Here is a 115,343-nt window from a genome sequence, read left to right as displayed (position 1 = left end):
TGTACGCCGACGTCGGCGGTTCCACGGCCGCCCAGATGGACATGATGGACAGCCTGCGGCGCGGCCTGCCCACGGTCGGCGCGGTGATCGGGCTGGTCACGTTCCTGCTGCTGTTCATGGCGTTCGGGTCGATCGTGCTGCCGCTCAAGGCCGTCGCCATGAACCTGCTGTCCCTCGGCGCGTCGTTCGGCGCGATCGTGTGGGGCTTCCAGGACGGCCACCTCGCGGGCCTGCTGCGCTTCACCCCGACCGGCACGACCGAGCCGACGACGATCATCCTCGTCCTGCTCACGGTCTTCGGGCTGTCGATGGACTACGAGGTGTTCCTGCTCAGCCGGGTCCGCGAGGAGTGGGACCGTACGGGGGACAACGCCCGGTCCGTCGCCATCGGCCTGCAGCGTACGGGCGGCATCATCTCCAGCGCCGCGGTGCTGTTCCTCGTGGTGATCGCGGTGTTCTCCACGGCGGAGATCACCCTGGTCAAGCTCATCGGCGTCGGGATGTTCGTGGCGATCGTCGTCGACGCCTCGCTCGTCCGGATGCTGCTCGTCCCGGCGACGATGCGCTTCCTCGGCCCGGCGAACTGGTGGCTGCCCCGCCCCCTGCGCGCCCTCCACTCCCGCATCGACCTCGGCGAACACGAGACCGAGGAGGAGCCGCCGCCGGCCGTGGGAGGCGCCGCGGGGGATTCGCCTGCCGTGGAGCGGGCCGCGGCCGAGGAGGACGCACCGGCCCCGGGCGAGACCTCGCCGCTGGAGCCCGCGCTGGTCGCGGCGGCCCCCGCGCCCAGGGCGCGGCGGCAGTCGCAGCGGCTGGCCGAACTGAGGGCGGAACGGAGGGCGCTGCGGTCGGCCCCGCAGCCCCCGGCCGTCCCCGGGCCGCCCGCCGCCGACGAGCCCGAGAGCACCGGCGAGCTCGAAAGCACCGGCACGCCGACGCGCGCCGAAGAGCTCGAGAGCCTGGGCGAGCCGACGCGCGCCGAAGAGCTCGAGAGCCTGGGCGAGCCGACGCTCACCGACGAGTCCGAGAACGCGGGCGAGCCGACGTTCGCCGACGAGATCCTGCGCCGGGTCGCGGCCGTCAACGGCCGGCCTCTGGCGTCCCGCGAGACATTCGAGGAGGCGGAAGGCGGCCCGAGCGCCCCCCGTCCCCAGCGAGAGATCGTTCCCAACCCGGACCGCCCCGGGTGGCACTGGAAGACACCGGAGGATTGAGCATGCCAGGAACTCCGCTCCGCCGCGCCATCGCGTCGACCATGGGTGCGGCCCTGGCCGTCGCCATGGCGGGTGCGTCGCCCGCCGACGCGGCGAGCAAGCCGAGCAACAAGGTGCCGACGACCGCCAAGGCGAGCGACGGGGCGCGCGTCACCTCGCAGAAGTGGCTCACCAGTCACGAGGTCGACCTGACGGTGAAGTCGGTCGCGCTCGGCCAGTCGGTCAAGGTGCGGATCCTGGTGCCGAAGGGCTGGAAGACCTCGACGACCAAGCGGTACCCGGTGCTGTACGCCCTGCACGGCGGCCGCGACCACTATCAGTCGTGGACCCGTAGCACCGACATCGAGACCTACGCGTACAAGTACAACGTCATGGTCGTCATGCCGGAGGGCGGCGTGAACGGCTCATATACGAACTGGTACAACTACGGCAAGTACGGCACCCCCGAGTGGGAGACCTTCCACACCACCGAGGTCCGCGAGATCGTGGAGCGCGCCTACCACGCCGGGACCGCGCGCGCCGTCATGGGCAACTCCTCCGGCGGCGAGGGCGCCATCACGTACGCCGAGCGCTACCCGGGCCTGTACCGGTACGCCGCCTCGTACAGCGGCGTGCTGTCGATCCGGTCGCCGGGCGTGCCCGCGCTGCTGATGTTCACGATCGTCGGCGCCAACGACGGCACGGACCCGTTCCGCATCTGGGGCGTGCCGGGCCTGGACGACGTGAACTGGCGTCAGCACGACCCGCTGTACCTCATCCAGCGGCTCAAGGGCACCGGCGTCTACATCTCGTCGGGCACGACCGGCAAGCCCGGCCCCGGCGACAACCCCAAGACCGCGCCCTGGGACATCGGCCTGCTCAGCGAGCGGATGGTCGGCGCCACGAACGTGACGTTCGCCCAGAAGGCCCAGGAGCTCCACGTTCCGATCACCTCGCACATCTACGGCGACGGCCGGCACTCCTGGCCCGCCTGGAAGCGCGAGATGCACACCGCCTGGCCCAAGATCATGGCCGCCATCGGCGCCAAGCGCGTCTGACCTCGCCGACTCGGCCCGCCGCATGAGCACCGCCGGTCGTGCGGCGGGCAGGGCCACACCTCGTCCCGGCCCTACGTGGGGCCTCAATCTACGACTGGGTGATCACACTGTGAAAGCGGACGGCAACATTCGGTCATAGGCCACTCGGCCCCAGGTCGAATGTTCCCGGGCCGCGCACCCCACGGCCTCGCGGTTCAGACGACCAGGGTCGAACGGAACAGGGCAGGCGGCACCTGATCCGAGGCCGTCTACTCAGGCGAGACGATTTCTGGTCCAGGCAGACACCTCAGAACGGGCAGCTCTCACCCCGCCGCCGCGAAGGCGGTCGGAGGCCACGGCCAGGTGCGTCTCTCCAGCACCGCGCGGGTGAACTGGTCGGCGCTCGCGAGAAGTCGAGGTTCGGGTCAGAAGTGCCAGCCGGCGGGATTCGAACATGATTCTCGTGTGATTCCCGAACCGGTTGCCGGGAAGCCGCCGAACCGCTCGCGGTGCAGGTGGGCGAAGAAGTAGCACATCTCCTCACATTCCGCATCGACCACGGCCATGTCGGGATTGCGGACCACCGCAGCGTAGTAGGCACGGCCGAGTGCGACGATGAAGCCTCGGGCATACAAGAAGCCGTCGTCGGAGCCATCGGTGACCGCTTGGATGTCTGCGCGGTCGATGTCATAGAGCTTTCGCTCAAGGACTCGATCAAAGTCGGTCAGCTCTGCCGCCGACAGTTCCCGACTCTGCTTCGCGAGGTTGCGCAGGAAGCCCTCGAGGGCACCATCGATGATGGAGACGAGCGCGGAGTCACCATCATCGTCCGGCACGCGGCCCGCCAATGCTCGCCGCGCCCGATCGACGTCGTCACCCAACGGTGCCCATGCCGCTTCAAGCAGGCCCCAAAAGCGCACTTCCTCATCCGGCGTCGGAAGGCGTTGATCATCCTGATCGGCAGTCATCCGCGGATGCTAATCATCCCCTCCGACAAACGCGACAACCCTTCTCTGACCTTCCGGTCGGACTTGGGCGACGACCGTTGACCCGCCACTCGCCGAGTCGGCGTCCTGATGCTTGTCATCGGTATTGACGGCGCAGAGGCCACAAGTCGGACGAAACCCGGTCGCTGCGACGGCAAGGAGGCAGTAGCGGCGGCCGAGTCGGCCGGTGACTTCCCAGGGCGTTCTCGCCGAGACGACACGCAGGCGTCAGGACGGTCGAGGTCCACTTCCGTTGGAAAGGCCGGCGCGGGGAGGAGTCCCTGAATCATGTCGTCCGAGGCCACGGCCAGGTGCGCGCTTCCAAGACCGCTCGGGTGAGTTGGTCGGTGTCGGCCGCCTCAACCGGCCGCCACAGCGCAGGACGCGAAGAGAGACCCGGCTGCAGCCTCATTTGCGGGTCAGGGGCGTGACGATCATGTCGCCGTGGCTGGAGGTCGTGACGGTCACGACGCCCTCCAGGCGGCCGAGGAACTCGCGGAAGCTGCGGCATTCGTAGTTCTTCTCGTCGAAGGACGGGTCCAGGGTGCGCATCTTCGACTTGAGCCAGGCGCCCTTCGCCTCGGGCGTCGCGCTCTCTTCTAACGCGGACAGGACGAGCCGTTTCGCCTCGGCGATCGGAAAAGTGTCGCCGATGGTCGCGCGGGCCACCGGGTCGACCTCCGCGACCAGCGTGCCCCAGTACTTGTACTCCGAGCAGTTGGCGATCAGGCGGTTGCTCGCGCTGGCCTCGGTGCCGATGCCGACGATGTGCTTGCCGAAGCCGCGCAGTTTCTTCACGAGCGGCGCGTAGTCGCTGTCCCCGGTGGCCAGCAGGAACGTCGTCACCTCGGGCCGGGTGAAGAGCACCTCCATCACGTCCACCGACATGTGGATGTCGACCGCGTTCTTCTGCTGCGCGCCGAGGCGTACGACCTGGATCGGGTCGATTCCGTTGAGGTCCAGGTCCTTGAGGAACCGCGCGAACTCCGGTTTCGACCAGTCGGCGTACGCCCGCCGGATCGACGCGTGCCCGTAGCGGCGGCACAGCCCTTCCAGCACTTTGTACGGCACCGGATTCGTCACCTGGCCGGGCAGCGCCGTCTTCGCGTTGATCGACAGATTCTCCAGGTCGATGAACAGTGCGACCTGGTCGTTCCCGTTGTTGTCCGCCATGGCGTTCCTTTCGGCGGGATCGGATGCCCTCGCGACAGATGAGACGCCGACGATCACGGAAAAGATGGCACCGTGAGCGAAGCGTGACGCTTTCGCGTACGGCCGGCATGGGGCTACCCGCGAGCGGTGACCACCGATGGGCTCACCCCTGCCACCACCAGTCCCAGCAATCGCTCCGCCTCGGCTGCCGCGTCCGGATGGCGCTCCGTCGCCAGCGCGATGCCCGTGATCAGCGTGAGGAGGTCGGATACGGCCACGCCGGGCGCCACCGCACCGGCTCGCTGTGCCCGCCGCAGCAGCGGCCCGCATGCCTGGATCAGTTGCGCCGAGCATGCGTTGTCGCCGCCGTCCTCCGGGTCGAGCAGCCCCTCCTGGGCCAGCGCGGCGGCCATCCCCCGCGCCGAGGCCGCGTACGCGGTGAACGCGCCGAGCCACTCCAGCAGCGCCGCTCGCGCGTCCGCCACCTCGGCCAACTCGCCGGCACGGGCGCACAGGGTCGCGATCCGCTCGCGGAAGACCGCCTCCAGCAGCGCGCGGCGGCCGGGGAAGTGCCGTCGCACGGTGGCGGAGCCGACCCCCGCCGTGCGGGCGATCTGCTCCAGGGAGGCGTCGGCGCCGTGCGCGGCGACCTCCTCCATGGCCACGGCGAGGATGCGCTCGTAGTTGCGCCGGGCATCCGCACGCTGGGCGGACATCGCGTCACCTCCGGGTTTGCATAAGTGGCGGGGCCCTCCATATATTACGGGGCCAGTAAGTGGCGGGCCCCGCCGTTTATCCGCCTGCACTCCCGAGGAGCAGCCATGCCCATCGATCCCGCACCGGTCCTCGTCACCGGCGCCACCGGCCGACAGGGCGGCGCCACCGCCCGCGCCCTGCTCGCGGCGGGCGTCCCCGTACGTGCGCTGGTCCGCGACCCGGCCACCGAGCGGGCCAGGGCCGTCGCGGCGCTCGGCGCCGAGCTGGTCACCGGCGACCTCGACGACCTCGATTCGGTACGCCGGGCCGCCGCCGGGACGCGTGCCGTCTTCTCCGTGCAGATGCCCGACATGAACGACCTCCAGGGTGACTCCGAGTGGGTCCAGGGACGCAATCTGATCGACGGCGCGCGCGACGCAGGGGTGGCGCAGTTCGTGCACACCTCCGTCTCCGGCGCCGGACAGCACCGGAACGCACCCGGCTGGGCGGATGGCCGCTGGGCGGCGCTGGAGCACTACTACGAGACCAAGACGGCACTCCAGGACCGGGTTCGTGAGGCGGGCTTTGAGCACTGGACACTGCTCAAACCGGCGTTCTTCATGGAGAACTTCCTCATGGACTTCCTGTTCCCCCACGGCATCGAGGGCGGAATCGTGACCGTCATCCAGCCCGGCACCAGGATTCCCCTCGTCGCCGTCGCCGATATCGGCACCGCGGCCGCGGCGGCCTTCGCCGCCCCGCAGCGGTTCCACACGGTCGAACTGGAGCTGGCGGGCGACCACTTGTCGATGACCGAGATCGCCGAGGTCCTCTCCGGCGTCCTGGGGACCGAGTTGACCGCGCCGTCCATGACGGCGGAGGAGGCCATCGCCGCCGGAATGCCGGAATGGACCGTTTCGCACATGTGGTACAACGAGGCCGACCAGCCCGCCCGCCCTGCGTACGCCCGCGCGCTCGGCCTGCCCCTCACCGGCTTCGCGGAGTGGGCCGAGCAGCATCTGCGGCGCACGCTCTGACGCTTTCGCGCGCAGACGACGAAGAGGCGTGCGAAGTTCGTGTGAAGACGATCACCGCGTTTCCGCTGATCAGACGGGTGTCATGACGAACCTCCGTCCATGCGCGGACATCTCCTTCAGTGTTCCGGATCTGATTCCGCTGGGAGGCTCACGAATGAAGCTCAAGCGCCTGCGTTCCGCCGCTGTCATCGCTTGCGGAGGCGGTCTGGTCGCCCTCTCCGTCACCGGGTGCAATGTCGGCGGGGACAAGCCGAAGCCCCCATTCGACGCGGAGCAGCCGTCGTCCAGCCCGACCGCGTCGTCGTCGTCCACCGGCCACAGCGGTGGGAACGCGGGAGGTACGGCGGGCCACGCGACGACGGCCTCGAACCGCGGAACCACGCCGACCTGCATGGCCGCCGAACTCCGTGCCGACCTTCAGGTGCAGAACTCCAACTCCGAGGAGAAGGGCATCGGCATGCTGATTCTGACCAACCGGTCGAATCACCAGTGCCTGATTCCGGCCGGGTGGGCGCCGATCGGCGCCGGCGGGCCGGACTACAGGCCGTTGCCGGCGACGCGCCTGAACTACCCCGGCAGGGGGAGGACGATCGCGCTGCGCGCCGGGAACTCGGTGTTCGCGGGAATGAAGTGGCACACCGGCCCGGACTGCGGCGGGGCCACCTCCGGCCTCGGCGTCGCCTGGAACAGCTCCTGGATCCCGCTCACGTACTCCGGGGACGGCGACCACAAGCCGCCGATCTGCGACTCCATCGTCCTGGGCACCATCCAGCCCATCACGGACGGCGTCAACTTCACCTGACCCGTCCGGCGAGACCCTCCTGGATCGCCGCCAGCAGCGCGTCCCGGTGCGGGAGCAGGTAGAAGTGGTCGCCGGGGTAGATCCGCAGCGCGAACGCGCCGGTGGTGACCTCGGCCCAGCGTTCGGCCTGCGCGGGCGTGACGATCGGGTCGGCGTCCGCGGTGAAGGCGGTGATCGGGACGTCGAGGGGCGGGCCCGGCGCGTGCCGGTAACTCTCCAGGAGCCGGAAGTCGCTCCGGATGTACGGGAGGACGAGTTCGCGCAGTTGCGGGTCGGCGAGAGCCTGCGCGTCCGTCCCGCCGAGCCGGACCAGCTCGGCGACGAGCACGTCGTCGTCCTTGTCGTGGAAGACCTCTCCGGCCGGTTTGACCGGGCGGTCGCCGGGGGCGCGGGAGGCGGAGACGAACAGGTGCGCCGGCGGGGTGCCGCGCGCGGCCAGCAGGCGGGCCGTCTCGTACGCGATGGTCGCTCCCATGCTGTGCCCGAACAGCGCGACCGGTCGGTCCAGCAGCGGCAGCAGCGCCTCCGTGACGGCGCGGGCGACCTCGACCGCGTCGTCGACGAGGGGCTCGAACAGCCGGTCCGCCCGGCCGGGGTACTCCGCGATGCGGACGTCGACCTCCGTGGCCGCCAGGGCCCAGGGCCGGTAGAACGCCGCCGACCCGCCCGCGTGGGGGAAGCAGATCAGCCGCGTGGCCGCGGCGGGCCGGGCCTGAAAGGTGCGGATCCAGCCCGGCACGTCAGCCCCTCTCGTGCTGTTCCATGGCCGCGATCAGGCTCTTCGGGCGCATGTCGGTCCAGTGCTCGTTGACGTAGTCGAGGCACGCCTGCCGGGTGTCCTCGCCGTGCGCGACGGTCCATCCCGCGGGGACGTCGGCGAACGTCGGCCACAGGGAGTGCTGCCCCTCCTCGTTGACGAGGACGAGGTACCGGCCGTCGGGGTCTTCGAACGGGTTGGTCATGGATCCAGACTCTCCTTCAACTTCGCGGCGATGTGGGCCAGTGGGCCGGGATCGGCCATCTCGGTGTGCGCGCAGTCGACCGCGTACGGCTCGACGCGGGCGGCGTACGGCGCCCACACGTCGGCGGGCGGCGCCTCGGTGTTGCGCGCGGCGGTGAACAGCAGCAGGTCCCCGTCGAACCGTCCGGGAACGAACCGCCGCCCGTTGCGCAGGGCGTTCAGGTAGGCGCGGTAGAGGCCCTCCAGGCGGTGGACGTCGATCCCGCCGAGCGCGCTGCCCTCCAGGAGACCGGCGACGTCCTCCGCCGTCACCTCCTCGGGCACCGCGAACCCGAGGTCGCGCAGCAGGTCGGGCAGCGGCACCTCGGCATCCGGGTCGCCGTCGAGGGGGTAGGCGTCCAGGAGCGCGAGGAGGGCGACCTGTTCGCCGCCGGCCCGCAGCCGTACGGCCATGGCGTGCGCGATCAGGCCGCCGAGCGACCAGCCCAGCAGGTGGTACGGGCCGTGGGGCTGGACGCCGCGGATGACGGCGACGTAGTCGGCGGCCATCTCCTCCACCGATCCGGGCAGGTCCTCGTCGCGGGCGATGCCGCGGGCCTGCAGGCCGTACACCGGCCGGTCCGGCAGGTGGCGCAGCAGCCCGGCGTACGACCAGGCCACGCCGACGGCGGGGTGCACGCAGAACAGCGGCGGCCGGTCGCCCCGCGCGCGCAGCGGCAGGAGCACGTCGAGCGGCGCGGTCCCGCCGGCGGGCGCCGCGTCGAGGCGGCCGGCGAGCGCCGCGACGGTCGGCGCCTCGAACACGGTACGGACCGGCAGGTCGGCGCCCAGCTCGGCGCGGACCCGGCCGGCCAGGCGGGTGGCGAGCAGGGAGTCGCCGCCGAGCTCGAAGAACCCGTCCTCGACCCCGACCCGGTCCAGGCCCAGGACCTCGGCGAACAGGCCGCACAGGACCTCCTCCAGCGGCCCCAGCGGCGGCCGGGAAACCCCGGAGACCTCCGGCGCGGGCAGCGCCGCGCGGTCGAGCTTGCCGCTCGGGCCGAGCGGGAGGGCGTCCAGGACGACGACGGCGGAGGGGACCAGGTGGCCGGGGAGGGTCCGCGCCGCCGCCCGCCGCAGCTCGGCCGGGTCGGCGTCGCCGGTGACGTACGCGACGAGGCGCCGGTCGCCCGGCCGATCCTCGCGGACGACGACGGCGGCCCGCCCGACGCCGTCCTGCCCGGCGAGCACCGCCTCGATCTCACCGGGCTCGATCCGGAAGCCGCGCACCTTGACCTGCGCGTCCGTACGGCCGAGGTACTCCAGGCGGCCGTCGGCCCGCCGCCGGACGAGGTCCCCGGTCCGGTACATCCGGCCCGGCCCGAACGGGCCGGCGACGAAGCGCTCGGCGGTCGGTGCGGGCCGGTTCAGGTAGCCGCGGGCCAGGCCGATCCCGGCGACGTACAGCTCACCGGGCACGCCGGGCGGGACGGGCCGCAGCCGCCCGTCGAGCACGTACACCCGCGCGCCGGTGATGGGCAGGCCGATCGTCGTGGCGTCGCCGGTGAGCGGCGCGCTCATCGTCGCGGCGACGGTGGTCTCCGTCGGCCCGTACGCGTTGATCATCCGGCGGCCGGGCGCCCAGCGTTCGACGAGGCCGGGCGGGCAGGACTCGCCGCCGACGACGAGGGTGCGCGGGTTCGCCGGGCCGTCGGCGTCGAGGCCCGCGAGCACGGCCGGGGCGACGAAGCCGTGCGTCACCTCCCGGAGCACGTCGCGGAGGGCCTCGCCGCCGTACACGTCCGGGGGCACGATCGTCACGGTCCCGCCCGAGGCGAGGCCCATCAGCAGCTCGAACACCGAGGCGTCGAAGCTCGGCGAGGAGAAGTGCAGCGTACGGTCGCCCGGCGCGAGGCCGAACCCCTCGATCTCGGTCGCGGCGAGGCTCGCCAGGCCCGCGTGCGAGACGACCACGCCCTTCGGCCGCCCGGTCGACCCGGAGGTGTAGATGACGTACGCCGCGTTCTCGGGCCGTACGGGCCGGGTCCGGACGTCGCGCCCGGCCGCCGGCGGGGACAGGCGCGGCCCGTCGTACGGGAGCGGCACGCCGGGTGGGGCGATCAGGCAGGCGGGCCGGGCGTCGTCGAGCATGAACGCGACGCGGTCCGGCGGATAGCCGGGGTCGATCGGCAGGTACGCGCCACCCGCCCGGCTCACGCCCAGGGCGGAGACGACGAAGTTCACCGACCGGGGCAGCGCGATCGCCACGATCGTCTCCGGGCCGACGCCCAGCGCGGTCAGCTCGCCGGCGAGCGCACCGGCCCGCGCCCACAGCTCCGCGTACGTGAGCGTCGTGTCCTCGCAGGTCACGGCGGGGGCGTCGGGCGTGCGCCCGACCCAGGTCCCGACCAGCTCCGGCAGCGTACGGGGCGGCGCGGCGGGCGGGCCGTCGGCCCAGTCGCCCAGGATCCGGTCGCGTTCGCCGGGCAGCAGAATGTCCAGGTCGCCGACGGGGGCGTCGGGGCGCGCGGCCATCGCGCGCAGCAGCCGCTCGACGCGGGCGAGCAGCAGCGCGGCCTCCGCGTCGTCGTACGCGTCGGGCCGGTGGTCGAGCCGCAGCCACAGCCGGTCGCCGCCGAGCGGCGCGGCGACCAGGGCGAGGGGGTAGTGCGTCGCGTCGAAGAGATCCACACGGGTCAGTCGTACGTCGCCGAGCGCGATATCCCCAGGCTGTGGATAGTTCTCGAACGCGGTCATCGTGTCGAACAGCGGCGTCCGGCTGATCTCGGTCAGCCCGGCGTGCTGGTGCGGGAACAGCTCGGCCTGCTCGTCCTGCAGCCGCGTGAGCAGCGCCGCGACGGACCGCTCCTCGTCGATCCGCACCCGGACCGGAACCGTGTTGACGAACAGCCCGACCATCCGCCCGACGCCGGGGATCTCCGGGGGACGGCCGGACACCGCCGCCCCGAACACCACGTCGTCGCGGCCGGTCAGCCGGGACAGCAGCAGCCCCCACGCGCCCTGGACCAGCGTGTTCGGGGTGAGCCCGTGCCGCCGGACCGCCGACAGGTCCAGCGCGACCTCGGTGGTGACCCGGCGCGGCGGCACCGGCGGCCCTGCCGCCGTCGCCGGTGCGACCAGCGTGGGCTCCTCGACGCCGTCGAGGGCCTTCGCCCAGGCCTCGCGGGCCGCCGTACGGTCCCGGCCGGCCAGCCACTCCAGGTACCGCTTGTACGGCGTGACGGGAGGAAGCGTGCCGCCGAGGTAGAGCGTGAAGAACTCCTCCGCGAGGACCGGCATCGACCAGCCGTCCAGGAGGATGTGGTGGCTCGTGACGATGAGCCGGTTCCGGTCCGGCCCGCCGGGGACCAGCGTGAACCGGAGCAGCGGCGGCCGCGCCAGGTCGAACGGCCGGGCGCGCTCCCGCTCGGCGACGGCGCCGGGGTCGCCGGTCGCCTCCTCCCAAGGCAGGGCGACCTCGCGGTGGACGAGCTGGACCGGTTCGCCGTTCTTGCGCTGCCGGAAGCCGCAGCGCAGGTTCGCGTGCCGGGCGAGCAGCGCGGACGCGGCGCGCTTCAGCGCGGCGACGTCCAGGGGGCCCTCCAGGTCGAGCACGAGCTGCGTCGCGTACAGGTCCCGGTCGTCCAGCGCGGCGTGGAAGTACAGCCCCTGCTGGAGCGGGGACAGCGGCAGGACGTCCTCCAGCCGCCCGCGTCCGGTCGTCACAGATCCTCCCGCCGCCCGCGTCCGGTGCTCACAGGTCCTCCAGCTCCGCCTCGAACTCGTCGATCTCATCCTGGCCGAGGTCGACCAGGGAGATGTCGGACGGCGTGTGCCCGCCGTCCTCGGTGACCGCCAGCTCCCGCAGCGCCGCCGACCACGCGTCGGCGAGCTCCCGCACGTCGTCCTCCTCGTACAGGCCGGACGCGTACGACCAGGTCACCAGCAGGCGCGGGCCGTCGGGCAGATCGTGCACGACCGCGTTGACGTCGATGCCGTGCGGCAGCGGCGTGCCCGGGCCGTGGCCCATGCCGAGCAGGCCGGACTCCGGCGCGGTGGACCACTCGCCCTGCCCGGGATTCACCCGGCCCTGGTAGTTGAAGCCGAGCTGCGGGGTCACCGTGAGCGTGCCGCGCGTCGCCGGGACGAGGTAGCGCAGCAGCCCGTACCCGATGCCCTCGCCGGGAACGGCGCGCAACTGCTCCTTGACCCGCTTCAGCGCGCGGCCCGGGTCGTCGGTGCCGGGGGCCAGCCGCACCGGATACAGGCTCGTGAACCACCCCACCGTGCGGGACAGGTCCGGGCCCAGGTCGGCGCGGCCGTGGCCCTCCAGGTCGACGAGCACGCTCTCCCGGCCGCGCCGGCGGCGTACGGCGAGCGCGAGCGCGGTGAGCAGGACGTCGTTCACGGTGCCGTGGAAGGCCGCCGGAACGCTCGTCAGCAGCGGCGCGGTGACCTCCGGCGGCAGGCTCGCGCGCAGGTGGCGTACGGTCTCGGCGGTGTCCACCGCCGGGTCCAGGGGCCGGGCGGCCAGCGGGGGGTCGTCCCGCAGGGCGGTCCAGTGCGGGAGTTCGTCCACAAGCTGTGGATCGTTCGCGGCGGCGACGAGCCGCCGCGCCCAGCCGCGGAACGACGTCGGGACCGGGTCGAGCGGATGCCCCTCCAGCGCGAGGACGAGATCGGGGAGCAGGATCCGCCAGGAGACGCCGTCGACGACGAGATGGTGCAGTGTCAGCAGCAGCCGGCCCGGCGCGTCGCCCGCGTCGAACCAGACCACCCGCACCGTCGCGCCGGTCGCCGGGTCCAGGGCCCGCCGTGCCGCCTCCGCCTGCTCCGCGATGCCCTCCAGGCCCTCGACGCGGGAGACGTGCGGGCGGCCCGTGCCGCGCGGCGTGACCTCGGCCCGCCGCCCGTCGAACCGCAGGCGCAGCGCGTCGTGGTGGTCCACGAGCGTCTCGACGGCCCGCGTCAGCCGGTCGAGGCCCAGCCCGGGCGGCACGGTCAGCAGCGCCGACTGGTGCAGCGAACCGCCCAGCTCCGCGAACCAGCTCATGATCGGGGTGAGCGGCACCGGCCCGACCCCCGCGCCCTCGGGCTCCGGCTCCGCGCCGTCCCGCCCGGCGGGCCGCGCCACCGTCGCCAGCGCCCCCGGCGTCCGGTGCCGGAACACCTCCCGCGCCGTGAGGACGAGACCCTCGCGCCGCGCCCGCGCGACGAGCTGGATCGCCACGATGCTGTCCCCGCCCAGGTCGAAGAAGCCGTCGTCGGCGCCGGCGGGCCCGTCGAGGCCGAGGACCTCGGCGAACAGCCGGCAGAACAGCTCCTCCTCCGGCGTGCGCGGCGTCCGGCCCGACGCCCGGAACTCCGGTGCGGGCAGCGCCGCGCGGTCGAGCTTCCCGCTCGTGGTCAGCGGCAGTCCGGGCAGCGGGACGACGGCCGCCGGGACCATGTACTCCGGCAGCCGGTCGCGGGCGAACGCCCGCAACCCGGCCGAATCGGCGTCGCCCACGACGTACGCGACGAGACGCCGCCCGCCGGGTGGGTCCTCCCGGAGGACCACGGCCGCCTGGGACACGTCCTCGTGCTCTGTCAGCACCGACTCGATCTCACCCGGCTCCACCCGGAACCCCCGGATCTTGATCTGGTGGTCCGTACGGCCGAGGTACTCCAGCCGCCCGTCGGCGCGGTGGCGGACGAGGTCGCCGGTCCGGTACATCCGCTCACCCGGCGCGCCGTACGGGTCCGCGACGAACCGCTCCGCCGTGAGGCCCGGACGGCCGAGGTAGCCGCGCGCCAGGCTGAACCCGGCGGCGTACAGCTCGCCGGGCACGCCGGGCGGCACGGGCCGCAGGCGCTCGTCCAGCACGTACACCCGGGTGTTCGCCACGGGGGTGCCCATCGGCGGCGCGATCCGGCCGGACAGCGGCGCGCCGACCGTGGTGGCCACCGTCGTCTCCGTCGGCCCGTACGCGTTGATCATCTGGTGGTCCCGCGACCAGCGCTCCACCAGCTCGGGCGGGCACGCCTCACCGGCGACGACGAGGGTCACCCCCGGCGGCAGCCCCTCCAGGGTCGGGAGCGCTGCGGGCGGCAGCGTCGCGTGCGTGATCCGCTGCGCGGCGGCCAGCTCGGCCAGCGGCGCGCCCGGGACGAGCCGGTCGGGCGGCGCGAGCACGAGCGTCGCCCCGGACAGCAGCGCGACCAGCTCCCAGAACGCCGCGTCGAAACCCGGCGACGCGAACTGCAGCACCCGGCTCCCCGGTCCGATCCCGAGACGTTCGCGCTGCGTCGCGGCCAGGCTCGCGATCCCCCGGTGCGTGACGACGACGCCCTTCGGCCGCCCCGTCGACCCCGACGTGTAGATCACGTACGCCGCGCCGTCGACCCGCGCATCGCCGCCGGCCGGGGACGGCGGGCCGTCGGTCCGCTCGACGCCGTCCTCGGTGACCACGCAGACCGGGCGGGCGTCGTCCAGCATGGACGCGACGCGCTCCGGCGGATGGGCGACGTCGATCGGCAGGTACGCGGCGCCGGTCATGGTGACGGCCAGCATCGTCACGACGAGCTCGACGGACCGGGGCAGCGCGATCGCCACGATCCGCTCCGGCCCGGCGCCCAGCCCGGTGAGCGTCCCCGCGCGCTCCTCCGCGCGCGCGGCCAGCTCCGCGTACGTCAGCTCCTCACCCTCGAAGACGACCGCCGTCGCCTCCGGCGTCGCCGCCGCCTGCGCCCGGAACAGCTCCGCCAGCGTCGCCGGCGGCACCGGCCGTCCCGTGTCGTTGAAGTCCTCCAGGAGCCGGCGGCGCTCACCGTCGTCCAGCAGGTCGATCGCGCCGATGCGCGCGTCCGGGTCGGCGGCGACGGCGGTGAGCAGGCGGCCGAGCCGTGCCGCGATGGCCTCGGCGGTCGCCGCGTCGAACAGATCGGTCGCGTACTCCAGGACCCCGTCGAGGCCGTCCTCCAGGCTCAGCGTCAGATCGAACTTGGCGACCCCCGCGTGCAGCGGCAGCGGCTCCGCGGCGCCACCCGGGATGTGCAGCTCGGCCGACGGGTTGTTCTGGAACGCGAGCATGACCTGGAAGAGGGGGTGGCGGGCCATGCTGCGCGGTGGGTTGAGGATCTCCACCAGGCGTTCGAAGGGGAGATCCTGGTGCTGGTAGGCGGCCAGGTCGGTGTCTCGCACGCGGGTGATCAGTTCGCGGAAGGTCGGGTCGCCGGAGGTGTCGGTGCGTAGGACGAGGGTGTTGACGAACATGCCGACGAGGTCGTCCAGGGTTTGGTCGGTGCGTCCGGCGATGGGTGTGCCGATGGGGACGTCGGTCCCGGCGCCGAGGCGGGAGAGGAGCGCGGCGAGGGCGGCCTGCACGACCATGAACACGCTGGCGTTCGTCCGCCGGGCCAGCGTCCTGACGCCCTCGGCGTCGAGCCGTACGGGCACCTGCCCGCCCCGGTGGGACGCCTGGGCGGGGCGGGGGCGGTCGGTGGGCAGGTCGAGCTGGTCGGGTATGCCGGTGAGGGTGTCGCGCCAGTAGGTGATCTGCTGGGAGATGAGGCTGTCGGGGTCGTCTTCGGATCCGAGGAGTTCCCGCTGCCAGGCCGCGTAGTCGGCGTACTGCACCGGCAGCGGCCGCCAGGCGGGCGGACGGTCCTCGGCATGGGCGGCGTAGGCGGTGATCAGGTCCCGGGCCAGCGGCGCGAACGACCATCCGTCGGCGGCGATGTGGTGCAGCACCAGCAGCAGCACGTGCTCGCCGGGGCCGGTCCTGTAGAGGCGGGCGCGGACCGGGATCTCCGTCGCCAGATCGAAGCCGTGCGCCGCGTCCCGGCTCAGGGCCGCCGCCAGGTCATCGGTCTCCTCGACCCGGAGTTCGGGACGCTCGTCCTCCAGGATCACCTGGTACGGGGCGCCGTCCGACTCGGGGAAGATCGTCCGTAGCGCCTCGTGCCGCGCGACCACGTCCGCCAGCGCGGAGCGGAGCGCGTCGACGTCCAGGTCACCGGTCAGGCGGAGCGCCAGCGGCAGGGCGTACGTCGCGCTGCGGCCCTCCAGCCGGGCCAGGTACCAGAGGCGTCGCTGCGCGTACGACAGCGGCGGCGTGCCGGTCGTTCGCGGGCGGGGCGTCAGCGGCGGTCGGGCCGTGTCCGCCCCTTGGGCCACCTCGGCGAGGCCGGCGACGGTGGGTGTCTCGAAGAGCGTCCGGACCGGGATCTCCACGCCGAGGACGGACCGGGCGCGGGCGATGACGCGGGTGGCCAGCAGTGAGTCCCCGCCGAGCGTGAAGAATCCGTCGTCCACTCCGACGGCCGGTGTCCCCAGCACCTCGGCGAAGATGCCGCAGAGGACCTCCTCGACCGGCGTGCGCGGTCCCTGTGACGACGGCTCCATCTCCGGCGCGGGCAGCGCCCGGCGGTCGAGCTTGCCGTTGGGCGTCAGCGGCAGCGCGTCCAGAACCGTGATCGAGGACGGCAGCATGGAGTCCGGCAGGCTCTGCCCGGCGAACTTCCGCAGCTCCGCCGGTTCCACCGCCCCGACGACGTACGCGGCGACGCGCCGGTCGCCGGGCCGGTCCTCCCGGACGACGGCGACGGCCTGCGCGACGGCCTCATGCGCGGTGAGCACGGCCTCGATCTCGCCCAGCTCGATGCGGAACCCGCGGACCTTCACCTGGTGGTCGATCCGGCCGAGATACTCGATCCGCCCGTCGGGGCGGTGCCGTGCCAGGTCGCCGGTGCGGTACATGCGGCCCGGTCCGTACGGGTCGGCCACGAACCGCTCGGCGGTCAGGTCCGGGCGGCCGAGGTAACCACGCGCCGGCCCGGAGCCGGCGATGTACAGCTCGCCGGGGACGCCCGGCGGCACCGGCCGCAGCGCGTCGTCGAGGATGTAGACCCGCGTGTTGGCGAGGGGCCGTCCGATCGGCGGCCGCGCCGCCGTGGCCTGGTCGATCTCGGTGCCGGTGGACCAGATCGTCGTCTCGGTCGGACCGTACAGGTTGCGGACCGCGCAGCCGCGGTCGAGCAGCGCGCGGGCGAGCCCGGAGGGCAGCGCCTCGCCGCCCACGAGCACCCGGAGCCCGTCGAGCTCGGGAAGGCCGGTGAGCTCCTGCCAGAGGGTCGGCGTGGCCTGCATGACGGTCGCGTCCGCGAGGAGCCGGCCGAGCCGCGCCGGGTCGGTGACCTCCTCCTCGCGCGCGAGCCGGATCCGCGCCCCGGCCAGCAGCGGCAGGTAGACCTCCACCACCGAGATGTCGAAGCCGACCGTGGTCACCGCGACGAGCGTGTCCTCCGGCGTGAGCGGAACCTGCTCGGCCATCGAGACAAGGAGGTTCGTGACGGTGCCGTGCGGCACGACGACGCCCTTCGGCCGCCCCGTCGACCCGGACGTGTAGATCACGTACGCCGGGTGGCCGGGCCGCCGGGCGCGAGCGGCGACAGGTTCGGCCGGGCGGTCGTGCGGCCGCAGCGGGAGCCGGACCGCGCTCAGGTCGCCGGGGAGCACGTGCGCCGTGGTGTCGCAGGTCACCGCCGCGACGGGCCGGGCGTCCTCGATCATCATCGCGATGCGGTCGGCCGGGAAGCGGGTGTCGATCGGCAGGTAGGCCGCGCCCGTCTTGTGCACGGCGAGCAGCGCGACGAGGAGTTCGGCCGTACGCGGCAGGGCGAGGGCGACGAGCCGTTCGGGACCGGCGCCGTGTTTCTCGACGAGGTGACGGGCCAGCCGGTCCGCCTCCTCGTTCAGCCGCGCGTAGGTGAACGTGACCGGGGTGGCCGGGTCGTCCAGCGTGCCCGCGACGAGCGCCGGGGCGTCCGGCGTCCGTGCGACCTGCGCCTCGAAGAGTTCGACGGGCGCGGCCTCGGGAACCGGGCGGGCCGTCGCGTTCCACTCCTCCAGGACCCGATGCCGTTCCCGCTCGTCGAGGACGTCGATGTCGCGCAGCGCGACGTCCGGATCCGCGACGACCGCGCGGAGCAGGCGGACGAACCGCGTGACGATCGTCTCGGCGGTCGCCTCGTCGAACAGGTCGGTCGCGTACTCCAGCACGCCGCTCAGCCCGTCACCGTCCTCCAGCACGAAGTGCAGGTCGAACTTGGCCGTCGTCGTGTCCGCGCGCAGGGGTTCGGCGGTGAGGCCGGGGAGGGTGAGCCGGGCGCGCGGGTTGTTCTGGAAGGCGAGCATGACCTGGAAGAGGGGGTGGCGGGCCATGCTGCGCGGTGGGTTGAGGATCTCCACCAGGCGTTCGAAGGGCAGGTCCTGGTGCTGGTAGGCGGCCAGGTCGGTGTCTCGGACGCGGGTGATCAGTTCGCGGAAGGTCGGGTCGCCGGAGGTGTCGGTGCGTAGGACGAGGGTGTTGACGAACATGCCGACGAGGTCGTCCAGGGTTTGGTCGGTGCGTCCGGCGATGGGTGTGCCGATGGGGACGTCGGTCCCGGCGCCGAGGCGGGTGAGCAGGGTGGCGAGGGCGGCCTGCACGACCATGAACACGCTGCAGTGCGCGTTCCGCGCCAGCGCGGCGATCCCGGCGCGCAGCTCCGGGTCGATGTCCACCGGAACCCTCCCGCCCCGGTAGGAGGCCTGGGCGGGGCGGGGCCGGTCGGTGGGCAGGTCGAGCTGGTCGGGTATGCCGGTGAGGGTGTCGCGCCAGTAGGTGATCTGCTGGGAGATGAGGCTGTCGGGGGCGTCTTCGGATCCGAGGAGTTCCCGCTGCCAGACCGCGTAGTCGGCGTACTGCACCGGCAGCGGCCGCCAGGCGGGCGACCGTCCCTCGGCATGGGCGGCGTAGGCGGTGATCAGGTCCCGGGCCAGGGGCGCGAACGACCATCCGTCGGCGGCGATGTGGTGCAGCACCAGCAGCAGCACATGCTCACCGGGCCCGACGGCGTACAGGCGGGCGCGGACCGGGATCTCCGTCGCCAGGTCGAACCCGTGCGCCGCGTCCCGGCTCAGAGCGGCCGCCAGGTCATCGACCTCCTCCACCCGCAGCTCAGGCCGTGCGTCGTCGCGGATCACCTGGCAGGGCTCGCCGTCGACCTGTGGATAAACCGTCCGCAGCACCTCATGCCGCGCGACCACGTCCGCCAGCGCGGAGCGGAGCGCGTCGACGTCGATCTCCCCGGTCAGCCGGAGCGCCAGCGGCATGGCGTACGTCGCGCTGCGGACGTCCAACTGGTCGAGGAACCACAACCGCTGCTGCGCGTACGACAGCGGCACCCGATCCGGCCTTGGCGCGGGTACGAGCTTCGGCTGTGAGCCGTGGCGTGCGTCGTCGAGCCGCTCGGCCAGAGCGGCGGCGGTCGGAGCGTCGAAGAGAGTACGCACGCCGACCTCGACGTCGAGCACCGCACGGATCCGGCTGACCATGCGGATCGCCAGGAGCGAGTCCCCGCCGAGCGCGAAGAAGTCGTCGTCCGGGCCGACGCGGCCCACTCCCAGCACCTCGGCGAACAGCCCGCACAGGATCTCTTCGGCCGCCGTCCGGGGCGCCCGCGAGGACGAGGCGGAGAACTCCGGCTCGGGCAGGGCCCGGCGATCGAGCTTGCCGCTGGAGGTCAGCGGCAGCTCGTCGAGGACCACGATGGCCGCCGGAACCATGGCCTCGGGAAGGCTGAGGGCGGCGAGCGCCCGCAGGTCCGCCACCAGCCGGGCGGGATCGGTGCCGGCCGCACGCGCCACGACGTACCCGACCAGCCGGACTCCGTCCGTGCCGTACGGCCGGGCGACGACGGCGCAGTGGGCGACGTCCTCGTGGCCGGCGAGGACGGTTTCGATTTCGCCGGGTTCGATGCGGATGCCGCGGATTTTGACCTGGTGGTCGGTGCGTCCGAGGTATTCGAGTTCGCCGTGGTGGTTCCAGCGTGCGAGGTCTCCGGTCCGGTACATCCGTCCGGGCCCGAACGGGTTGGCGACGAACCGTTCGGCGGTGAGCGCGGGCCGGTCGTGGTAGCCGCGGGCCAATTGCGTTCCGGCGAGGTAGAGCTCTCCGGGGACGCCGGGTGGTACGGGGCGCAGGGCGGTGTCCAGGACGTAGGTGCGGGTGTTCCAGACCGGGTGCCCGATGGGCACGCTGTCCGCGTCCGGCCGGTAGCGCCAGGAGGTGACGTCGACCGATGCCTCGGTCGGCCCGTAGAGGTTGTGCAGCTCCACGCCGGGCAGCAGCTCGTGGAAGCGTGCCGCCAGCTCGGGGGACAACGCCTCGCCGCTGCACAGCACCCGCCGCAGCCCCGAACAGTCGGCAACCTCCGGTTCGGTGAGGAAGGCCGCCAGCATCGACGGCACGAAGTGCGCCGTCGTGATGTGTTCCTCCTGGAACAACCGGGCGAGGTAGCGGGCGTCGCGGTGGCCGTCCGGCCGGGCGATGACGAGTGTCGCGCCGGTCTGCAGGGGCCAGAAGAACTCCCAGACCGACACGTCGAAGGTCGCCGGGGTCTTCTGCACGACGCGGTCGCCGGGCCTGAGCCCGTACTCGGCCTGCATCCACAGCAGCCGGTTGACGATGCCGGCGTGCGGGACGACGACGCCCTTCGGCCGTCCCGTCGAACCGGACGTGTAGATGACGTACGCCGCGCTGTCCGGGCTCGCCGTACGGGCCGGGTCGGTGTCGGCGAACCCGGCCAATTCCTCGGCCACCGCCGGGTCGTCGAGGACGAGCAGCGGCATCCCACTCGGCAGTCGGCCGGCGAGTCCGGCCGTGGTGGCGACCACGGCCGGGCGGGTGTCGGCGAGCACGTAGGCGAGACGGTCGGCGGGGTGGTCGGGGTCCACCGGAACGTACGCCGCGCCCGCCTTGACGACCGCGTACATGGCGACCAGCAGTTCCAGAGAGCGGGGCAGGGCCAGCGCGACGCGGCTGTCCGGGCCGATGCCGCATTCGGCCAGGTAGTGGGCGAGCCGGTTCGCCCGCGCGTTGAAGTCGGCGTAGGTCAGCTCGGCACCCTCGTACACCAGGGCCACGGCGTCCGGGGTTCGGGCCGCCTGCGCCTCGAACAGGTCCGCCAGCGTCACCGCCGGTACCGGGCACGCCGTAGCGTTCCACTCCTCCAGCACCCGCCGGCGTTCGCCGGGCAGCAGGACGTCCACCGCGCCGGCCGGTACGTCGGGTGTCTCGGCCATGGCGCGCAGCAGCTTCAGGAACCGGGAGAGCAGCGTCGCGGCGGCGTCTCCGTCGACGACGTCCGGCCGGTGGTCGAGGCGGAACGTCAGCCGGTCGCCGGGGACGACGTACAGGGTCAGCGGGTAGTGGGTGGCGTCCCGCTGGGTCGCGCCGGTGAGGCGGAGGCCCGCCACCGGTTCGTCCATCGCGGACGGGTCGAACGGGTAGTTCTCGAACACGGTGAGGGTGTCGAACAGCGCGGATCCGGCCCCCGCGCCATCGGCCAGGCCGGTGATCTCGGCGAGGCCAAGATGCCGGTGGTCGAGCAGCGCGGCCTGTTCGGCCTGGAGACGGGTGAGCAGGTCCGCGAGCGTCTCGTCCTCCCGGACGCGGAGCCGTACGGGAACCGTGTTCACGAACAGGCCGATCATCTGATCGACACCCGGGAGCTCCGGTGGACGTCCGGAGACGACCTGGCCGAAGACCACGTCGGACCGGCCGGTCAGCCGCGCCAGCAGCAGCCCCCAGGCGGCCTGGACGAGCGTGTTGACCGTGACGCCGTGCCTGCGGGCCTGCCGCCGGAGCCGGGCGGTCGGCTCCTCCGGCAGCTCCTCCGACACGGCGGACGGCAGGACGGGGGCCCGGCCCGCCGCCTCGGGCAGCAGGAGGGTGGGCTCCTCGACCCCATGCAGCGCGGCCGTCCAGGCGCGGGTCGCCGCCGCCCGGTCCTGCCGCTTCAGCCAGGCGAGGTACTGCTTGTAGGGAGTGGTCGCCGGCGGCTGCGCCCCGGCGTAGCGGGCGAGCAGCTCGGTGACCAGGAGCGGCGTCGACCAGCCGTCGAGCAGGATGTGATGGTGGGTGAGGACGATCCGGGCCCGCTCCGGACCGGTCCGTACGAGCGTGAGGCGGATCAGCGGCGGACGGGTCAGGTCGAAGGGCGCGACGCGGTCGGCGTCGGCGATCCGGTCGGCCTCGGCCGCGTCGGCCGCCTCGATCTCACGGAACGGCAGCTCCACCGAGCGCGGCACGACCTGCACCGGCTTCTTCACCCGGTCGTGCGGGAACGCGGCGCGCAGATTCGGGTGCCGCCGCAGCAGGTCCCGGCCCGCCTTCCGCAGCGCGTCCGCGTCGACGGGGCCTTCGACGTCGAGGACGACCTGGGCCGCGTAGACGTCCTGTTCGTCGAGGAGCGCGTGGAACAGCAGACCGTGCTGCAGCGGCGACAGCGGCCAGACGTCCTCGATCTGCGACCGGTTCAATCCTGCTCCCAAAGGTCCTCGAGCGCGTCGATCTCGTCCTGGTCCAGCTCGACGAGGGTCAGGTCCGAGGGCGTGTGCCCGCCGCCGTCCGCGTCGGCCAGGTCCCGCAGCGCCGCGAACCAGCGGTCGGCCAGCTCGCGGACCGCGTCCTCGGACAGCCGGCCGGCGGGCCAGACCCAGGTGGCGTACAGGTCGCCGTCCCGCGTCACGGCGTCGATCTCCAGGCCGTGGGCGAGCGGCAGGTCCGGGTCGTGGCCGGGGCCGAGTACGTCGGACTCCGGGGCCAGGCTCCAGTCGCCGTCCCCGGTGTCGACCCGGCCGAGGTAGTTGAAGACGATCTGCGGCGCGGGCAGGGCCGCGAGCCGGTCCCGGGTCCGCGGGTTCAGGTGGCGCAGCAGCCCGTACGTCAGGCCCGCCGGGACCGCCCGCAGCTGCTCCTTCACCCGCTTCAGCGCCTGCCCGGCGCCGCCGGTGCCGGGGTCCAGCCGCACCGGATGCAGGGCGGTGAACCAGCCGACCGTCCGCGTCAGGTCGAGGCCGCCGCGCGCGTCCGGCTCGGCCTCGCCGCCGAGGTCGTCGGGGTCCTCGCGCCCGTGCCCCTCAAGGTCGATCAGTACGCCGTCACCGGACGGCCGCCCGCGGTCGCGTCGCCAGGCCGTGACGGCGCGGGCGAGACCGGTGAGCAGGACGTCGTTCACGCCGCAGTGGAAAGCGGCGGGGACGGTGGTCAGCAGCGGTTCGGCCTGTGCGCGCGGCAGGGTCACGGTGAACCGCCGCAGATCCGCTCCGGTGTACGCGGCGACGTCCCGCGCGCCGGGATCGCCGAGAGGCGGATCCGCGACGTCGAGGAGCTCGACCCAGCGCGCAAGCTCGTCCACAACCTGTGGATGGCCGGCGGCGGCCGCCAGCCGCTGCGCCCACCTCCGGTACGAGGTCGGCACCGGGTCCAGGGCCACGCCCTCCAGCGCGAGCACCAGGTCGGGCAGCAGGATCCGCCACGAGACCCCGTCCACGACCAGGTGATGCAGGACCAGGAGCAGCCGGCCCGGCGCGTCACCGGCGTCGAACCAGACGACCCGGACCATCGCCCCCGCCTCCGGGTCGAGGCTCCGGCGGGCGGCCTCGGCCCGCGCCGCGATCGCCTCGCGGTCGTACCCCTCGACCCGGCTCACGCACCTCGTCGCGTCCACGGTCCCGGGCGGCGTCGTCTCCAGCCACCACGCGTCGCCGTCCGTCCGGTGCAGCCGCATCCGCAGCGCGTCATGGTGGTCCAGCAGCGCCCGCACCGCCGCGCTGAGGCGGTCCACGCCCAGGCGCGGCGGCACGGTGAGGAGCATCGACTGGCTGAACCCGCCGAACGGCCCGCCCCGTTCGGCCAGCCACGCCACGATCGGCGTGCGCGGCACCGGCCCGATCCCGGCACCGGGCGGCTCCGTTCGCGCCGTCACGTCGGCGGCCGTACGGGCGACCGCCGCGAGGGCGGCCGGGGTCCGGTGCTCGAACACGTCCCGCGCGCTGATCACCAATCCGGCGGCCCGCGCCCGTGAGACGAGCTGGATCGCCAGGATGCTGTCACCGCCGAGGTCGAAGAACCCGTCGTCCGCCCCCACGGACTCCGACCCCAGCACCTCGGCGAAGATCTCACAGAGCAGCCGTTCGGCCGGGGTCTCCGGAGCCCGCGATCCGGCCGCCGCGCCGAACACGGGCGCGGGCAGCGCCGCCCGGTCGACCTTCCCGCTGGGGGTCAGGGGGAACGCCTTCAGCACGACCACCGCCGCCGGGACCATGGACTCCGGCAGCGCCCGCGCGGCGGCCCGCCGCACCTCGGCCGGGTCCACGTCACCGGTGACGTAGGCGACGAGACGCCGATCGCCCGGCCGGTCCTCCCGCGCCAGCACGACGACCGAGGTCACGCCCTCCTGCCCGGCGAGGGCGGTTTCGATTTCGCCGGGTTCGATGCGGATGCCGCGGATTTTGACTTGGTGGTCGGTGCGTCCGAGGTATTCGAGTTGGCCGTGGTGGTTCCAGCGTGCGAGGTCTCCGGTCCGGTACATGCGTCCGGGTCCGTAGGGGTTGGCGATGAATCGTTCGGCGGTGAGGCCGGGCCGGTCGTGGTAGCCGCGTGCGAGTTGGGTTCCGGTGAGGTAGAGCTCTCCGGGGACGCCGGGTGGTACGGGGCGTAGTGCGGTGTCCAGGACGTAGGTGTGGGTGTTCCAGACCGGGTGCCCGATCGGCACGGTGTCCGCTCCCGGCCGGTGGTGCCAGGAGGTGACGTCGACGGATGCCTCGGTCGGCCCGTACAGGTTGTGCAGTTCCGCGCCGGGCAGCAGGGCATGGAAACGTGCCGCCAGCTCGGGTGACAGCGCCTCGCCGCTGCACAGCACCCGCCGCAGCCCGGAACAGTTCGCGGCGTCGGGTTCGGTGAGGAACGCCGCCAGCATTGACGGCACGAAGTGCGCCGTCGTGACGCCCTGACGCTCGATCAGGTCGGCCAGGTAGCCCGGATCCCGATGCCCGCCGGGCCGGGCGATGACGAGTGTCGCGCCGGTCTGCAGGGGCCAGAAGAACTCCCACACCGACACGTCGAACGTCGCCGGCGTTTTCTGCACGACGCGGTCACCGGGCCCGAGCCCGTACTCGGCCTGCATCCACAGCAGCCGGTTGACGATGCCGGCGTGCGGGACCACCACACCCTTCGGCCGCCCCGTCGAACCCGACGTGTAGATGACGTAGGCCGCGTGACCCGGTGAGACGGACCGGCCCGGTGCGCTGGTCGGCAGCGCCTCCAGCTCGTCCCGTACGCCCGGATCGTCGAGGATGAGCAGTGGCAGGTCGGCCGGCAGCCGGCCGGCGAGTCCGGCCATCGTGACGACCACGGCCGGACGGGTGTCGGCGAGCACGTACGTGATGCGGTCGGCGGGATGGTCCGGGTCGACCGGCACGTATGCCGCGCCCGCCTTGACGACCGCGTACATGGCGACCAGCAGTTCCAGGGAGCGCGGCAGGGCCAGTACCACGAACCGCTCCGGGCCGATGCCGCACTCGGCCAGGTAGTGCGCGAGCCGGTTCGCCCGCGCGTCGAACTCCGCGTACGTCAGCCCGGCGCCCTCGTACACCAGGGCCACCGCGTCCGGGGTCCGGGCCGCCTGCGCCTCGAACAGGTCCGCCAGCGTCACCGCCGGTACCGGGCGGGCCGTGGCGTTCCACTCCTCCAGCACCCGCCGGCGCTCCGCGTCGTCGAGCAGGTCGACCGCGCCGATCCGCACGTCCGGATCGGCGGCGACCGTCTCCAGGAACCGTACGAAGCGCGCCGCGATCCGCTCGGCGGTTCCGGCGTCGAACAGGTCGAGGGCGTACTCCAGGGTGCCGTCGAGCCCGGCCGGGCCGCCGTCGGACGCCCGGCGTTCCTCGAGCATCAGGTGCAGGTCGAACTTGGCCACCCCGGCGTGCACGGGTTCGACGGCCACCTGGACGTCGGGCAGGTCGACGACGGCGCGTTCGGTGTTCTGGAAGGCGAGCATGACCTGGAACAGCGGGTGCCGGGCCATCGAGCGTTCCGGCGCGACGATCTCGACGAGCCGCTCGAACGGCAGGTCCTGGTGCTGGTAGGCGGCCAGGTCCGTCTCGCGCACCCGCGCCAGCAGCTCGCCGAACGACGGGTCGCCGCCCGTGTCGGTCCGCAGGACGAGCGTGTTGACGAACATGCCGACGAGATCGTCCAGCGCCTCGTCGGCGCGCCCGGCGATGGGCGAGCCGATCGGGACGTCGGTGCCCGCGCCGAGCCGGGTCAGGAGCGCGGCGAGCGCCGCCTGCGCGACCATGAACACGGTCGCGCCGCGCTCCCGCGCCAGCGCTTCGAGGCGGGCGTGCAGCGCGGCGTCCACGTCGAACGTGACGGTCGCCCCGCGGTAGGACGCGCGTGCGGGGCGCGGCCGGTCGGTGGGGAGGGACAGCCGGTCGGGCAGCCCGGCGAGCGCCTCGCGCCAGTACGCGGCCTGCCGCCCGATCAGCCCCTCGGGATCGTCGTCGTCCAGCAGGGCCCGCTGCCAGAGCGCGTAGTCGGCGTACCGCACGGGCAGCGGGTCCCGCGCGGGGGTCTCGCCGTCGGCCCGCGCGGCGTACGCGGCGATGAGGTCGCGGGCCAGCGGGGCGAGCGACCAGCCGTCGCAGGCGATGTGATGAACGAGGAGAAGGAGCAGGTGCTCGTCGGCGCCGAGGGCGTACAGGTGCGCCCGCAGCGGCGGCTCGACCGACAGGTCGAAACCTCGCGCGGCGTCCGCCGCCACCCGCTCGTACAGTTCCTCGGTCTCGGCCACGTCGACGACCGTCAGCTCGGGAGCCATGCCGTCGACGACGAGCTGGTACGGCGTGCCGCCGGAGACCGGGAAGACGGTCCGCAGCGGTTCGTGCCGCTCGGCGAGGTCGCACAGCGCGATCCGCAGGGCGGCCTCGTCGAGCTTTCCGGTCAGCCGCAGGGCGCCCGTGAGGGTGTAGGTGCCCGACGGTTCGTCCTCCAGGCTGTCGAGGAACCACAGCTGCTGCTGCGCGTACGAGAGGGGGACGATCGGCGGGTGGTCAACGGGCCGCAGGGGCGGCCGGGCCGCGCTCGCCGTGTCGAGCGTCCGCAGCACACCGGCGGGCGTGGGCGCCTCGAACAGCGCCCGGATCGTCGGCTCCACGCCGAACGCCGACCGGATCCGGCTGATCACCCGCGTGGCGAGCAGCGAGTTGCCGCCCAGGTCGAAGAAGCCGTCGTCGAGGTCGACCCGTTCCGCGCCGAGCACGTCGGCGAAGATCCCGCAGACGATCTCCTCGGCGGGGGCGCGCGGCGCGCGCGACGGCGCCGTGGCGGTTGTCTCCGGCGCGGGCAGGGCCGCCCGGTCGAGCTTCCCGCTCGGCGTGAGCGGGAACGCGTCGAGGACGACGACGGCCGAGGGCACCATGTGGCCCGGCAGCCGTCCGGCCGCGAACGCGCGCACCTCGGCCGGGTCGGCGTGCCCGGTGACGTACGCGACGAGGCGCCGGTCGCCGGGGCGGTCCTCCCGCAGCACGACGACCGCCCGGCCGACCGCGTCGTGCGCGCCGAGCACCGCCTCGATCTCGCCGGGCTCCACCCGGAACCCACGGATCTTCACCTGCTGGTCGGTACGGCCGAGGTACTCCACCTGGCCGTCGGCGGTCCAGCGGGTGAGGTCGCCGGTCCGGTACATGCGGCCGGGTCCGAACGGGTTCGCGACGAACCGCTCGGCGGTGAGGTCGGGCCGGTCGTGGTAGCCGCGCGCCAGGCCGTTGCCGGTCAGGTACAGCTCGCCGGGCACGCCGACCGGGACGGGGTTCAGCCAGGCGTCGAGGATGTACGCGCCGGTGTTGGTCAGCGGCCTGCCGATCGGGACGGCCCCGTCCGGGTCGCCGTCGTCGTCCTCCCACGCCAGCGCGTACACGGTGGCCTCGGTGGGGCCGTAGATGTTGGCGATGCGGGTGCCCGGCAGCGCGGCGCGCGCCTCCCGCAGCAGGCGCGGCGTCAGCGCCTCGCCGGCCAGCGCGAGGGTGCCGGCGTTCGGCCGGGCCCCCTCGGCGAGCACGGCGGCCAGCGCGGACGGCACCGCGCAGATCAGGTCGGCGTCGACCGGCCGCTCCAGCAGGGCCAGCAGGTCCGGAACGATCTCGATCGAGCCCCCGGCCAGGAGCGGCACGAGCGTGTCGAACACCGACACGTCGAAGTTCAGCGAGGTGGCGGCCAGCACCCGCGACAGCCGCTCCCGCCCGAAGTCGCGGACGGCCCAGTCGACCAGGTCGGCGACCCCGCGGTGCGGGACGACGACGCCCTTCGGCCGCCCCGTGGACCCCGACGTGTAGATCAGATACGCGGCGTTCCCCGGCCGCACCCGCCGCGTGCCCGGCGGGTGTCCCTCCCCGTGCCGCCGCACCCGTGGCGCGTGTCCCTCGTCCGGCCGCGCCTCCCGCACGGGCGGCGCGTGTCCGTCCTCGTCCGGCCGCAGGCGCGGCAGGTCCCGGGGCAGCGCGGTCTCCTCCCGCGCGATGACGCAGGCGGGCCGGGCGTCGTCGAGCAGGAGCGCGATCCGCTCCGCCGGGTGGCCGAGGTCGATCGGGACGTACGCGGCGCCTGCCTTGAGCACGCCCCACAGCGCGACGATCAGCTCCGCCGAGCGCGGCAGCGCCACGGCGACGAAGTCCTCCGGGCCGATGCCGCGGTCGGCGAGCGCGCCCGCCAGCCGGTCCGCCCGTGCGTTCAGCTCCGCGTACGTCAGCGTGACGGAGTTCGCCGGGTCGACCACCGCGACGGCGTGCGGCGTCCGGGCCGCCTGCCGGTCGAAGAGCTCGCCGAGGGTCGCGGGCGGCACCGGCCGTCCCATGTCGTTGAAGTCCTTCAGGACTCGCCGGCGCTCGCCGTCGTCCAGCAGGTCGATCGCGCCGACCCGGGTGTCCGGGTCGGCGGCGGCGGCCGTGAGCAGACGGCGGAGCCGTGCGGCGATGGCCTCGGCGGTCGCCGCGTCGAACAGGTCCGTCGCGTACTCCAGCGCGCCCGCCCCGCTCGGGTCCAGGTCGAGCAGCAGGTCGAACTTGGCCGTCCCCGTTCCGACCGGCCGGATCCGCGCGGTCAGGCCGGGCAGCTCGACCTCGACCCGGTCGGTGTTCTGGAAGGCGAGCATGACCTGGAACAGGGGGTGGCGGGCCATGCTGCGCGGCGGGTCGAGGATCTCGACCAGGCGGTCGAAGGGCACGTCCTGGTGCTGGTAGGCGGCCAGGTCGACGTCCCGCACCCGCCCGACCAGCTCCCGGAACGTCGGGTTTCCGGAGGTGTCGGTGCGCAGGACGAGCGTGTTCACGAACATGCCGACGAGGTCGTCGAGCGCCTGATCGGTCCGTCCGGCGACGGGCGTGCCGATCGGGACGTCGGTCCCGGCGCCGAGCCGGGTCAGCAGCGCGGCCAGGGCCGCCTGCACGACCATGAACACGCTCGCGCCGGTCGCCCGCGCCAGCGCGGCGAGGCCCTCCGCGTCCAGCCGCACCGGAACCCGCCCGCCCGCGTACGACGCCTCGGCGGGGCGTGGCCGGTCGGCCGGCAGGTCCAGCCGGTCCGGCAGCCCGGCCAGGGTCTCCCGCCAGTAGGCGACCTGCCGGGAGATGAGACTGTCGGGGTCGTCCTCGGACCCGAGCAGGTTCCGCTGCCAGGCCGCGTAGTCGGCGTACTGCACCGACAGCGGCTCCCACGCGGGGGCTCGTCCCCCGGCGCGCGCGGCGTACGCGGTCACCAGGTCGCGCGCCAGCGGCGCGAACGACCACCCGTCCGTCGCGATGTGGTGCAGCACGACCAGCAGCACGTGCTCACCGGGCCCGGCCGCGTACAGGCGGGCGCGCAGGGGGATCTCGGTGGTCAGATCGAAGCCGTGGGCGATGTCCCGGGCGAGCGCGGCCTCGATGTCGTCGGTCCGGGTGACCGTCACGTCCGGCCGTACGCCGTCCAGGACGACCTGGCGCGGTTCGCCGCCGGTCTCGGGATAGACGGTCCGCAGCACGTCGTGCCGCCCGACGAGGTCGGCGAGGGCGGCCCGCAGCGCGTCGACGTCCAGGTCGCCGGTCAGGCGCAGCGCGACCGGCATCGTGTAGGTCGCGTCCGGTTCCAGCCGGTGGAGGAACCACACCCGGCGCTGCGCGTACGACAGCGGCACCGGGTACGGGCGCTCTCCGGCGGCCGTCAGCGGCGGTCGGGCCGGCGCGGAGGCGTCCAGCGCGGCGGCGAGCCCGGCGACGGTGGGCGTCTCGAAGAGCGTCCGCACCGGGATCTCCACGCCGAGCACGGACCGGGCGCGGGCGACGACGCGGGTGGCCAGCAGTGAGTCCCCGCCGAGCGTGAAGAATCCGTCGTCCACTCCGACGGCCGGTGTCCCCAGCACCTCGGCGAAGATCCGGCACAGGACCTCCTCGACCGGCGTGCGCGGTCCCCATGACGACGGCTCCATCTCCGGCGCGGGCAGCGCCCGGCGGTCGAGCTTGCCGTTGGGCGTCAGCGGCAGCGCGTCCAAGCGCACGACCGCCGCCGGGACCATGTGACCGGGGAGGGCGTCCCTTACGCGTTCGCGCAGCGCGGCGGGGTCCGCGGCCCGGCCGGTGACGTACGCGACGATGCGGCGGTGCCGGTCCTCGTCCGGCCCGTCCTCGCGGACGACGGCCGCGACCTCGTCGACGGACGGGTGGGCGCCGAGGGCGGCCTCGATCTCACCCAGCTCGATCCGGAAGCCGCGCAGCTGCACCTGGTGGTCGGCCCGCCCGGCGTACTCCAGCCGGCCGTCGGCGTGCCGCCGTGCCAGGTCGCCGGTGCGGTACATGCGGCCCGGTCCGTACGGGTCGGCCACGAACCGCTCGGCGGTCAGGTCCGGCCGCCCGAGGTAACCACGCGCGAGCCCCGCGCCCGCGACGTAGAGCTCGCCCGTCACGCCGGGCGGCACGGGCCGCAGCGCCGCGTCCAGCAGGTACACCCGCAGGTCGGGGATGGCACCGCCGATCACGCTGCCGGTCCCGGCCGCGGCGTTCGCGGCGTCCAGCGGCGCGTACGTGACGTGCACCGTCGTCTCGGTGATCCCGTACATGTTGACGAGGACGGGCGCGTCGTCGGCGTGCCGGGAGTACCAGTCGGCGAGCCGGGAGAGGTCCAGCGCCTCACCGCCGAAGATCACGTACCGCAGCGCCAGGTCGCGGGTCTTGTCCCGGTCGGCGCGCATGAGCTGCCCGAACGCCGAGGGCGTCTGGTTCAGCACGGTCACGCGCTCGTCGTCGAGCAGCCGCAGGAACTCCTCGGGCGACCGGCTGACGTCGTACGGGACGACGACGAGACGGCCGCCGTAAAGGAGGGCGCCCCACAGCTCCCACACCGAGAAGTCGAAGGCGTAGGAGTGGAACAGCGTCCACACGTCCGACGGCCCGAACCCGAACCAGGGGTCGGTCGCGCCGAGCAGCCGCACGACGTTGGCGTGCGGGACGACGACGCCCTTCGGCCGCCCGGTGGACCCCGACGTGTAGATGACGTACGCCGGGTGCTCGGGCCCCAGCGGCACGACGGGATCGTGCTCCGGGAGCCCGGCGAGCAGGTCGTCGTCGAGGACGATCCGTTCGACGCCCGCGGGCGGTTCCGCGCCCGGGGCCGTGACGAGGAGGGCGGGCGCGGCGTCCTTCAGCACGGCCGCGATCCGGGCGGCCGGCTGGTCCGGGTCGATCGGGACGTACGCGGCCCCGGACTTCAGCACGGCGAGGACCGCGACGACGAGGTCGGCGGACCGGGGGAAGGCGAGGGCGACGAGCCGCTCCGGCCCGGCGCCGCGCTCGATGAGCCGGTGGGCGAGCCGGTTCGCGCGGGCGTTCAGCTCCGCGTACGTCAGCGACGCGCCGTCATGGGTCACCGCGACCGCGTCCGGGTCCAGCGCGACGCGCTCCGCGAACAACTTCGTGATCGTCGCCCGCCGCGCCTCCGGCACCCCGGCGCGGACGCGGGCCCGCTCCTCTGGCGCCTCGGCGCGGACGCCGGCTCTCTCCTCCGGCGGCCCGGCGCGGTCGGGGACCCGATGTCCCAAGGCCGTCGCCCACGGCGTCCGGAAGGTTCCGGATCGGTCGGCGGTCTGCTCCTCCGGGGGCGTCTCCGGGGACGCGGCACGGTCGAGGGCGCGTTCCTCCGGCAGCGCGACGTCGAGCACGCCGGTCGGGCGGTCCGGCGCGGCGGTCGCGAGCGTCCGCAGGAACTCCAGAAGGCGCGCGTGGTGGGCGGCGACCTCCGCCTCCGTGTACCGCTCCGGGTGGGCGTCGAGGTCGACGCGCGTTCCCTCGCCCTCGTAGACGTTCACGGCGAGGTCTTCCACCGGGCCGGTGGTCAGCACGTGCGGGACGCCCCGGTGCCCGGCGAAGTCCAGGTCCTGCTCGAATCCCATGATGTTGATGACCGGCCCGTACAGCGGCCGGGCGTCGCCGAGGAGGCCGAGGTCGCGGCGCAGGTCCTCCAGGCGGTACCGCTGGTGGCGCAGCAGCCGCCCGACCTGCTCGGTGACCTGGGCGGTCAGCTCCCGGACCGTGTCGGCAGGCCGCACGGTGAGGCGGAGCGGCAGGACGTTCGACAGCATTCCGGGCGTGCGGCGCGCCGCCGGGGTGGTCCGCGCGGTGACGGCGAGGCCGAGGACGACGTCGGAGACACCGCACAGGCGCGCGGTGTACGCCGCGGCGGCCGCGATCGTCAGCCCGGTCAGCGTGGTGCCGAGCACCCGTGCCGCCGACGTGAGGGCGTCGGCCTCCTCCGGGCCGAGCCGGCCGGTCGCCCGGTGGAACCGCGCGGACGGCCGCGTGCCGTGCCCCGGGCGCGCGGACGGCGACGGGGCCTCGGGCAGGCCGGCGCAGCGCTCCCGCCAGTACGCGCGGTCGCGTTCGAACCGGCCGGAGGCGCGGTACTCCTCGTCCTCGGTGAGCAGGACCTCCAGCGAGCCCAGCGTCCCGGCGCCGTACGGCCGTCCCTCGACCATGGCCGTGTACACCTCGGCAAGCCGCCGCGTGATCAGCGGGCCGCTGTAGCCGTCGACGGCGAGGTGGTGGCAGCGCAGGTACCACAGGTGACGGTCGGCGGCGAGGCGCAGCAGCGCGTTCCCGAACAGCCGTCCGCCGATGAGGTCGACCGGGGCGGCCGCGTCCGCGCGTATCCACGCCCGCGCGGCCGCCATCGGGTCGGCCTCGGCGCTCAGGTCGACGAGGGGGACCTCGGCCGAGGCGACGTCGAGGACCTGTCCGGGCGGGCCGTCGCCGGCGGTCTCGACGAGGCGGACGTGCACCGCCTCGACCTCGTGCGCGCAGGCCCGTACGGCGGCGGCGAAGACCTGCGGATCGACCGGTCCGTCGATCTCGACGTACTGCGCGACCTGGACGGGGACGTCCGGGTTCAGCAGCTGGGCGTACCAGACGCCGCGCTGCGCCGCCGACAGCGGCCAGGGTGTGGTCATGGAGGGTCAGGCCGGGGTCGGTTGGTCGGGGTGGGCCGGGAGGTGGGTCGGGGTCGGTTGGTCGGGGGGAACAGAGTCGGGGGCGGGGTGGTCGCCGACGCGTTCGCCGAGGTGGGCGGCGATGGCGTCGATGGTGGGGTGGGTCCAGGCGAGGGTCGGCTCGACGTCCAGGTCGTACTCCGCCTCGATGTCGCCGCACAGGCTGATCGCGTACACCGAGTCCATGCCGTACTCGGCGAGCATCGCCGACGGGTCGATGTCGGCGGGGGAGCGTTCGAGGTACTCGGCGACGCGCTCGATCAGCCAGTCGCGGATGAGCGTCTCACTGGGCATGGGGCCTCCGTAGAGTCGTGCGCCGGGTGCGGGGGAGCCCGGCCGGTCGGCGGGCGTCATTCACCGGTGGGGATGAGGGCGCGCAGCTCCGGTTCGAGTTCGGTGTGGAGGGGGGCGATCCGGCCCGCCAGGAACGTCTCGCGCATCCGCCGCCGCTGGATCTTGCCGCTGGTGGTCTTGCCGACGCCGCCGCGCTGGACGAGGACGACGTTCATCGAGGGCAGCCCGAACGCACGGGCCAGCTCCCCCTTGATCCGCCGGGCGAGGTCCGCGTAGGTGAGCTCGCCCAGGTCCTTGGGCCGTACCTCCTGGACGAGGACGACGTGCTCGCGCCCGGCCTCCACGCCGAACGCGGCGGCGGCGCGGGCGGCGGGGTGGACGTCCCGGCTCGCCTCTTCCACATCCTGTGGATAGATGTTCCGGCCGTTGACGATGATCAGGTCCTTCAGACGTCCGGTGACGTACAGCTCGCCGTCGTGGACGAACCCGAGGTCCCCGGTGCGCAGGAACGGCCCCTCTCCGGTGGCCAGGCGCGCCCGGAAGGTCTCCTCGGTCGCCTCGGCGCGCTGCCGGTACCCGAGGGCGATGCTGCCGCCCGCGACCCAGATCTCGCCGATCCGGCCGTCGGGCAGCGATTCGGCCGACTCGGGGTGGACGATCCGCACCGTCAGGTCGATCGGCCGCCCGCACCCGACCAGCTCCACTCCCTCCGCGGCGGGCTCGGCGCGGTCCTGTTCCAACGCGGCCGGGTCGAACCGGCCGACGACCGGGCCACGGCCGCGCTCGGTGCCGGTGACCAGCAGCGTCGCCTCGGCCATCCCGTAGCCCGGCGCCCAGGCCCCCCGCCGGAACCCCACCTCGCCGAACCGCCGGACGACCTTCTCCAGCGTCGACGTACGGACGGGCTCGGCGCCGTTGAGCGCCCAGGTGAGCGAGGACAGGTCCAGGCCGGTGAGCTGCTCGTCCTTGACCCCGCGCACCAGCCATTCGTAGGCGAAGTTCGGCGCGACGGTGTACTGGGCGCGGTACCGGCTGATCATTCGCGGCCACAGCGCCGGTCTCATCACGAACGACACGGGCGAGGCGAACGCCAGGCTGCCGCCCGCGTACAGCGGCTGGAGGAGCAGGCCGACGAGTCCCATGTCGTGGTAGTGCGGCAGCCAGCCCGCGCCGATCCCGTCCTCGGGGCGGCCGAGGATCGTGTAGATCTGCGCGGAGTTGTGCAGCAGGTTGCCGTGGGACAGCAGGACGCCGCGCGGTTCGCTCGTGGAGCCGGAGGTGTACTGCAGGTAGGCGGGGGTGCCCGGCTCCGGCTCCGGCGGCTCCCACGCGTCGGGGTCCGGCATCGCGGCGGCGTCGGTGGCCACGCACGTCACCCGGCCGTCCAGCCCGCTCTCGCGCAGCCAGGAGGTGAGCATCGGCGCGTTCGCCGTGTCGGTGAGGACCATCCGGATGTCGGCGTCCTTGATGATGCCCTCCGCGCGTTCGAGCGCGCGCGGGTCGGTGGACGGCAGCGGCGACGGCACGGCGATGACCCGCGAGTACAGGCAGCCGAGGAAGACGCGGAGGAACTCCAGCCCGGTCGGGTAGAGCAGCAGCGCGGCCTCACCGTCCAGGCCGGCGGCGGCGAGCCACGCGCCCGCCGACCGCGCGCGGCCGTCCAGCTCCGCGAACGTCGCGCGTTCGAGCTCGACGAGCTCGCCCTTGTGCTCGTCGACCAGCGCGTACCAGCGGTCGTCGCCGTGGCGCGCGACCTGGGCCCGCAGGTGGTGCACGAAGCTCGTCATCGATCGTCCCCGTTTCCATGGTTTCCGGCCGCCCCCAGGCCGTCTCCAACGCGTCGGGCCGCCCCGGCTCCGTGGGCGTTCTCCAGCGCGGCGCAGGCGCGGGCGACACCGTCCTCCGCCGCGATCCGCCGGCCCAGGTCCGCCGCACGGCGGCGCATCCGTTCGTCGCCCACGGCCGCCGTGATCCGCGCGGTGAGCGGCTCCGGTGCGAGCCTCCTGATCGGCAGCGGGGCGGGACCGGCGCCGAGCGCCGCCACCCGGCCGCCCCAGAACGTCTGGTCGCCGAAGAACGGGCAGACGACGGCGGGGATCCCGGCCCGCAGCGCGGCGGCGGTGGTGCCCGCGCCGCCGTGGTGCACGGCCGCCAGCATCCGGGGGAACAGCCATGAGTGCGGCACGTCCCCGACCACCAGGACGTCGTCGTCGCCCGCCCCGTCGTCCCCGAACGCGAGGATCCCGCGCACGCCCGCGGCGCGCAGCGCCGCCCGTACCGTCGCGGCCATCGCCTCGGGGTGCGGCGGCGTCATGCTGCCGAACCCCACGTAGACCGGCGGCGGCCCGGCGGCGAGGAAGTCGGCGAGCCGCGGGCCCGGCGTCCACGAGGGCTCGTCCAGGAACCAGTACCCCGTGACGTGGACGTGGGAGGGCCAGTCCGGCGGCCGGGGCACGACGGCCTCGCTGAAGCAGGCCAGCACCGGAACGTCCCGTACGGTGCGGATCGGGCCGCCCAGGGGGAGTTTCGGCAGCGCGAGCGTGTCGCGCCGCCAGGTGTTGAGGAAGGGCCGGGAGAGCTGCCAGGCGAGCTGTTCCACCAGGTGGTAGCTCAGCCGGTTCGCGCCGTACGCCCGGGACACCAGCGGGTGCGGGAAGGCGCTGGTCGGCTGGCTGGGCTGGAAGTGGATCAGCGCGTCGTCGATGCCGAGGTACTCGGCGAGGTGGTGCCCGACGAAGCCCAGCGTCGGGAAGATCAGCAGGTCGGCGTCCTTGCAGCCGGCCAGGATCTCGCCGAGCAGCATCTCGGCCATCGGCCGGATCACGCGCCGGAACCCCGCGACGAAGCCGAGCGGGTTACGGCCGTTCCGCAGCCACTCGCGGACCTCGTCGGTCTCCAGGAGCCGGGCCGGGTCGACGGACAGGACGGAGGTGTCCAGCCCGGCGGCGAGGGGCTCGTGGCCGGCCGCGACGATGAGCCGGACGCCGTGGCCGCGCTCGGCCAGGCCCCGGCCGAGCGCGACGCAGGGCTGGACGTCGCCCCGCGAGCCGGCCGCGAAGATGACGATGTCGCGCCGCACCCCGGTCACCGCACGCTCTCGGCAGGCGGTGACCAGGCCCGCAGCGGCCGCCGTTCCGGCGTGCCCGCGACGCCGGGGATTTCACCCGGGCCCCGGCGTGCCGCCGGCTCCGGGGCGCCCGCGACGTCGGGGACCTCGCCCCGGCCCGGGCGTGCCGCCGGCTCGGGGGCCGGCGTGACGTCGGCGAGCGCGTTCCGGACGTCGGCGGCCGTGCCCAGAGCGTCGGCGTCCGCGGTCCCGACCGGGCCGTACGGGCGGGCGTGCCGGGCGCGGCGCGGGCGGGGCGGCAGCGTGGCGAAGGCGATGAGCGCGCCGAGGCAGACCAGGCCGGCGCCGCACAGCAGCCCGGCCGAGGTGGCGTGCTGGAACGCGGTGGCGTGCCCCTTCCCGGACGCGAGTTCGGACCGCTGCCGCGCGGAGATGATGACGCCGATGATCGCGATGCCGAAGGCCCCGGAGACCTCGCGGCCGACGCTGAGGATGCCGCCCGCGACGCCGGAACGTTCCTCGGGGATCGACGTCAGGACGTAACCGGTGAGCGGCATGTTCAGCGCGGAGCCGACACCGATCAGAGCCACGCCGGGCAGCAGGTCGGCGTAGCCGTCCCCGGGCCGCAGCAGCGCGAACGCCGCCATCCCGGCGGCCATGAGGAACAGGCCCCAGGCGATCGTCGAGCGGGCGCCGATCCTGCGGCCCACCCAGAACGACACCGGCGTCAGGGCGGCGATCACGACGGCCGGCGGCAGGAACACCGAGCCGGTCTTCGTCGGGGAGAACCGCAGCACCTGCTGCAGGAACAGCGAGGCGTAGAACAGCACGCCGTTGAAGCCGACCCCCCACAGGATCTGCACCGCGACCCCGCCCGTGAACGCCCGGCTGCGGAAGAACACCAGGTCGATCATCGGCGTGTGCGCCCACCGCTCGACCGTGACCAGCGCGACGAGCGCCACGGCGGCCAGCGCGAACGCCCCGAGCACCATGCCGCTGCCCCACCCGTGGGAGGCGACCTCGTTCAGCGCGTACGTGACGGCGAACAGCAGGGTCCCGGAGGCGAGCATGCCGGGCAGGTCGACGCCGTCCGCGGTGGTGTCCCGCGACTCCGGGATCACGAACACGCCCAGCAGCACGACGGCGAGGCCGGGCGCGAGGTTGATGAGGAAGATCCAGTTCCAGGCCCAGTGCTGGGCGATGTACCCGCCGGCCACCGGGCCGAGGGCGAGCGCGAGCGCGGCCGAGCCGACCCAGACGACGGTGCCCCGCGCCTGTTCCCGCTCGGTACGGCCGACGGTGACGAGTGCCAGCCCCGCCGGGATGACCAGTGCGCCGCCGGCGCCTTGGACGACGCGGGCGGCGATCAGCGTCTCGGCGCTTCCGGCCAGCCCGGCGAGCCCGGACGCCGCCGTGAAGACGGTCAGGCCGATCAGGAAGATCCGCTTGCGGCCGTACACGTCGGCCATGCGGCCGCCGGCGAGCATGACGCTCGCGAAGATCAGGATGTACGACGTCGCGACCCATTCCAGGGCGGACAGGGAGATGTGCAGGTCACGCTGGATCGACGGCAGCGCGACGTTCACGACCGTGTTGTCCAGTGTGGTCATGAACCCGGCGACCGCGATCACAGTGAGCGTCCATCCATGTCGCGTGCGGGTCATTCGACCTATAAGGCCATATTCACCACGGTGAGTCTTGTCATCGCGGTGATAAGGCAGCTGAGAGAAAAGTGACCTTTGTGCGCATCGGGACTCATGCCGGATAAGACACGGTGTTCACTCTTCCGCGTTGTTTCATCAGTGACCGTGCGTAATGGGGGTAGCACAAATGGCGGCTACCGAGCCGGGCGGACCCGGCCCCCGCCGACCGGGAAAACCGGCGATCCGCCGTTTCCTCGTCGACGCCGTGGCGGGCCGGTGCAAGGTGCCCGCCGCCGAGGTGGACCCGGACCGGCCGCTGGACGAACTGGGTCTGACCTCGCGCGACGCGGTCGCCATCGCGGGCGAACTCGAAAAGCTCGTCGGCGCGCGACTGCCCGCGACCCTCCTTTACGAACACCGGACCATCGCCCGTCTCGCCGACGTGATAGCCCAGGGTGAATTCTCCGCTCCGTACGGTGATTCGGTGAATGACACGCCGCCACTTTCGGCCGTTTCCGACGAACCGATCGCCGTCATCGGAATCGGCTGCCGATTCCCCGGCGGCGTCTCCGGTCCCGAGACCTACTGGCGTTTTCTGCTCGACGGCGGCGACGGGATCCGCGAGGTGCCCGACGGCCGCTGGGATCCCTTCGACGACGGCACGCTGGAGGACGTCACCCGGTTCGGCGGGTTCCTCGACGACGTCGCCGGCTTCGACTCGCGGTTCTTCGGCATCACGCCCGATGAGGCCGACGTCATGGACCCGCAGCAGCGGCTGCTGCTCGAGGTCGCCTGGGAGGCGTTCCAGCACGCGGGGGTCGCACCGCCGAGCCTGCGCGGCAGCCGCACCGGCGTCTTCGTCGGCGTCTCCGCCCCCGAGTACGGCTACGTCACCGGGACCGCGCCGTTGCGGCCCTACACCGCCACCGGCGCCGCGCTCAGCATCGTCGCGAACCGCCTGTCCTACCTCCTCGACCTGCGCGGCCCCTCCATGATCGTGGACACGGCCTGTTCGTCGTCGCTGGTCGCGACGCACCTGGCCGTACGGTCGCTGCGCGCCGGGGAGAGCGACCTCGCCGTCGCCGGCGGCGTCAACGTCCTGCTGTCCCCGCTGATCACCAAGACGTTCGACCTGGGCGGCGTGACCGCCCCGGACGGTCGCTGCAAGCCGTTCGACGCGTCGGCGGACGGCATGGTCCGCGCCGAGGGCTGCGGCGCCCTCGTCCTCAAACGGCTGTCCGACGCCCGGCGCGACGGCGACCGCGTGCTCGCGGTCGTCCGCGGGTCGGCGGTCAACTCCGACGGCCGCTCCACCGGCCTCGTCGCGCCGAACGCCGAGGCCCAGGTCGCCGTCCTCCGCGCCGCGTACGCCGGGCTCGGCCGCCCCGACTACGTCGAGGCGCACGGCACCGGAACCCTCCTCGGCGACCCCATCGAGGCCCGTGCCCTCGGCGCCGCCCTGGGCGGGCCGGACCCGGACGGCCGGCCGGTCCTCATCGGGTCGGTCAAGTCCAACCTCGGCCACCTGGAGGCCGCCGCCGGCGTCGCCGGACTGATCAAGGTCGTGCTCGCGCTCGCGCACCGGCGGATCCCCGCGAGCCTCCACTACCGCGAGCCGAACCCGCACATCGACGTCGACGCCCTCGGGCTCGCCGTCGCCGCCGAAGAGACGCCCTGGCCCGAGACCCGCAACCGACCCGCCCTGGCCGGGGTCTCGGGCTTCGGGTTCGGCGGCACCAACGCGCACGTCGTCCTCGAAGCGGCGCCCGCCGAAGACGAACGCCCGCGCCGCCGCCGCGAACCGGCGGTGCACACCCTTCTCCTCTCCGACGTCGACGCCGGCCGGATCGGCCCGTACGCCGCCGGCCTCGCCGACTGGCTGGAGGCCGGGGACGCCGCACTGCCCGACGTCGCCCGCACGCTGAGCCGCCGCTTCGGGCGCGGCCGCGCGGCCGCCGCCGTGGTGGGCCGCGACCGTACGGCCCTCGCCGCGGCACTCCGCGCGCCGCGCATCACGGGCGTCACCGTCGCCCGCGACGCCCCGCCGGTCTGGGTCTTCTCCGGGTACGGGGCGCAGCGGCCCGGCATGGGCCGCCGCCTCCTCGCCGACGAACCGGCGTTCGCCGCCGCCATCGACGCGCTCGACGGGCCGTTCGCCGCGCAGGCGGGCTTCTCGCTGTGGGACACCCTCGAGAGCGGCGAGCGGGTCACCGGCGTGTACCGCACGATGACCACGCTGTTCGGCCTGCAGGTCGGCCTCGCCGCGCTGCTGCGCTCGTACGGCGCCGAGCCCGGCGCGGTCATCGGCCACTCGATGGGCGAGATCGCCGCGGCCGTCGTCGCCGGCGCGCTGTCCCTGGAGGACGGCGTCACGGTCATGACCTGCCGGGCGCGGCTGCTCGACGGCATCGCCGAGGAGGGCGGCGGCGCGATGCTCGTCATGGGCTGTGCGGCCGACGACGCCCTCGCCTACGTACGGACCGGCGCGGACGTCCACGTCGCGGTCCGCTCCTCGCCACGGCAGACCGTCCTCACCGGCGACGCCGGCGAACTGGCGCGGGTCGCCGCCCGGGCCACCGACGACGGGCTGCTCGCCCGCGTCGTCCAGGCGGAGGGCGCGGGCCACTCGCCCGCCGTCGACCCCATCCTCGGCCCCCTGCGCGGCAGGCTCGCGGACGTCCGCGGCCGCCAGGCCGACGTGCCCTTCTACTCCACCGTGCTGGAGGACCCGCGCGAGGCCCCGGCCTTCGACGGCGACTACTGGGCCGCGAACGCCCGCCGCACCGTACGCCTCGCCGACGCGGTCGCCGCCGCGGCCGAGGACGGGTTCACCGCGTTCGTCGAGGTCAACGCCCACCCACTGCTCGCCCAGGCGATCACCGAGACCGCCGACGGCGCGCTCGTCGTCCCCACCCTGCGCCGCCCGCCCCGCCGCCCGGGAGGGGAGCGGCCCTCCGAGGCCGACGACACCGTGACCTTCCACGAGGCCCTGGCCACCCTGACCGTCCACGGCCACCTGCCCGCCCCCACGCCGGACGGTCACGTCATCGACGTGCCCGCCCCGGCCTGGGAGCACCGGCGGCACTGGATCGACGCGCCCCCGCGCGGCGCGACCGGCCTGCACCCCCTGCTCGGCGCGCACGTCGAACTCCCCGGCGAGGACCGGCACGTCTGGAGCGCCGACGTCGGCACGGCGGCCTCACCGTGGGCCGACCGTCCGTTCGGCCACCCCCTGCTGCCCGCCGCCGCGTACGCCGAGATCGCGCTGGCCGCCGGCACCGAACTGCTCGGCCCGGACGCGGCCGTCTCCGGACTCCACCTGCACCGGCCCGTGCCCCTGGACGAGCACACGACCCTCACCACGTCCGTCACCCCGGCCGACGACGACGGCGCGACCGTCGAGATCCACGCCCGCACCCCCGCCGCCACCTGGACCCCGGTCGCCTCCGCCACCGTCTCAGCGGGGCCGCCCCGTCCGGCCGACGAGACCGATGACCTGATCGAGCCCGCGGCCGCCGGGCGGCCGCGCGGCGACCGGCCGGAGAGCAACGGCCACCAGGCCGGCGCGACCGGCGCGCGCGTCGGGGTTCCGCCGGGGGACGGCCCGCCGGCCGACGGCCTCGGCGTGGCCGCCGAGGCCGAGATCGGGCCGGCCGCAGAGGGCAACCGGCACTTCCGGCTCCACCCGGAGGTCTTCGGCCGCTGCCTGGACGCCGCTGCCGACCTGCTCGGTGAAGGCGCCTGGCTGCCGGAGTCGATCGGCGTCCTGCGGGTGCACGGGCCGACGCGGCACGGCGGCCGGTGCCTCATCCGCCTCACCCCGGCCGACGACGGCCCCCTGGTCGCCCTCCGCCTGGTCGGGGAAGGCGGACGGACCCTCGCCGAGGCGACCGACATCCGGATGCGCTCGTACGGGCGCACGGAACTGCCCGTGCCGCTGGGCGCGAAACTCGCCGAGCTCACCTGGCAATCGGCCGACGCGGCCCCGGCAGAGGCTGCGACCATCGGGTCTTCGGCCGCCGCGGCCGCCATGACCGAGGCTGCGACTGCCGGCACAACTGCGGCCGGGACTCTCATGGCCGAGGCTGCGAGCGCAGGGACTTCCGCCGTCGTCGCTCCCACGGTCGAGGAATCGACGGGGGCGGGTGGTGGCGATCCGTTCGTGGACGCCGTCGTGCTGGCCGCCCCCGGTGATCCGATCGCCGGGGCGCTGCCGGACGGAGTGGTCCGCGAGACCGGCGACTGGGCCGGCGTCGAGAGCCTGGCCCGCGACCTGGTGACCGCGGCGGAGGTCCCGGCCCACGTCGTCACCCTGCCGCCCGCCGACCTGACCGACGAGCGCCTCGTCCTCGCGGTGTCCGGCCTGGTACGCGGCCTGACCAGCGGGTCCGTGCCGCCGCGCCTGTGGCTGGTGACCCGGGGCGCCCTCCGCCCCACCGGGACCGGCAAGGGCGACCCGGGACAGGCGTTCGCCGGCGCGATGGTCCGGGTGCTCGGGTTCGAGACGCCGGGCCTGCGCGCCACCCACCTCGACCTCGACCCGGACGGCCCGCCGGACGCGGCCGTCGAGGCGATCGCCGCCGAGTTGCGCGCCCGGCCCGCCGACACCGAGATCGCCCGGCGCGGCGGCAGGCGGTACGTCGCCCGGCTCACCGCCGCCCGCCTCGACGGTGGCCGCCTCGACGGCGGCCGCCACGACGGTGGCCGCCACGACGGCAGCCGCCTCGACGGTGGCCACGTCGACGGTGGCCACGTCGGTGACGGCCACCTTGACGGTGCCTCCGTCGGCGGCGGCCGCGTGGGCGGTGCCCCCGTCGGCGGCGGCCGTGTGGGCGGTGCCCCCGTCGGCGGCGGCCGTGTGGGCGACGGTGTGGGCGGTCCCGGTCAGGGGCGCCTCGTCGGGGGTCGTCCCCGGGGTGGCCGGCCGCGCGCGGTCGTGCGGCGCGGGGCCGCGTACGTGATCAGTGGTGGGTACGGCGGTCTCGGGCTCGTCACGGCCCGGCTGCTGGCCGAGCGGGGTGCGGGCCGGATCGTGCTGTCCGGGCGGAACGGGCCGCCGCCGGAGGCGGAGAAGGCCATCAGCGAGCTGCGCGAGAGCGGCGTCGAGGTCGAGGTCGTCCTCGGGGACGTCGCCGTGCCCGGCGTCGCCGAGCGGATGGTCGCCGCCGCCGGGGAGCGGCTGCGCGGTGTCGTGCACGCGGCGGGCGGGCTGGCCGACCGCATCTTCACCGACATCGACGCCGCCGGCCTGCGCCGGGTCTGGGGACCGAAGGTCGACGGGGCGCACCGGCTGTACGCGGCGACGCGCGGCCGCGACCTCGACTGGTGGGTCGTGTACTCCTCGGCCGCCGCGCTGCTCGGCTCGCCCGGCCAGGGCGCGTACGCCGCCGCGAACGCCGCCGTCGACGCCCTCACCGGGTCGCTCCGGGAGCGGGGCGTGCCCGCGTACACGATCAACTGGGGCACCTGGTCCCGGGTCGGCGGCGCGGCGAACCTGAGCGGCGGTCCCGCGAGCGGCATCGACCCGATCACGCCCGAGGAGGGCGCGGAGGCGTTCGAGGCGCTGCTCGCCCACGGCCGGCCGGCGACCGGCGTGCTCCGCTTCGACCCGCGGCAGGCCGTGGCGGCGTTCCCCGAACTCGGCCGGATGCCGTACTTCTCCGCGCTGGTCGAGGCGCTGCCCGAGGCCGAGGACGACTGGCCGGGCGCGGAGGCGCTGCGCGCGGCCGAGCCGTCCGCCGCCCGCGCGCTGGTCCGGGGACGGGTCGCCGAGCGGGTCGCGACCGTCCTGGGGTTCACCCCGGATCCGGCGCAGTCGCTGACCGACCTGGGGCTGGACTCGCTCGTTGCGGTCCGCATCAAGAGCGCGCTCGAACACGACCTCGGGCTGACCGTGCCCGCCACCGTCCTGCTGCAGGGCGGCAGCGTGAACGTCCTGACCACCTGGGCGCTCACCGAGCTGGGCCTGGCCGACCCGGAGTCGCCGGCCGCCCCGGCGGCGGGGACGCGCCCGGGGTTCGTCGACGCCCGCGACGCGGCCGAACGCCTCGTCATCCGGGTCTTCGAACGCGTCCTCGGCGCCGACCGCGTCTCGGCGACCGACGATTTCTTCGCCCTCGGCGGCCGCGAGGACCAGGCCCGTACCGTCCTGGAGATCCTGGAGCTCGAGGTGGGCCGCCCGATCGACCACGCGGAGCCGTTCGCCCATCCGACGGTCGAGCACCTCGCCTCGGTGATCCGGGCGGGTGAGGAGGAGGCCGCGCGCCGCATCGTCCGGCCGCTCACCCCGGCAACGCGGGGCCGGCCGTTCTTCTGCGCGCATCCGGCGGGCGGGACGACGGGCGTGTACCGGCAGCTCGCCACGCTGGTCGGTGGGCCGTTCTTCGGGCTGGAGCGGTTCGCGGACGCGCCGAGCGTCGAGGAGCGCGCCGCGCGCTACGCCGCGCTGATCCGCGAGGCACAGTCCGCAGGCCCGTACCGGCTCGGCGGCTGGTCCTTCGGGGGCGTCGTGGCGTACGAGACGGCCCGGATCCTCGGCGACGTGGAGCTGCTCGCGCTGATCGACGCGGGAATTCCCCGCCGCGCCGACGACCCGGCCGAGGCCGCCGCCCACCGGTACGCCGACTTCGCGGCCTACCTCAACGAGACGTACGGCCTGGGCGTGGCTCTCGACGTCGAGGAGCTGCGCCCGCTCGACGAGGCCGCCCAGCTCGCCCTCGTGATGGAGCGCGCCGCGCCGCTCATGGAGAAACTGCCGCCCGCGATCCTGCACCACCAGCTCACCTCGCATGAGGACACGCGGTCCCTGGAGGCGTACCGGCCCGAGCCGTACGACGGGCGCGTGGTGCTGTACCGCGCGACCGAGCCGACGCCCTGGACCGTACGGGACGCCCGCTACGAACTCGACGAGACCAACGGCTTCGGCGACCTCTGCCCGCGCCTGGAGGTCGTCCCGATCCGGGGCGCCCACCACCTGAACCTGCTCGATCCGCCCGCAGTGCACACCCTCGCCGGACACCTGGGGGCACTGCTCATCCAGTAGGAGGTTCCATGTCCGATCTGCTCGAAGCGGTCCGCGCGGGTGCCGGACCCGCCGAACTGCTCGCCTGCGAGCTGCCGACGCGATTCCGTGCCGCGCACACGCTCAAGGACGAGGTGGGCATCTTCGACGGCGAGACGGACAAGGACGTCCGGCGCTCGATCCACGTCGGCGAGGTCGAGATGCCCGAACCGGCCCCGGACGAGGCCGTCGTCGCGGTGATGGCCGCGGCGATCAACTACAACACCGTCTGGTCGGCGATCTTCGAGCCGATCCCGACCTTCGCGTTCCTGGAGAAGCTCGGCCGTACCGGCCCGTGGGGCGCCCGGCACGACCAGCCGTGGCACATCCTCGGCTCCGACGCCGCGGGCGTCGTCGTCCGGGTCGGCGACGGCGTGCACAACTTCAAGGTCGGTGACCGGGTCGTCGTCCACGCGGGCGTGATCGACGACCAGGAGCCCGCCAGCCAGGAGGACGGCGTGTCGAGCCACGCCCTGGCCTGGGGGTTCGAGAACAACTTCGGCGCGTTCGGGGAGTTCACGGTCGTGAAGGCCAACCAGCTGATCCGCAAGCCCGCGCACCTGACGTGGGAGGAGGCGGCGGCCAACACGCTGTGCGCAGCGACGGCGTACCGGATGCTGGTCGGCGCGCACGGCGCCCGCATGAAGCAGGGCGACGTCGTGCTGGTCTGGGGCGGCACCGGCGGCCTCGGCTCGTACGCCGTCCAGCTCGTCAGGAACGGCGGCGGCATCCCGGTCGCGGTCGTCAGCTCCGAGGAGAAGGCCGACCTGGTCCGCCGGCAGGGCTGCGAGCACGTCATCAACCGCAGCGAACTCGAACTCGGCGACGAGGGGCTGCGCAGCCCGAAGGCGTGGCGGCGGCTCGGCGAGAGCATCCGGTCCCTCACCGGCGAGGACCCGCACATCGTGTTCGAGTACCTCGGCGCGGAGACGTTCGGGGCGTCGGTGTACGTCGCACGGCGCGGCGGCAAGATCGTCACCTGCGGCTCGTCGACGGGCTACCGGCACGAGTACGACAACCGGTTCCTGTGGATGAACATCAAGAGCATCGTCGGCAGCCACGGCTTCAACTACCACGAGGCCGTCGAGACCAACCGCCTGATCGGCCTCGGCATGATCCACCCGACCCTCTCCGCGGTGTACCCCCTGGAGGAGGCGGGCGAGGCGACCCGAGCCGTCCAGACGAACCAGCACATCGGCAAGGTCGGCCTTCTCGTCGCCGCCGACAAGGAGGGCCAGGGCATCGAGAACCCGGCCCTCCGCGACCGCATCGGCGAAGACAACCTGACGCTGTACCGCCGCTGACCGCCGTACCGGTCACCGCCGCCGAGGGTCTCCGTCGTTCCGACGACGGAGACCCTCGGCATGGGCGGGCCGCACCGGTCGAACAGCCCGCTCGACTCAGGTGAGTGCGGGGCACCGGCCGGCGCCGTCGCCGTTACAGCACTTTCCGTGGCGGTCACGCTGTTGGCTGAGCGTTCGGTATCCGGTATCCGGCGCGCAAGGCCGCCGTTCCATGATCGGCCGTACCGTAGCTGCGCTTGAATTCCGACATTGGAGTACAAATGCACAGCTCTCCTGCGGGCGGCGGCGACACCGGTGAAACCGGATCCCTCCCTATGACGACTCCGAAACCCGACCAGGAGGAGGCGCAGGCGGCGGCCACCGAGCACACCGGGCATGACGAGCACGCGGCCGGTTGCGCCTGCCCCCGCACCGCAGACCTCGACGGGAACGGCATCGCCGCGTCGAGCCGCCGCAGGTTCCTGCGCGGAGCCGGCGTTCTCGGCGCAGGTGCGGCAGCCGCCGGCCTGCTGGGCGCGACGCCCGCGTACGCATCGGGGAGCAGGTCGGGCGCGGACGGCGACCCCTACGGCCAGACCGCGATGACTCCGGCGCCGCGCGGCAAGTGGAGGCCGGACCCCGAGAGCCCCCGGTTCACCCTGGTCGTCATGCCCGACACGCAGTACATGTTCGACCAGGACAGGATTCACCCGGTCCCCATGGAGGCGTCCTTCCGTTACGTCCTCGACCCGAAGGGCCGCGCGGGGGACGGCGACGAGAACATCGTCTTCCTGGCCCACCTCGGTGACGTGACCCAGAACGGTCTCACCGAGGAGTACGCCGCGGCCACCAAGGTGTTCGACATGCTGGACCGTGCGCGCGCCTCGTACAGCGTCCTGGCCGGCAACCACGACGTCCACGGCGACGACCAGCGCGGCGCCACTCCGTACCTGGACACCTTCAGCTCCGCACGGGCCCGCAAGACTCCCAGCTACCACTCCTCCAGCCCGGACGGCTACAACACCTGCCACATCTTCCGGGCCGGCGGCCGCTCCTGGATGCTCCTCGCGCTCGACTGGCGGATGTCGCAGAAGGGCTTCGCCTGGGCCAACGCGGTCATCGCCGCGAACCCGACCCTGCCGGTGATCGTCACCACCCATGAGATCGTCGGCTCGTACGATGACGGCACGGCCGGGCTGTCCGACTACGGGCAGCAGATGTGGGACGACCTGATCAAGAACAACGACCAGATCTTCCTCACCCTCAACGGGCATTACTGGCCGCCCGGCTCGACCGTGATGAAGAACAGCCACGGCAACGACGTGCACCTGCACATCACGAACTACCAGGACCGGTACTACGGCGGTGCCGGAATGATCCGTTCCTATCGTTTCGACCTCGACAGGGGCAGGATCGACGTCGCGACCTTCTCGCCATGGATCCGGGAGCTGGCCGCCAGGCAGGAGGCCAACTCCCTCGCCGCGGAGGAGATGGAACTGACCTCGCCGGTCGACTACTTCTCGATGGCGATCGACTTCGACGAGCGCTTCGCCGGCTTCGCGCCGGTGCCGCCGCGCAAGGCCCGCCCCGCGCGTCAGATGCTGGTACGCGGGACGCTCGCCTACTGGCGGTTCGACAACGGCGGCGCCGCCGGCGGCGACGTCGCTGCGAACACCGTGGTCAAGGACCAGGCGGGGAACGGCAACGACCTGGTCCTGCGCAGCGTGCCGGGCACTCCCGCGCACGCGCTCACCTGGACCGACGACCACCACCCCGACCAGCCCGGCCACGCCGGCCTGGTCTTCGCAGGTCAGGGCAACCCGGTCAGCGGTGCCTACCTCCAGACGGTCGACCGCGCGCCGATCAACCAGGAGACCTTCGCCAAGGGCTACACGTTCGAGGTGTTCTTCAAGGTGCCGGCCGACTGGGACGGAGGGCGCAACGGCTGGTCATCGATGCTGAGCCGTGCGGGCAGCGCCGGCCAGGCCGGAAAGAACGGCCCCTCCGCCACCGCGGACGAGCCCGTCCTCACCCTCAGCCTGTCAAGCTCCATCGAGCTGCAGTGGAACGCCTACCCGCTCAACCAGAACGGGGCGACGACCGCCTGGAGCCACCTGCTGCAGAAGGAACAGTGGTGGCACGTCGCCGTCACCAACGACGGCCGGATCATCAAGCTCTATGTCAACGGCTGCGAAGAGGGACGCAACCCCACCAGCGAAGCCATCGGCCTGACCACCCTCAAGATGCCGTTCCTACTCGGCGGATACCAATGGGCCGGCGCGGTCAACCAGGTCTTCCACGGCACCATCGGCGACGTGCGGATCACCAACCGGGCGCTGTCGCCCCGTGAGTTCATGAACGCCTAGTGGGCGTCAAGGACCGGGCGGCGTCGCGACGACGAAAACCCTCGGCACAGGCCAGGGATCAGGCGTGCACGACCGCGAAGAGTCCCCGCTGGCGGGTGCCGTCCGGCATCCGCCAGGGGCCCGCCAGGTGGCCTACCGCTCCCTCCGGCGTGCCGTCCGGGGCGGGGCGCAGGACCCGGTGCAGGCGGAGGACCGCACCGTCCGGCGCGGACAGCTCAGTGCCCTCTGGGTCGTCGGTGGCACTGGTGAAGTCCGTGGCGGCGAGGCCGTCACCGCTGTAGGAGCGGGTGACCTCCAGGTCGGGGGTGTCGCTGATGCTCTGGGCCTGGGCCTGGACCCGGCCCTCGATCAGAGCCGGCAACCGGCTGACCAGTACCGGGTCGTGGCAGCCGTCGTAGGCCCAGCGCCGCCCCAGCACTCCGTGCTCCATGGTGCCGACGAGGGCGTGTTCGGCCCCGTCGAGCGGGGCGCCGCGGTAGGTGAGCGGCACCAGGTAGGTGGTCGGTCGAGCGCCGGAGGCGTCGGTGACCACCATGAACTCGATCCCGACCGCACCCTGCGGGTCGTCCAGCCGGAAACCGCCCGCCTTGGCCAGGTCCGGTTCGTCGGTGCCGCCGAGGTACCACGGCCGGGAGGGCAGCCAGGAGGCCAGCAGTTCCAGCTTGGTCGGCCTGAGGGTGGTGTGATGGATGACGGCCATGCTCAGGCTCTCTTCCGTTGGGCCGGCGCGATCCTCGCATCCTCCCATCCGCCGCCTGGGCGGGTGCCGGCAGGAGGCTTCGCCGCAGGCGCTGATTCGTCGGTTCCGGCCCGCTATGGATACGCCTTCGCCACGCCCTTCGTACGTCCGCACGAGCAGCCTGCCGGAGATACCGCGGCGCCGTGACCGATGGATCGGTCAGGGGCCCGTCTGTCCGGCGCCGGTCGAGGCGCGAGGTGCCAGTATCGGGGCCAGGCGCTCCGATTCGATCTGCTCGCCCGCCAGCAGTCGGGTCAGGAGTTCGAGGGCCCGGCGGCCGATCTCGTGCATCGGTACGGCGACGCTGGTGAGCGGAATCGGCAGCTCCGCGGCCAGCGGGGTGTCGTTGTAGCCCATGATCGCGACATCGGCGCCGACGCGGAGGCCGTGATCACGGGCCGCGCCGAGAGCGCCGATCGCCGCGAAGTCGTTCACGGCGAAGATCGCGGTGGGCCGGTCCGGCGATCGGAGCAGCGTGTCCGCGGCGGCCCGTCCGCCCGCCGTGTCGAACGCCGAGTGCAGCACCCGGGCGTCCGGGATGCGGATGCCGCTGTCCCGGTAGTGGTCGAGGAAGCCGGCGGTGCGGTCGGCACCGGTGCTGGCGAAGGGCGGGCCCGCGATGACGGCGACGTCGGTGTGGCCGAGGTCCAGGAGATGTTCGGCGGCCAACCGGCCGCCGAGCCGGTCGTCGGGCGTCACCGACGGATGGTTCCCCGCCCTGCGGTTGACCAGGACGAACCGCACTCCGTCCGCGGCCAGGCGGTCGAGGAAGGCGTCGTCGAGGCGGGCATCGCCGAAGATCAGGCCGTCGACGCGTCGCGCGAGCAGCATCTTCGTTCGCGTTCGCCGAACCTCGTCGTCATCGAGGCTGTTGGCGGCGATGGTGGTGAGCCCGCGTTCGCCGGCGGCCTCGTCGATGCCCTCGTAGATCGTCGCGAGCACGAGGTCGGACACGCGGGGGACCAGGACCCCGATGAGCCTGCTGCGCCCGGTGCGCAGGCCGCTGCCGTGGGGGTCGGGCTGGTAGCCGAGTTCGGCGGCCAGGCGGCGGATGCGCTCGGCGGTGTCGCCGGAGGCCGCGCGCGCACCGTCCTCGGCGGGGCCGTTCAGCACGCGGGAGACGGTGGAGATGTGCAGCCCGAGCTGATCGGCGATGGACCGCAGAGTCACCGGGCGAGCCTTCGGGTCCGCCACCGACCCCTCACCTCCTTCGGCACCGGCTCACCCCATGCCGGTCGTCGTGTTCCGGGGATGAGCCGGATCACCCCTCTTGACGGCCTTGTGTACTGGCGTTCATGCTAACCCAAACGTTTGGCCCAAACGTTTGGGCAACGGGAAAGGGCCCGTGATGACGACCACCTCTTCGCAAGGACCATCGGCGCCGGACTCGTCCGTCAGCCCGGTGCGGGTCGCCGTGATCCAGTTCGCCCCCCAGGCCGGCCTGGAGAACCGCGCCGCCAACTCCGAACGGGCGCTCGCCCTGGCGTCCCAGGCCGTCGAGGACGGTGCCACGCTGATCGTCCTGCCGGAGTTGGCGACCACGGGCTACAGCTTCCGCGACCGCGCCGAGGCGTACGACCACGCGGAGAGCGTGCCGGCCGGAGAGACGGTCAGGGGTTGGGAGTCCTTCGCCCGGCGTCACGGGGTGTACGTGGTCGGCGGCCTCGCCGAGCGCGACGGCGTGCGCCTGTACGACACGGCCGTCCTCGTCGGACCGGACGGGTATGTGGGTCGCTACCGAAAGGCGCACCTGTGGAACGAGGAGAAGCTATGGTTCACCCCGGGTGACCTGGGCTTCCCGGTGTTCGAGACGAGGATCGGGCGGATCGGCCTGCTGGTCTGCTGGGACATCTGGTTCCCCGAGGCGCCCCGGCTGCTGGCCCAGCAGGGCGCGGACATCATCTGCAGCGTCAACAACTGGGTCTGGACACCACCGCCGATCTTCGACGAGAGCGGCAGGTGCATGGCCTCGTACCTGACCATGACCGCCGCGCACGTCAACAACGTGTTCATCGCCGCAGCCAACCGGGTCGGAACCGACCGGGGCGCTCGCTTCCTCGGCTGTTCGCTGATCGCCGGGACCAACGGCTGGCCCATCGGCCGGGTCGCCGGCGCCGAGGAGGAGACCATCCTGACGGCCGACATCGACGTCGTCTCGGCCCGCAGCGCCCCGATCTGGACCCCGTTGAACGACCTGATCCGCGACCGGCGCACCGACCTCTACGACTCGATGCTCGGATACACCCGAAGCCCTGCGGCCCCGCGCTGAGTACGGCCGCGATGACCAGGACGACGCCGATCCGGCGAGACGCCCGCGCGGTCGCGGTCCTCCTCGCCGAGCCGCCACTACCCTCGGCCATCCGGGCAGGCGACCACCTCAGCGCAGGAGTGACCGCGCGGTCGGGGTGAGCGTCAGCCGTTGTGGCTCGCCCGTGAGGACGGCCGACAGTCTCGGCAGCACGTCGTCGCGCCACGAGGGCGAACGCTCCAGCAGCCCCAGGTGCCCGGTGAGGTCGTCCCGGTCGGCGAACCGGGCGAACCACACGAAGAAGTTCTCGCCGGCCCGTACGGGCAACGCGGGGTAGGTGTTCTCAGCGTGCTCGGTCTGCAGGTACGCCAGTGGCGCGGCACCCGTTTCGGTCAGCACCGGCCGCACCCGGTGGCGGAAGAACTCGGCGAACTCATCGTCGAAGGGCCGATCGCGGCGACAGAGCGTCGCGACGACGAGCGAGGACGGCCGGTCCGCCGGGCCCACCGGGGGCCGTGGTCCGGCGGCGGCCGGGAAGCCGGAGTCCTCGTCCACGGGCCGTAGCAGGAGCACGTCGTCGGTATCGATCATCGTGTCCCGGGCCGCGTCCCGATGGGCCGCCCAGACGGGACCCCCATAGAAGGCGCGGAGCGAGGCATCCCGGCTGCGCATGTCCGGGAAACCGCGCAGCCAGACGAACCGGTCGGCGGCGTTCACGTCGCGGAACTGGCCGATCACCTCCATGCCGGTCGCCTCCTGGGACTCGACGAACTGCCGATCGAAGAGGTCGATCAGCACATCGCGCTTTCCGTTGTGCAGGGTGTACTGCCGCAGTTCCACGACCTGAGACCGGGGTTCGGTCATCGGGGGAGGTCCTTCCTGTAATCAAAGTTGTTACATTTTTGCCCCGTCAGTGGGGCGGGGCGTACATCGTCAGCCCGCCCGCAAGGTCTGGCGGAGCACGTCGGCGATCGACGTACGGGCGAGTTCTCGCCGCAGGGCCTGCTCGGCTCCCCCGTAGATCGATCCGAGTGCCGGCCGGATGCCCTTGCCGACCGGGCACTCGAGGTTCGGCTCGGTGTGGTGCATCCCGAACAGCGGATCCCGCTCGACCGCGTCGTAGACCTCCTCGAGGGAGATCTCCTCGGGTGGCCGGGCGAGGCTCCAGCCTGCCCCCGGTCCGTGGCGGACACTGACGAGGCCTGCCCGGCGAAGGTCGCCGAGGCTGCGACGGATGATCACCGGGTTGGTGTTGACACTGGCGGCGACCTGGTCCGACGTGAGCTGATCGCGGCCCTGCCGCTGGGCCAGTGCCAGCCACGCGAGAGCGTGCACGGCGATCGTGAGCCGACTGTTCGCCGCCATGACCCACCTCCTGTAACAGATGACGTTACAGCCAGGCGAGGTCCTTGAACTCCCCGCCTGGGCCGGTTCACAGGGCGAGGGCCTCCACCGGGGGCAGGCGGGCGGCGCGAGTCGCCGGGTAGAGGCCGGCGAGCATGCCGATCAGCAGGGCGGCTCCGGTGCCGCCGAGGACCGCGATCGCCGGGATGACCGCGGGCCGGCCGCGCGACGCCGCGTACACCGCGGTGCCCAGGCGCCGAGCGTGGCGCCGGCGCATCCGCCGAGAGCGCAGACGCTCACCGACTCCGCGAGGAACCGGCCGCGGATCCGTCCCCGGGTGCTGCCCAGAGCGCGCGGGAATCGCCGTATCAGCCGTCCGCGTCCAGCACCTCGTTCACGAGGTCGTCGAGGTGGCGGAGCGCCGCGCCCTTCTCCTCCAGGCAGAAGTCGACGTAGTTGACCAGGGCCCATGCGGCGTAGACCCACGCCAGCGACTCGGCGCGGGGAACCGGGCCGAGGGCGTCCCGCCACCCGTTCGGCGAGATGCGGAGGAACGCCGCGGTCATCCCGCCCGCGATCATCGGGAGGACGTCCTCGGGAACGACGCCGAGCTTCCGGATCTTGCGGACGGCGGCGGGGATGAAGTCGAGCGGCGGCTCGGGGAACGTCGCGCCGAGGAACATCAGGAGCGTCATGCAGCCGGTGCGGACGTCGTCGATGGCCTGCTCGCTCGAGAACCGGTCGTGCAGACGCCGGGTTAACCGATCATCCGGTTCGCCCAGCTCGTCGTTCAGCCCTCGGACGAGTTCGACGGCCAGGTCCAGATCACCGAACTCGTCGAGGTACTCACGGTCCGGCGAGTCGCTCTCAATCCTGTCGGTCATGGAACGACGTTAACCCCACCGGGCCTCGCGGGTAACGGATTGGCCGCTCTGCGTGACCGAGAAATCGCCGTGCCGTACCGGGCCGCAGGCCGTAGGGTGGAGGCATGAACACGTCCGTAGGTCAGGTGATGATGCGCCCCGCACGGGGCCGCCGCCACTGACGGACGCACGAAATCCGAGGCCCTGAACACGGGGCCTCGATTCGTTCCCGCGCATCGGAGCCCCGGCTCTCCCGGGAGGTTCCGATGACCCGATCCCACGTCTACGTCACCACCACGATCCCGTACGTCAACGCGCGCCCGCACGTCGGGTTCGCGCTCGAACTCGTACAGGCCGACGTGCTGGCCCGGCATCATCGCCGGCGCGGTGACGCGGTCAGGCTCCAGGCCGGCACCGACGACAACGCGCTGAAGAACGTGCAGGCCGCCGAGCGGGCCGGCGTCCCGGTCCAGGAGTTCGTCGACCGGAACGCGGCGGCGTTCGTCGCGCTGCACCGGCCGCTGAACGTCTCGGTCGACGACGTCGTCCACACGAGCCGCGATCCCGGGCACCGGGCCGGTGTCGAGCGGTTCTGGCGGGCGTGCGAGGCCGCGGGCGACCTGTACCGCAAGCACTACGAGGGCCTGTACTGCGTCGGCTGCGAGCAGTTCTCCACCCCGGCCGAGCTCGACGACGGGCGCTGTCCCGAGCACGGGACCGCGCCGCAGCGGGTGGCCGAGGAGAACTGGTTCTTCCGGCTGTCCCGCTACGCCGACCGGCTGCACGACCTCATCGACAGCGGCCGCCTGCGCATCGAGCCGGCCGAACGCCGCAACGAGGTCCTGGGCTTCATCGCGGGCGGGCTGGAGGACTTCTCCGTCTCGCGTTCCGTCGCCCGGGCCCGAGGCTGGGGCATCCCGGTGCCGGGCGATCCGAGCCAGGTCGTCTACGTGTGGTGGGACGCCCTGGGCAACTACCTGACCGCCCTCGGGTACGGCACCGGCGACGCGGACCTGCGGCGCTGGTGGTCGGCGGCCGACCGCCGGATCCACCTCCTGGGCAAGGGCGTGGTCCGCTTCCACGCGGTCTACTGGCCGGCCATGCTCCTGTCGGCCGGGCTGCCCCTGCCCACGGAGATCCTGGTCCACGGCTACCTCACCGCCGGCGGCCGCAAGATCAGCAAGTCCGGCGGCGCCACCGTCGATCCGGTCGCGCTCGTCGACGCGTACGGCACCGACGCGGTCCGCTGGTGGCTGCTGCGCGAGGTGCCACGTGTCGGCGACGCGGACTTCACCCACGACCGGCTGATCGCGCGCGCCGACGACGAGCTGGCGAACGGGATCGGCAACCTCGTCAACCGGGTGGTCGCGATGCTGCACCGCTACCGCGACGGCCGCCCGCCCGTCCTCCCCGGCACCGATGGCGAGGTCCTCCTCGACCCTGAGGCGCGCCCCCGCGACGCCGGACGGCTGCCGGACGTGCCGGCCGGCCAGGTGGTCGCGGCATGCGAACGGGCGCCGGCGCTCGTCGCCGCCGCGCTCGACGCGTTCGACCTCCGGGCGGCGACGGAGGCCGTACGGGCGATCGCCGACGCGGCGAACCGGTTCGTCGAACAGGTACGCCCGTGGGAGCTCGCGCGCGCCGAACGGGCCGGTGACGGCGACGCCGGCCGGCGCCTCGACGCGGCCTTGGCGGTGCTGTTGCACGCGTGCCGGACGCTCGGTGCGGAACTCTCGCCGTTCCTGCCGGACGCCGCGGATCGCATCGCGAGGCAGTGCGCGGCGGTCGACGGCCGCCTGCCCGCCCCGTCACCGGTCTTCCCCCGGCTCGCCCGCCCGTGATGGCCGGTTGCCCGCCCCGCCATCGATCTTCCCCGGCTCGCCGGGGCGGATCGGTCAGGGGCGGGCGTAGCGGATCTCTATCGAGCCGGAGGAGGTCCGGGCGTCGATGCGGCGGGTGGCGGTGTCGTCGGCCAGCCCGCGCTCGACGGACGGGTCGCCGAACGACTTCGTGGTCACCTGGTAGCGCTGTCCCGGCGGCACGAAGACGGACAGCGCGCCGGAGCCGGCCCGCGCCGTGACCTCCTGCGGGGCGTCCGCGAAGGTCAGATCGAGGGCTCCGGACGACAACCCGGCGTCCACCCGGGGCGAACGGAGCCCCATCCCCTCGATGACGCCGGAGCCGGCGCGCGCCCAGACCGGCCCCGTCAGGTTCCGCATGGAGACGACGCCGGAGGTGGTCGACAGCCGCACGGGACCGGTGAGCCCCGTGGCGGCGACCTCGCCCGAGGTGGACGTCGCCCGCAGTGCCACACCGGCGGGGACGTGGACCTGGAGGCCGACGCTGCACGAGGAGCCGGACAACGGCACCCACGCCACGCACGCGCCCGTGAGCCGCAGCGTCGTGCCCTCCCAGGTCGCCTTGACGCGCGGCTTGCGCGTCACCCACCTCAGCGTCTGGTCCACCGTGACCCCGCCGGCGTCGCCGGCGGTGACCGACAGGTCACCGGCGCCGATGTCCACTTCCAGTGCCGTGATGGGGCGGGTGTCGGCCATGAGGCGACTCCGCTGTTTCTGGCTGACCAGCTTGCCCCAGATCTGCACGCCGTTCGGCACGACGACGACGAACGCGGTCAAGGCGGCCACGAATCTCCACAGCGTCCGGCGGCGCGGGCGCTGCGAGATCGCCTCGGTCGCCGGCTCCCGGGGAGCGGTCTGCGGTACTTCGGGGGATTCGATCACGACCCTCCTTCCAGGAAGCGGAGGACGGCGAGAACGCGGCGGTGATCCGCGGCCGCGCCGTCGACCAGGCCGAGCTTGGCGAAGATGTTGTTGATGTGCTTGGCGACGGCGCTCTCGCTGACCACCAGGGCCTGCGCGATGCCGCTGTTCGAACGGCCCTCGGCCATGAGCGCGAGCACGTCCCGTTCGCGCGGGGTCAGGGTCTCGAGGGGGTCGCTCTGCCGGCGTACGAGCAACTGGGCGACGACCTCCGGGTCGAGGGCGGTGCCACCGGACGCGACCCGGCGCAGCGCGTCGAGGAAGGACGAGACGTCGGCGACCCGGTCCTTCAGCAGGTAGCCGATGCCGCTGGTGTTGGCCGCGAGGAGGTCGGCGGCGTACCGCTCTTCGACGTACTGCGACAGCAGCAGCACGGCGACCTCCGGCCACTGGCGGCGGATGACGAGCGCCGCCCGTACTCCTTCGTCGGAGTAGCCGGGGGGCATCCGCACGTCCGCGATCACCAGGTCGGGCCGGTGCTCCTCGACCGCGGCGAGCAGGCCCTCGGCGTCGTCGGCCGCGGCGAGCACCTCGAACCCCGACGTCTCGAGCAGCTTGATCAACCCGGCTCGCAGCAGGACGGAATCCTCGGCGATCACAACGCGCACGGCAACTCCACGGTGATGACGGTCGGCCCCCCGGCCGGACTCGTGATCGCGAACGTACCGTCGACCGACGCCACGCGCTGGCGCAGACCTGTCAGGCCCGTGCCGCGCGAGGGCTCGGCGCCGCCGATCCCGTCGTCGATGATGGTCATCCGCAGGACGTCCTCCTCGCGGGCCAGTACGACCTCCGCGTGCGAGGCGCGGGCGTGCTTGGTCACGTTGGTGAGGGCCTCGGAGGCGACGAAGTACGCGATCGCCTCGACGGTCGGCGCGGGACGTTCGGGGACGTCGACCCGGAGCCTGACGGGCAGGGGGGCGCGGGCGGCGATGCCCGACAGCGCCGCGTCCAGGCCCCGGTCGTCGAGGACGGCCGGGTGCAGGCCCCGTACGACGTTCCGGAGTTCGGTGAGGGCCTCCTTGGCCTCGGAGTGCGCCTCGGCGATCACCTGCATGGCGTCGTCCGGGACGTCCGTGAGCGTCTCCCGCGCGAGGCCGAGGTTCATCGCGAGCGAGACGAGCCGCTGCTGCACGCCGTCGTGCAGGTCGCGTTCGATGCGGCGGCGTTCGGCGTCCGCCGCATCGACGACGCCGGCCCGCTTCTCGGCGAGGTCCTCGACCCGGCGTTCGAGCTCCTCGGTACGGCTCGGCCCGAGCAGCGCCAGCGCGGCGCGGGTGTCCAGGCGCGCCACCACCGCCGCGACGGCGGGGGTGACGATCAGGAGCAGGGCGCCGCACACGGTCAGGACGTTGATGAACTTCTGGTGCTCCGGGACGTAGAGGGGGCTGTACGGCGGCAGCGCCCACGCGTACGCGTACAGGCCCGCCAGGCCGAAGCCGGTCGCCCACATCACGACGACCAGCAGCCCGCCCCCGGCCAGGAGCGGACCGGCCAGCACGTGGTAGATCAGCGGCCGCCACGTCGTTCCGGAGCGGAGGGCGGCGCGGAGGTCGCGCCGGCCACGGGGCGGGGCGGGCACGTCGACGCCGAGCAGCCCCCAGAACCGGCTCCGCTGCAGGGCGCTCAGCGGCCGGAGCACGGCGATTGGCAGCGCGAGCGAGACCACGGTGGCGAGCAGGACCTCCGCCAGCGAGACGGGCCCGTCGACCCAGGGCAGGGCGAACAGCGACACCGCCAGGGCGTGGACGGGCACGCCCGCCGTGACGAACGTCGTGTTGCGCCATGCGCCGCGCGACCACGGAAGGTAGTCGGTCCAGGAGGGGGAGGCGCGGTTCGGGGCGACCGCAGAAGTCATGGGCCGACTCTATTTCGGGCGCCTCACGTCCTGCCATGGAGCAGGTGCCCGGCCGGGGGTGAAGCCAGCACCACCCCGAGGTCGGAAAGCCGCGTGACTGACGGTGACGTCCCCGATCGCGATGCTTGTGATCATGTCGCTCATCGCCGCCGCCCCGCCCCACCGGCCCCGTACCGACCCCCGGCCCCCGCGACCCCGCGTCACGCCGACCGGGCCCTGTATCGGCCGCCGGCCGACCGGCGCCCGCGTCGCCCCGCACGAGCCTCGTACCGTCCCCTCGGCCCGGGGCTCCCGGGTCGCGCCGCGTACTCGCGCGCGGTGGCCGAGGCGGCTGGGCCTCGGGTTGATCGGCGCGGGTGTGGCGCTCCTGCCCTGGCTGTTCGTGCTGGCCACGAGCCTGCCGGCGACGGCGACCGCCGCGCACTGGAAGGTCGCCTGGGTCGGGCTGGACACCCTGGAGGCGCTGTCCTTCGTCGCGACGGGCGTGCTGGTGATCCGGCGGGACGCGCGGGCGTGCCTGACCGCGATGGTCACCGCGACGCTGCTGGTCGCGGACGCGTGGTTCGACGTGTCCACCGCCGCGCCCGGCGCGGACCAGGTGACGGCGGTGGCGATGGCGGTGCTCCTGGAGGTCCCGCTGGCCGTGTTCTCCGTCGTCCTCGCCTTCCGCACGCTGCCCCGCCACCGGTGACGGGGTCAGCGGCGGAGGCTGATCACCTGGCCTTCGGCGGGTTCACGGGCGCGGTTGTCCTCCGACAGCAGGGCGCGGGCGCGCAGCACGATCTCCAGCTCGAACCGCAGGTCCGGGTCCTGCAGCTGGTCGCCGAACAGGTCGTCGAGCTGGCGCAGCCGGTACCGCACCGTCTGCGGGTGGACGTGGAGCCGTACGGCGACCTCGTTGGCGTTGCGCCCGGCCTGCAGCCACGCCAGCAGCGTCTCGGCCAGCCGGTCCTGCTGGCTGGGCCGCAGGTGGGCCAGGGGCGCGAGCTGCCGGGCGGAGAGGGCGGCGAGCAGCTCCTCGTCCTGGAAGAGGATGAGCGTGGACATGTGCTCGGCGCACCGTACGACGTCGGTGTCGGCGATGAGGCCGCGGCGTACGAGGTCGAGACCCTGGCGGGCCCAGCGCATCGACCGGGCCACCTCCGACATGCCGACGGTCGGGCCGACGACGGCGACCCAGTCGGTGAGGGCGGCGTCGAGCAGGCGGGCGCGCCCCGGCCCGTCGGGGTCGGGCACGATCAGGCAGGGCTTGGAGCGGCTGAGGTCGGCGAGGATGTCGGGCGGCAGGGCGGGCCGGCCGACGCCCTGGCGGCGTTCGTAGAGGGCGACGGCGGCGACCGTGCGCGGCACCGGCCACCGGGCGACGCGGGCGAGTTCGGTGACGTCCTCGGAGGAGGCGGGGGGCCGGGCGAGGAGCAGGTTGACGAGCTGGTTCCGGCGGCGGGTCAGCTCCCCGGCCACGGCGGCCTCGGCCTGGGCGTAGCCCTCGGCGGCCGCGGCGGCGACCTCGTCCTGGATCAGCATGACCGTCTCGCCGAGGACGCACAGCACCTGCGCGGAGAGCCCGAGCGGCCCGGCGTCGGCCGAGATCCGGCGCCAGACGGCCAGCCCGGCGACGCGGATCGCCGTCTGGAGGCCGTCGAGTCCGCGCCCTTCGCGGGCCACGCTGCGGCCGATCGCCCGGAAGAAGTCGGCGATGGGCTCGGCGTCGGGGTCGGCAGGACCGGGGGGACGCGCGGCGTCCCCGCTCCCGGCGAGGTGCGCGGCGTCCCCGCTCCCGGCGAGGTGCGCGGCGTCCTCGGTCGCGGCGAGACGCCTTAAGACCTCGTCGATCACCCGGTCGATGGCCGAGCGGATGACCGTCGCGAAGGCGTCATCCCAGCGGCGGGCGTACTCGGGGATCCGGTGGTGGATCTCCTCCATCATCTCGTCGGCCAGCCCTGGGGCGACCTTGGCGGCGAGTTCGGGTGGAATGTACGACCACGGCCGCCCTTCGTTCGTCACGCGGAACCTCCCCCAGCCCACGGCTGAGATCGCAAGTTACCGGTGAGAAGTGACTACTTGCACTAATTGTGCCAAAAGTGGCCATCTCAACTCCGTTGCGTTACCGGCCGGGGAGTAGAAGTGGGTGGAAGACCCGAATGCCGGGGCGGTCGGGGGGCCGCCAGAGCGGAGTGCGGCGATGGCCACGGTGCCGAAACCACTGTCCAGCGCGGGCCGAGCGGTCGACGAACGCGTCGGGGGCGCCCGTTTCTTTGCAAAAGCCTTGCGAAAGGTCTTTCCGGATCACTGGACCTTCCTGCTCGGCGAGGTCGCGATGTACTCGTTCTTCATCATCGTCGTGACCGGCGTCTTCCTGACCTTCTTCTTCAAACCGAGCATGCACGAGGTCATCTACAACGGCCGGTACATGCCGCTGCGCGGCGTCACGATGAGCGAGGCGTACGAGTCCACGATCCGTCTCAGCTTCGACGTGCGCGGCGGCCTGCTCATGCGGCAGATCCACCACTGGGCGACGGTCCTGTTCATCGGGGCCATCGTCGCTCACATGCTGCGCAACTTCTTCACCGGCGCGTTCCGCAAGCCACGGGAGATCAATTGGCTGATCGGCGTGGTGCTGTTCCTGCTCGCCCTCGTCAACGGGCTGTTCGGCTACTCGCTGCCCGACGACCTGCTGTCCGGCACCGGCCTGCGGATCCTCGAGGGCGTGCTCCTGAGCATCCCGATCGTCGGGACGTACCTGTCGATGTTCCTGTTCGGCGGCGAGTTCCCCGGCAACGTGATCATCCCAAGGCTGTTCACCATCCACATCCTGCTGATCCCGGGCATCCTCCTGGCGCTGATCCCCCTGCACGGGGTGATCCTCACCTGGCGGCAGACGCACACGCAGTTCCCCGGCAAGGGCCGCACCAACCGCAACGTCATCGGTAAGCCGATGTGGCCGGTCTTCTTCGCCAAGACCACGGCGTTCTTCCTGTGGGTCTTCGCGATCGTCGCATTGATGGCGACGTTCCTGCAGATCAACCCGGTGTGGCTGTTCGGCCCGTACACGCCCGCGGCCATCAGCGCGGGGTCGCAGCCGGACTGGTACATGGGCTTCCTGGAGGGCTCGCTGCGGCTCATGCCGAGCTGGGAGATCAACGCGTGGGGGCACACGCTGCCGATGAACGTCATCGTCCCGGCGCTGATCGTGCCCGGCGTGCTGTTCACCGGGCTCGCGGTCTACCCCTTCCTCGAACGCTGGGTCACCCGCGACTACGAGATCCACCATCTCCTCGACCGGCCGCGCGACGTGCCCGTGCGCACCGGCATCGGCCTGGCGGGCGCCGTCTTCTACGGCCTGCTGTGGGCGGCCGGCGCGAACGACATCATCGCCAAGACGTTCGAGATCCCGCTGTTCGCGACCACGTGGTTCTTCCGGATCATGGTGATCATCGGGCCGATCATCGCGTTCCTCGTCGCCCGGTGGATGTGCCTCGGCCTGCAGCGCCGGGAGCGGGACATGCTCGAACACGGCATGGAGAGCGGCATCATCAAACGGCTGCCCAACGGCGCGTACATCGAGGTCGAGACCCCGATCAACGAGACGGGCGCGGCGGTGGTCCTCGGCCGCCGGGCGCCGCCCGCGAAGGTGCTGACACTGGCGGAGGCCGACGAGCACGGCGTGCTGCCCAAGGCGGCCCACCGCCCCGCGAGCCGGATACGGGTGCGCCTGAACCACGCGTTCGTCGACGTGGTCCCGCCCCCGGACACCGCCTGGATCCGTACGGACGACGGCGAGGAGAGGCGCATCGCGATCACCGGCGGCGACGGCGAGCGCGCCCCGGCCAGGACCCCGGCCGGACGCGGCCGCTCCCACTGACCCGCCCGGCGCTACTGGGGGGAGGCGCTCTCCCGGACGGCTTCGTCGTAGAGGTGCTTGACATCGTCGTCGAAGTAGGAGCTGTAGGAGATGTCGTCCTCGTCGCCGCCCTCCTCCCGGCCGCCGATCACGCCCACGACCCGGCCGCCGCGGTCCGGGTCGAAGTCGGCGAGCCAGGGACTGCCGCTCGTGCCGGGGAAGTACCCGTTGCAGGCGAAGCGCAGCTGGTAGGTGTCCTCCTTGGCCGTGGCGTTCACGCAGGTGACGGGCTTGTCGGACCGCATCGGGTAGCCCGTGACCCGTACGACGTTGCGGAAGCCGGGGTCGATGCCGAGCGTGTTGACGCCGACGACGTCGCCGACGTTCCTGCCGTTTAGGGGCGCGACGATGGCGAAGCCGACGTCGAGGTCCTCGTCGGAGTCGTGCGCCCAGCGGGTGTCGACGAGCAGCGAGCGGATCTTCCAGACGCCGTACGGGGCCTTGCCGTCGTGGTAGCCGGGGACGAAGACGAGGTCGCTGGTGTAGTCGCTGCCCTTGCCGCCGTGCAGGCAGTGCGCGGCGGTGATGATCAGGTTGTGGTTCGGGCTGTCGACCGTGCTGCCGGTGCAGAAGTGCGTGCCCGAGGTGTCGTGGGAGAAGATCGCCCCGACGCGACGGCCCGCGGTGAGGGCCTTCGCGGTCGGCGTGCCCTTGGGGAGAGGTGTCGGGGTCGCGCTGGTCGGGGACGGTGATGGGGACGGCGTCTCGACGCTTCCGGCGCGCGCCGCGACGTGCGGCGTCCCTCCGCGGGCCTCGGTGCAGCCGGCCAGCAGAGCCACGGACGCCAACAAACACAACAATCTACGCATCGCACCCCCCTGCCGCGTTCTTTCCTTAGGGATAACCCTCGAAACTCCCCGCATCCTGGGGGCTTCCTGTGAGGTGTCCGAGTACGCAGCCCGACCGAACGATCACCGACGGTGACCTCGGCCGTTCCCGAGGCTAGCGGGCCGCCCCGCGCGCCGCTCCGGCGACCCCGGGGCCGGTCGTCCGCGCCGCGTGATCTCCGCGCCCGCCGCACCGGGTCGTCCGCGCCCGCGCGATCCCCGATCTCACCCGTGCCGGGTCGTCCGCGCCCGCGCGATCCTCGATCCGCGCGTCGCTCGCGCGGGTTAGCCTCGGGACCATGCGACTGACCATCCTCGGCGGCGGCGGGTTCCGGGTGCCGCTCGTCTACCGTGCGCTCCTGGCCGACCGCGGCAAGGGCCGCGTCACCGATGTGGTCCTGTACGACCTCGACCCCGCCCGCACGGCCGTGATCCGCCAGGTCCTCGCCGAGCAGGCCGCCGGCCACGCGGACGCCCCGGCGGTCACCGCGACGACCGACCTGGACGAGGCGCTGACCGGCGCGGACTTCGTGTTCTCCGCCATCCGCGTCGGCGGGCTCGCCGGCCGCGCGGCCGACGAGCGGCTCGCGCTCGACGAGGGCGTGCTCGGGCAGGAGACCGTCGGCGCGGGCGGCATCGCGTACGGCCTGCGCACGATCCCCGTCGCGGTGGACATCGCCCGCCGCGTCGCCGCCGTGGCACCGGACGCCTGGGTCATCAACTTCACCAACCCGGCGGGCACCGTCACCGAGGCGATGTCCCACCACCTCGGCGACCGCGTGATCGGCATCTGCGACTCGCCCGTCGGCCTTGGCCGCCGCGTCGCCGCCGCGCTCGGCGTGGACGCGGGCGCCGCCTGGTTCGACTACGTCGGGCTGAACCACCTCGGCTGGCTGCGCGCCGTCCGCGTCGAGGGCCGCGACGTGCTCCCCGACCTGCTGGCCGACGACGCGGCGCTGGCGTCGTTCGAGGAGGGCCGGCTGTTCGGCGGCGAGTGGCTGCGCGCGATCGGCGCGGTCCCCAACGAGTACCTGCACTACTACTACTTCGCGCGGGACGCCGTCGCGGCCGCCGGGAACGCCGAGCTCACCCGGGGCGCGCTCGTCCTGGACCAGCAGCGCGACTTCTACGCCCGTACGCCCGACTCGCCCGGCTCCGCGCTCGAAGCCTGGGAGGCCACCCGGATGGCCCGCGAGACCACGTACATGGCGGAGAACCGCGAGGCCGCCGGCGCGGGCGAGCGCGAGTCCTGCGACCTGGAGTCCGGCGGGTACGAGCACGTCGCCCTCGCGCTCATGCGCGCCATCGCCCACGACGAGCGCACCACCCTGATCCTCAACGTCCGGGGCCGGGGCGCCCTGCCGGGCCTGGACGACGACGCGGTCATCGAGGTGCCGTGCCTGGTCGACGCGAACGGCGCCCGGCCGGTCGCCTGCGCGCCGCTCGCCGACCACCAGCTCGCCCTCGTCACCACGGTCAAGGCGGTGGAGCGCGCCGTCCTGGAGGCCGCGACGACCGGCTCCCGCCCGGCCGCGCTGCGCGCCCTCGCCACCCACCCGCTGGTGGACTCCGTCTCTGTGGCGCGCCGCCTCCTGGAGCGGTACGAGGCCCGGTTCCCCGAGCTCGCCTACCTGCGCACCTGAGCCACCGCCGGCCCGCCCGCGCCCGCGGCCGGCGCGTCTCCGAGGTGAGCCCGCGACCGGCCCGGGCCGGGGACGGGCCCGCGGTCGGCCCGCGCTGGGGACGGGCCCGCGGTCGGCCCGGGCCGGGGACGACGCCGTCGGCCGGGTCCGTGCCCGGATACCGGGACGGCCTACTCGCGGCGTGACGTCACGACCCGGTCCAGGCGGGTCGGCCGGCCGGGCGGGCCGCCCGGCCTGGCCTGGTAGGCGGGGATCCCGACGGAGACGGCGAGCATGCACGACCCCCGGCCGCCGAACGCCGCCGCCACGTCGTCGTCGGTGAAGGTCAGGCCGGTGCCGCCGTACCCGAGGGCGAATGCGGCCAGCTGCAGCCGCCCGGCGGCCACCCCCGCCTCGAGCTGCGCGACGCGGTAGCCTCGGTCCCCGTACGCGTCGAGCACCCGGTCGAGGTCGGTGAAGATGTAGTCGGTGAAGGCCGCGTCGCCGGCCAGCGCCTGGTCCCGGCAGAGGTAGCGGCTCAGCCGCCGCACCGACGCCTCCGACGCGGTCCGGTACGGCTCCGAGCGTCCTCCGGTCCGGTCGTACAGCCCGGATTCCAGACCCCGGACCGCGTGGACGGTGAGCCGGTGGGAGAGCAGGGTCGACCCGGCCGGGAGGGCGTCGGCGGGCAGGGGCCGGCCGGCCACGGCCATGCTCCACTCCAGCAGTTCGGGCGGTACGAGGTCCGGCCGCATCCGCCGGGTGGACCCGCGCCGCAGGATCAGGGAGTCGATCGTCTCGTCCGGCGCGTTCGCGGGCGGTTCCACCGCGTCCGCGCCGCGCGTCCCGGCGGGCGCCGCCGCCCGCCAGGCCGTCACCTGCCCGGTCGTCGCGAGCTGCCCCGCCCGCTGGACCTCGGTGATGAGCGGCAGTTCGAGCGGGGCGGGGGCCGGGGGAGAGGCCGCCAGGTGCGGGGCCGGGCGCTCGCCGGGCGGAGTCGGCTCACCGAGACCGCCGATCGTGACCACCGCGATCGGGAACTCGGCGATACCGTCGATCCCGAGCCGCCGGCCCAGCGCCGAGTCCACGAACCCCAGCAGGACGTGCGCCCGCATGCCGTACGCCTCGGCGACCGTGAGGAGGTTGGCGAGCATGGTGCCCGCGTCCCAGTACACGTGCCGCCAGCCCCGCTCGCCGTACTTCCACGCGGTGCGCCAGGGAACGCCGGTGAGGACGAGGACGAGCGGGTCGGCCGCGATCTCCGGCGCGGCGGCGGCGTCGGCCAGGGCCGGGCGGTGGTCGCCCGTGGAAAGTTCCTCCAGGTCGAACACGTCCGGCGCGAAGTGGTAGAGCCCGGTCTCCAGTCCGGCGACGGCTCCCGCCGCGACGTACACCTCCACCGGGTGCCGGTTGCCCGCGGACGGCGCGGTACGGAACCAGACGGCCTGCTCCTGTACCTCCGCCCACCGCGTGACCCCCGCCGAGAGGAACAGCAGCCGGGCGAGGAACTCCAGGTCCACGCCGTTCCCGGCGGGCGGCACCCGCCCGGACAGCGCCGCGACCGCCGGCGCCCCTCCCGGGGGAAGGTCCGTGGGAAGGCCGAGGACCGGCGCGCCGGAGTAGCGCTTGAACGGGACGGGCCGGTTGGCCGGGTCGGACGGTATGAACCCGGGGACACTCGGCCGCGGCGGGCGTCCGGAGCCGAAGCCGGTCGCTTCGTGGTAAAGCCGGGCGAGCTCGCTCATCCGCGCTGTATACCCGTCGCGGACTCACCCCACAAGCGTCGAGGTCACGCGCCGGCCGGGACGCGTCATCGTCCCTGCCGCTGGGCGACCCGCTCGGCGAACTCCCGGCGGTCGTTGGTGCGGGGGAACGGCTCGCCGGGCACGGGTACGCCGAGGAAACGGCACAGCGGCTTCCAGCCCTGGCTGACGCGGAACTCCAGCAGCCGGCCGGCCGGGACCTCCCGGCGTACGGCGTCGTTGTGCTCGGTGAACACCGCCATCGCGTGCTCGGCGTCCTCGAACCGGCCGCCGAAGTCGCCCTCCCAGACCAGCCGGCGGACGAGCCGCCGCCGTCGTACGCCGACCGGATCGTCGGTGTGGATCGAGCCGGCGCGGTAGATGCTCTCGCGGGCGCTCTCGTACCAGCTCTTCGGGTCGCGGACGGTGAGGATCACCTTGGCCTCGGGGTAGTGCTCGACGAGCTCCCGCCAGAACGCGACGCCGGGCCAGTCGACGGTCGCGCGGTAGCCGCGGTAGACCTCGTCCCAGTTCCGGTCGCCGTTCTCGATCACCCGCGCCCACCGGTCGATCTGCTCCGGGTCGTCGATGATTTCGATCATGTGGTGGCAGGGCCCGAATCCGAGCCGTTCCAGCGCGAGCTTCAACGACAGCGTCCCCGTACGGCCGAATCCGGCCCCGATCACGTCCAGCACGGCGTCCCCCCGGGAGTGGCAGTTCCCGCTTGCGTTCTCCCCGGCCCGAAGAGGGGCGAATCAGGATGAATCCGCACTTCACGGGCCAAGTGACCCGGTCGCCCGGACGCACCGGCACCGCCCCCGGCCGGGCGGCCGGAGGCGGCGCCGGTGCGGTTCCTCAGTGGGCCCGCATCCGCTGGGCGACCCGGTCGGCGAACTCCTGCCGGTCATTGCTGCGCGGGAACGGCTCGTCGGGGACGGGCACGCCGAGGAAGCCGCAGAGCGGCTCCCAGCCGTCGCCGACCTGGAACTCCAGGAGCCGCTCGGCGGGGACCTCCCGGCGTACCGCCTCGTTGTGCTCGTTGAACACCGCGATGGCGTGGTCGGCGTCCTCGAACCGGCCTCCGAACTCGCGCTGCCAGATCATCTCGTCGATGAAATTCCGCCTTTTCGCGTCGAGGCCGTCGGGCATCGGGAGAGACCTGACGCGGTAGATGCTCCCGCGCACGCTCTCGTACCACTTCTGCGGGTCGCGGACGGTGAGGATCACCTTCGCCTGCGGGAAGTGCTCGATCAGCCGGCGCCAGTAGTGCGCTCCCGGCCAGTCGGTGGTCGCCCGGTAGCCGCGGTAGACCTCGTCCCAGTCCAGCGGCTCTCCGGTGGCGACGCGCGCCCACAGATCCGTCTGCTCGGCGTTGTCGACGAGTTCGGTCATGTGGTGGCAGGGAGCGAACCCGAGTCGTTCCAGTGCCAGTTTCAGCGAGAGGGTGCCGGTGCGTCCGAAACCGGCGCCGATGACCTCGATCATGACGCGTCCTTCCGTGGTGTCCGCCTGAGCGGCGGGTGGCAGTAAGGACAGTCAACGACTCATGCGCCAAAATTGACAAATTAAGTAATGGGCGCTCTTTCGGTCCGCGGTCAGTGGCCGAGGCGGGCGGCGAAGTCCTCCAACGCCGAGGCGACGGCGTCGGGCGCCTCCAGGGGCAGCAGGTGCCCGCTCTTCGCGACGACCTCGAACCGGGCGTCCGGGAGGTGGGGCAGGAGGTGCTCCCGCAGGACGGACGGCGGCTCGACCTGGTCGTTCTCGCCCGCCAGCACGAGAACCGGCACGTCGATCCGCCCGGCGACCGCCGAGACGTCCGCCGCGATCCCGCGCAGCGGCCACTCCTCACGCGCGTCCGCGTCACTCGCCAGGCTGTCGCGTACGACGGCGTCCCTGACGGCGGGGTCCAGCGGGACGGCGGCCAGGACGTGGTCGAGCGCCTGCCCCACGTTCTCCGCCGAGTCGTACGCGTGCGCGAGGACCTGCTGGTACTCGGGCGTCACCATGGCCGGCGGCTGCGGCGGCGCCGGGGCGACCAGCGCGATCCCGGCGAGCCCGGAGGGACGCCGGGCGGCGACGAGCTGGCTCACCTTCCCGCCCATCGAATGCCCGGCCAGGACGTACCGCTCCAGGCCGAGGCCCGCCACGACCTCGGCGACGTCGTCGGCGAGCCGGTCCAGGTCGTACGGGCCGGGCAGCCGCCGCGACGAGCTCCAGCCGCGCTGGTCGAAGCGCACGATGTCGCGCTCGGCCGGCAGCCGGTCCACGACAGCGTCCCAGGTCCGCGCGGACCCGCCCCAGTAGTGCAGCAGGACGAGTGTCGGACCGCCGCGCCCCTGCCGCCGTACGTCGATCGCCCCGCCGGTCACCGGCACGCTCGTGATTGTGGTTTCCGTCGTCACCGTGTTCTCCTCTGGAAAGCCGGACCGTCCGTTCCGGGCCGCCCGGGTCATGGCCTGACAGTCATCAAAGCTAGGCTCGGACCACGCGATAGGCACGGTGGAAAGGCGCGTCGCCATTGTGGAAAACGGTCAGCTCCCCGGCGTCCGGCAGCTGCGGTACTCCCCGGCCCCCGGGGCGGGCTTCGGCGTCGAGGCGCTGAGCTTCGCGCGGTTGCGGCACATGGACCCCGGTCGCCGGCGCACCCGGCCGCAGCGCCCTGACTTCCACGTCCTCGCCCTCGTCCGCTCGGGAACCGGACGGCACACGGCCGACTTCGTCGACCACGACCTGGCCGAGCGGAGCGTCGTGTGGATCCGGCCCGGCGTCGTGCACCGCTGGACCGACGTGGAGGGCCTCGACGGCCCGCTCATCCTGTTCGAGCAGGGTTTCCTGCCCGCCGGTCCGGCCGCCCGCGCGGCGGCGGACGCCTTCGCGCCGACCACCCGTCACCTGGACGCCGCCACGTGGGAGCTGAGCCTGCGGGCGGCGGACCACCTGGCCCGGGAGCACGAGGCCGCCGTCGCCGATCCGCGCCTGGCCGCGCCGTCGGTGCTCGCCCACCTGCTCGCGGCCCTCGTCCTCCGGGTCGTCCCGGCCGAGCCGGCGATCCCGGTCGCGGCCGAGGACCACACCGTCTTCCGCCGCTACCGCGCCGCCGTCGAGGAGCACTTCACCCGGTGGCACCAGGTCGGCGACTACGCCCGCGCGCTCGGCTACGGCACCCGCACCCTGACCCGGGCCACCCGCGCCGACGCCGGCGTGGGCGCCAAGCGGTTCCTCGACCAGCGGATCCTGCTGGAGGCCAAACGCCTCCTCGCCCACACCGACCTGCCCGTCGCCCGCTGCGCCGAACGCCTCGGCTTCGACGACCCCGCGAACTTCACCGCGTTCTTCCAGCGCCAGGAGGGCCTGTCACCCGGCCGCTGGCGCACCGCCCGCAGCGGCCGCTGACCCTCCGGCGGCATCAGTGCGGCATCGCCCGGGCGTACTCCTCGACCAGGGCCGCCCACCGCTCGACGCCTGCCGGCTCACCGCTCTCCTCGCTCCTCCGCCTCATTCGCCGGTACCGGCCCGCGACCGACCGGCCTCAGTCCTCCTCGGGCACGCGGACCCAGCGCCGGGGCGATCCCTTCAGCATCCTGGCGTCCTCGGGCCGTACGCCGGCCGTTCCCGCGACGAAGGCCAGCTCGCTCCCACGCGTGAACCCGCGCTGCTTGTCCCAGAACCGGTACAGCCAGTGCTCGTACGGCGCGTCCGAACCCGGTTCGAAGAACTCGTAGTCGAATCCGACCTCCTCGTCCCGGATCACGCAGCCGTACCGCCCGCCCTTGGGATTGAAGAACACGCCGCCGGCCACGGTGCCGCGCGACAGCGGGAGCAGGAAGTCCCGCCTCGAGGGCAGGTAGCCGTTCGGCTGGCTGATGACGCAGCCGCCCGGCACCGCGGTGACGCCGACGTACTGGAGCGCCTCTTCGAAGTCGTACGGGTCGAAGCCGCCCGGTCCGGTGCCGTACGGGCCGGGCTCCCGCTCCAGGTCGAGCACGGGGCAGTCCTCCGGGTGCGCGCCGAGCCGCCGGATGACCTCCTCCTCGTCCAGACCGCCGACGAACGCCGCTCCCAGCCCGTCGGTGTCGACGTGCCGGAACACGCGGATGAGCCGGTCCGCCTCCTCCTGCGCGGCGCGTTCGGCTCTGGTCAGCGGCTTCACGTCCGGCCGCCCTTCGAACAGGGACGCCAGCGGCGTGACCAGCGCCAGCCGGCCGACGGTGCCGCCGGTCCCCAGGCTCGCCGCCGGATCCGCCCCCGCGCCGAGCAGGACCGCGGCGTTGGCCAGCCTGCCGTGGCGGACGGCCGCGTACAGCGGGGGAAAGCCCTTCTGGTCGGGAAGGTCGACGTCGCCGACGTGGCGGACCAGCTCGGCCACGACCTCCGCGCTCCCGTCGGCGGCGGCCCGGTGCAGCGGCGTGCCGTGATAGCCGAGGTCCGCCTCCGGCTCGGCGCCGCCGGTCAGCCGCGCCTTGATGAGCCGCAGGTCCTTCCAGTCGTCGTCCTCCGTGGGCCATTCGGCGCGCGGCGCGTACCGGTCCTCTTCGTCGGGCTTCTGCGGCCCCGCCCCGCGCCGCGCCGCAACGGTGAGCGTGGCCGTGCCCATCATTCCCCCGTGGCCGCTCATCGTGATCGTCCCGACCAGCCTGCCGAGACCCCGCTCAGGCGGCCGTAGGCTCGGCCAGATCTCCACCGCGCGTGAGGCCGCCTCGATGATCTCGTCCATGTCGATCTCGACACGCGTCTCCGGCACCTCTTCATCCGGCCACTGGACGACGAGCTCGGCCGGTCCCGCCGGTGGCAGCCCGCTGAGCAGCAGGTCGACGGTGTAGTGGAACCCGCCTCCGCCCGAACCGTGCGTCGGCCGCAGGCTGAGCCGTTCGGCCCCGCCGTACGGGTCGCCGTCCAGCGTGGTCACCCGCAGTCCGTCGCCGAAGAGCAGCCCGACGTGCAGGGCACCCGCCTTCGGGCGGCCGTGGTGCGGGAACGCGCGTCGCCTCGCGGTCCGGATCCGCCGGGCGAACACCGCCAGGTGGACGGTCACGCAGTCGGGCCACACCGAGAAGCCGTGCAGCATCACGCGGACGTACGGCCCGGCGCCGACCTCACGTCCCACCGGCACCGTCGCCGGCAGGAACCAGTCCGACGGCGGCCTGTTCGCGCCCGGCGTGAGCGGACCCAGCTCCCTGAACTCCGGCTGCGGCTCTTCCGGCGGGTCCGGCACGATCAGATCGTCGAAGAAGCCCATGCAGGCGATTTTGCCGGAACGACCGACAGAATCGCGGCGGCCGGGACCCGGCTCGCCCTGGGTCTCGATGTTTGCCAAGCCATCGGCTACCGCACGGATTACGCATGATCACACTCGGCAACGTCTCCACCTGATCTTGTGGAGGACGGCCTGGCGGGGGCGACGTGGGAATCATCAGGTCGATCGGTGCGGGTGCCGTCGCGGTGCTGCTCGGAGGTGCCGCCGGCTGCGGTCACCCGGTCGCCAAGGCCCCGCCGGCCGGCGGAGCGGCGCAGGCGGTCGCTCCGCCGCTGGGCACGCAGGGCCCGGCGCCACGGGCCGACGGGCTCACGGTCCTCGTCGTGGGCGACTCATGGGCGCGCAACCTCGGCGTCGGCATGGCGAACGCGGGCAGGGGCCGCGGCTACACGGTGGTCAACGCGGCCCAGGGCGGCTGCGGCATCATGCTGCCCACCAAGGAGGCGCCCGGTGGCCGGCTGACCGAGACCCGGCCCGCGTGCCGGACCTGGCCCGAGCAGTGGCCCCGGCTCGTCGAGCGGTACCGGCCGCAGGCGGTGGTGCTGTACACCGCGTACTGGGACCAGACGCCCCAGGTCATCGACGGCGGCAGGCCGCGCGACCTCGGCGATCCGGTGTTCCGGCAGCGGTACCAGGCCGACATGGACCGGGCGATCGGGCTGCTGCGCGCCCATGGCGCGGCGGTGTTCGTGGGCACCGCGGTGCTGGGCAAGGGCGCCGAGGCCCGTACGGCCCGGGAGATGAACCGGCAGGTGGAGACGGTCGTGCAGCGGAACGCCCGGCGCGGCGTCCACCTGCTCGACGTACGGCGTCAGCTGTGCGTGAGCGACGACTGCCCGGCCCGCATCCGCGGCGTGGACGTCTACGACGAGACCGGCCATCCGACCGCTCCGGCCCACGACCGGCTCGGCAACTGGATCCTCACCACCCTGTGGACGGCCGCCGGCCACCGGGCCCGGTGACCCGCACGCTCGCTGGAGAAGGGAAGTCCCCGTGATGGGCACGACGAGCCGGGTGATCCTGTGCCTGGCGGCGGCCGGCTGCTGCGCGCTCGGCCTGTCGCCGGCAGGCGGCACGAGCGACGCGGCGACGCGACCGCCCGCCGGATCGCCCGTGCGACCGCCCGCCGGGCCGTCCGTACGACCGCCCGCCGGACCGCGGGTCGGCCCGAACGTCCCGCCGCTGGGTGACGCGGCGCTGCGCCCGGAGGTCAGGGACCTGCGGGTCCTCGTGGTCGGGGACTCCTGGGGCGGAACCCTCGGCAACGGCATGGAGAAGCTCGCCAACGCGGCTCCGGACCGGCACATCGTCGTGGTCAAGGCGGCCCGCGGCGGCTGCGGCATCATGCAGCCCGCCAGGGTGGAGATCTCGAACCAGCTGGTCGCCAAGCCGGAGTGCAACGACTGGCCGGAGCACTGGCGGGGCCTGGTGGCCAGGGTCCGGCCGGACGCGATCCTCCTCGAAACGGGGATCTACGACGCGCACACCCGGCAGCAGCTTCCCGGCCAGGACGGGCCGACCTCGATCACCGACCCGGTGTTCCGGGCGCGGTTCGGCGCCCAGGTCGACCGGGCCGTCCGCGTCCTCGGGTCCGGCGGGGCGCGGGTCTTCCTGACGACCGTCACCGACCTCGCGAAGCCGTACTGGAACGAGGTCAACGGGCGCTGGTCGAATCTGATGAACGCCGCCCTGCGCGCCGCGGCGGCCCGTAACCCGGGCGTCCGGCTGCTCGACCTGCACGGCCAGATGTGCACCGGCGACCGGGACTGCCCGCGGGTGATCTCCGGCATCGACGTCTACGACGAGACGGGCCATCCGACCCCTACGGCCCGCGACCGGCTCGCCGCGTGGCTCCTCAACGCGATCCACGCCGACCTGCACGCCCATGCGTCCTGACGGCGGCCCGCGACGCCGCGGCCCGGTCCGGGATCGCGCTCCGGCCCGCCCGGCGCGCCTCTCCGTCCCGTACGGCGCCGGCGGCTCCCGGCTCCGCGAGCAGCCGATGGTCCGCGCCGATCGGGGACGGCGTACGGGCGCGCCGCACCTCCCGGCGGTGGACGGGCTGCGCGCGCTGGCCGTACTCGGGGTGATCGCCTACCACTTCGGCCTGCCGCTGCGCGGCGGGTTCCTGGGCGTCGACCTGTTCTTCGTCATCTCCGGTTACGTGATCACCCGGCTCCTGCTCGCCGAGCGGGCGCGCACCGGGACCACGCGGCTGGCGGTGTTCTGGGCGCGGCGGGCCCGTCGCCTGTTCCCGGCCGTGCTGACGGTGCTGGTCGTGGTCCAGGCGTGGATGCACCTGGGCGCCGGTGGACCGATGCGCCACACCGTCAACGCGCAGACGCTCGCCGCGCTGGTGTACGGCTCCAACTGGTATTCGATCTTCGCGGAGGTCGGCTACTGGGGCGTCCCCGTCGACCGGGCGCCGCTCAACCACCTGTGGTCGCTGGCGGTCGAGGAGCAGTACTACCTCGTATGGCCGCTGCTCTTCGTCGCGCTGGCCGGGGTCCTCGGCTCCCGGCGGGTGCTGGCGGGCGCCGCCCTGCTCGGCGCCGGGTGCGCGTACACGGCGATGCACCTGTTCTTCGTCCCGGGCGCGCCGGACCGCGCCTACCTGGGCACCGACTGCCGCGCCGGCGGGCTGGCCCTGGGCGCCCTGCTCGCCGTCCTCACCACCTCGGCGGCGGTCGTGGATCGCAGGCTGCCCGCGCGCGTCACCGCCCCGGCGGGCGTCCTCGCCGCCGCCTGCCTCGCCTGGCTCTGGTCCACCGCGGACCTGGGCGGCCGCGCCCTGTACACCTGGCAGCTGCCCGTCGCCGGGGTCGCGGCGGCGACGCTCATCGGCTCCCTCGTCCTCACCGGGGACGGGCTTCCCGCGCGGATCGCCGGCTCCCGGCCGTTCGTCGCCATCGGCAAGGTGAGCTATTCGCTCTACCTCTGGCACTGGCCGATCTGGGTCTTCCTCGCCGTGCGATTCCCCCAATGGCCCGCCGTCGATCGCGTCATCGCGGCCGCGATCGCCACGGCGGTTCTCGCGACCGCCTCGTACCATCTGGTGGAGAATCCCCTGCGGCACAGCCGAAAGCCGATGAAGGTGATGGCTCCCGCATTCCTGGCGGTCGCCGCGGTCGTCGCCTGCGCGGCGGTTCTCCTCCAGCCCCCGGCTCCCGTCGAACAGCGCGACGACGTGCAGGTCAGCGGGCCGTAGCGAACGTTTAAGCGGGGCTGAGATCCCTTGACCGAAACGCCATTCAATTCGGCCTCGCCGACTGGCTACCGTGCCAGAGGAAATCGATCGAACGGAGGGCTGTGACCATGCGAATCTCACGAATGCAGAGCGCCGGAATGGCGTTCGCGGCGATGACGACCGCCATTGTCGCCTCGGCGGGCGGAGCGGCCGCAGCGGGCGGTGTCCGGCAGGAAACGGGCGGGATCTGCCAGTCCGTCGCGGGCATCAACGCGTACGCCCGGGACAACGGGTTCACGCCACGCTATGTCGCGGAGATGTGCAACCGGAACGCGGGGACGCACTGGAACCCGGCGGACTTCGCGGGCTGACCGGGCGCCGTCCATCGCGACCTCCGGTGTTCCGCGCGCGGTTCGACGCGCAGCTCGACCGGGCCGTCCGCGTCCTCGGCGCGGGCGGGGCCCGCGTCGTCCTGACGACCGTCCCCGACGACGCCGAGCCGTGCGGGAACGAGCTCAACGGGCGCTGGTCGAACGTCGTACGAGAAGATGAGCGCGTGAGTGCCCCACCCGACACGCTCGTCCCCTGGCCGCACGTCGCCGACCTGATGGGCGGCTGGCCCGGCTCGCTGACCGTCGAGATCTACGACGGCACGGGCCCGGCCCCGGCGGACCTGTCCGAGGTCCGGTTCTACGTGCTCCCGTACGCGAAGGGACCCGGCACCCTCGACCTCCTGAGCGGCATGCCGAAACTGGAGGCCGTGCAGAGCCTCAGCGCCGGCGTCGACGCCCTGCTGCCGCACGTGCCGCCGGACGTCACGGTGTGCAACGGCCGGGGCCTGCACGACGCCGGCGTCGCCGAACACGTGCTCGGCCTGATCCTCGCCGCGCAGCGCGAGCTGCCCCGCTGGGTCCGCGACCAGGACGAAAAGCGCTGGCGGCCGCACTTCACCCGTTCGCTCGCCGGTTCGCGGGTCCTCCTGCTCGGGTACGGCTCGATCGCCGCCGCCGTCGAGGCCCGGCTGCTGCCCTTCGAGGTCGAGGTACGGCGCGTGGCCCGCCGCGCCCGCCCGGCCGAGTCGGTGCACGGCGTCGGCGAACTACCGGACCTGCTGCCGCACACGGACATCGTCGTGTCCACCCTGCCGCTCACCGCCGGGACCACCGGCCTCCTCGACGCCCGCCTGCTCGCCGCCCTGCCCGATGACGCGCTCGTCGTGAACGTCGGCCGCGGCGGCACGATCGACACCGCCGCCCTCCTCGCCGAGACCGGATCGGGCCGGCTCCGCGCCGCCCTCGACGTCACGGACCCCGAGCCGCCCCCGCCCGGCCACCCCCTCTGGTCGGCGCCGAACGTCCTGATCACCCCGCACGTGGCCGGCGGCTCCGCGACGTTCTACCCGCGCGCCGAACGCCTGATCGCCGAGCAGCTGCGCAGGTTCGCCGCCGGAGAGCCGCTCCTCAACCAGGCCACCCGCCCGGCCTGACCGACGCGTACGCCACCACCGGCCCCGTGAGCCCTGCCATGATCGGATTCCCTCCTGGAGATCCGTCGAATGGGGTGCGCCCGTGCCGGTATCCGCCGAGTCGCTGATAGCCGACGTTCCCGCTTTCCTGCAGTACGCCCGCCCGGCGACCCTGCTGCGGCCGACGGCGGGCACGCCCGGAGTCCGGGACGGCTCCGTCGGCGGGCCGCTGCTGTGGCCGGCGGACGAGCCGTGGCCGGCATGCCCCGCGCCGCACCTGGTGCAGGCGCGCGAGAAGCTGTCGGACGAGGAACGCGACACCTGGCAGCGGATCGACCGCGCCATGAAGGAACGGCGCCGCCGGAACCCGGGCCGGGCGTACGAGCTCACGGCCGAGGAGGCCCGTGAGCAGGATCGGATCATGGCGGGCGCGTCGGCGCTCGACATGATCACGTGGGAGCGGTGCCGCTGGGTGCAGGACACCTCGGGCCCGGGCGTGCCGATGGTCCCCGTGCTCCAGCTGTTCGCCCGCGACGTCCCGGGAGATCACTGGCCGCCCGGGACGGACGTGCTGCAGGTGCTGTGGTGCCCGAACGACCACGGCGACCTCCCGGGACAGCCGTACTACTCCGGCCCCACCGTCGAGCTGCGGTACCGGTCGTCGTCCACGGTGGAGACGGTGCTGGACCCACCCCGGCCGGACCGCGTGGGCAGGTCCTACCTCCCGCGCCCCTGCGCCGTCGCCCCGCTCGAGATCGTCGACCTCCCGGCCAGTGACGAACTCCCCGACGACCTCTACGACGAGGGTGACCGCTGGGCGGAGGAACGCGACGTCGAGTTCGAGCGCGTCCTGGCCTGCCGCCCCGGGTGGAAGGTCGGCGGCTGGCCCAGCTGGCACCTCACCGACCTCCACGTCATCGACTGCTCGTGTGGCGCGCGCATGCGGTTGTTCCTGACCATGGACAGCGGCGGCGACCCGGACGTCGTCGTCGGCCGCTTCGGTGAGCTGCGCGTCTTCACCTGCCCGAAGGACCCTTCCCACCCGATCCGCCTGAACATCCAGTGATCGGTGGCCTGGTCAGCCGGGCGCGCTCGGCATGCCCGGGCGATGCCGGGTGAAGACGACGGTGCCGGCGCGATCGTAGGCGATGATGTCGACCGGCTTCTCGGTCGTGGTGTCGCCACGTACACCTCCGGATACGCCGGTTGGGACCAATGTGCGCCCCACCCGTCGTCCAGCAGGGTTGATCACGTCACCGACCGACCTACACGCTGAACCTGGAGACGTGATGGCTCGCGCTGGAACCATGGCCCGACGTGCGACGGCCGGCCTGCTCGCGGCGGCGGTCCTGACGGCCGTCTGCGCACCGCTCGCGAACGCGGCCGACCGTCCGACCTCCCCGAAGGCGAGTACGGCCGACGGGCGGCAGCCGAAGGGGCTGCGGACGGCGGTCGACCGCCTCGTCGCCGACGGGCAGCCCGGCGTCATCGTGATGACCCGCCGGGGGAACACGGTCACGCATCTCGCCGCCGGTGTCGCGGATCAAGAGACCGGCACCCCGATGGACCCCCGTGACCAGATCAGGATCGCCAGCATCACCAAGACCTTCACCGCGACCGTGCTGCTGCAGCTGGTGGCCGAGCGGAGGCTCTCGCTGAACGACACCGTGGACCACTGGCTGCCCGGGGTCGTACGGGGAGGCGGCAACGACGGCCGCCGCATCACGGTACGGAACCTGCTGCAGCACACCAGCGGCCTGAACGAGTACGCCCTGGACCCGCGCATCCAGACGCAGCCCGAGCGCGTGTGGAAGCCGCGGGAGCTGGTCGACATCGCGCTGGAGAAGGAGCCGCTGTTCGATCCGGGCAAGGGCTGGAGCTACGCCAACACCAACTACATCCTCGCCGGGATGATCATCGAGAAGGTCACCGGGCACCGAGTGGAATCCGAGATCGGCCGGCGCATCATCCGCCCGCTCGGCCTGAAGCACACCTCGATGCCCCGGGGCACCGGCTTCTCCGGCCCGTACGTCCACGGCTACTACGGCTCGTACGGCGACGTCAGCACCTTGATCAGCCCGTCCGGCGGCTGGACCTCCGGCGGCATGATCTCCACCGTGGACGACGTCGCGACGTTCCACCGGGCCCTGTTCACCGGCCGGCTGCTCCCGCGCGCCCAGCAGCGCGAGCTGACCACGACGCGCGCGGTCATCGACGACGGCTCGCCAGAGGACTACGGCCTCGGCGTCTACCGTGTACGCCTCCGCTGCGGCAGCGCCTGGGGCCACGACGGCGGCTGGCCCGGCTACCGGACCTGGGCGTACACCAGCAAGGACGGTAGGCGGCAGGCGATCATCTCCTACAACCGGACGGACGAGAAGCTCCAGGCCGACCCGGCCTTCCGCGCCGACCTGAAGAAGGTCGCCGAGGCCGCCTTCTGCGGCTGACCGGCCCGTACGGCCGCTCGGCGGCCCGGCCGCCGACCCGGGTCGCCGGTCGCAGATGTTTCGGGAGCGGCCGATTCCTTCTCGTGGCGGCCGGGATCTACATGGTGGGAGGCGCGGCCCGCGCGACGGGCCGCGCCTCTCTCATGTACGCCGAGAAAGGCCGATCGCCAATGAGCATTCCCGCGACCATGCGCGCGCTGCAGCAGACCTCCCTCAACGGCCCGCAGGACATGCGCCTGATCACCGACGCGCCCGTGCCGAGCCCCGGCCGGGGCGAGGTCCTGATCCGCGTCACCGCCGCCGGGGTCAACTTCGCCGACATCTCGAAGGCCCACGGCACGTTCGCGGGCGGCCCGCGCCCGCCGTACCTGGCGGGTTTCGAGGCCGCCGGTGAGGTCGTCGCGGTGGGCGAGGCGGTGACCGGCCCGCGACCGGGGGCCCGCGTCGTCGGCGTCGGAGCCGGCGCTTTCGCCGAGTACATGGTCCTGCCCGCGGCCGCGGCGGTACCGGTGCCCGCGGGCTGGACGGAGCAGCAGGCGCTGGGCCTGGTCGTGAACTGGCCCACCGCGCTGGCCGCGCTCAGGCCGCTGGGCGGCATCACCGCCGGGCAGGTCGTACTGATCCACGCCGCGGCGGGTGCGACCGGCCAGGCCGCGGTGAGAATGGCCAAGCACTACGGTGCGACGGTCATCGCCACTGCCTCGCCGGGCAAGCACGAGACGGTGCTGGCACTGGGAGCCGACCACGTCCTTGACTCTCGCGGCGGCGACCTCGCCGCCGCGGTGATGGAGCTGACCGGTGGCTCCGGCGCCGATGTGGTCCTGGAGTCGGCCGGCGGCGCAACCTTCGCCGCCGGCCTGGCCGCCGCCAAGCGGGTCACCGGCCGGGTCATCGTCTACGGCGTGGCGGGCGGCGAAGCCTCGATCACCAACTGGCAGTTGGTGTACGAGCACCAGGTCCACCTCATCGGCCTCAATATCGGCGTGCTGATCCAGGCCGCACCGCAGATCTTCGGCGAGCTGATGGGGGAGCTGTCCGCGCTGATCGCGGCCGGCGTGCTCGCCCCCGGCACGCCGACCGCGTACGAACTGGCCGACGGCCCGAAGGCGCTGACGGAACTGGCGGCCAGGGCCACCGCCGGCAAATCGGCCCTGCTGCCCTGAACCCCCCCTCGTACCGAGCCGGTGACGCCGCACGCCGGAGGTTCCCATGACAGGAGTTGCAGCAGATGACCGCGACCGTGGACCCGGCCCCTGAGCGGCCGGCGCGATTCGTCGTGATGTACGACACCCCGACCGACGTCGACGCGTTCGAACGTCACTACGACGAGGTCCACATCCCGTTGGCGAAACGGTATCCGGGCCTGCGTCGTTACACGCGTAGCCATGAGCCGGCGGCCGTGATCGGCGAGCCGTGCCACATGGTCGTGATGCTGGACTGGGATGACATGGCCGCGCTGGAAGCCGCGCTCGGGTCCGAGATCGGCCGGCGCGTCGCCGAGGACGCCACGGTGAACCTGGCCCGCTACGCGACCTTCCGCGGCATGATCCTGCAACTCGACGAGGTCTGATCGTGCACGCCGCCTGTGCGAGAGGATCCCGCGTCGTCGATGGTGGCCGGGGCAGGGCCTGGCGTCGTCGGCGGCGTCGGCACGTGGGCCATGCCCGAAGGCGTCACGGCACTAGGCTCCCGGTGTGACCTCGGATCTGCGGGCGGCACCGGATCACGACCGGTTCACCGCCGAGACCGAGCGGTTCCGCCGGGAGCTGCTGGCGCACTGCTATCGCATGGTCGGCTCGGCGCACGACGCCGAGGACCTGGTGCAGGAGAGCTACCTGCGGGCGTGGCGGTCCTACTCCGGCTTCGAGGGCCGGGCGTCGATTCGATCCTGGCTCTACAAGATCGCCACGAACGTCTGCCTGAAGGCGCTGCAGCCGCGCTCGATCCGGGTGCTGCCCTCAGGCCTGGCGGGCCCGTACGACGGACCCGATCGCCCGCCGAGTCCCCTCGCGCCGGGCGAGGTCGCGTGGCTGGAGCCGCTGCCGGACGCGTGGATCGCCCCACCCGCCGACGATCCGGCCGCGGTGGTGATCGAGCGCGAGTCGCTGCGGCTCGCGCTCATCGCCGGTCTGCAGCACCTGCCCGCCCGCCAACGGGCGATCCTCATCCTGCGCGAGGTGCTGGCGTTCTCGACGGCCGAGACCGCGGAGATCCTCGACACCACCACGGCGGCGGTCAAGAGCGGCCTGCAGCGCGCCCGCGCCCGGCTGGACGAGGTGGAGCCGAAGCCCGAGGAGCTCCTCGAACCGACCGACCAACGGGCACGCGCGCTTCTCGACGGCTACATCGCGGCCTTCGAACGCTCCGACGCCGGCCTGCTGGAACAGGTGCTGCGCGCGGACGCCACGCTGGAGGCGACGCCGTTCCGCGAATGGCAGGCGGGCCGGGCGATGTGCATCCACACGCTCGACGCGTACGTGCTGGGCACACCGGGCGATTGGCGGATGATCGCCACTGCGGCCAACGGCCAGCCCGCCGCCGTCGTGTACCACCGGGACGCGGACGGCGTGCTCCGAGCCGACGGCGCGGTGGTGCTGGCCCCCACCGCCACCGGCGTCTCCCGCGTGGTCAAATTCCACGATCCCGCGCTGGTCGCGGCGTTCGGCCTCCCGGACGTGCTTCCGCGCTGATCATCGAGGTCGACGCCGTCGCCCGCGACGCGGGGCCGTGGGGTCGGCTTCACCGCCCACACCCAGGTCGACCCGACTCCCGAGGAGCGGTCCGCCGTCCTCCGCGCCGCCGCCTCCCCGCGCTCCTGACGAGCCCCGCCGAGAAGCCGGGGGCACCGGGAAGGCCGTCCAGGGCCGACGTCAGAGCTGGTTCCACTGGTAGACCGGCAGGTGTTCCTTCCGCGCGATCGGGGTCCACAGCCCGACGACCCGCCGTTTGGCGGCAGCGGCACGGTCGTCGAGGGCGGTCGCCTGCCGCAGGTACTCGGAGTTCGGCGCGTTCCGCGGGCCGCAGCCCAGCGACGCGACGTACTTCGCGTGCGCGAGGTGGGCCTGATCGGATTGGAGCGAGAACCGGTACGCGTCGGCGATGGCCTGCCGCAGCGCGGCGCCGTGCGGCAACCGGTCGACCCGCAGGGCGCTCGCCTGAGCCGACTCCCGCCGGCGGTCCGCCACGAGCCGCGCGAAGGCCGGGATCGAGGCGGCGACGTCGTCGCAGGTCGCCGCGAGCTTTCCGGCCAGCGGGTCCCCCGCCGCCAGATGCGAGCCCAGGAGCCTGCGGACCGCCTTCGCCTCGGTGGCGCCGGGTCCTCCTCGATGGACGAGGCCGGGAACCACGGTCGCCGCCGCGACGGCCACGACGGCGACCGCCACGGAGCACAGGACGACCACGCGCCGCCTCCGGCGGCCCGGCCTCGCCGCGCCGTGCGTCTCGCCGGACGCGGTCCCCTCCCCGGGCGGCGTCTGCCGGGACCACGGCGAGGTCTCCAGGCCGGGCTCACCGGGCGCCGGTGCGATGGCGTCCCCGGACGGTACGTCCGCCGCGCTCCGGCCGGAACCGGCGGCACCGAGCGTCCCGGGGAGAGCGCTCGGCAGCGAAGCGGTCCCCGTGGGGTCGGCGAGCGCGGTGCCCGCGGCCAGCATGACCGTGGTGGCCGGTGCGCCGGCGGGCACGTCACCGGCCGGCCTGGCGACCACCTCGCTGCGCCGGAGCAGACGCAGCAGCACCTGCTGGGCCGACGGGCGGTCGGCGGGGTCCTTGGCCAGGCAGTCGGCGACGAGATCGCGCAGCGGACTCTCCAGACCGCCGAGGAAGGGCTCGTGCGTCAGGATGCGGGCGGCGACGGCCTCGAAGGTGTCTTTCCCGAACGGCGGGTGCCCGCAGGCCGCATAGGTGACGGTCGACGCCCAGGCGAAGACGTCGGTGGCGGTCGTGATGACACCGCCGCTCAGCTGCTCGGGCGCCATGTACGGCGGGGTGCCGAAGACCTGACCGGGCATCGTGGCGGCGGCGTCGAACGCGCGCGCGATGCCGAAGTCGATCACCCGCGCCCCGTCCGGGCCGATCAGGACGTTGTGCGGTTTGAAATCCCGGTGCACGATCCCGGCCTCGTGGATGGCGACGAGCGCGGTCGCGGTCGCGATCGCCAGCCGTTCCAGGTCGGCGCCGTCCCGCGGCCCCTTCTCCGAGATCAGCCGCTGCAGGGACGGGCCGTCGACGTACTCGCTGACGATGTACGGCCGGTCGCCGGTCACGTCGGCGTCCACCACCTGCGCCGTGCAGAACCGGGCGACCTCCTTGGCCGCCGCGACCTCCCGTACGAAACGGGCGCGCGCCGCGTCGTCGATCGCCAGGTCCTGGCGGAGCATCTTCACCGCGAGACGCCGCGGGTACTCCCCGGGGTCGTCGGCACGTCTGGCCAGGTAGACGACGCCCTGCCCGCCCGCCCCCAGACGCTCCGTCAGCTCGTACGGACCGAGGCGCCGTGGGTCGCCGGGCAACAGAACTCGACTGGTCACCGCGCGCTCCTCCACACCGCCGAACCCTCCATGCCCGATCGAGAGATCCGGTGAGCAGGTCAGGCACCAAGATCATCTCTCGTCGGCGAGTCTGACGCTCACTCCCTGCGATCCGTTCGGGCGCGGTCGGTAACGAAATGATCTCCCCAGTGGGTCGGGGCGTGACCGGCGGCCGCGCGGTCGCCCTCGCCGGGCGGCCACGCGGCCCGCGGTCTGCGGTCTGCGGTCCGCGCGAGTGGAACCGTTCCCGCTCCGCCTTGCCGGAGTCCTCAGAGGACGTCGGCGAGGCGGTCCACCTGGGCCGGATCGAGCCCGTAGCAGTACAGCATCACCTCGTCGGCGCCGAGGTCGGCGAAGGCGGCGATCGCGTCGCGAATCTCGCCCGGCGTGGTGAGCATCCCGGCGACCATCCGATCGGCCATGCCGCTGAACGCGTAGTACGCGCCCATGCGGGCACGCGCGTCGTCGATCACGTCCTGCGAGCCGAGCGCGACGTTCACCTGCGCGACGATGCGCGGCTCGCCGTCCCGCCCGTGCTCCTTCCAGAACGTACGGACGGTGTCGAACAGCCCGCCCGCCCACGACGGTGCCGCGGCGGCGAGGAACCCGTCCCCCCAGCGCGCGACCCGTTCGAGCGCGACCGGCTTGAACCCGCCGAACAGCACCTCAGGCCCGCGGGTACGAGCGGGCGCGGGTCCGATCGGCCCGGCCCCGTCGCCGTACGGCTCGCCGGACCAGATGCGGCGCATCACCGCCAGCTGCTCGTCGAGACGCCGCCCGCGCGTACGCAGGTCCACGCCCGCGACCTGGTGATCGTCCTCGCGCCCGCCGACCCCGAGACCGAGGACCAGCCGTCCCCCGGACATCCGGTCGAGCGTGGCGGCCTGCTTGGCGAGCAGCGAGGTGTCGCGCAGCGGAGCCAGCAGCACTTCGGTCTGCACGCGGACACGGGACGTCGCGCCGGCGAGGACGGCGAGCGCCACCAGGGGCTCGGGATTGTCGTAGACGAGCCGGTCGAGCAGGCCGAGCGTGCTGAACGGCCCGGCGTCAGCGCGCCGCGCCCAGTCGAGCAGGAGAGCCGGGTCGCCGATGGGCAGACCGATACCGACGTTCATGACAGAGACCTCCGAGAGGAAGGGTCGACGAATACAACCTGCCGCCCCTCCATCACCTCATCGAGGTGGGACGCTCCCGCTCTGCGGCATACCTTTGGGCGAGCGCCTCGTCGAAGTGATCACACAGTAGGCCGCTCGATGTTCAGGTGGCAAGTGGGGGAACCTGTCCGACTCACCCTTCATCGATGTGATCATCCAGTTGTTCGATCGATTCCGGCGCATACAGCTGAGGATCTTCGCCGAGATCGTTCCAGAACACCCAAAGGCGACCACACGTGGGGCATCGGAAGATCGAACCACATGATCGATAGATCTCCTCAGCATCGACCGATCCTGAGAATTCATCGAACTTCGAGTCTGACATCACCTTCCACTCGATGGGATTAGGGATTTCCCCGCTCGTGCTCAGGATCGTTTTGCATACGCAACGTATCTTGCTCATTTGGGCATCACTACTATCTTGCTCACGCGACCACCCGTCCCGGCTATACGGGCCTGTATGTTCCCAAGGTCCTCAGGGGTGACGCTTGTTTGTGACAGATCTAGGATGACACCGCCGCCGTGCACCTGACTACCCTTCGAAGCCACCGCGCTGACGATCCTGTTGGGGTTCGAGCTCTTCGGTGTGTAAACGTCCCAGCGTTCTCCGTCCACCAGCAGGTCGCTCGTCATGCCACCGGCCCTGGTGCCTACAGGATCTCGCAGGATCACCTCGTGGCCTTGTGCCGCGAGATACTCGGCGGCTTTGACCTCAGAGTCCGATGGGTTCGCTGCCGTGATACTCAGGTTCCCTTCGGATTTCACGCCATCTGCCGCGGCCATCTCGTCTTCTAGGGCCTTACCGACGGTGGCGTTGAAATTCGCCTCGATCGGTTCGACCTTTGGGGTGCCTGCAGTAGCGGCCTCTAGTTCGGCGACGACCTCCGCAGTGATAGTGCGTCCGGTGACACGCGCGACTGCCGTCACACTGGCCCGGGCGATCCGGTCGAGGGCGGCGGTGACGCGGGCGATCACGTTCTCGGCCCCGGCGGTGAGGAGGATGAGTACTTCCTGGGCGCTGACGATTAGATTGATCTTGTTCTGGGCACTCCAGGTGGCGCTCGCGAAGCCATCGCAGGCATCGCCGAGTGCGTTGCACAACTTGGCGAGCCCGCCCAACAGGCTGTGTCCGTCGCCGGGCCGGTAGACCGTCGTCCAATACTTCTGGATAGCGGCGAAGTCACGGGTCTTGGTCGAGTCGGTCAACTGACCGATGGCCCAGTTCAACCAGTCGGCGACCTTGATGACCTCGCTCGCCGCGTTCCGCCAGGCGCCGGCCGCACTCTCGAGGTCGTTGGGGTGAGCGGCCGGCCAATACCCCGCCAACACCACCGCCAGGATTTTGTTCGCGCCGAAGTAGGGGCCCGTTGCCGCCGGTCCGATGGCGTCTGCAGGCGCCGCCATCGATACGTCCGGATAGACCTCGTTGGGGCCGAGCAGCCCGGGGGATCCCTGTCGACCATCTGCGCGTGAGTGGTGATCAGCCTTGAGATGATTGTTCGCGGTCTGCGTGAGACCAAGAGAGGTCCCACCGAGCACGACGACGGCTTGCCGGAAGGCCTTCCATACGGCCTGCACGGCAGGCGCGTACTTGTCGTTGAACGTGTGCGCGGCCTTGTCGTCGCCCGCCATTCCCCGGTTGGCCTCCAGGGCGCCCTGCAGGCGCATCCACGCATCGATGAGGTCGTGCTGACCGACGGCGAACTTCGCCGCCGCGCCCGCCACCATCTCCGGGCTCACCTCGACGCGTGAGGGAGCGACCAAGGGGGGATGCCACGGCTGTGGCGGGGACCACGGCAGCGGTCCGCCCGTCATACGACGTCCCACATGGTCACATTGGTCTGGAGAGACGTGCGGTAGTTGCCGTGTGCGGTCACCAGCGTCCCGCGCAATGACGCCAGCCGCTCGGCCATGTCGGCGGCCGCCGCCTGCCATTCGTTGTGGGCCACCCAGTACGCACTCGCCGCATCCCCGTCCCATGACGCCAGGGATGCCTGCAGATCGCGATCCAAGTCGGCCAAGTGTCTCCGCAACGCGGCTAACACGCGCTCGAACCCGCTGATCGCCTGTTCCACCTTCGACAGATCGACCACGATCCGGTTACTCATCCGTCACTCTCCGGCCCTGGGGCCCCGGCGGTAGGCAGTAGGCTCCACGCCGCATCTGCGTCGACGCCCCCTCGTCATTTACAGCGCTACCAGACGATGTCAGAGCAGAGCGATATGTCAAGATTCCGAACGATCGTTCCTCGTATTACTGCACCAGTCCGTCGGTTCTTGGCCCACAGGGAACCGGGGACCGTCGCCGCCGGCCTGTTCTCCAGCCCCGACTTGTGCCTGATTGGTGTCACGCGGGATGAAGGCGGTTTCTTCACGCGTCTGGCCGAGGGAATCGCCGAAGCCACCCTGCCATCGTTGCGCTCCGACTTCCGTGGGCATCGCGAGAGCGACGGCCGACAGGAAGACCTCACGATCTCGGGCGTCGTGAGCGACATTCGCACCGCCGTAGAGCACGCCCGTGCCGAGAGGGGCAGCGGTCCGGTGAACGTCATCGGTGCCAGCTTCGGTGGCGGAATCACTGCTTTCTACACGTCACGCCACTCGGTGACCGCTGCCGCGCCCTTTCAACGGGCGGTACGCCGCTTCCTGCTCGGGCCGGTTGGCAGCAGATCATTCGGCAGCGCTCGCAGTTCACGGTCGATACGCGCAGAGCGCGGTCGTCCCTCTCGATCGGCTCATCGATCCGGTGGCCGGCCTCGGGTATCCCACGCATTACGCGAACCCAGAGCAGCAGAGCCAGGCGGCGCCGATGTCGCAGCGGGATCAACGCCTGCTGGCGCTGGCCCAGCAAGCGGCCCTGGACGGTGCCCGCGAAGTCGTCCTCGATGACCACCTCATCGACACCTTGACGGCGGGAGAGGCGATCCAACCGCGGCCTGCTCCGCACGCGGCCCTGTGCGTCGAGGTGGCCGCGCCGACGATGGCCGCGCTGGCCGAAGGAGCGTTCACGCTGATGGTCGTCGGGATGGGCCGGACAGCGGCGGCCCTGGCCGGCCGGTTCCTCGACCTGCTGCCCGATGAGGACCAGCAGCGGATGATCGGTGTGTTCCGCCGACTGCCGGTCAGTGTCGACGGGGCGATCGCCGCGCAGCTGTGCTTTCCGCCCGTGCATCCACGCGTAGAGAACCTCACCTGCGCACCGCGCTTATTGCCCGACATCCTCACGCTCGCCGAGCACCGTGCTGAAGAACCCGGACGGTTCTGCCTCCCCGATCTCGCGGTCACCGCAGACCTCCACGCCCTGTACCTCCTGTCGCGGTCCCGGCAACAGATGGTCGAGCCCTTGCTGGCCCACGCGCCGGCCCGGCACGCCCTGCCGCCGCTCGCCCGGTTCGTCTTCGAGCTCGCCCGCACCCGGCACGCCGCGCTGACACCGTTCGCCTGGGGACCTGCCGGTTGCATGCCATTCCTGCCCCGCATCCGTACCGGTCGCACCGTTCTGGCCCCGGCGCGGTGGCGCATCTCCGCAGCCGCGCTCCCCGGCCCGGAGGCGCCCGGCCCGGTCTGGGACGCCGCGCTGAGCGCCCTACGCGAGCGTCTCGGCCTCCCGGCCACCGTGAGCGTCGGTGAGTCCGATCGTCTCCTGCGGCTGAATCTGGACGCGCCGATGGATCGCGCGGTGCTGCGGGACCACCTGGACAAGACCACCAAGCGAGGGCAGACCACCGTGGTGTCCGAAGCGACGTCGGCCACCGACCATGGATGGTTCGGCGGTCGCGCCCACGAGCTCGTCGTCCCCATCGCGTCGTCCACACCCTCGGGTCCGGCGCCCGCCGTCGTGAACCGTCCTGGCCCGTTGCCGCTGGTCGACCACCAGGACGGTGTCCTTCCTGGGGGCGACGTGCTGTTCGCCAAGGTGTACGGGCACCCGGAGGTGTTCGACACGATCCTCACCCGAGCGGTGCCGGACCTCCTGGCCGGTTGGGAGCCTGCGCCGATGTGGTGGTTCATCCGGTACCGGGACCCTCGCCCCCATCTGCGGCTCCGCCTTCACCTGCGCCGCGTTGAGGAGTACGGCGAGGCCGCCTCCCGGGTCGGATCCTGGACAGCTGAGCTACGGCGACGCGGCCTGGCCACTGATCTGGTCTTGGACACCTACCACCCGGAGACCGCCCGTTACGGCTCGGGCACGGCTCAGGCCGCCGCCGAAGCTCTGTTCGCCGCCGACTCCGCGGCCGCCGTCGCGCAGGTACAGGCATTGACCGCCAGGCGCGAGGCCCATCCCAGTGTGCTCACCGCTGTCAGCATGATCGATCTGACCTGCGCTCTGGCAGGAGACCGCCGTACCGGAATGCGCTGGCTCGTCGCCACCATGCGCACCGCCCCGGCGCCGGCGCTCGACCGCGGTCTCGTCCGCGACACCCTCCGACTGGCCGGCCCGCCGAACGCTCCGGTGGCCTTCCACGAGCTCGGCACGCTGATCGAGGCCTGGGAGGTTCGGCGTGACGCGGTCGTCACCTACACCGAGCGCCTGGCCACCGGCGGCACCCCGGTGACGGCCGCCGCGGTGACCGGATCGCTGCTGCACCTGCACCACAACCGGGCCCGCGGGATCGATCCCGACGCCGAACAGCTCTGCGACCGACTCGCCCGCGCGGCCGCCCTCAGCTGGATCGCCCGCCACGACACCGCCGAGGAGCAGCGATGAGCTCGCTCACCGAGGTCCTGTCCGCGCGGCAGCGGCACGCCGCCCACCAACTCGCCGCCCGCCTGTCAGACGCCCTCGCCGTCCCCCCGCCCTGCGGAACACACCGGGGCCCTGCGGACACCCACCGGCCGGGCCAGTCCCTGTCCAAGGGAGCCGCAGGCGTCGCTATTCTGCACGGCTGTCGCGCGCGCGCCGGTCTCGGCGGCTGGGGCCGCGCCCACCAGTGGCTGGCGCATGCCGCCGGCGAGGACATCAGCGCCGGACCCAACGCCGGTCTATGGCACGGGGCACCCGCCGTCGCCTTCGCTATCACCGTCACAGCCCCGCCGGGCCGGTATCCGAAGGCGGAGCAGCAGCTGGACGCCGCCGTGACCGCGCTGGTGCAGACCCGCCTGCAGGCGGCCGCCGCCCGGATCGCCGCCGCGGCACGCCCCAGCCGAGCCGAATTCGACCTCGTACGCGGCCTGACCGGACTCGGCGCCTACCTACTGCACCGCGACCCACACGGACCGCTGAGCCGCCAGGTGCTGACCTACCTGGTGCGGCTGACCGAACCACTCCCCGCCGACGACGAAGCCGGGCACGCAGCACCGGGCTGGTGGACCAGCGACATCCCCCACGGCAGGCCCGCGGACGTCTTCCGTGGCGGGCACGCCGACCTCGGCATGGCCCACGGGATCAGCGGTCCTCTCGCGCTGCTCGCCCTCGCGATGCGGCAAGGCGTCACCGTCGACGGGCAGGCCACCGCCATCCATCGGATCTGCCAGTGGCTGGACGCCTGGCGCTACGACACCCCTACGGGACCCGGGTGGCCGCAGCGGGTCACCCTGACCGACCTGCGGGCCGGCCGGTCCGCCCGCACCGGCCCGACCCGGCCGTCCTGGTGTTACGGCACCCCCGGCATCGCCCGCGCCCAGCAGCTCGCCGCCCAAGCCCTCGGCGACCGGGACCGGCAACGCCACGCCGAACAGGCCCTCACCCGATGCCTCTGCGACCCGCCGCAACTCGCCCGGCTCACCGACGCCGCGCTCTGCCACGGCTGGGCCGGTCTGATCGCCACCACCTGGTGCGCCGCCGGCGACGCGCTCTCTGCCGACTTGGGCGCCCGGCTGCCCGGCCTGCTCGACACGCTCCTGGCCACGGTCGACGCCTCCCGTGTCGGGCAGACGCCGGGGCTCATCGACGGGAACGCCGGGACCGCGCTGGTCCTGCACACCCTGGCGACCGGGACTTCCGGAGGCTGGGAAACGAGCCTGCTGATCAACTAGTCAACGCCGAACAGTGAAGGAACTCCCTGCGATGAACATCCCGACCACGGACACCCTCTGGCGGCAAGTGACCCTGTGGTGCGACGACTGGCCGACCGCCGAGCAGATCGCCGTCAGCCGCCTCGGCCCACAACTGGTCGCCGCCGAGCACGCTCAGGTGATCACCTCGTGGTGGTTCCTCCGCAAGGGCGTCTCCTGGCGGATCCGCTACCTTCCCGCCCCTGGCCGGCAGACGCAGGCCGTCGCCCTTCTCGAACAGCTCATGCGGGAGCTGACCGCCACCGGCGCGATCCGGCGGTGGACCACCCCGATCTATGAGCCCGAAACCCACGCGTTCGGCGGCCCCGACGGCATCGACCTGGCCCACCAGCTGTTCCATGCCGACAGTCGTCACGTCCTCGACTACATCCGGCACGCGCGCCTGGACCACCGGCGGGAACTCGGACTGCTTCTGGGCACTGCACTGATGCGCGGCGCCGGCCTGGACTGGTACGAACAGGGCGACGTGTGGGCCCAGGTCACTGCTCACCGGAGCAGTGACCAGCCGGTCCCGTCGGAGGCCGCGGAGCGCAGCGTGCAGCAGCTCATCACCGCCGTCGGCCACAGCGCCGACATCCCCTCATGGCTGTCCCCGCCTGGCCCGACGTGTTCACCCACACCGGCCGGCGCATCGCCGACCTCGCCACCGACGGGCGCCTCACCAGGGGTGTGCGGGCCGTACTCGCCCACCACATCCTGTTCGCCTGGAACCGGATGGGCCTGCCGGGCGATGTGCAAGGTGTCCTCGCAGGTACGGCAGCCCATGCCGTCTTCCACCAGGACATGGAGCCTCCCGGCTCCGGAAGTGCACCGCTTGCCGCCGCACCTGCGGCTACGCTGACAGCGGTGACCAACGACGCCATCGACACCTCGCGCCTTGACCCCGCGCAGCTGCGGGCCGGCCTGGTCGACTACATCCGCAGGCGCCGCACGTTCCGCACCCCGCAGGTAGAGCGGGCTTTCCTCGCCGTGCCGCGGCACCTGTTCCTGGAAGGCGTCGACCTGGCGACCGCCTACGCCCCGCAGGTCGTCATCACCAAACGAGCCCCCGACGGCAGCGCGATCTCCTCGGCTTCCCATCCGAACCTGGTCGCCACCCAGCTGGAGGACCTGGACGTCCACCCCGGTCACCGGGTGCTGGAGATCGGTGCGGCCACCGGCATCAATGCTGCCCTGATCGCCGAAGTGGCCGGCGACGCCGGTCGAATCGTCACCATCGAGATCGACGAGGACCTGACCGCTGGGGCCCGCGCCGCGCTGGCCAGGGCCGGTTACCGCAACGTCGAGGCGATCTGCGGGGACGGCGCCGCCGGACATCCCGCCGGCGCCCCGTACGACAGGATCATCGTCACCGCCGAAGCGTGGGACATCCCCTCTCCATGGTGGGAGCAGCTCGCCCCCGGCGGACGGATCGTCGTGCCGCTGCGCCTGCACGGCAGCGGCCTGACCCGCTCGATCGCCTTCGACCTCAATCCTTCGGGCCGGATGGTCAGCAGCCACGCGCGCGTGTGCGGGTTCGTGCCCATGCGCGGCAGCGCCGCCCACGGCGACCACATCATCCAGCTCAGCCCCGACGTCGTCCTGAAACTGGACGCCCGCGACCCCCACGACGACGACCTGCTCACCCAGGCCCTGGCCTACCCCGCCCATGAGCACTGGACCGGACTACGGGTCCGCGACGACGAACCGGTCGAACACCTCGACCTGTGGCTGGCCACCAACGCCAGCCGGTTCGGCCGCCTGGCCGTCACCAACGCAGCCCGCGACAGCGGCCTGATCAACCCCGCCCGGCGTTGGGCCGGCGCCTGCCTGTACCACGGCGGCACGATCGCCTACATCGCGGTACGCCCCTGCAGCGAGGACGTCGACGAGCTCGGCGTGATCACGCATGGGCCCGACAGTGTCAAGCTCGCCGCAAGCCTCGCCGACCTGCTGCATCAATGGGACAACGACCGGCCCTCCCAACCCATCATCACCGCGCACCCCGCGGGTACTCCTGATGAAAAGCTTGCGCCCGGCATGCTCATCAATCGGCCCACCACGCGGGTGACGATCAGCTGGTGACGAACCCCTGGGAGATGAGGGCCGCCCAGTCATTAGGGCCAGGCTCGGATGGGAGTGATCCCCGCTCGCTAGCCAGCGCCAGATCTAGTCATCTGGGAAGCCACACCCAACGCAGAAGCCGCCCCTCATCGAGGTGGGACGCTCCCGCGCTGCGGCGTACTTCTGGGCGAGCGCCTCGTCGAAGTGATCACACAGTAGGACCGGCGATCTCCGCGGAGGGCGGGTGATCATGTCTCGCTCCGGCGTACGGCGATCTGACTGCAATTACGGGGGAACCGTAGGACTGCCCTCGGGTCGGGAGATGTTTTCGTTGTGCTGGGTCATGCAGCGGTTGATGCATTAGCTTCGATGCTGTTTAGAAGCAGCGGATCACACCAGCGGAGACGGTGGGCCCATGGACGAGCGCGACACCGTAGTGGGGCGACGTATGGCGGAGGCTCGGCGCCGCAAAGGGTTCTCACAGTTGCAGTTCGGAGATCTGATCGGTCGAAGTGAGAGTTGGGTTTCCAAGGTGGAGACGGGCGTGATACGTCTCGACAGTCTCAACCTCGCTCAGAAGATCTCCACCCTCCTCGGTGTCCGGCTGGCTCATCTGGTCGCCCTGGATGCGCGAACCAGTGGCGAGCAGGAGCAGCCTGAGCAGCAGCAGACCCTAAAGTTCATGCATCTGCTGATCAATCCTCGTGACTGGGAGATGTGGTCTGAGATGAAGCGTCGCTGGTTCTTTGGGCAGGCAGCCGCCTCGGTCATGGGAATGCTAGAGCTGCTCGGCGGCTATCCGGCTAATCCGCGCGACCTCGGGGATCGGCTCGAATCGGCTCTGTCGCAGCAACATCGCTTGGACACGGAGACGCTGAAGGGTTTGGAACAGGCCACACTCGGTTATCGCCAGGTTTATCGATCTTCGTCAGCGTTCTCGCTGATTGGGCCGGCTTACGGAACGTTAAATGTACTTTTGGAACTCGCGCCCGACGCTGGCGAGCACCGTAACCGAGTAGTGTCGATGATCGGGCAGATGGCTGCGCTGGTCGGCGTCATGTTGATGCTGGATCTGGGTGACTTCGAGTCCTCCCGGCAGTACTTGGCCGTCGCAGCGAGGGCGGGCCAGCATATCGACGACCCTGAGCTCCTGGCGTTCGCGCTCGGTTGTCGGGCTTTCCACTCCTCCTACGACGGTGACCTCAGAGCCGGCGTCGGCTTCGCTCGTGGTGCGCTCGATCTGGCAGGGCGCGGGGTTCACCCAGTCACTCACGGCTGGCTGTCGGCGGTTGCCTCAGAGATGCACGCTGCGTGTGGTGAAGACCGATACTGCGAACGGCTGCTGGAGGAGGCTGACTCCCACCTTCAACGCGATGGCTCTGCTCGACCGTGGCTCGGCATCGGTGTGTTCAACGCGGATAAGGTGACCGCTTACCGCGGTGGCGGGCTCATGCGGCTCGGTCGGTACGCCGAAGCCCAGGACGAACTGCTGGCCGCGCTCGGACGGCTGGATCCAGCGTTGCGCAAGCACCGCTGCACTGCCCACATCGATCTCGCTGAGGCATACGTCCAGGACCGGAAGGTCGAGGAGGGCGCCGAACATGCCCTCGACGCGTTGAAGATCATCAACGAGACTCGGCACGCCGACAGCTTGAAGCGAGTAGCCAGATTGTTCAAAACCGTGCGATCGACCCGGACACCGACGGTCCGGCGACTCGGTGAGAAGCTGATCGAGTTGAAGGCGATCTCCTGATCGGAGGCTGAGGGTTGTATCGGGGACTGATTCTGGACTTTGGCGGAGTGGTCACCACGGATTTCTACGGAGCGATGCGGGCATTCGGCGTCAGGGAAGGGCTGGGGGAGACCGCCGTCGAGAACGTACTGCGCAACTCCGAGGAGGGCCGGGCGGCGCTGGCCGCAGTCGAGGATGGACGTTTGCCTCAGCGCGAGTATGAAGCGGCGCTGGCGCGGCTCTTGGGTGTCGACTCCCACGGCCTGTTGGGTGAGATTCTCGCCGACCTACGGCCGTGCCGACCGGTCTTGGAACTGGTCGACCGTGCCCGTGCGGCGGGTATCGCTACAGCGGTCTTGTCCAACTCATGGGGAACCGGCAGCTATGACCCATACGACGGGTACAGGCTGGAAGAAAGGTTCGACGCCGTCGTGATCTCCGACCGGGTCGGGCTCCGTAAGCCCGGCGAGGATATCTACCAGCTCACCGCCGACAAGATGGGGGTGCGGCCGTCGGACTGTGTGTTCGTTGACGACACCGCGCACAACCTGCCTCCGGCCGAACGGCTGGGCATGGCCGTGGTGTTCTTCGACGATGTAGAGGCGGGAATCGCTCGCGTCGAACAGCTTTTGCGGCTCGGCTGAGCTGCGGAATCAGGAACCAGGTTCCTACCCCGTAACCCGGTTCCGGAGTTGGAGGCTGCTGCCGTCTTACTGTCCAGGCGAAGGTCACCCTCACGGGAAGGCGGCCGATGGAGAACGCCTGGAATGCTTCACCCCCCGATCACGCTCGTCACGCATGCATGTCACCCGGAATCCGGCTCAGAGTTGTGGCCTACGCGCCAAACGAAGTCGGAGCCGGTCCACAGGGTCTGACGATCTTCGAGGGGAAGCCATGCACGAATTGATCGTCTCTCCATTCTCCGGCGACTACCTGGTGCTGCGCCCAGGGAGCCACGGTGGCCTGCGGCTACCACGCGACAAGTACCGGGCACTCTGCAAGACGGCCGCTAACGGTGGGTACGCGCCGGAGTGGATGGTCGACGCCGTGCGCCAGGCCTGGCAACTCGACATCAGCAGCCGACCGCTTAACGAGACAGCCGTCGTACGGACTGAATCGCCGTACGGCTACGTGCGAGCAACCTACGAACTCAACCTCGGCTGCAACTACGACTGTGAACACTGCTATCTCGGGCTGAAGCGTTTCGAGGGACTGTCCTGGCCAGAGCGGGAGAAGCTGCTTCACATCCTGCGGGACGCCGGTGTGCTCTGGCTCCAGCTCACGGGCGGCGAGCCAATGATCGACAAGCTCTTCTCGAACGTCTACGACACGGCCTACCGCCTGGGCATGATGCTGACCATCCTCACCAACGGTTCGCGGCTGGCCAACCCGAAGATCCTCGAACTGCTGACGACCCATCGACCGCACGAGATCACAATCAGCGTCTACGGCGCGACCGAGGCGAGCTACGACGGGTTGACCCGGCGAAGGGGCGCGTTCAAAGCGTTCAGTCGTGGGCTGGCTGCAGCGCACGAGGCCCGCCTGCCACTCAAACTCAGCCTGATCATCACGAAGACCAATGCGCATGAGGTCGAACAGATGCAGGCCATGGGTGACGCGCTCGGTGTGCCTCACCACCTCTACATGAACATGGCACCGACGATCTACGGCGGTGCGGAGACGCTGCCCGCGCAGTCCGTCGAGCATCTTCGCAAGCGCAAGCCGTTCACCGGTTGCAATGCCGGCCACAGCTTCTTCCACGTCGATCCGCACGGTATGGCCAGCATCTGCAAGATCGGACGTGACCCCAACATCCCGCTCGTCGAGGAAGGCGTGGAAGGGCTTCGTCGCCTCGGCGAGATCGCCAACTCGCTTCTCCTCCGGCAAGGCGGATGCACCGGCTGTTCGCTCCAGAGCACGTGTGGCACCTGCATGCCGCTCGTGCAGCTGTACCGCAAGGCCAAGGCTCCGCTGGCGACCTACTGCCAGCACCGAGAACCGAGAGAGGGGGTAGCTGGATGACCGTTGGTCTTGTAATCGGGCCGAAGCCGACTACGGCCCTGTCCGAGGTTGAGTTCGTCGGAGACCTGGACACGCTGGTCAAGACGGCAATGTGTGCATGCACTGCCGGCGACGACCAGCCGTACTGACCGTCGCTGGAGGCGGGGCCGCCCTACGATGTCGCGGGGCGGCCCTTCGGCACGGTCAGCAAGGGGGAGACATGGCGGTCGAACGTATCCACTGGGAAGACCTACCTGGTGAGACGAGGGCGGCGGTCGAGGAGCACACCGGCACGGTGTGGTCAGCGAAGACCGTGTCGGAAGGACTGAACTCCGCCGTGGCGGCCATACTGGCCACCGAGGCCGGCCCTGTTTTCGTCAAGGGGCTGCATCGGGACTACCCCCGGCGTTGGAACCAGGACATGGAAGCGATGATCAACCCGTATGTCGCGCACCTGTCGTCCCGACTGCTGTGGCGGGTGCAAGGCGAGTGGGACGTACTCGGCTTCGAAGTGATCGACGGCCGGCACGCCGACTACCGGCCTGGCTCCGCCGATCTGCCGAAGGTCGCCGAGGCCATGACGGAGCTCGGCACTATCCAGTGCCCGGATCTGCCTGTGAAACTGGCGGAGGACCGTTGGCGGACGTACGTGGACGAGCCTGCGGACCTGGAATGGCTCAAGGGCGACCGGCTCCTTCACACCGACTACAACCCGCTCAACGTCTTGATCGCCGATGGTCAGGCGCTGCTCATCGACTGGGCCTGGCCGACGAGGGGGGCCGGTTGGATCGATCCGGCCTGCCTCATCCTGCGGCTGATCGCGAACGGGCATAGCGCGACCTCAGCGGAACAGGTGGTGAAGCGGGCGCCCGCCTGGCAGGCCGCGCCCCCGAAGGGACTGGCCGTCTTCGCGCAGGCGTGTGCCAAATTGTGGGAAGAGATCGCCGACGACACTCCGATGGAATGGATCGAGAATATGGCTGAGGCCGCAGGAGTCTGGGCGGTACATCGGCAGGTCACTAGAGGTTAGGGGCTGGCACCGATTCGCCGGAGTTTTTCGAGACCAAGGTGCGCATCATCCTGCCGTGACCTTGGCATAGTGAAAGACGTCCGCGGGGAGCTCATGAGCCAGTTGCCAGCGGATACGCATTGGACGCTCTCCCTCATGGCTCTTGTACGTCATCGGACTGGCGTAGATGAACGGATCGCCCTTGTGCTCGCGGACGAAGAGATGGACGCTCGAACCTCGCTCAGCGTGGTGGATGTACCGCTGGCCGGTCTCGGAGCCCTCGGGGGTGACATGCTGGGACTCCCATTGAAATTCGGTAGGGCTGATCGCCCGGTCGCTGTACATCGTCTGCGGCGAGAAGTGAGCTTCTGTCTTGTTGATCGTCACGAAGAAGATGTCAGCTTGTTCCGAAGGCATCCAGCGAACGCCGGATCTCCACGACCGAGGCTTCTCCACTCCGAAGGCAGCCAGGATCTCGTCTTTGGTGTAGGTGGCGTGGAGGCGAAGAGGGACGTGGCTCGCCTCGGCCAACGCGGGAGTGATGCGGTGAAGGCGTGCTCGCAACACCTCAGTAATCTCCAGCACCTCATCTCTTCGCGCCGGGTTCCGCCAGAAGCGCTCAAGGTTCCGGGTAAGAGCACTCATCGGCAGGCTGCTGTCGACTGACGCATGGAACATCGCCAGGAGGCGTCGTTGGCGAGCATCGAAGGCCGCTGGTTGAGGCGGTTCGTCTTGTGAGAGCACTTCGTGGACGAAGGCGATCCGTTCGGGATCGTCTAGGTGCAGCATGCGGCCGATCGCGGCGGCGAGACTCCGGTCATCCTTGAGGTCTTCCGGCAGCCGTTGCTCAAGACCAGCCTCGCGGCGAAGGCCAACCCAGCCTCCTCGCGAACTCGTGAACAGATCTTGGAGTTCCAGCCCAGTCTCTTCGAGGAAGCTAGCCAGGTTCTGCTCCGCCAAGCTGCGTATCTCAGCGAGGATCGCTTTCTTGTTCGCGTTGAGCGCCTGTTTCAGATTTTCCAGCACAAGCTTGCTGACCTCGCGATCGAGATCGATATGGCAGCCGGCTGGCAGGGCGGGGAATCCGGTGTGGATGTCGCGTTCGAGCTGGCGTGGGCTATCGCCTGTGAGCGCTCGGTACCGCAGGTCGAAGCGGAAGTTGACGTTCTGGCGTCCAACGAAGTCCAAGACCGTGAGGCATGGCTTGTCGTCGGCGAAGCGTAGGCCGCGGCCGAGCTGTTGGAGGAAGACGGTCGCGCTCTCGGTGGGACGTAGGAAGAGAACTGTGTCGATCTGGGGCACGTCGACGCCCTCGTTGAACAGATCCACCGTGAAGAGGGCGTTGATCTTCCGGTTCCGGAGATCAACCAGGGCCTGCGCTCGCGCGCTGGGATCAGTCGCGGAGGTGACTGCGATCGAAGGGATCCCTGCCCGGTTGAAGCGCGCCGCCATAAACTCCGCATGCGCGATGCTGACGCAGAAGCCGACTGCGCGCATGGCGCTGACGTTGGCGAGCTTGTCCGTCAAGGCCTTGATCACCATGGAAACACGCGCTTCATGCCCGGTATAGAGATTCGTCAGTTCCGCGATGTCGTAGCCGGTGCCACGCCGCCATGTGATCTGAGACAGGTCAGTCGCGTCGTGGATCCCGAAGTAGTGGAAGGGGACCAGGAGCTCTCGTTCCAGCGCTTCCCACAGCCGAAGCTCTACGGTCGGCTTGCCACCGTCGAACCAATGAAGGATGTCGGCGCCGTCTGTGCGTTCTGGTGTCGCGGTGAGGCCTAGCAGCACCTTCGGCTTCAGGTGATCGAGTAGCTGGGTGTACGTTGCGGCCTCTGCATGGTGGAACTCATCCACGATCACCATGTCGAAGTGGTCCGGCTCGATCTCGAGACGGGACAGCGACTGGATCGAAGCGAAGACGTGCTGCCACTCCTGGGGTCGTTGGCCATCGACCAGCAGCTCACCGAACGAACCATCCTGCAGCGTCTGCCGGAAGGTCAAGAGACTCTGCTGCAGGATCTCCTTGCGGTGTGCAACGAACAGCAGCGACTTGGCAGTGCCTTGGGCCAGCAGCCGCTTGTAGTCGAGCGCGGCAACGACCGTCTTGCCGGTGCCGGTTGCCATGACGGCTAGGTTGCGCCAGTGGTCGTGTAGCTCGCGTGCTGCCTGGAGTTCGTCCAGGATCTCGCGTTGGTAGGGGTACGGCACAACCGCAATGTTGGTGATCTGGAGTGGAAGGTCGGTGGGACCACCGGCTTCCTTCTTCAGTGCTTCGTCGAGCCGCTGGGCATCTCGGTCCGGGTCGTAGCTCTCGAAGGAGGGATCCGCCCAGTACTCGTCGAAGGTGGCCTCGAAAGTGTCCAGCAGGTGCGGTTGCTCCGCACGCGCGATCCGGACGTTCCACTCCTTGCCATCTGTCAGCGCTGTCTTAGACAGGTTGGACGACCCGACGTACGCGGTGTCAAGCTGCGAAGCCCGGTGAAACAGCCATGCCTTGGCATGAAGACGGGTGGTCCGGGTCTCGTAGCTAACCTTGACCTCGGCTCCCATCTCGATGAGCCGATCCAGCGCCTTCCGCTCCGTCGCGCCGATGTAGGTCGTAGTGATGACCCGCAGCTTGCCGCCACGCTCGATGAAGCGCCGAAGCCCGTCCTCCATGAGCCGCAAGCCATGCCATTTGATGAAGGCGCACAGGAGATCGACCTGATCAGCGGATGCAAGTTCCTTGACGACCTCGCGGCCAATCTGCGGCTGGTCACGCCCGTTGACCAGAAGGGCGCTGCTTGAGAGTGGGATGTCGGGCCGTTCAGGGAAGGGAACACTGCCGTCTGGCCGGCGACCGGCGGCGATCGCTACCAGCAACTCCTGCTCATCAGCGACGAGGTCGGAGTCAGTGACCGCCTCAGCGACAACCGATGCGATGGCCTTGGCGATACCGTTGGCTGCAGTCACCTGTGCTGCGAGCGCGTCCTTCCTGCTGGCCTCCCGAACCATCCGCAATGCGCGACGTGTCAACTCGCCAAGGTGTCGTACGAGGACTTCATCGGCGTCATCTTCGATGAGATGCTCCTTGCGTACGAGGTCACTGTCAACCGAATGGAGACGTTCACGCAGGTCAACGGTGATGAGGTGTTCGTAAACCCCAGGGGAGAGTTCGGGCATGCAAGCAACCGTATGGCCTGCCGCCGACAACCCAACAGGGGCGAACGGCGTTCGACACGACAAAAAGTCCGGTTTGCCGTATATTGCGGCCTATGCCATGGAAGATCAGGGAAGGGGAAGTCCTTCCTCGCCAGGAGATCCACCGCCGATGCGGCGGGCAACGCCAAAGGGGGATCTCCATCTCGAACGAATCATCTGCCGTCTTGCTGTTCTCAACGATAAAGGGCCGCAAGCTTTACGGGTTGGATCATCCACTCGGCGATGGTGGATACCAATACACCGGCGATGGACAGGTTGGCGACCAGACATTCAATTCTAGTAGCAATAACGCTGCGCTTCGCGATCACCGTCTGGCAGGCCGGACGGTTCATCTCTTCGAAGAGGCTATCCCTAGCAAGCATTGCTACCTAGGTGAATATGTAGTTGACGAACGGGATCCCTTTCGATATGAAGACGCGCCCGACGTCAACAAAGATATGCGACAAGTGATTGTCTTTCGTCTCTGGCGTGTAAGCGACGCTCGGCTGTATGACGACGAGCGTTATGATCAGGTGACAATAGAAGATGTCGATCTGGAAGCGCACAATGCGGATCGTTTTCGGGTCAACCGCGCTAAGCCGATCACGGAGGCTGAGCGGCGGGAATCCATGCTGGTGCAGCGGTATGCGGCATGGCTAAGCGAGCGAGGTCATATATCTAGACAGCGGCGCATAAGCTTGCCTGATCGCGCTTTTCCTCTGAAGACTGACCTTTTCGATGTGACCGCCAATGAACTGGTTGAAGCGAAAGGCTCGGCGAGCCGTGGCGATATACGCATGGCGATTGGGCAGATACTAGACTATGGTCGACATGCTCAAGTTCGGCGACGAGCTATCCTTCTGCCAACGCGGCCGACCCAAGATATGGTCGAGCTCCTTGGTGGACTTGGAATAACATGCATCTTCGAAGAGGAAGAGGAGGGATCGTTCAAGCGTATCGATGCAGCGGCGCGTCTCTGTGGTGCATGTCCGCTAATGCAGCGTGAATCTGGGTTGCCTTAGGTCTGTTGCGGGCTGGCTATCTTTTCGACTATTCCAACCTCAACGCACTGGCCGTTTGAACTGGATCGGCTGCTCTTGCGCCAATCAATCCGGGACAAGTCACCCATCGCCTGTCCCTCCCCTCGCTGAGTGCTCACTGGCCACGCACGTTAGGAGCTGTCTGGTGGCTCCTGGGCTGATTGCGACCGCTCTGAGGTGTTCGTAGAGCCCAGTGTAGCGACGTACGTCTGTTTCCTCTTCGAGGAAAAGGTTGCCGGCCATGCTGTCGATGTACACAACGGACGGATCGCCGGGAAACTGCAGCACGACGAACGATCCCGGCATGCCGGGGTGCGCACCAGTCGCGAACGGCACTACTTGGAGCGTGACGTTCGGCCGTTCCATAACCGAGACCAGATGCACGAGCTGGTCGCGCATGACGGTTGGGCCGCCGACCGCGCGGTGGATCGCAGCTTCGTCGCAGATGGCCCAGAGGTGGAACGTGGGGTCGCGGTCCAGGATCGCTTGGCGTTCCATCCTGACCTGGACTCGCCGGTCGACTTCTTCCCGGCTTAGGGATGGCATGCCGCCGGGGATGACGGCGCGGGCGTACTCCTCGGTCTGGAGTAGGCCCGGGATGTACAGGCTCTCGTAGTTCCAGACGCTCCGAGCTTCGTCCTCGAACTCGATGTAGGTGCTGTACTCCTCGGGCAGTTCGTCCGTGTACGCCTGCCACCATCCGGGCTGCGGCGAGTCTTTGAGGAGCTTGGTCAGAGCCCGTTGCTCGTCGAGATCGACTCCATAGAGCGTGAGCATGGCGGCGAGCGTGCGCGTCTGCGGGCGGACCTTCGCCTTCTCGATTCGGTAGAGCGTGGCCTTGTTGATGCCGGTGGCTTCTGCCACGTCCTCCCTGCTCAGGCCGCGAGCTGTACGCAATCGGCTCAAGCTTCCAGCCAGGCGGCGCAGCCGGACAGTAGGGCGCGGGTGAGCAGGCATGGGGGCCTCCTTGAGAACTATGCAACCTAAATCCTATGCAACAGGTTGCATTGATCTTCGTTGCAGGTTCACACTGAGCTTCCGACACTTTACTGAGCGTGGTGATCGCATGAGGCCAACCGTGGCGTTCTTCCCGAACCAGCAGGACCAGGCCGTCACCCTGGCTGCCGCACCGAACGCCGTCCCTCTCGCCCGACGCCTGGTCGCCGAGGTGGCTCGGCATTGGCACCTACCGACCGAGCTCATCTACGACACGGAGACGATCGTGTCGGAGTTGGCCACCAACGCGCTAAAGGCCACCGACGCCTTCCACCGAGCCATGGGGATCACTGAGATCGGCCGGATCCGCCTACGTCTCAGATGGACGAGCCCAAGCCTCTTCACTGAGGTCTGGGACATCAACCCAGTCCTCCCGACCAAGCGCCAGCCGAACGACCTCGACCTAGACGGCCGGGGCCTGGGAATCATCGAGATGCTCAGCGCGCGCTGGTCGGCTGTGCACTGCGAGGAGGGCGGCAAGGTCGTATGGGCCGAGCAGCGTCTCTGCTCGTATTAGCGGCCTCATAGCGCTTCGCCGTGTTCCCCGTCTCGCGGCAACGTGTCGACCGCCTACCGAGGCTTCTCGGTATCCCCTCGGGACGAGGCCTCGGCGTGCCGGCGTACGACCGCTTCAAGGTAGTAGGTGTGCGGTCCTTGTAGGGCGGAGACCTCAGCCGGGGCGCGCACCAGAGCCATCCGGTCCAGCTCCGGGTCGCGTCCCAGGGCCCGCTCAGCGGTTGCCATGGCTTCGAAGCGATCACGTAGCTCCGTCTCTGGCCAAGGCGGAGCTAGGAAGACCAAGCCGATGCCGTGTCTCTCACTGCGGACGATGCCCCACGGACGTAGTTTCTCCGAGGCGAGGTCGATTCCGGTCTCCTCCACCAGTTCTCTCGCGGCGTGGCGCCGCAAGGCGGCCTCATCGAGCGCCTCACGTTGCTCAGGCGGCTCTAGGGAACCGCCGGGAAGCTGCCACCGGCCCGGCGCGGCGGTTGACGGCCCGGCGCGGCGGTCGACGACGACCCCCTCCCCACCAGAATGCGTCCGTCGTCCGTCGGCTGTACGACATCCATGAAGAGCGAGGGCAACCACGAGGCGTTGCCGGGAACCCGACGCAGGGCGAAGTGCCGGTAGGTGACCCGCGCCCACGACAGAATCAAACCGTGCGCGCCATCCGTCTCCAATCCCGCGCACGCCGCCACCGGACCGTCGAACAGACACGGGTTCGCCTCGACCGCGGCCTCCCACACGCGGTCCCTGGCGTGTTGTTCCTCAAGCGACAACTGCGGCGCTTCGACCTCCACCAGACGGAGCCGGCGAACATCGAAGGGCTCTACAGTCACCGGCTGCTCGCAGAACTGAGCGCCGGAATGCCGACGGTCTCGGTTGCCAACCAGTCTGTGGCGGCGGTTTCGCATTCCTGGATCGTCAAGATGCCTTCGACGGCGCGGACCTCGTACGGCAGCCAGTCGATCGCCAGGCGCCGGGCCACCCAGTCCACCACTGACCGGACCCGCGGAATCTGAGGGTCGTCGGTGTGGCCGTTGGGCACGAAGTACAGGTCCAGGCCCTGGCGGACGAGGTCGAGTAGCGGGACGCCGTGCTGAAGCCCGACCGAGAGCGTGACGGCGTAGATGTCCAAGAGCCCGGCCTGCGTCTGGCCCTGCTTGCCCCACTGGATGAACACCTCACCGAGCGTGCCGTCCTGGCGGCCGTTGGCGGTCAGAGAGAACCGCTCTCCGCCGATAGTGACGGTGGTGGTCAGGCCGGCCCGGCGTCGGGGCATGTGCCGTTCGTGCCGTGGGCTCGGGGGGTAGATCAAATTCGCCTCCATGACCGGTTCCACCATCTGTGGGAGAGCCGCTGAATCTGTCTCCTCCACGTGGCGCCCGGGGAGCGTACTGAGCCGGGCGGTCACGGCGCGGGATGGCTCGCCGACGTCCTTGAAGCTGATCGAGGTCGTACGCTCGCGCCATGGCACATGACGATCTTCCGACTCTCGAACTCGCCTTCCCGGGCCCGCTGCGGGACAGCGGCGTGGCGGCGATCCTGAACGGGGAGAAGACGGCGCTCACCGGGTTGCTTGAGATCTACGAGCACGCCGGGGAGGCGGTGCCGGAGGCCGGGCAGCGGTTCGCCGTGCTCGACTCCGACGGACGGACGGCGGTCGTGATCGAGCTCGTCGACGTCCGCGTCGTCCCCATCAAGGAGATCGACGACGAGTACGCGCGGGCGGAAGGGCGCGGGTACGCGGACGCGGCGGAGTGGCGGGCGGCGCACGAGGAGTTCTTCCGGAGCGAGGGAGTAAGCGAGTTTTTGGGGCACACTCCCGTGATCGACGATGCAACACTCGTCGTCGCCGAGCGCTTCCGTGTGGTGGCGCCCGGCGAACCCGGCCGGTCCTGACCGGCGAAGCGGCCGATCGTGGAGGCCTCATGTCGTTGCGCGTACGCCTGCGGCCCAACGGGCCGTACCTGCTGTTCATGCTGGCCGCCGTGGCAGCGCTGGTGTTCGGGGTGACCCGGGCCGACCTGCCGGGAGCGGTGATCGCCGTCTGTGGCGCCGTGTTGCTGGTGCTGTTCGGCGGCCCGGTCGTCGTCAGCACGGTGTGCCGGGTGCCGGTGGTGGCGGTCGACGAGAGCGGAGTCCGGCTTCCGCTGATGGGCGTACGGCTGAGCTGGGACGAGGTGGCCGATGTCAGGCGAACCGCCGCCCTGCGCGGCAGGACGAGCACTCCGGTCCTGCTGATCGTTCCCACTCAACCGGAGATCGTCGTCGACCGGGTGCGGCCGTGGCTGTTCCGCGAGGCGCGCGGCAACCTGGCGCGGTACGGCACCCCGATCGTCCTGTCCGACCAGTCCCTCGACCACTCGCTCGACGACATCACCACCGCCGTACGTCGCCTGCGCCCGGCTGTGGCTTGAGCGCGGAGCGGCTGGGCCGACCGCGGTAGGAGCGCGACTCGGACCGGCCGTCTCTGACCGCCAAGGCCCATCCGGGGCTGGTTCGTCACAGAACACAGTGATCTCGAGGCGTCTCAGAGGGATACTCCCGTCCATGAGGTTCCGTGCGACGGTGCAACTGGACGGTAAGACGGCGACGGGGATCAACGTTCCGGACGACGTCGTGGAAGCGCTCGGGGGCGGCAAGCGCGCCCGGGTGAAGGTCACGATCAACGGCTACGCGTACGCGACCACGTTCGGGAGCATGCGCGGCGTGACGAAGATTCCGGTCAGCGCGGAGCACCGCAAGGGCGCCGGGATCGCGGCCGGGGACGAGGTGGACGTCGAGGTCGAGCTCGACGACGCGCCGCAGGAGCTCACCGTGCCGGCCGATCTCGCGGACGCGCTGAAGGCCGAGCCGGAGGCGCAGCGCTGCTTCGACGGCCTGTCGCCCTCCCGCAAGAAGGCGTACGTCACCTGGATCGAACAGGCGAAGAAGGCCGAGACGCGGGAGCGCCGCGTCGTCCAGGCGGTCGAAGAGCTGCGCGAAGGGCGCCCTCGGCGCTGAGCCGGTCGCGCGTCCACACCGACCGCGGTGACGCGTGAGCCCCCGCCCTTGCCGATCCAGAAACCGGTGAGGCCGGGGGACCGGCGCGAAACGGCGTGAACCGAAGGAGCGACCGGCTCGTCGGATCAACGTTCATGATCCCCAGCGGAAGGTGTGTGATGGACGCGGCGAGTGCGGCGGAGCTGCTGGCCCGGATGTTCGGGGAGGGGCACGGCCTGGCCTGCCGGCTCGACAACAACGTCGTCGAGCTTCCGGAGGCCCGGCTGCGGATCGCGGTGGACACCCCGGATCTGCAGCCGAACGGCGTGGTCGTACGGATGCCGATCGGCGTGAACCATCCGGCGTGGGGCGAGGTGTTCGCCTGGGACCAGGCCGTCGGCGTCGGCGGGGACGACCGGCATCCGGTGGTCGCCGCCGCGTACGACTGGCTGCACTATGTCTTCCCGGTCTTCGCCGCGTATGCCATGCCCGGTCACGGGCTCGCCGCGAACGTCCACACCGAGATGCGCTTCGACGGGCGGCGCGCGGCCAAGATCCACTACGGGCCGATCGCGATCCGCGACTTCGGCGGCCTCACCGAGGTGACGCAGCAGGCGGCCGCGGACCGGTCGCCGACCATGGTCGTCGCCGAGCGGCTGTTCACCGGGTACGCGCTGCCGGACCGGCCGCTGTGGTGGTACACCTTCGCGGCGCGTATGCCGAGCGGTCCGATCGAGGAGGTGACCCTCGTCAACGGCGACGGCGGGGACTCGCTCAAGGGGATCTCCGACCACCTGCCGTGGGAGGGCCACGGGTCGGTCAAGTCGTGGGCGCTGATCGCGCCGGACCAGGACGCCGTGATCCAGCAGGTGCCGATCGGCTGAGCCCGCGCGGGCGGCACACCCCGAGCGGACCCGGACCGCCGGCGGTCAGGCCCGCTCGGGAGCCGGGTGGGCGGCCTCGCCGGGCGCCAGGTCCTGGGTGCCGATGACGGAGAGCAGTTCGAGCTTGGCGGCGCCCTCGGTGCCGGGCGGGGCGGTGAACCACAGTAGGCGCTGGCGGCCGTCCTCGCTGAGCAGGCTGTGGCAGTCGAGCTCGATGACGCCGAGCGTCGGGTGGACGATGCGCTTGTGGTCGGTCCGGCGCACGGCGACGTCGTGGGTGTCCCACAGCGCGGCGAACTCCTCGCTGCGGCGCCGGAGCGAGGCCACCATCTTCGCCACCTCCGGGTCGCGGCCGCGGCGGGCGGCGACCGCCTGCAGGTCGGCGACGAACTTCCGGGAGTGGTACGGGTGGTCGTCCACCGGATAGACGTCGCGGGTGGCGGGATCGATGAACCAGCGGTAGACGAAGCTCGCCGCCGGGCCCCGTACGGCCGGATGGCGGCCGACGAGGGCGACGGCCAGTTCGTTCTGGACGAGGGTCTCGTGCAGGTCGGTGATGACCTGGGCGGGAGTGGTGGTGAGCCGGTCCAGGAGGCCGAGGAGCGCGGGCTGGGCGTGCGCGGTCGGCCCGTGCGCCGCCGGGATGCGGCGGTCGGCGAGGTGGAACAGGTGGTCGCGTTCGTCGCCGCTCAGGCGGAGCGCGCGGGCGAGGGCGGCCAGGGTCTGGGCCGAGGGCTGGGCGCTGTGCCCGCGCTCGATCTCGGTGTAGTAGTCCGCCGACAGGCCGGCGAGCTGCGCGACCTCCTCGCGCCGCAGGCCGGGCACCCGGCGCCGGGGGCCGGTGGGCAGGCCGACGTCGGAGGGCCGGACCCGGGCGCGCCGGGACTTCAGGAACGCGGCGAGTTCGGGAAGGTTCACGTTCTCCATCCTGACTTGTGCGCCGAGCCCGGAACCAGGGGTCGTCGACCCCAGGGTAAGCGCAGCCCTGGCTGACCGGCGCGCGCCGCCTCATCGTGGAGGACACGTCAGGGGGCACGACGCCCCGTACCCACCTCCCGAGGAGTCTCCATGTCGTTTCCCGCCGGCCCCGCCACGCCCGGGGAGGACCCGGGCCGCCCGCGGGTCGCCATCGTCACCGGTGGCTCGCGGGGCATCGGCCGGGCGGCGGTCGTACGGCTGGCCGCCGACGGGTTCGCCGTCGTGGTCGGGTACGCGGGGAACCGCGACCTGGCCGAGGCCGCCGTGAAGGAGGTCGTCGCGGCCGGGGGCCGGGCGGTCGCCGCCCAGGCCGACGTCGCCGACGAAGAGGCCGTCACCGCGATGTTCGGAACCGCCGAGTCCGAGTTCGGCGGCGTCGACGTCGTCGTCCACGCCGCCGGGCGGATGGACCTGTCGCCCATCGCCGACCTGGACCTGGCCGTCCTCGACGCGCTGCACCGGACGAACATCCGCGGCACCTTCGTCGTCGCCCGGCAGGCCGCGCGCACCGTACGGCCCGGCGGGGCGGTCATCACGTTCTCCACGTCCCAGGTCGGGCTGGCCTTCCCGACGTACGGGGCGTACGTCGCGAGCAAGGGCGCCGTCGAGGCCCTCACGCTGGTCCTCGCCCGCGAGCTGGGCGACCGGAACATCACCGTGAACACCGTCGCCCCCGGCGCCACGGCCACCGACATGTTCCTGGACGGCAAGGACGAGGAGACCGTCGCCCGCATCGCCGCCCAGACCCCGGTGAACCGGATCGGCACCCCCGCCGAGATCGCCGAACTCGTCGCCTTCCTCGCCTCCCCGGCCGGCCACTGGGTCAACGGCCAGGTCATACGGGCCAACGGCGGCATCATCTGACCCGCCGCGGCCCCGTTCGCTCGTCCGGCCCCGCCCCGACCACCGCGGGGTTCCGGATCATTCACCGCAGAAAGGAAACAGCCATGCCGTTCGCGAACTTCAAGGTGCCCGCCGGCACCCTCGATGAGCAGCAGAAGAAGCAGATCGTCACCCGCACCACCGACCTGTACGTCGAGATCTACGGCGAACGCGCCCGGGCCAACACCATGGTCCTGGTCGAGGAGGTCACCGACGGCGGCTGGGGCATCGGCGGCGACGTCCTGACGCTGGCCATGCTCCAGCAGACGCCGGAAGGCTGACGCGCGGGGCCGGGTCACGCCGCGCGCGCCCGGATTCCCGTACGGCGCCCATCGGGTGGCGATCGCCCCTGGTGGGCGCTTCGCGGTGGTCCGGCGCCGGCGTTCCGCGTTTCCCCGGTACCGGCGCATCGCGGGGTGCCGGCCCCGGCCTACCATCGGCTTCCGGCGGCCAAGGCCCTGAACCGGCGAACCGCGTGAACTTTGTCGCTGACATCCGCGTCTTCACCTGTATGAGAGGCGTCGGCGGGGTCGATGCACGCGCCTGTCCGGTGATCCCGCCCCTCCGCCCGGTCCCACAGTCGAGGAGGTCGCGCCGTGAATGATGCGTCGCAGGAGTCGCAGGACGACGCACGGCACGAGACCTCCGGACCGCCGTCGCCGGGTGATCCCGAGAGCGAGCCCGAACCGGGGGAGGAGACGGGCACCCCGTCCGGCGCCGGCGCCGACGAATCCGACGCGCCGTCCCGGCCCGCGCCCGAACGGGAGGGCTCCCCGGAGCCCGGCCCCGCCACCGAACCCACCTCCGACGACGCGGCCGAGCCCGCGTCCGAGGACACGGCCGACGCGGACGAGGAGCCGGAACACCTGTCCCCGGCGACCGGCCACGACGCGGACGAGGACGACACCGCGGACGCGGACGCCGAGGAGGACGAGCAGGCTGACGAGGAGGACGAGCAGGCTGACGAGGAGGACGAGCAGGCGGACGAGGAGGACGAGCAGGCGGACGAGGAGGACGAGCAGGCGGACGAGGAACGGCCGGAGCCGTCCCCCGACTCCGTCGAGCCCTCCTCCGCCCGCTCGTCGTCATCCGCCGAGCCCTCCTCCGCCGCCGAGACCGTCGCGGCCGAGACCGTCGCGGCCGAGGCCGCCCCTGGCGACGACGAGACGGCGACCGCCGAGCATGTACGCCCGGAGCCCCCGGCCGAGACCGGACGGTCCCGCTCCGAACCCGGCGGCTCCCGTACGGGAGCGGAGGACACGGGTACCGACGAGAGCGGAGTCACGCGACCCTCCCTGTTCGAGCCGCCGCCACGGCCGAAGCGGCCCGCCGTGTCCCTGGACCCCACGGTCATGGACCTTCCCCGCCTGTCGTATCCCCTGAGACGACGGACGGACCCGCGCGCCGAGCCGGCCGCTCCGCACGAGCCCGCTCCGCGGGAGTCACGCTCCCCGCAGCCCGCCCCGGGGCCGGCCTCCGAGCCGCAGGCGCCCGCTCCGCGACAGCCGAGCCCCCCGGAGTCCGCCTCCGGACCGGTCCCCGAGCCGCGTACGCCGGGCGCCCACCGTGAGCCGGAGGCGGACACGCCTACGCCGCCGCGGCGCGCGGCCGCCTCCGAGCATCCCCCGGCTCCGCGAACGGTCGAGCAGGCGCTGCCCGGGACCCGCCCGTTCACCTCGGCGGACTTCGCCAACACGACGCAGCGGGACGGCCTGCCGATGATCGTCCCGCCCGCGCCGGCGATGGAGCCGTACCGGGAGACCCGGCCGCGGACGGCCCCGCCGCATGCGACACCTTCGTATGAGGAGGCCCCGCCGCGGGCGACGCCGCCGTATCAGGAGGTCTCGCCGCGTACGACGTCCTCGTATCAGGACACCTCGCCGCGTACGACGCCCTCGTACGAGGAGGTCTCGCCGCGTACGGCGCAGCCCCCGGCCCCGATGCTCCCGCCCGCGACCACCCGGCAGCCCATCGCGGAGCTCCCCGCACCGGCCCCGGAGGCGGAACCACCCGTACGGAAACGGCGGCGCGGCCGCCTGATCGCCGCCATCGTCGTGCTCATGCTGCTGGCGGGCGGAGTGGCCGGCCAGCTCGTACGGCCGGTGCCCGCGCCGACGCTGCGCCTGACGCTGTCGACCACCCGCTACACCTTCGGCGGCCCTGCCCTCGACCTTCCGTGGCCGCAGCAGGGCCAGGCGACCCTGTACGCGGAGGGCCTCGGGTCGATGGGGTCCGCCGGTGGGCAGACGCCGACCCCGACCGCCAGCGTCGCCAAGGTCATGACCGCCTACGTCGTCCTGCACGACCACGCGCTGCGGGCGGGCGAGGACGGGCCGACGTTCCAGATCTCGGCGGAGGAGGCCGCCCGGCTCCCCGAGCGCAAGCAGCGGGGCGAGTCGCTGGTCGAGGTCGTCGCCGGGCAGGAGTTCACCGAGCACAAGGCGCTGGAGGCGCTGCTGATCGTCTCGGCGAACAACCTGGCGCACGAGCTGGCCCGCTGGGACGCGGGCGACGAGCAGGCGTTCGTCCAGAAGATGAACACCGCCGCCCGGTCGCTGGGGATGACCTCCACCACGTACACCGATCCCAGCGGATACGACTCGCACACGGTCAGCACCGCGGCCGACCAGGTGAAGCTGCTCGCCGCGGCGATGAAGCTCCCGGCGTTCGCCGAGATCGTCGCCATGCACACCTACGTCCCCAACGACGGGCGGCCACCGCGTTCCGCCGGTGACGTCCTGGTCGGGCGGCACGGGGTGATCGGCGGCAAGACCGGCTACACCGACGCGGCGGGCGGCAACTTCGTCTTCGCCGCCCAGAAACGGATCGACAAGGTCACCACGACGATCGTCGGCGCGGTGATGGGACAGCAGTCGCCCAGCGCGTTGGGCGCGATCGAGGTCGCCCAGCAGCTCGTCGTCGCCGCCGAGAACGCCCTGACCTCGGTCACCCTCGCCAAGGCCGGCGCGCGGGTCGCGCAGGTGGACGACGGCCTCGGCGGGCGCGTGCCGCTGCGCGCCGCGCAGCCCGTGACGGTGGTCGGCTGGAGCGGGCTGACCGTTCCCGTCCGCGTCACCGGCGATCCGCCGCACCAGGCCGCCGAGGGTGAGCGCGTCGGAACGGTACGGGCGGGTTCCGCGGCCGTCCCCGTGACCGTCGACCGCGACCTGGACGGACCGTCCATCCTCAAGCGGCTCATCCGTCTCAGGTGAGCACGCCGCCCGCGCGGGGAGCCGCCGCGCGGGCGGGCCGGGCGGTACGGTTCGCGGTGATCTCGACCTCGGGAGGGGGTTCGGATGTGCGTGTCGACGGCGGCGTCACGGTTCTCGGGCACGATCCTGTACCACGGTCGGGCGAGCCATCCCGAGCACGGCCGGGTTCACGTGCTGGGCTACCAGAACACCGCGGTCAACCTCTCGGACGGGCCGAACGCGATGCTCCTGCACGTGCCCGCCACCGGCATGACCCCGGCGAACTTCGTCGACACCCGCCACTGCCCGCGCGTCCTGCGCGACATGGTCGACGCCCTCGCCCCACGGACCCGCGGCCGTGGGCCGCTGCCGGAGGGCTGCGTGGCGGTGGCCGGCGGACCACCGCCCGTCCAGGTCTTCGACCATGACATCTACACCGTCGTCCTGGCCACCGACCCGACCCTGATCCCCGAGGCGCTGGAACGCGTGCCCGAACACCGGCGGATCCGGCCCAACCCGCCGCTGTTCGACTTCTACGCCGCCCGCCACCCCGGGCACGCGATCATCGTGTGCTGCTTCGACAACACCGAGGCGCGATCGGCGAACCCCCTGCTCCTGTGGTACCGGCCGCACAGCCTCCGCCACTTCGTCCTCCCGGCGCTGGACTGCCACACCGGAGGCGTCCCCGACCTGACCGCGCGCGTTGACACTGACCACTGGGTCATCCTCGGGCGCGACGACGCACCGGCCTCCTGGGGCGTCCCGGTCGACTACACCGCCGCTGACAGCCGTACGGGACACGGCCGTCACCCCGACCGGCACGGACCCGCCGCGCCGTACCTCCCGGCCCGGGTGATCGGAACGCGTTTCACCGGCACCATGCCGAACGGGGACTTCACCATCCCGTACACCGACGTCCTCCGCGGCGACCTCGGCGCCCTCGGCCGTACGACGGCCGCGGCCGCCTGACCGCCCGCCGCCGAGCGCGCCCGGCGGCTACGACATGAGCCGGACGCGGACCGCCGCGCCGTGCTGCGGGCGCGTGCCGGAGGGGACCAGGCGGTCGTCGTCCTGCCACGTGTACGTGACGGCGGCGGGTGAGAGGGAGGGACAGCACTCGGGGTCCCGCGCCGCGTAGTGCAGGTAGGTGACCCGGAAACTGCCGGGGCCGGCGGTCACCGCCCGTACGGCGTCGGTCTCGGTGACGGCGTCCCAGCCGAGGAACCGCGTGCCGTGCCAGAAGAAGACCAGCTGGCCCTTGCCATCGGCGGTCGGGTACCGCTGGCCGATCACGGCGGTGAGGGTGCCGCCGTGCCCGTCCGGCGTCGTCACCGGCGGGCGGTCGCTGACGAAGTGCGTGGACGGGTCCGCCGCCTCGACGGTACGGGTCAGCACGCGCCGGATGGCGGCCTGGCCCGGGACGCCGACGGCGGGGCCCGAGGCACTGGGCGTCGGAGTGTCCGTAAGGGTGCCGGGCGCCGGCAGGGGTGAGGAGGGCGCGGGGTTCGGCGCCGACGCGGCCGACGAGGCAGGGGCCGAGGACGCCGACGGTCGCGCGGCGGATCGCTCCTCGGACCGGCAGCCTGTCGCGGCGACCACGGCCAGGAGGACGACCGCCGCCGCCCGAGGCCGTACGCGTATGAGGGGAACGCTCTCGTCGATCACGGCAACGTCCTTCTCCGGCATCCGATCGTCCTGCTGCGGCAGTCGAGATCGTAATTCGTGCGGAGCGGATCGGCGGGGCGCGCGGCGGAATCGGTGCGGGGAGGCCGTGGACCGTACGGCCTCCCCGGCGGCGGGTCAGTTCCCGTACTGCTCGGTCTCCGGGCGTTCGAGCATCAGGGCGTGCACGGGCCGCTCGGCGACGAGGCGGTGCCGGACGCCCCTCGGCACGACGAACAACTCGCCCTTGCTGAGCGTGACCGGCTCCCGGCCTTCCAGCTCGACGCGGAAGCCGCCGTCCCGGCACAGGGACAGCTCGTCCTCGTCGTGTGGTGCCACGGGCGCTCGCCCTCGAACGGGGCGACCCGCACGATGGCGTCGTTCGCCGTCACCAGGTCCTGCGGTCGGTAAGGACCGGGCCGCCGGCGATCACCTCGTCGATCGACACCGGACTCGTCTCGTTGTGCGTAGTCATGCGTCGGATCTTGCCGCCGTACGGGCCCTGGTCCCAGCGCCGACCCGTCCCCACCGGCCCGGTCATGGAGTTCAGGTGACGGCCGAGGGCGTACGTGTGGGCGGGCGCCTGCGCCGGCGAACCCGCCGGCCGAGCCACCCGGTGGACCGTCCGAGAGCGATCGCCGGAAGTTGTTCCGGCCGTCGAGGTTTCGCCCGCGAACTCCGGGGGTAGGGAGAACAACGAAGCTGACCTGCCGATCTTTACGTGCCAGCGGCGCAATTTGACCTTGCTGCCGGGGCCACGTAGAGTCCTCGTTGCCCGCAGGGGAGCGGGACGCCGAAAGGCGGCCGGCCCCGCGGAAGACACCCCACTCGATAGCGCGTGGCAGAGTCACTCTGCGGCGCGGGTAGGATGGGTTGTCGGCCCGGCCGAGTACGTGACACCGACAAGGTGGCGCGGTCGCCGGGAACCTCCCAGTGAAAGTCACTGAAGTTTTGGCTTCGGTTTCTGAGTGCTGGGCGGGTATCGAGGAGTTATCCCGAGTCGGTCAATTCGACAAAGGAAAGCAAATCGGTAAGATAGACCCAAGGAAATGCCCCAGACGGGAAACTGGAAACAGGGACCTGACGGTGTGTGTCCGTTTCTTGAGAACTCAACAGTGTGCTAAAAGCCAGTGCCTTTATGGTCCTCGCTGATCATGGTCGGTCCTTCGGGTTGATTGTGGTTGGTTTGGATTCCTTTGGCAAGTATGATTCTTGCCGGGATTTTTTTTCGTTGGGTTTGGCGGTCGTCTTCGCCGATGATCGTCGTTTGGCCTTAACGGAGAGTTTGATCCTGGCTCAGGACGAACGCTGGCGGCGTGCTTAACACATGCAAGTCGAGCGGAAAGGCC

83 protein-coding genes, 1 rRNA gene and 2 pseudogenes (1 of these 86 running past the window's edge) are annotated in these 115,343 nt (G+C 71.9%); 43 read left to right on the top strand and 43 right to left on the bottom strand.

What is annotated here, in order from left to right:
• Together NDW01_RS33935 and NDW01_RS33930 are read left to right on the top strand one after the other, a co-directional pair.
• Positions 1 to 1,214, top strand: the 3' end of a protein-coding gene (locus NDW01_RS33935) for an MMPL family transporter (protein WP_252828435.1). Its footprint begins 1,519 nt before the window's first position; 1,214 of the gene's 2,733 nt are visible here — the last part of the coding sequence; its start codon lies off the left edge, out of view; its stop codon occupies positions 1,212 to 1,214.
• A 2-nt stretch (positions 1,215 to 1,216) separates the two neighbouring features.
• Entirely contained in the window at positions 1,217 to 2,251 is a 1,035-nt protein-coding gene (locus NDW01_RS33930; protein ID WP_252828434.1) for an alpha/beta hydrolase, read from the top strand.
• Between the two features lie 404 nt (positions 2,252 to 2,655).
• Here NDW01_RS33930 and NDW01_RS33925 read toward each other — a convergent pair whose 3' ends face one another.
• The 3 genes from NDW01_RS33925 to NDW01_RS33915 all read right to left on the bottom strand — a co-directional run bounded on the left by NDW01_RS33925 (position 2,656) and on the right by NDW01_RS33915 (position 5,084).
• Complete coding sequence (locus NDW01_RS33925; RefSeq protein ID WP_252828433.1) at positions 2,656 to 3,198, bottom strand: DUF4240 domain-containing protein; 543 nt, start codon at positions 3,196 to 3,198, stop codon at positions 2,656 to 2,658.
• A 426-nt stretch (positions 3,199 to 3,624) separates the two neighbouring features.
• Complete coding sequence (locus NDW01_RS33920) at positions 3,625 to 4,389, bottom strand: NYN domain-containing protein (protein ID WP_252828432.1); 765 nt, start codon at positions 4,387 to 4,389, stop codon at positions 3,625 to 3,627.
• Positions 4,390 to 4,502: 113 nt separating this feature from the next.
• Positions 4,503 to 5,084, bottom strand: coding sequence for a TetR/AcrR family transcriptional regulator (locus NDW01_RS33915; protein WP_252828431.1), 582 nt, complete (start codon positions 5,082 to 5,084; stop codon positions 4,503 to 4,505).
• A 105-nt stretch (positions 5,085 to 5,189) separates the two neighbouring features.
• On the opposite strand from NDW01_RS33915, the gene NDW01_RS33910 reads away from it, so the two are divergent.
• Together NDW01_RS33910 and NDW01_RS33905 are read left to right on the top strand one after the other, a co-directional pair.
• Positions 5,190 to 6,101, top strand: a complete 912-nt coding sequence (locus NDW01_RS33910) for an NmrA family NAD(P)-binding protein (RefSeq protein WP_252828430.1) — start codon at positions 5,190 to 5,192, stop codon at positions 6,099 to 6,101.
• Between the two features lie 154 nt (positions 6,102 to 6,255).
• Positions 6,256 to 6,903, top strand: coding sequence for a hypothetical protein (locus NDW01_RS33905; RefSeq protein WP_252828429.1), 648 nt, complete (start codon positions 6,256 to 6,258; stop codon positions 6,901 to 6,903).
• Here NDW01_RS33905 and NDW01_RS33900 read toward each other — a convergent pair.
• From NDW01_RS33900 to NDW01_RS33860, 9 genes are read right to left on the bottom strand one after another with little or no spacing between them, the layout of a single operon-like run.
• A complete protein-coding gene (locus tag NDW01_RS33900; RefSeq protein WP_252828428.1) occupies positions 6,896 to 7,642 on the bottom strand; it encodes a thioesterase II family protein in 747 nt (248 codons plus the stop codon). The genes NDW01_RS33905 and NDW01_RS33900 overlap by 8 nt on opposite strands.
• A gap of 1 nt (position 7,643) precedes the next feature.
• Positions 7,644 to 7,865, bottom strand: a complete 222-nt coding sequence (locus NDW01_RS33895) for an MbtH family protein (RefSeq protein WP_252781055.1) — start codon at positions 7,863 to 7,865, stop codon at positions 7,644 to 7,646.
• Positions 7,862 to 11,569, bottom strand: coding sequence for an amino acid adenylation domain-containing protein (locus NDW01_RS33890; protein WP_252828427.1), 3,708 nt, complete (start codon positions 11,567 to 11,569; stop codon positions 7,862 to 7,864). The genes NDW01_RS33895 and NDW01_RS33890 overlap by 4 nt, the downstream gene beginning before the upstream one ends.
• Before the next feature lie 28 nt (positions 11,570 to 11,597).
• A complete protein-coding gene (locus tag NDW01_RS33885; protein ID WP_252828426.1) occupies positions 11,598 to 22,190 on the bottom strand; it encodes a non-ribosomal peptide synthetase in 10,593 nt (3,530 codons plus the stop codon).
• On the bottom strand, positions 22,187 to 33,181 hold the full coding sequence (locus NDW01_RS33880; RefSeq protein ID WP_252828425.1) for a non-ribosomal peptide synthetase: 10,995 nt from the start codon (positions 33,179 to 33,181) through the stop codon (positions 22,187 to 22,189). Before NDW01_RS33880 ends, NDW01_RS33885 begins: the two co-directional genes overlap by 4 nt.
• A gap of 6 nt (positions 33,182 to 33,187) precedes the next feature.
• On the bottom strand, positions 33,188 to 33,514 hold the full coding sequence (locus NDW01_RS33875; RefSeq protein ID WP_252828424.1) for an acyl carrier protein: 327 nt from the start codon (positions 33,512 to 33,514) through the stop codon (positions 33,188 to 33,190).
• 56 nt (positions 33,515 to 33,570) lie between these two features.
• Entirely contained in the window at positions 33,571 to 35,301 is a 1,731-nt protein-coding gene (locus NDW01_RS33870) for a fatty acyl-AMP ligase (RefSeq protein ID WP_252828423.1), read from the bottom strand.
• Positions 35,298 to 36,593 carry a glycosyltransferase gene (locus NDW01_RS33865; protein ID WP_252828422.1) on the bottom strand — a complete coding sequence of 432 codons (1,296 nt, stop codon included), beginning with the start codon at positions 36,591 to 36,593 and terminating at the stop codon, positions 35,298 to 35,300. The genes NDW01_RS33870 and NDW01_RS33865 overlap by 4 nt, the downstream gene beginning before the upstream one ends.
• Positions 36,594 to 36,598: 5 nt before the next feature.
• Positions 36,599 to 38,245, bottom strand: a complete 1,647-nt coding sequence (locus NDW01_RS33860; protein ID WP_252828421.1) for an MFS transporter — start codon at positions 38,243 to 38,245, stop codon at positions 36,599 to 36,601.
• Positions 38,246 to 38,411: 166 nt separating this feature from the next.
• Here NDW01_RS33860 and NDW01_RS33855 point away from each other — a divergent pair, with 166 nt between their 5' ends.
• The 3 genes from NDW01_RS33855 to NDW01_RS33845 all read left to right on the top strand — a co-directional run bounded on the left by NDW01_RS33855 (position 38,412) and on the right by NDW01_RS33845 (position 48,933).
• Positions 38,412 to 45,266, top strand: coding sequence for a type I polyketide synthase (locus NDW01_RS33855; RefSeq protein WP_252828420.1), 6,855 nt, complete (start codon positions 38,412 to 38,414; stop codon positions 45,264 to 45,266).
• Positions 45,267 to 45,274: 8 nt separating this feature from the next.
• A complete protein-coding gene (gene ccrA / locus NDW01_RS33850; protein WP_252828419.1) occupies positions 45,275 to 46,588 on the top strand; it encodes a crotonyl-CoA carboxylase/reductase in 1,314 nt (437 codons plus the stop codon).
• A 314-nt stretch (positions 46,589 to 46,902) separates the two neighbouring features.
• Positions 46,903 to 48,933: a LamG-like jellyroll fold domain-containing protein gene (locus NDW01_RS33845; RefSeq protein ID WP_252828418.1), complete on the top strand. Its 2,031-nt coding sequence runs from the start codon at positions 46,903 to 46,905 to the stop codon at positions 48,931 to 48,933.
• A gap of 58 nt (positions 48,934 to 48,991) precedes the next feature.
• Here the strand turns inward: NDW01_RS33845 and NDW01_RS33840 are convergent, their stop codons facing one another.
• Positions 48,992 to 49,633, bottom strand: a complete 642-nt coding sequence (locus NDW01_RS33840; RefSeq protein WP_252828417.1) for a maltokinase N-terminal cap-like domain-containing protein — start codon at positions 49,631 to 49,633, stop codon at positions 48,992 to 48,994.
• Positions 49,634 to 49,831: 198 nt separating this feature from the next.
• A complete protein-coding gene (locus tag NDW01_RS33835; protein WP_252828416.1) occupies positions 49,832 to 50,842 on the bottom strand; it encodes a LacI family DNA-binding transcriptional regulator in 1,011 nt (336 codons plus the stop codon).
• Positions 50,843 to 51,020: 178 nt separating this feature from the next.
• Between NDW01_RS33835 and NDW01_RS33830 the strand changes: the two genes are divergently transcribed.
• Complete coding sequence (locus tag NDW01_RS33830; protein WP_252828415.1) at positions 51,021 to 51,941, top strand: nitrilase family protein; 921 nt, start codon at positions 51,021 to 51,023, stop codon at positions 51,939 to 51,941.
• A gap of 108 nt (positions 51,942 to 52,049) precedes the next feature.
• Here the strand turns inward: NDW01_RS33830 and NDW01_RS33825 are convergent, their stop codons facing one another.
• The 4 genes from NDW01_RS33825 to NDW01_RS33810 all read right to left on the bottom strand — a co-directional run bounded on the left by NDW01_RS33825 (position 52,050) and on the right by NDW01_RS33810 (position 54,148).
• On the bottom strand, positions 52,050 to 52,784 hold the full coding sequence (locus NDW01_RS33825) for an NIPSNAP family protein (RefSeq protein ID WP_252828414.1): 735 nt from the start codon (positions 52,782 to 52,784) through the stop codon (positions 52,050 to 52,052).
• Positions 52,785 to 52,853: 69 nt separating this feature from the next.
• A complete protein-coding gene (locus tag NDW01_RS33820) occupies positions 52,854 to 53,285 on the bottom strand; it encodes an Rrf2 family transcriptional regulator (protein ID WP_252828413.1) in 432 nt (143 codons plus the stop codon).
• Positions 53,286 to 53,352: 67 nt separating this feature from the next.
• Complete coding sequence (locus NDW01_RS33815) at positions 53,353 to 53,541, bottom strand: hypothetical protein (protein ID WP_252828412.1); 189 nt, start codon at positions 53,539 to 53,541, stop codon at positions 53,353 to 53,355.
• A 91-nt stretch (positions 53,542 to 53,632) separates the two neighbouring features.
• Positions 53,633 to 54,148 (bottom strand): hypothetical protein, encoded by a 516-nt coding sequence (locus NDW01_RS33810; RefSeq protein WP_252828411.1) that lies wholly within the window; start codon positions 54,146 to 54,148, stop codon positions 53,633 to 53,635.
• A gap of 245 nt (positions 54,149 to 54,393) precedes the next feature.
• Between NDW01_RS33810 and metG the strand changes: the two genes are divergently transcribed.
• Entirely contained in the window at positions 54,394 to 55,968 is a 1,575-nt protein-coding gene (gene metG / locus NDW01_RS33805; RefSeq protein ID WP_252828410.1) for a methionine--tRNA ligase, read from the top strand.
• 54 nt (positions 55,969 to 56,022) lie between these two features.
• Here metG and NDW01_RS33800 read toward each other — a convergent pair whose 3' ends face one another.
• The 3 genes from NDW01_RS33800 to NDW01_RS33790 are packed head-to-tail and all read right to left on the bottom strand — an operon-like array spanning position 56,023 to position 58,765.
• On the bottom strand, positions 56,023 to 56,868 hold the full coding sequence (locus NDW01_RS33800; protein WP_252828409.1) for a DUF4097 domain-containing protein: 846 nt from the start codon (positions 56,866 to 56,868) through the stop codon (positions 56,023 to 56,025).
• Positions 56,865 to 57,515 (bottom strand): response regulator, encoded by a 651-nt coding sequence (locus tag NDW01_RS33795; protein WP_252828408.1) that lies wholly within the window; start codon positions 57,513 to 57,515, stop codon positions 56,865 to 56,867. The genes NDW01_RS33800 and NDW01_RS33795 overlap by 4 nt, the downstream gene beginning before the upstream one ends.
• Positions 57,503 to 58,765, bottom strand: a complete 1,263-nt coding sequence (locus NDW01_RS33790) for a sensor histidine kinase (RefSeq protein WP_252828407.1) — start codon at positions 58,763 to 58,765, stop codon at positions 57,503 to 57,505. The genes NDW01_RS33795 and NDW01_RS33790 overlap by 13 nt, the downstream gene beginning before the upstream one ends.
• 133 nt (positions 58,766 to 58,898) lie before the next feature.
• On the opposite strand from NDW01_RS33790, the gene NDW01_RS33785 reads away from it, so the two are divergent.
• Entirely contained in the window at positions 58,899 to 59,456 is a 558-nt protein-coding gene (locus NDW01_RS33785) for a hypothetical protein (RefSeq protein WP_252828406.1), read from the top strand.
• Between the two features lie 5 nt (positions 59,457 to 59,461).
• On the opposite strand, the gene NDW01_RS33780 is transcribed toward NDW01_RS33785, so the two are convergent.
• Positions 59,462 to 60,769, bottom strand: coding sequence for a PucR family transcriptional regulator (locus NDW01_RS33780; protein WP_252828405.1), 1,308 nt, complete (start codon positions 60,767 to 60,769; stop codon positions 59,462 to 59,464).
• 178 nt (positions 60,770 to 60,947) lie between these two features.
• Between NDW01_RS33780 and qcrB the strand changes: the two genes are divergently transcribed.
• Complete coding sequence (gene qcrB / locus NDW01_RS33775; protein ID WP_454923426.1) at positions 60,948 to 62,627, top strand: cytochrome bc1 complex cytochrome b subunit; 1,680 nt, start codon at positions 60,948 to 60,950, stop codon at positions 62,625 to 62,627.
• A gap of 11 nt (positions 62,628 to 62,638) precedes the next feature.
• Here the strand turns inward: qcrB and NDW01_RS33770 are convergent, their stop codons facing one another.
• Complete coding sequence (locus NDW01_RS33770) at positions 62,639 to 63,445, bottom strand: trypsin-like serine peptidase (RefSeq protein WP_252828403.1); 807 nt, start codon at positions 63,443 to 63,445, stop codon at positions 62,639 to 62,641.
• A gap of 347 nt (positions 63,446 to 63,792) precedes the next feature.
• On the opposite strand from NDW01_RS33770, the gene NDW01_RS33765 reads away from it, so the two are divergent.
• Complete coding sequence (locus tag NDW01_RS33765; RefSeq protein WP_252828402.1) at positions 63,793 to 65,136, top strand: 6-phospho-beta-glucosidase; 1,344 nt, start codon at positions 63,793 to 63,795, stop codon at positions 65,134 to 65,136.
• 170 nt (positions 65,137 to 65,306) lie between these two features.
• On the opposite strand, the gene NDW01_RS33760 is transcribed toward NDW01_RS33765, so the two are convergent.
• The 4 genes from NDW01_RS33760 to NDW01_RS33745 form a co-directional block, all read right to left on the bottom strand.
• The gene (locus NDW01_RS33760; protein ID WP_252828401.1) at positions 65,307 to 66,860 is read right to left on the bottom strand and encodes a SagB family peptide dehydrogenase; all 1,554 of its coding nucleotides are present in this window, start codon (positions 66,858 to 66,860) and stop codon (positions 65,307 to 65,309) included.
• Positions 66,861 to 66,925: 65 nt separating this feature from the next.
• Entirely contained in the window at positions 66,926 to 67,552 is a 627-nt protein-coding gene (locus NDW01_RS33755) for a sulfotransferase family protein (RefSeq protein ID WP_252828400.1), read from the bottom strand.
• Positions 67,553 to 67,712: 160 nt separating this feature from the next.
• Complete coding sequence (locus NDW01_RS33750; RefSeq protein WP_252828399.1) at positions 67,713 to 68,342, bottom strand: sulfotransferase family protein; 630 nt, start codon at positions 68,340 to 68,342, stop codon at positions 67,713 to 67,715.
• A 110-nt stretch (positions 68,343 to 68,452) separates the two neighbouring features.
• Positions 68,453 to 69,259 carry an alpha/beta fold hydrolase gene (locus tag NDW01_RS33745; RefSeq protein ID WP_252828398.1) on the bottom strand — a complete coding sequence of 269 codons (807 nt, stop codon included), beginning with the start codon at positions 69,257 to 69,259 and terminating at the stop codon, positions 68,453 to 68,455.
• A gap of 118 nt (positions 69,260 to 69,377) precedes the next feature.
• On the opposite strand from NDW01_RS33745, the gene NDW01_RS33740 reads away from it, so the two are divergent.
• Positions 69,378 to 70,250 carry an AraC family transcriptional regulator gene (locus NDW01_RS33740; RefSeq protein ID WP_252828397.1) on the top strand — a complete coding sequence of 291 codons (873 nt, stop codon included), beginning with the start codon at positions 69,378 to 69,380 and terminating at the stop codon, positions 70,248 to 70,250.
• A gap of 136 nt (positions 70,251 to 70,386) precedes the next feature.
• On the opposite strand, the gene NDW01_RS33735 is transcribed toward NDW01_RS33740, so the two are convergent.
• Positions 70,387 to 72,093 (bottom strand): ankyrin repeat domain-containing protein, encoded by a 1,707-nt coding sequence (locus tag NDW01_RS33735; RefSeq protein WP_252828396.1) that lies wholly within the window; start codon positions 72,091 to 72,093, stop codon positions 70,387 to 70,389.
• Positions 72,094 to 72,257: 164 nt separating this feature from the next.
• On the opposite strand from NDW01_RS33735, the gene NDW01_RS33730 reads away from it, so the two are divergent.
• The 10 genes from NDW01_RS33730 to NDW01_RS33685 all read left to right on the top strand — a co-directional run bounded on the left by NDW01_RS33730 (position 72,258) and on the right by NDW01_RS33685 (position 81,900).
• Positions 72,258 to 73,073, top strand: a complete 816-nt coding sequence (locus NDW01_RS33730; protein WP_252828395.1) for a DUF459 domain-containing protein — start codon at positions 72,258 to 72,260, stop codon at positions 73,071 to 73,073.
• 34 nt (positions 73,074 to 73,107) lie between these two features.
• Positions 73,108 to 74,007: a DUF459 domain-containing protein gene (locus NDW01_RS33725; protein ID WP_252828394.1), complete on the top strand. Its 900-nt coding sequence runs from the start codon at positions 73,108 to 73,110 to the stop codon at positions 74,005 to 74,007.
• Positions 73,997 to 75,319, top strand: coding sequence for an acyltransferase family protein (locus NDW01_RS33720; RefSeq protein ID WP_252828393.1), 1,323 nt, complete (start codon positions 73,997 to 73,999; stop codon positions 75,317 to 75,319). The genes NDW01_RS33725 and NDW01_RS33720 overlap by 11 nt, the downstream gene beginning before the upstream one ends.
• 107 nt (positions 75,320 to 75,426) lie before the next feature.
• Entirely contained in the window at positions 75,427 to 75,669 is a 243-nt protein-coding gene (locus NDW01_RS33715) for a hypothetical protein (protein ID WP_252828392.1), read from the top strand.
• A gap of 236 nt (positions 75,670 to 75,905) precedes the next feature.
• The gene (locus tag NDW01_RS33710; protein ID WP_252828469.1) at positions 75,906 to 76,784 is read left to right on the top strand and encodes a 2-hydroxyacid dehydrogenase; all 879 of its coding nucleotides are present in this window, start codon (positions 75,906 to 75,908) and stop codon (positions 76,782 to 76,784) included.
• Between the two features lie 82 nt (positions 76,785 to 76,866).
• On the top strand, positions 76,867 to 77,829 hold the full coding sequence (locus tag NDW01_RS33705; RefSeq protein WP_252828391.1) for a hypothetical protein: 963 nt from the start codon (positions 76,867 to 76,869) through the stop codon (positions 77,827 to 77,829).
• 241 nt (positions 77,830 to 78,070) lie between these two features.
• Positions 78,071 to 79,210, top strand: a complete 1,140-nt coding sequence (locus tag NDW01_RS33700) for a serine hydrolase domain-containing protein (RefSeq protein ID WP_252828390.1) — start codon at positions 78,071 to 78,073, stop codon at positions 79,208 to 79,210.
• A 170-nt stretch (positions 79,211 to 79,380) separates the two neighbouring features.
• Positions 79,381 to 80,373 carry a zinc-binding dehydrogenase gene (locus NDW01_RS33695; RefSeq protein ID WP_252828389.1) on the top strand — a complete coding sequence of 331 codons (993 nt, stop codon included), beginning with the start codon at positions 79,381 to 79,383 and terminating at the stop codon, positions 80,371 to 80,373.
• Positions 80,374 to 80,438: 65 nt separating this feature from the next.
• Positions 80,439 to 80,780, top strand: coding sequence for an EthD family reductase (locus NDW01_RS33690; protein WP_252828388.1), 342 nt, complete (start codon positions 80,439 to 80,441; stop codon positions 80,778 to 80,780).
• 124 nt (positions 80,781 to 80,904) lie between these two features.
• Positions 80,905 to 81,900 (top strand): RNA polymerase subunit sigma-70, encoded by a 996-nt coding sequence (locus tag NDW01_RS33685; RefSeq protein WP_252828387.1) that lies wholly within the window; start codon positions 80,905 to 80,907, stop codon positions 81,898 to 81,900.
• A gap of 180 nt (positions 81,901 to 82,080) precedes the next feature.
• Here NDW01_RS33685 and NDW01_RS33680 read toward each other — a convergent pair whose 3' ends face one another.
• From NDW01_RS33680 to NDW01_RS33660, 5 genes are all read right to left on the bottom strand, one after another.
• A complete protein-coding gene (locus tag NDW01_RS33680) occupies positions 82,081 to 83,739 on the bottom strand; it encodes a serine/threonine-protein kinase (protein ID WP_252828386.1) in 1,659 nt (552 codons plus the stop codon).
• Between the two features lie 269 nt (positions 83,740 to 84,008).
• On the bottom strand, positions 84,009 to 84,854 hold the full coding sequence (locus tag NDW01_RS33675; protein WP_252828385.1) for an LLM class flavin-dependent oxidoreductase: 846 nt from the start codon (positions 84,852 to 84,854) through the stop codon (positions 84,009 to 84,011).
• A 172-nt stretch (positions 84,855 to 85,026) separates the two neighbouring features.
• Positions 85,027 to 85,296, bottom strand: a complete 270-nt coding sequence (locus NDW01_RS33670) for a hypothetical protein (protein WP_252828384.1) — start codon at positions 85,294 to 85,296, stop codon at positions 85,027 to 85,029.
• Positions 85,293 to 86,621, bottom strand: coding sequence for a CdiA C-terminal domain-containing protein (locus NDW01_RS33665; RefSeq protein WP_252828383.1), 1,329 nt, complete (start codon positions 86,619 to 86,621; stop codon positions 85,293 to 85,295). The genes NDW01_RS33670 and NDW01_RS33665 overlap by 4 nt, the downstream gene beginning before the upstream one ends.
• Before the next feature lie 83 nt (positions 86,622 to 86,704).
• Positions 86,705 to 87,001 carry a WXG100 family type VII secretion target gene (locus tag NDW01_RS33660; protein ID WP_252828382.1) on the bottom strand — a complete coding sequence of 99 codons (297 nt, stop codon included), beginning with the start codon at positions 86,999 to 87,001 and terminating at the stop codon, positions 86,705 to 86,707.
• Between the two features lie 96 nt (positions 87,002 to 87,097).
• Between NDW01_RS33660 and NDW01_RS33655 the strand changes: the two are divergent.
• From NDW01_RS33655 to NDW01_RS33615, 9 genes and pseudogenes are all read left to right on the top strand, one after another.
• Positions 87,098 to 87,484: pseudogene (locus NDW01_RS33655) on the top strand (serine aminopeptidase domain-containing protein); the annotation flags it as partial.
• A 67-nt stretch (positions 87,485 to 87,551) separates the two neighbouring features.
• Positions 87,552 to 89,600 (top strand): lantibiotic dehydratase, encoded by a 2,049-nt coding sequence (locus NDW01_RS33650; protein WP_256513748.1) that lies wholly within the window; start codon positions 87,552 to 87,554, stop codon positions 89,598 to 89,600.
• Entirely contained in the window at positions 89,597 to 90,868 is a 1,272-nt protein-coding gene (locus NDW01_RS33645; RefSeq protein ID WP_252828380.1) for a lanthionine synthetase C family protein, read from the top strand. Before NDW01_RS33650 ends, NDW01_RS33645 begins: the two co-directional genes overlap by 4 nt.
• 31 nt (positions 90,869 to 90,899) lie before the next feature.
• Positions 90,900 to 91,748 carry a thiopeptide-type bacteriocin biosynthesis protein gene (locus NDW01_RS33640; RefSeq protein WP_252828379.1) on the top strand — a complete coding sequence of 283 codons (849 nt, stop codon included), beginning with the start codon at positions 90,900 to 90,902 and terminating at the stop codon, positions 91,746 to 91,748.
• A 5-nt stretch (positions 91,749 to 91,753) separates the two neighbouring features.
• Positions 91,754 to 92,971, top strand: a complete 1,218-nt coding sequence (gene fxlM, locus NDW01_RS33635) for a methyltransferase, FxLD system (RefSeq protein ID WP_252828378.1) — start codon at positions 91,754 to 91,756, stop codon at positions 92,969 to 92,971.
• Between the two features lie 394 nt (positions 92,972 to 93,365).
• Complete coding sequence (locus NDW01_RS33630) at positions 93,366 to 94,703, top strand: helix-turn-helix domain-containing protein (RefSeq protein ID WP_252828377.1); 1,338 nt, start codon at positions 93,366 to 93,368, stop codon at positions 94,701 to 94,703.
• A 14-nt stretch (positions 94,704 to 94,717) separates the two neighbouring features.
• Entirely contained in the window at positions 94,718 to 95,326 is a 609-nt protein-coding gene (locus NDW01_RS33625) for an HAD family hydrolase (protein ID WP_406567783.1), read from the top strand.
• A gap of 250 nt (positions 95,327 to 95,576) precedes the next feature.
• On the top strand, positions 95,577 to 96,704 hold the full coding sequence (locus NDW01_RS33620; protein WP_252828375.1) for a radical SAM protein: 1,128 nt from the start codon (positions 95,577 to 95,579) through the stop codon (positions 96,702 to 96,704).
• 199 nt (positions 96,705 to 96,903) lie between these two features.
• Positions 96,904 to 97,713 (top strand): hypothetical protein, encoded by an 810-nt coding sequence (locus tag NDW01_RS33615; RefSeq protein ID WP_252828374.1) that lies wholly within the window; start codon positions 96,904 to 96,906, stop codon positions 97,711 to 97,713.
• 45 nt (positions 97,714 to 97,758) lie between these two features.
• Here NDW01_RS33615 and NDW01_RS33610 read toward each other — a convergent pair whose 3' ends face one another.
• On the bottom strand, positions 97,759 to 100,857 hold the full coding sequence (locus tag NDW01_RS33610) for a DUF3427 domain-containing protein (protein WP_252828373.1): 3,099 nt from the start codon (positions 100,855 to 100,857) through the stop codon (positions 97,759 to 97,761).
• Positions 100,858 to 100,949: 92 nt separating this feature from the next.
• Between NDW01_RS33610 and NDW01_RS33605 the strand changes: the two genes are divergently transcribed.
• Entirely contained in the window at positions 100,950 to 101,897 is a 948-nt protein-coding gene (locus NDW01_RS33605) for a hypothetical protein (protein WP_252828372.1), read from the top strand.
• Here the strand turns inward: NDW01_RS33605 and NDW01_RS44520 are convergent.
• Positions 101,894 to 102,004, bottom strand: coding sequence for a DUF397 domain-containing protein (locus NDW01_RS44520; protein ID WP_406567782.1), 111 nt, complete (start codon positions 102,002 to 102,004; stop codon positions 101,894 to 101,896). The two genes, NDW01_RS33605 and NDW01_RS44520, sit on opposite strands and share 4 nt — an antisense overlap.
• Entirely contained in the window at positions 101,997 to 102,872 is an 876-nt protein-coding gene (locus NDW01_RS33600) for a helix-turn-helix domain-containing protein (RefSeq protein ID WP_256513747.1), read from the bottom strand. Before NDW01_RS33600 ends, NDW01_RS44520 begins: the two co-directional genes overlap by 8 nt.
• Before the next feature lie 109 nt (positions 102,873 to 102,981).
• On the opposite strand from NDW01_RS33600, the gene NDW01_RS33595 reads away from it, so the two are divergent.
• Entirely contained in the window at positions 102,982 to 103,428 is a 447-nt protein-coding gene (locus NDW01_RS33595; RefSeq protein ID WP_252828370.1) for an ATP-binding protein, read from the top strand.
• 53 nt (positions 103,429 to 103,481) lie between these two features.
• Here the strand turns inward: NDW01_RS33595 and NDW01_RS33590 are convergent, their stop codons facing one another.
• The 3 genes and pseudogenes from NDW01_RS33590 to NDW01_RS33580 all read right to left on the bottom strand — a co-directional run bounded on the left by NDW01_RS33590 (position 103,482) and on the right by NDW01_RS33580 (position 104,694).
• Positions 103,482 to 103,655 carry a hypothetical protein gene (locus NDW01_RS33590; protein ID WP_252828369.1) on the bottom strand — a complete coding sequence of 58 codons (174 nt, stop codon included), beginning with the start codon at positions 103,653 to 103,655 and terminating at the stop codon, positions 103,482 to 103,484.
• Positions 103,656 to 103,676: 21 nt separating this feature from the next.
• Positions 103,677 to 104,000 (bottom strand): annotated as a pseudogene (locus NDW01_RS44515) (NUDIX hydrolase); the annotation flags it as partial.
• A 247-nt stretch (positions 104,001 to 104,247) separates the two neighbouring features.
• Positions 104,248 to 104,694 carry a TSCPD domain-containing protein gene (locus tag NDW01_RS33580; RefSeq protein WP_252828367.1) on the bottom strand — a complete coding sequence of 149 codons (447 nt, stop codon included), beginning with the start codon at positions 104,692 to 104,694 and terminating at the stop codon, positions 104,248 to 104,250.
• Between the two features lie 188 nt (positions 104,695 to 104,882).
• On the opposite strand from NDW01_RS33580, the gene NDW01_RS33575 reads away from it, so the two are divergent.
• From NDW01_RS33575 to NDW01_RS33560, 4 genes are all read left to right on the top strand, one after another.
• The gene (locus tag NDW01_RS33575) at positions 104,883 to 105,314 is read left to right on the top strand and encodes an ASCH domain-containing protein (protein WP_252828366.1); all 432 of its coding nucleotides are present in this window, start codon (positions 104,883 to 104,885) and stop codon (positions 105,312 to 105,314) included.
• 29 nt (positions 105,315 to 105,343) lie between these two features.
• Positions 105,344 to 105,832, top strand: a complete 489-nt coding sequence (locus NDW01_RS33570; protein ID WP_252828365.1) for a hypothetical protein — start codon at positions 105,344 to 105,346, stop codon at positions 105,830 to 105,832.
• Positions 105,833 to 105,965: 133 nt separating this feature from the next.
• Positions 105,966 to 106,418 (top strand): YdeI/OmpD-associated family protein, encoded by a 453-nt coding sequence (locus tag NDW01_RS33565; protein ID WP_252828364.1) that lies wholly within the window; start codon positions 105,966 to 105,968, stop codon positions 106,416 to 106,418.
• A 158-nt stretch (positions 106,419 to 106,576) separates the two neighbouring features.
• On the top strand, positions 106,577 to 107,281 hold the full coding sequence (locus tag NDW01_RS33560) for a hypothetical protein (RefSeq protein ID WP_252828363.1): 705 nt from the start codon (positions 106,577 to 106,579) through the stop codon (positions 107,279 to 107,281).
• 45 nt (positions 107,282 to 107,326) lie between these two features.
• On the opposite strand, the gene NDW01_RS33555 is transcribed toward NDW01_RS33560, so the two are convergent.
• On the bottom strand, positions 107,327 to 108,199 hold the full coding sequence (locus tag NDW01_RS33555) for a helix-turn-helix transcriptional regulator (RefSeq protein WP_252828362.1): 873 nt from the start codon (positions 108,197 to 108,199) through the stop codon (positions 107,327 to 107,329).
• Positions 108,200 to 108,349: 150 nt separating this feature from the next.
• On the opposite strand from NDW01_RS33555, the gene NDW01_RS33550 reads away from it, so the two are divergent.
• The 4 genes from NDW01_RS33550 (at position 108,350) to NDW01_RS33535 (ending at position 113,301) form a co-directional block, all read left to right on the top strand.
• Positions 108,350 to 109,123 (top strand): SDR family oxidoreductase, encoded by a 774-nt coding sequence (locus NDW01_RS33550; protein ID WP_252828361.1) that lies wholly within the window; start codon positions 108,350 to 108,352, stop codon positions 109,121 to 109,123.
• Between the two features lie 83 nt (positions 109,124 to 109,206).
• Complete coding sequence (locus NDW01_RS33545; RefSeq protein WP_252780989.1) at positions 109,207 to 109,422, top strand: 4-oxalocrotonate tautomerase family protein; 216 nt, start codon at positions 109,207 to 109,209, stop codon at positions 109,420 to 109,422.
• Between the two features lie 315 nt (positions 109,423 to 109,737).
• A complete protein-coding gene (locus tag NDW01_RS44060) occupies positions 109,738 to 112,353 on the top strand; it encodes a D-alanyl-D-alanine carboxypeptidase family protein (protein WP_252828360.1) in 2,616 nt (871 codons plus the stop codon).
• An 84-nt stretch (positions 112,354 to 112,437) separates the two neighbouring features.
• A complete protein-coding gene (locus tag NDW01_RS33535) occupies positions 112,438 to 113,301 on the top strand; it encodes a hypothetical protein (RefSeq protein WP_252828359.1) in 864 nt (287 codons plus the stop codon).
• Positions 113,302 to 113,328: 27 nt separating this feature from the next.
• Here the strand turns inward: NDW01_RS33535 and NDW01_RS33530 are convergent, their stop codons facing one another.
• The 3 genes from NDW01_RS33530 to NDW01_RS33520 all read right to left on the bottom strand — a co-directional run bounded on the left by NDW01_RS33530 (position 113,329) and on the right by NDW01_RS33520 (position 114,607).
• Entirely contained in the window at positions 113,329 to 113,997 is a 669-nt protein-coding gene (locus NDW01_RS33530; RefSeq protein WP_252828358.1) for an LppP/LprE family lipoprotein, read from the bottom strand.
• A gap of 135 nt (positions 113,998 to 114,132) precedes the next feature.
• A complete protein-coding gene (locus NDW01_RS33525; protein WP_252828357.1) occupies positions 114,133 to 114,333 on the bottom strand; it encodes a cupin domain-containing protein in 201 nt (66 codons plus the stop codon).
• Positions 114,334 to 114,382: 49 nt separating this feature from the next.
• Positions 114,383 to 114,607 carry a hypothetical protein gene (locus NDW01_RS33520; RefSeq protein WP_252828356.1) on the bottom strand — a complete coding sequence of 75 codons (225 nt, stop codon included), beginning with the start codon at positions 114,605 to 114,607 and terminating at the stop codon, positions 114,383 to 114,385.
• Positions 114,608 to 115,267: 660 nt separating this feature from the next.
• Between NDW01_RS33520 and NDW01_RS33515 the strand changes: the two genes are divergently transcribed.
• Positions 115,268 to 115,343: ribosomal RNA gene (locus tag NDW01_RS33515) — 16S ribosomal RNA — on the top strand; the annotation flags it as partial.

Origin of the sequence: Actinoallomurus soli (assembly GCF_024055715.1) — a bacterium.
GTDB classification, from domain to species: domain Bacteria; phylum Actinomycetota; class Actinomycetes; order Streptosporangiales; family Streptosporangiaceae; genus Actinoallomurus; species Actinoallomurus soli.
The sequence above is the reverse complement of the archived record's forward strand: the minus strand, read 5'-3'. Positions and strand labels throughout refer to the sequence as shown.

Coding starts and splice junctions, on each gene's coding strand:
- NDW01_RS33930 (WP_252828434.1), top strand. CDS start 1,217: ATGCCAGGAACTCCGCTCCGCCGCGCCATCGCGTCGACCATGGGTGCG.
- NDW01_RS33925 (WP_252828433.1), bottom strand. CDS start 3,198: ATGACTGCCGATCAGGATGATCAACGCCTTCCGACGCCGGATGAGGAA.
- NDW01_RS33920 (WP_252828432.1), bottom strand. CDS start 4,389: ATGGCGGACAACAACGGGAACGACCAGGTCGCACTGTTCATCGACCTG.
- NDW01_RS33915 (WP_252828431.1), bottom strand. CDS start 5,084: ATGTCCGCCCAGCGTGCGGATGCCCGGCGCAACTACGAGCGCATCCTC.
- NDW01_RS33910 (WP_252828430.1), top strand. CDS start 5,190: ATGCCCATCGATCCCGCACCGGTCCTCGTCACCGGCGCCACCGGCCGA.
- NDW01_RS33905 (WP_252828429.1), top strand. CDS start 6,256: ATGAAGCTCAAGCGCCTGCGTTCCGCCGCTGTCATCGCTTGCGGAGGC.
- NDW01_RS33895 (WP_252781055.1), bottom strand. CDS start 7,865: ATGACCAACCCGTTCGAAGACCCCGACGGCCGGTACCTCGTCCTCGTC.
- NDW01_RS33880 (WP_252828425.1), bottom strand. CDS start 33,181: ATGACCACACCCTGGCCGCTGTCGGCGGCGCAGCGCGGCGTCTGGTAC.
- NDW01_RS33875 (WP_252828424.1), bottom strand. CDS start 33,514: ATGCCCAGTGAGACGCTCATCCGCGACTGGCTGATCGAGCGCGTCGCC.
- NDW01_RS33870 (WP_252828423.1), bottom strand. CDS start 35,301: ATGACGAGCTTCGTGCACCACCTGCGGGCCCAGGTCGCGCGCCACGGC.
- NDW01_RS33860 (WP_252828421.1), bottom strand. CDS start 38,245: ATGACCCGCACGCGACATGGATGGACGCTCACTGTGATCGCGGTCGCC.
- NDW01_RS33855 (WP_252828420.1), top strand. CDS start 38,412: ATGGCGGCTACCGAGCCGGGCGGACCCGGCCCCCGCCGACCGGGAAAA.
- ccrA (WP_252828419.1), top strand. CDS start 45,275: ATGTCCGATCTGCTCGAAGCGGTCCGCGCGGGTGCCGGACCCGCCGAA.
- NDW01_RS33845 (WP_252828418.1), top strand. CDS start 46,903: ATGACGACTCCGAAACCCGACCAGGAGGAGGCGCAGGCGGCGGCCACC.
- NDW01_RS33840 (WP_252828417.1), bottom strand. CDS start 49,633: ATGGCCGTCATCCATCACACCACCCTCAGGCCGACCAAGCTGGAACTG.
- NDW01_RS33830 (WP_252828415.1), top strand. CDS start 51,021: ATGACGACCACCTCTTCGCAAGGACCATCGGCGCCGGACTCGTCCGTC.
- NDW01_RS33825 (WP_252828414.1), bottom strand. CDS start 52,784: ATGACCGAACCCCGGTCTCAGGTCGTGGAACTGCGGCAGTACACCCTG.
- NDW01_RS33820 (WP_252828413.1), bottom strand. CDS start 53,285: ATGGCGGCGAACAGTCGGCTCACGATCGCCGTGCACGCTCTCGCGTGG.
- NDW01_RS33815 (WP_252828412.1), bottom strand. CDS start 53,541: ATGCGCCGGCGCCACGCTCGGCGCCTGGGCACCGCGGTGTACGCGGCG.
- NDW01_RS33810 (WP_252828411.1), bottom strand. CDS start 54,148: ATGACCGACAGGATTGAGAGCGACTCGCCGGACCGTGAGTACCTCGAC.
- metG (WP_252828410.1), top strand. CDS start 54,394: ATGACCCGATCCCACGTCTACGTCACCACCACGATCCCGTACGTCAAC.
- NDW01_RS33790 (WP_252828407.1), bottom strand. CDS start 58,765: ATGACTTCTGCGGTCGCCCCGAACCGCGCCTCCCCCTCCTGGACCGAC.
- NDW01_RS33785 (WP_252828406.1), top strand. CDS start 58,899: ATGTCGCTCATCGCCGCCGCCCCGCCCCACCGGCCCCGTACCGACCCC.
- qcrB (WP_454923426.1), top strand. CDS start 60,948: ATGGCCACGGTGCCGAAACCACTGTCCAGCGCGGGCCGAGCGGTCGAC.
- NDW01_RS33765 (WP_252828402.1), top strand. CDS start 63,793: ATGCGACTGACCATCCTCGGCGGCGGCGGGTTCCGGGTGCCGCTCGTC.
- NDW01_RS33760 (WP_252828401.1), bottom strand. CDS start 66,860: ATGAGCGAGCTCGCCCGGCTTTACCACGAAGCGACCGGCTTCGGCTCC.
- NDW01_RS33750 (WP_252828399.1), bottom strand. CDS start 68,342: ATGATCGAGGTCATCGGCGCCGGTTTCGGACGCACCGGCACCCTCTCG.
- NDW01_RS33735 (WP_252828396.1), bottom strand. CDS start 72,093: ATGGGCTTCTTCGACGATCTGATCGTGCCGGACCCGCCGGAAGAGCCG.
- NDW01_RS33725 (WP_252828394.1), top strand. CDS start 73,108: ATGGGCACGACGAGCCGGGTGATCCTGTGCCTGGCGGCGGCCGGCTGC.
- NDW01_RS33720 (WP_252828393.1), top strand. CDS start 73,997: ATGCGTCCTGACGGCGGCCCGCGACGCCGCGGCCCGGTCCGGGATCGC.
- NDW01_RS33715 (WP_252828392.1), top strand. CDS start 75,427: ATGCGAATCTCACGAATGCAGAGCGCCGGAATGGCGTTCGCGGCGATG.
- NDW01_RS33710 (WP_252828469.1), top strand. CDS start 75,906: ATGGGCGGCTGGCCCGGCTCGCTGACCGTCGAGATCTACGACGGCACG.
- NDW01_RS33700 (WP_252828390.1), top strand. CDS start 78,071: ATGGCCCGACGTGCGACGGCCGGCCTGCTCGCGGCGGCGGTCCTGACG.
- NDW01_RS33695 (WP_252828389.1), top strand. CDS start 79,381: ATGAGCATTCCCGCGACCATGCGCGCGCTGCAGCAGACCTCCCTCAAC.
- NDW01_RS33690 (WP_252828388.1), top strand. CDS start 80,439: ATGACCGCGACCGTGGACCCGGCCCCTGAGCGGCCGGCGCGATTCGTC.
- NDW01_RS33675 (WP_252828385.1), bottom strand. CDS start 84,854: ATGAACGTCGGTATCGGTCTGCCCATCGGCGACCCGGCTCTCCTGCTC.
- NDW01_RS33670 (WP_252828384.1), bottom strand. CDS start 85,296: ATGAGCAAGATACGTTGCGTATGCAAAACGATCCTGAGCACGAGCGGG.
- NDW01_RS33665 (WP_252828383.1), bottom strand. CDS start 86,621: ATGGTGGCGGGCGCGGCGGCGAAGTTCGCCGTCGGTCAGCACGACCTC.
- NDW01_RS33660 (WP_252828382.1), bottom strand. CDS start 87,001: ATGAGTAACCGGATCGTGGTCGATCTGTCGAAGGTGGAACAGGCGATC.
- NDW01_RS33645 (WP_252828380.1), top strand. CDS start 89,597: ATGAGCTCGCTCACCGAGGTCCTGTCCGCGCGGCAGCGGCACGCCGCC.
- NDW01_RS33640 (WP_252828379.1), top strand. CDS start 90,900: ATGAACATCCCGACCACGGACACCCTCTGGCGGCAAGTGACCCTGTGG.
- NDW01_RS33630 (WP_252828377.1), top strand. CDS start 93,366: ATGGACGAGCGCGACACCGTAGTGGGGCGACGTATGGCGGAGGCTCGG.
- NDW01_RS33620 (WP_252828375.1), top strand. CDS start 95,577: ATGCACGAATTGATCGTCTCTCCATTCTCCGGCGACTACCTGGTGCTG.
- NDW01_RS33615 (WP_252828374.1), top strand. CDS start 96,904: ATGGCGGTCGAACGTATCCACTGGGAAGACCTACCTGGTGAGACGAGG.
- NDW01_RS33610 (WP_252828373.1), bottom strand. CDS start 100,857: ATGCCCGAACTCTCCCCTGGGGTTTACGAACACCTCATCACCGTTGAC.
- NDW01_RS33605 (WP_252828372.1), top strand. CDS start 100,950: ATGCCATGGAAGATCAGGGAAGGGGAAGTCCTTCCTCGCCAGGAGATC.
- NDW01_RS44520 (WP_406567782.1), bottom strand. CDS start 102,004: ATGGGTGACTTGTCCCGGATTGATTGGCGCAAGAGCAGCCGATCCAGT.
- NDW01_RS33600 (WP_256513747.1), bottom strand. CDS start 102,872: ATGCCTGCTCACCCGCGCCCTACTGTCCGGCTGCGCCGCCTGGCTGGA.
- NDW01_RS33595 (WP_252828370.1), top strand. CDS start 102,982: ATGAGGCCAACCGTGGCGTTCTTCCCGAACCAGCAGGACCAGGCCGTC.
- NDW01_RS33590 (WP_252828369.1), bottom strand. CDS start 103,655: ATGGCAACCGCTGAGCGGGCCCTGGGACGCGACCCGGAGCTGGACCGG.
- NDW01_RS33580 (WP_252828367.1), bottom strand. CDS start 104,694: ATGCCCCGACGCCGGGCCGGCCTGACCACCACCGTCACTATCGGCGGA.
- NDW01_RS33575 (WP_252828366.1), top strand. CDS start 104,883: ATGGCACATGACGATCTTCCGACTCTCGAACTCGCCTTCCCGGGCCCG.
- NDW01_RS33570 (WP_252828365.1), top strand. CDS start 105,344: ATGTCGTTGCGCGTACGCCTGCGGCCCAACGGGCCGTACCTGCTGTTC.
- NDW01_RS33565 (WP_252828364.1), top strand. CDS start 105,966: ATGAGGTTCCGTGCGACGGTGCAACTGGACGGTAAGACGGCGACGGGG.
- NDW01_RS33560 (WP_252828363.1), top strand. CDS start 106,577: ATGGACGCGGCGAGTGCGGCGGAGCTGCTGGCCCGGATGTTCGGGGAG.
- NDW01_RS33550 (WP_252828361.1), top strand. CDS start 108,350: ATGTCGTTTCCCGCCGGCCCCGCCACGCCCGGGGAGGACCCGGGCCGC.
- NDW01_RS33545 (WP_252780989.1), top strand. CDS start 109,207: ATGCCGTTCGCGAACTTCAAGGTGCCCGCCGGCACCCTCGATGAGCAG.
- NDW01_RS33535 (WP_252828359.1), top strand. CDS start 112,438: ATGTGCGTGTCGACGGCGGCGTCACGGTTCTCGGGCACGATCCTGTAC.